The sequence below is a fragment of the Agromyces fucosus genome, assembly GCF_004134865.1.
Classification (GTDB): Bacteria; Actinomycetota; Actinomycetes; order Actinomycetales; family Microbacteriaceae; genus Agromyces; species Agromyces fucosus.
In genome coordinates this window covers 452,301-563,897 of record NZ_SDPO01000002.1, presented here as the reverse complement: position 1 = coordinate 563,897, position 111,597 = coordinate 452,301, and the positions used below count along the sequence as shown (strand labels likewise).

110 protein-coding genes and 1 tRNA gene (2 of these 111 running past the window's edge) are annotated in these 111,597 nt (G+C 70.7%); 62 read left to right on the top strand and 49 right to left on the bottom strand.

All coding sequences use genetic code 11. The features are described 5' to 3' along the window. Positions 1-552, bottom strand: partial view of an MFS transporter gene (locus tag ESP57_RS08375; RefSeq protein ID WP_129231212.1) — the 5' end (the start) only. Its footprint begins 735 nt before the window's first position; the window shows 552 of its 1,287 coding nt (coding positions 1-552); its start codon is at positions 550-552; the stop codon falls past the left edge of the window. A gap of 174 nt (positions 553-726) precedes the next feature. Between ESP57_RS08375 and ESP57_RS08370 the strand changes: the two genes are divergently transcribed. The 5 genes from ESP57_RS08370 to ESP57_RS08350 all read left to right on the top strand — a co-directional run bounded on the left by ESP57_RS08370 (position 727) and on the right by ESP57_RS08350 (position 4,272). Further along, positions 727-1,341 (top strand): TetR/AcrR family transcriptional regulator, encoded by a 615-nt coding sequence (locus ESP57_RS08370; RefSeq protein WP_165877419.1) that lies wholly within the window; start codon positions 727-729, stop codon positions 1,339-1,341. Between the two features lie 100 nt (positions 1,342-1,441). Then, positions 1,442-2,059, top strand: coding sequence for a DUF937 domain-containing protein (locus ESP57_RS08365; RefSeq protein WP_056005841.1), 618 nt, complete (start codon positions 1,442-1,444; stop codon positions 2,057-2,059). A 137-nt stretch (positions 2,060-2,196) separates the two neighbouring features. Continuing rightward, a complete protein-coding gene (locus ESP57_RS08360) occupies positions 2,197-2,643 on the top strand; it encodes an FAS1-like dehydratase domain-containing protein (protein ID WP_082571124.1) in 447 nt (148 codons plus the stop codon). Next, positions 2,643-3,068 (top strand): MaoC family dehydratase, encoded by a 426-nt coding sequence (locus tag ESP57_RS08355; RefSeq protein ID WP_129231210.1) that lies wholly within the window; start codon positions 2,643-2,645, stop codon positions 3,066-3,068. The genes ESP57_RS08360 and ESP57_RS08355 overlap by 1 nt, the downstream gene beginning before the upstream one ends. A 1-nt stretch (position 3,069) precedes the next feature. After that, positions 3,070-4,272, top strand: a complete 1,203-nt coding sequence (locus ESP57_RS08350; protein ID WP_129231209.1) for a UDP-N-acetylmuramate dehydrogenase — start codon at positions 3,070-3,072, stop codon at positions 4,270-4,272. A 144-nt stretch (positions 4,273-4,416) separates the two neighbouring features. Here ESP57_RS08350 and ESP57_RS08345 read toward each other — a convergent pair whose 3' ends face one another. Together ESP57_RS08345 and ESP57_RS08340 are read right to left on the bottom strand one after the other, a co-directional pair. After that, on the bottom strand, positions 4,417-4,785 hold the full coding sequence (locus tag ESP57_RS08345) for a hypothetical protein (protein WP_056005831.1): 369 nt from the start codon (positions 4,783-4,785) through the stop codon (positions 4,417-4,419). Positions 4,786-4,787: 2 nt separating this feature from the next. Further along, on the bottom strand, positions 4,788-6,422 hold the full coding sequence (locus ESP57_RS08340) for a PspC domain-containing protein (RefSeq protein ID WP_165877418.1): 1,635 nt from the start codon (positions 6,420-6,422) through the stop codon (positions 4,788-4,790). Positions 6,423-6,537: 115 nt separating this feature from the next. Between ESP57_RS08340 and ESP57_RS08335 the strand changes: the two genes are divergently transcribed. Continuing rightward, positions 6,538-7,800 (top strand): ATP-binding protein, encoded by a 1,263-nt coding sequence (locus ESP57_RS08335; protein ID WP_115958829.1) that lies wholly within the window; start codon positions 6,538-6,540, stop codon positions 7,798-7,800. Further along, positions 7,793-8,461, top strand: a complete 669-nt coding sequence (locus ESP57_RS08330; RefSeq protein WP_129231207.1) for a LuxR C-terminal-related transcriptional regulator — start codon at positions 7,793-7,795, stop codon at positions 8,459-8,461. Before ESP57_RS08335 ends, ESP57_RS08330 begins: the two co-directional genes overlap by 8 nt. Here the strand turns inward: ESP57_RS08330 and ESP57_RS08325 are convergent. Next, on the bottom strand, positions 8,427-10,091 hold the full coding sequence (locus tag ESP57_RS08325; RefSeq protein WP_243648459.1) for a bifunctional phosphatase PAP2/diacylglycerol kinase family protein: 1,665 nt from the start codon (positions 10,089-10,091) through the stop codon (positions 8,427-8,429). The genes ESP57_RS08330 and ESP57_RS08325 overlap by 35 nt on opposite strands. Before the next feature lie 157 nt (positions 10,092-10,248). Between ESP57_RS08325 and ESP57_RS08320 the strand changes: the two genes are divergently transcribed. From ESP57_RS08320 to ESP57_RS08305, 4 genes are read left to right on the top strand one after another with little or no spacing between them, the layout of a single operon-like run. Then, on the top strand, positions 10,249-10,599 hold the full coding sequence (locus ESP57_RS08320) for a PadR family transcriptional regulator (RefSeq protein ID WP_056005817.1): 351 nt from the start codon (positions 10,249-10,251) through the stop codon (positions 10,597-10,599). A 2-nt stretch (positions 10,600-10,601) separates the two neighbouring features. Continuing rightward, a complete protein-coding gene (locus tag ESP57_RS08315) occupies positions 10,602-10,976 on the top strand; it encodes a DUF1048 domain-containing protein (RefSeq protein WP_056005814.1) in 375 nt (124 codons plus the stop codon). After that, a complete protein-coding gene (locus tag ESP57_RS08310) occupies positions 10,973-11,794 on the top strand; it encodes an ABC transporter ATP-binding protein (RefSeq protein WP_056005810.1) in 822 nt (273 codons plus the stop codon). Before ESP57_RS08315 ends, ESP57_RS08310 begins: the two co-directional genes overlap by 4 nt. Further along, a complete protein-coding gene (locus ESP57_RS08305; protein ID WP_056005807.1) occupies positions 11,791-12,555 on the top strand; it encodes an ABC transporter permease in 765 nt (254 codons plus the stop codon). The genes ESP57_RS08310 and ESP57_RS08305 overlap by 4 nt, the downstream gene beginning before the upstream one ends. Positions 12,556-12,621: 66 nt before the next feature. Here ESP57_RS08305 and ESP57_RS08300 read toward each other — a convergent pair whose 3' ends face one another. The 8 genes from ESP57_RS08300 to ESP57_RS08260 form a co-directional block, all read right to left on the bottom strand. Further along, positions 12,622-14,316 carry a long-chain-fatty-acid--CoA ligase gene (locus ESP57_RS08300; protein WP_129231206.1) on the bottom strand — a complete coding sequence of 565 codons (1,695 nt, stop codon included), beginning with the start codon at positions 14,314-14,316 and terminating at the stop codon, positions 12,622-12,624. A 109-nt stretch (positions 14,317-14,425) separates the two neighbouring features. Further along, entirely contained in the window at positions 14,426-15,070 is a 645-nt protein-coding gene (locus ESP57_RS08295) for a response regulator (protein ID WP_056005797.1), read from the bottom strand. After that, positions 15,067-16,305 (bottom strand): sensor histidine kinase, encoded by a 1,239-nt coding sequence (locus tag ESP57_RS08290; RefSeq protein WP_129231205.1) that lies wholly within the window; start codon positions 16,303-16,305, stop codon positions 15,067-15,069. Before ESP57_RS08290 ends, ESP57_RS08295 begins: the two co-directional genes overlap by 4 nt. A 21-nt stretch (positions 16,306-16,326) precedes the next feature. Further along, positions 16,327-17,136: an ABC transporter permease gene (locus tag ESP57_RS08285; RefSeq protein WP_129231204.1), complete on the bottom strand. Its 810-nt coding sequence runs from the start codon at positions 17,134-17,136 to the stop codon at positions 16,327-16,329. Then, positions 17,133-18,038 carry an ABC transporter ATP-binding protein gene (locus ESP57_RS08280; protein WP_129231203.1) on the bottom strand — a complete coding sequence of 302 codons (906 nt, stop codon included), beginning with the start codon at positions 18,036-18,038 and terminating at the stop codon, positions 17,133-17,135. The genes ESP57_RS08285 and ESP57_RS08280 overlap by 4 nt, the downstream gene beginning before the upstream one ends. A gap of 86 nt (positions 18,039-18,124) precedes the next feature. Further along, positions 18,125-19,462: an RNA polymerase sigma factor gene (locus ESP57_RS08275; protein ID WP_129231202.1), complete on the bottom strand. Its 1,338-nt coding sequence runs from the start codon at positions 19,460-19,462 to the stop codon at positions 18,125-18,127. 11 nt (positions 19,463-19,473) lie between these two features. Then, positions 19,474-20,340: a YciI family protein gene (locus tag ESP57_RS18885; protein ID WP_341539077.1), complete on the bottom strand. Its 867-nt coding sequence runs from the start codon at positions 20,338-20,340 to the stop codon at positions 19,474-19,476. Between the two features lie 113 nt (positions 20,341-20,453). Beyond that, a complete protein-coding gene (locus ESP57_RS08260; protein ID WP_129231201.1) occupies positions 20,454-21,200 on the bottom strand; it encodes a LysE/ArgO family amino acid transporter in 747 nt (248 codons plus the stop codon). A gap of 71 nt (positions 21,201-21,271) precedes the next feature. Between ESP57_RS08260 and ESP57_RS08255 the strand changes: the two genes are divergently transcribed. Then, positions 21,272-22,219, top strand: a complete 948-nt coding sequence (locus ESP57_RS08255) for a LysR family transcriptional regulator ArgP (RefSeq protein WP_129231200.1) — start codon at positions 21,272-21,274, stop codon at positions 22,217-22,219. A gap of 143 nt (positions 22,220-22,362) precedes the next feature. On the opposite strand, the gene ESP57_RS08250 is transcribed toward ESP57_RS08255, so the two are convergent. Then, complete coding sequence (locus ESP57_RS08250) at positions 22,363-23,580, bottom strand: pyridoxal phosphate-dependent aminotransferase (RefSeq protein WP_115958807.1); 1,218 nt, start codon at positions 23,578-23,580, stop codon at positions 22,363-22,365. A gap of 199 nt (positions 23,581-23,779) precedes the next feature. Between ESP57_RS08250 and ESP57_RS08245 the strand changes: the two genes are divergently transcribed. Continuing rightward, positions 23,780-24,925 carry a hypothetical protein gene (locus tag ESP57_RS08245; RefSeq protein WP_115958805.1) on the top strand — a complete coding sequence of 382 codons (1,146 nt, stop codon included), beginning with the start codon at positions 23,780-23,782 and terminating at the stop codon, positions 24,923-24,925. A gap of 95 nt (positions 24,926-25,020) precedes the next feature. Continuing rightward, complete coding sequence (locus ESP57_RS08240; protein ID WP_243648498.1) at positions 25,021-28,098, top strand: hypothetical protein; 3,078 nt, start codon at positions 25,021-25,023, stop codon at positions 28,096-28,098. Here ESP57_RS08240 and dgt read toward each other — a convergent pair. Next, complete coding sequence (gene dgt, locus ESP57_RS08235) at positions 28,026-29,543, bottom strand: dGTP triphosphohydrolase (RefSeq protein ID WP_129231199.1); 1,518 nt, start codon at positions 29,541-29,543, stop codon at positions 28,026-28,028. The genes ESP57_RS08240 and dgt overlap by 73 nt on opposite strands. A gap of 241 nt (positions 29,544-29,784) precedes the next feature. Here dgt and ESP57_RS08230 point away from each other — a divergent pair. The 6 genes from ESP57_RS08230 (at position 29,785) to ESP57_RS08205 (ending at position 32,978) form a co-directional block, all read left to right on the top strand. Next, positions 29,785-29,857, top strand: a tRNA-Trp gene (locus tag ESP57_RS08230). Positions 29,858-29,897: 40 nt separating this feature from the next. Continuing rightward, the gene (gene secE, locus ESP57_RS08225; protein ID WP_056007694.1) at positions 29,898-30,173 is read left to right on the top strand and encodes a preprotein translocase subunit SecE; all 276 of its coding nucleotides are present in this window, start codon (positions 29,898-29,900) and stop codon (positions 30,171-30,173) included. A gap of 64 nt (positions 30,174-30,237) precedes the next feature. Continuing rightward, positions 30,238-31,164, top strand: coding sequence for a transcription termination/antitermination protein NusG (gene nusG / locus ESP57_RS08220; RefSeq protein ID WP_056005771.1), 927 nt, complete (start codon positions 30,238-30,240; stop codon positions 31,162-31,164). 161 nt (positions 31,165-31,325) lie between these two features. After that, positions 31,326-31,754, top strand: coding sequence for a 50S ribosomal protein L11 (gene rplK, locus ESP57_RS08215; protein ID WP_022891467.1), 429 nt, complete (start codon positions 31,326-31,328; stop codon positions 31,752-31,754). Between the two features lie 147 nt (positions 31,755-31,901). Then, complete coding sequence (gene rplA / locus ESP57_RS08210) at positions 31,902-32,591, top strand: 50S ribosomal protein L1 (protein ID WP_056005768.1); 690 nt, start codon at positions 31,902-31,904, stop codon at positions 32,589-32,591. A gap of 162 nt (positions 32,592-32,753) precedes the next feature. Next, complete coding sequence (locus ESP57_RS08205) at positions 32,754-32,978, top strand: hypothetical protein (RefSeq protein WP_056005765.1); 225 nt, start codon at positions 32,754-32,756, stop codon at positions 32,976-32,978. A gap of 18 nt (positions 32,979-32,996) precedes the next feature. Here ESP57_RS08205 and ESP57_RS08200 read toward each other — a convergent pair whose 3' ends face one another. Continuing rightward, on the bottom strand, positions 32,997-33,266 hold the full coding sequence (locus ESP57_RS08200) for an acylphosphatase (protein ID WP_056005763.1): 270 nt from the start codon (positions 33,264-33,266) through the stop codon (positions 32,997-32,999). Between the two features lie 40 nt (positions 33,267-33,306). Next, the gene (locus ESP57_RS08195; protein ID WP_082571121.1) at positions 33,307-34,833 is read right to left on the bottom strand and encodes an APC family permease; all 1,527 of its coding nucleotides are present in this window, start codon (positions 34,831-34,833) and stop codon (positions 33,307-33,309) included. Between the two features lie 180 nt (positions 34,834-35,013). On the opposite strand from ESP57_RS08195, the gene ESP57_RS08190 reads away from it, so the two are divergent. Beyond that, complete coding sequence (locus ESP57_RS08190; RefSeq protein WP_056007688.1) at positions 35,014-35,370, top strand: iron chaperone; 357 nt, start codon at positions 35,014-35,016, stop codon at positions 35,368-35,370. A gap of 86 nt (positions 35,371-35,456) precedes the next feature. Here ESP57_RS08190 and ESP57_RS08185 read toward each other — a convergent pair whose 3' ends face one another. The 3 genes from ESP57_RS08185 to ESP57_RS08175 all read right to left on the bottom strand — a co-directional run bounded on the left by ESP57_RS08185 (position 35,457) and on the right by ESP57_RS08175 (position 38,419). Next, a complete protein-coding gene (locus ESP57_RS08185) occupies positions 35,457-36,821 on the bottom strand; it encodes an NAD-dependent succinate-semialdehyde dehydrogenase (RefSeq protein WP_129231198.1) in 1,365 nt (454 codons plus the stop codon). An 82-nt stretch (positions 36,822-36,903) separates the two neighbouring features. Beyond that, positions 36,904-37,668 carry a PDC sensor domain-containing protein gene (locus ESP57_RS08180; RefSeq protein WP_129231197.1) on the bottom strand — a complete coding sequence of 255 codons (765 nt, stop codon included), beginning with the start codon at positions 37,666-37,668 and terminating at the stop codon, positions 36,904-36,906. Then, the gene (locus ESP57_RS08175; RefSeq protein WP_129231196.1) at positions 37,649-38,419 is read right to left on the bottom strand and encodes a FadR/GntR family transcriptional regulator; all 771 of its coding nucleotides are present in this window, start codon (positions 38,417-38,419) and stop codon (positions 37,649-37,651) included. Before ESP57_RS08175 ends, ESP57_RS08180 begins: the two co-directional genes overlap by 20 nt. A gap of 187 nt (positions 38,420-38,606) precedes the next feature. Here ESP57_RS08175 and ESP57_RS08170 point away from each other — a divergent pair, with 187 nt between their 5' ends. Genes ESP57_RS08170 through ESP57_RS08160 form a run of 3 tightly spaced genes read left to right on the top strand, consistent with a single transcriptional unit; the run spans position 38,607 to position 42,553 of the window. Next, on the top strand, positions 38,607-39,806 hold the full coding sequence (locus ESP57_RS08170) for a CaiB/BaiF CoA transferase family protein (RefSeq protein WP_207904509.1): 1,200 nt from the start codon (positions 38,607-38,609) through the stop codon (positions 39,804-39,806). After that, on the top strand, positions 39,803-40,999 hold the full coding sequence (locus ESP57_RS08165) for an acyl-CoA dehydrogenase family protein (protein ID WP_129231195.1): 1,197 nt from the start codon (positions 39,803-39,805) through the stop codon (positions 40,997-40,999). Before ESP57_RS08170 ends, ESP57_RS08165 begins: the two co-directional genes overlap by 4 nt. Before the next feature lie 24 nt (positions 41,000-41,023). Continuing rightward, a complete protein-coding gene (locus tag ESP57_RS08160) occupies positions 41,024-42,553 on the top strand; it encodes an aldehyde dehydrogenase family protein (RefSeq protein WP_082571120.1) in 1,530 nt (509 codons plus the stop codon). Between the two features lie 53 nt (positions 42,554-42,606). Here ESP57_RS08160 and ESP57_RS08155 read toward each other — a convergent pair whose 3' ends face one another. Then, positions 42,607-42,933 carry a hypothetical protein gene (locus ESP57_RS08155; RefSeq protein ID WP_056005748.1) on the bottom strand — a complete coding sequence of 109 codons (327 nt, stop codon included), beginning with the start codon at positions 42,931-42,933 and terminating at the stop codon, positions 42,607-42,609. A 289-nt stretch (positions 42,934-43,222) separates the two neighbouring features. On the opposite strand from ESP57_RS08155, the gene ESP57_RS08150 reads away from it, so the two are divergent. The 4 genes from ESP57_RS08150 to ESP57_RS08135 all read left to right on the top strand — a co-directional run bounded on the left by ESP57_RS08150 (position 43,223) and on the right by ESP57_RS08135 (position 46,447). Beyond that, the gene (locus ESP57_RS08150; protein ID WP_056005745.1) at positions 43,223-44,038 is read left to right on the top strand and encodes an amino acid ABC transporter substrate-binding protein; all 816 of its coding nucleotides are present in this window, start codon (positions 43,223-43,225) and stop codon (positions 44,036-44,038) included. Positions 44,039-44,155: 117 nt separating this feature from the next. Then, on the top strand, positions 44,156-44,818 hold the full coding sequence (locus tag ESP57_RS08145; RefSeq protein WP_056005743.1) for an amino acid ABC transporter permease: 663 nt from the start codon (positions 44,156-44,158) through the stop codon (positions 44,816-44,818). Further along, entirely contained in the window at positions 44,805-45,632 is an 828-nt protein-coding gene (locus ESP57_RS08140; RefSeq protein ID WP_129231194.1) for an amino acid ABC transporter ATP-binding protein, read from the top strand. The genes ESP57_RS08145 and ESP57_RS08140 overlap by 14 nt, the downstream gene beginning before the upstream one ends. Before the next feature lie 41 nt (positions 45,633-45,673). After that, positions 45,674-46,447, top strand: coding sequence for a Pr6Pr family membrane protein (locus tag ESP57_RS08135; protein ID WP_129231193.1), 774 nt, complete (start codon positions 45,674-45,676; stop codon positions 46,445-46,447). Here ESP57_RS08135 and ESP57_RS18835 read toward each other — a convergent pair. From ESP57_RS18835 to ESP57_RS08120, 3 genes are all read right to left on the bottom strand, one after another. Beyond that, positions 46,344-47,837, bottom strand: a complete 1,494-nt coding sequence (locus ESP57_RS18835; RefSeq protein WP_165877417.1) for a flavin monoamine oxidase family protein — start codon at positions 47,835-47,837, stop codon at positions 46,344-46,346. The genes ESP57_RS08135 and ESP57_RS18835 overlap by 104 nt on opposite strands. 133 nt (positions 47,838-47,970) lie before the next feature. After that, the gene (locus ESP57_RS08125) at positions 47,971-49,383 is read right to left on the bottom strand and encodes an aspartate aminotransferase family protein (protein ID WP_129231191.1); all 1,413 of its coding nucleotides are present in this window, start codon (positions 49,381-49,383) and stop codon (positions 47,971-47,973) included. Between the two features lie 13 nt (positions 49,384-49,396). After that, positions 49,397-50,977 carry a CoA-acylating methylmalonate-semialdehyde dehydrogenase gene (locus ESP57_RS08120; RefSeq protein ID WP_129231190.1) on the bottom strand — a complete coding sequence of 527 codons (1,581 nt, stop codon included), beginning with the start codon at positions 50,975-50,977 and terminating at the stop codon, positions 49,397-49,399. 115 nt (positions 50,978-51,092) lie between these two features. Here ESP57_RS08120 and ESP57_RS08115 point away from each other — a divergent pair, with 115 nt between their 5' ends. The 6 genes from ESP57_RS08115 (at position 51,093) to ESP57_RS08090 (ending at position 56,470) form a co-directional block, all read left to right on the top strand. After that, entirely contained in the window at positions 51,093-52,763 is a 1,671-nt protein-coding gene (locus ESP57_RS08115) for a PucR family transcriptional regulator (RefSeq protein ID WP_243648458.1), read from the top strand. Between the two features lie 115 nt (positions 52,764-52,878). Continuing rightward, a complete protein-coding gene (locus ESP57_RS08110; protein ID WP_056007674.1) occupies positions 52,879-53,340 on the top strand; it encodes a VOC family protein in 462 nt (153 codons plus the stop codon). Positions 53,341-53,351: 11 nt separating this feature from the next. Continuing rightward, complete coding sequence (locus ESP57_RS08105) at positions 53,352-54,071, top strand: winged helix-turn-helix transcriptional regulator (RefSeq protein ID WP_129231189.1); 720 nt, start codon at positions 53,352-53,354, stop codon at positions 54,069-54,071. Between the two features lie 114 nt (positions 54,072-54,185). Then, positions 54,186-54,836: a hypothetical protein gene (locus ESP57_RS08100; protein WP_129231188.1), complete on the top strand. Its 651-nt coding sequence runs from the start codon at positions 54,186-54,188 to the stop codon at positions 54,834-54,836. A 102-nt stretch (positions 54,837-54,938) separates the two neighbouring features. Beyond that, positions 54,939-55,448 carry a hypothetical protein gene (locus tag ESP57_RS08095; RefSeq protein ID WP_056005727.1) on the top strand — a complete coding sequence of 170 codons (510 nt, stop codon included), beginning with the start codon at positions 54,939-54,941 and terminating at the stop codon, positions 55,446-55,448. Next, entirely contained in the window at positions 55,442-56,470 is a 1,029-nt protein-coding gene (locus ESP57_RS08090; protein WP_129231187.1) for a hypothetical protein, read from the top strand. The genes ESP57_RS08095 and ESP57_RS08090 overlap by 7 nt, the downstream gene beginning before the upstream one ends. A gap of 47 nt (positions 56,471-56,517) precedes the next feature. Here the strand turns inward: ESP57_RS08090 and ESP57_RS08085 are convergent, their stop codons facing one another. Genes ESP57_RS08085 through ESP57_RS08075 form a run of 3 tightly spaced genes read right to left on the bottom strand, consistent with a single transcriptional unit; the run spans position 56,518 to position 59,738 of the window. Then, a complete protein-coding gene (locus tag ESP57_RS08085; RefSeq protein WP_129231186.1) occupies positions 56,518-57,894 on the bottom strand; it encodes an NAD-dependent succinate-semialdehyde dehydrogenase in 1,377 nt (458 codons plus the stop codon). A 24-nt stretch (positions 57,895-57,918) separates the two neighbouring features. Continuing rightward, positions 57,919-58,293, bottom strand: coding sequence for a cupin domain-containing protein (locus ESP57_RS08080; protein WP_056005713.1), 375 nt, complete (start codon positions 58,291-58,293; stop codon positions 57,919-57,921). Further along, positions 58,290-59,738, bottom strand: coding sequence for an NAD(P)/FAD-dependent oxidoreductase (locus tag ESP57_RS08075; protein WP_129231185.1), 1,449 nt, complete (start codon positions 59,736-59,738; stop codon positions 58,290-58,292). The genes ESP57_RS08080 and ESP57_RS08075 overlap by 4 nt, the downstream gene beginning before the upstream one ends. 233 nt (positions 59,739-59,971) lie before the next feature. On the opposite strand from ESP57_RS08075, the gene ESP57_RS08070 reads away from it, so the two are divergent. The 3 genes from ESP57_RS08070 to ESP57_RS08060 are packed head-to-tail and all read left to right on the top strand — an operon-like array spanning position 59,972 to position 61,895. Beyond that, positions 59,972-60,526 (top strand): dihydrofolate reductase family protein, encoded by a 555-nt coding sequence (locus tag ESP57_RS08070; protein WP_129231184.1) that lies wholly within the window; start codon positions 59,972-59,974, stop codon positions 60,524-60,526. Positions 60,527-60,552: 26 nt separating this feature from the next. Next, complete coding sequence (locus ESP57_RS08065; RefSeq protein WP_129231183.1) at positions 60,553-61,155, top strand: winged helix-turn-helix domain-containing protein; 603 nt, start codon at positions 60,553-60,555, stop codon at positions 61,153-61,155. Positions 61,156-61,157: 2 nt separating this feature from the next. Further along, complete coding sequence (locus ESP57_RS08060) at positions 61,158-61,895, top strand: SRPBCC family protein (RefSeq protein ID WP_129231182.1); 738 nt, start codon at positions 61,158-61,160, stop codon at positions 61,893-61,895. Between the two features lie 33 nt (positions 61,896-61,928). On the opposite strand, the gene ESP57_RS08055 is transcribed toward ESP57_RS08060, so the two are convergent. Next, on the bottom strand, positions 61,929-63,416 hold the full coding sequence (locus tag ESP57_RS08055) for an XRE family transcriptional regulator (RefSeq protein WP_129231181.1): 1,488 nt from the start codon (positions 63,414-63,416) through the stop codon (positions 61,929-61,931). 141 nt (positions 63,417-63,557) lie between these two features. Next, positions 63,558-64,520, bottom strand: coding sequence for a TIGR03557 family F420-dependent LLM class oxidoreductase (locus ESP57_RS08050; protein WP_207904508.1), 963 nt, complete (start codon positions 64,518-64,520; stop codon positions 63,558-63,560). A 305-nt stretch (positions 64,521-64,825) separates the two neighbouring features. On the opposite strand from ESP57_RS08050, the gene ESP57_RS08045 reads away from it, so the two are divergent. Genes ESP57_RS08045 through ESP57_RS08035 form a run of 3 tightly spaced genes read left to right on the top strand, consistent with a single transcriptional unit; the run spans position 64,826 to position 66,716 of the window. Further along, entirely contained in the window at positions 64,826-65,647 is an 822-nt protein-coding gene (locus ESP57_RS08045; RefSeq protein WP_129231180.1) for a hypothetical protein, read from the top strand. Continuing rightward, positions 65,644-66,150, top strand: a complete 507-nt coding sequence (locus ESP57_RS08040; protein WP_129231179.1) for a phage holin family protein — start codon at positions 65,644-65,646, stop codon at positions 66,148-66,150. The genes ESP57_RS08045 and ESP57_RS08040 overlap by 4 nt, the downstream gene beginning before the upstream one ends. Continuing rightward, positions 66,147-66,716, top strand: coding sequence for a DUF3618 domain-containing protein (locus ESP57_RS08035; RefSeq protein ID WP_115958764.1), 570 nt, complete (start codon positions 66,147-66,149; stop codon positions 66,714-66,716). Before ESP57_RS08040 ends, ESP57_RS08035 begins: the two co-directional genes overlap by 4 nt. 62 nt (positions 66,717-66,778) lie before the next feature. Here the strand turns inward: ESP57_RS08035 and ESP57_RS08030 are convergent, their stop codons facing one another. Both ESP57_RS08030 and ESP57_RS08025 read right to left on the bottom strand, forming a co-directional pair. Then, positions 66,779-67,327 carry a cysteine hydrolase family protein gene (locus tag ESP57_RS08030; RefSeq protein ID WP_129231178.1) on the bottom strand — a complete coding sequence of 183 codons (549 nt, stop codon included), beginning with the start codon at positions 67,325-67,327 and terminating at the stop codon, positions 66,779-66,781. 5 nt (positions 67,328-67,332) lie between these two features. Next, a complete protein-coding gene (locus ESP57_RS08025; protein WP_129231177.1) occupies positions 67,333-67,722 on the bottom strand; it encodes a winged helix-turn-helix transcriptional regulator in 390 nt (129 codons plus the stop codon). A 69-nt stretch (positions 67,723-67,791) separates the two neighbouring features. Here ESP57_RS08025 and ESP57_RS08020 point away from each other — a divergent pair, with 69 nt between their 5' ends. Together ESP57_RS08020 and ESP57_RS08015 are read left to right on the top strand one after the other, a co-directional pair. Continuing rightward, complete coding sequence (locus ESP57_RS08020) at positions 67,792-68,652, top strand: NAD-dependent epimerase/dehydratase family protein (RefSeq protein ID WP_129231176.1); 861 nt, start codon at positions 67,792-67,794, stop codon at positions 68,650-68,652. A gap of 128 nt (positions 68,653-68,780) precedes the next feature. Beyond that, positions 68,781-69,263, top strand: coding sequence for a hypothetical protein (locus tag ESP57_RS08015; protein ID WP_115958758.1), 483 nt, complete (start codon positions 68,781-68,783; stop codon positions 69,261-69,263). A 111-nt stretch (positions 69,264-69,374) separates the two neighbouring features. On the opposite strand, the gene ESP57_RS08010 is transcribed toward ESP57_RS08015, so the two are convergent. The 8 genes from ESP57_RS08010 to ESP57_RS18410 all read right to left on the bottom strand — a co-directional run bounded on the left by ESP57_RS08010 (position 69,375) and on the right by ESP57_RS18410 (position 77,252). After that, positions 69,375-70,250, bottom strand: coding sequence for an ABC transporter permease (locus ESP57_RS08010; RefSeq protein WP_056005684.1), 876 nt, complete (start codon positions 70,248-70,250; stop codon positions 69,375-69,377). Further along, entirely contained in the window at positions 70,247-71,173 is a 927-nt protein-coding gene (locus ESP57_RS08005; protein WP_243648457.1) for an ABC transporter permease, read from the bottom strand. The genes ESP57_RS08010 and ESP57_RS08005 overlap by 4 nt, the downstream gene beginning before the upstream one ends. After that, positions 71,166-72,341 carry a polyamine ABC transporter substrate-binding protein gene (locus ESP57_RS08000; RefSeq protein ID WP_056005677.1) on the bottom strand — a complete coding sequence of 392 codons (1,176 nt, stop codon included), beginning with the start codon at positions 72,339-72,341 and terminating at the stop codon, positions 71,166-71,168. Before ESP57_RS08000 ends, ESP57_RS08005 begins: the two co-directional genes overlap by 8 nt. Before the next feature lie 16 nt (positions 72,342-72,357). Continuing rightward, complete coding sequence (locus ESP57_RS07995) at positions 72,358-73,533, bottom strand: ABC transporter ATP-binding protein (protein WP_243648456.1); 1,176 nt, start codon at positions 73,531-73,533, stop codon at positions 72,358-72,360. 167 nt (positions 73,534-73,700) lie between these two features. Then, on the bottom strand, positions 73,701-74,888 hold the full coding sequence (locus ESP57_RS07990; protein WP_243648455.1) for an ABC transporter permease: 1,188 nt from the start codon (positions 74,886-74,888) through the stop codon (positions 73,701-73,703). Beyond that, positions 74,885-75,583 (bottom strand): ABC transporter ATP-binding protein, encoded by a 699-nt coding sequence (locus ESP57_RS07985; protein ID WP_341539076.1) that lies wholly within the window; start codon positions 75,581-75,583, stop codon positions 74,885-74,887. Before ESP57_RS07985 ends, ESP57_RS07990 begins: the two co-directional genes overlap by 4 nt. Continuing rightward, positions 75,580-76,707 carry a peptidoglycan-binding protein gene (locus ESP57_RS07980; protein WP_165877415.1) on the bottom strand — a complete coding sequence of 376 codons (1,128 nt, stop codon included), beginning with the start codon at positions 76,705-76,707 and terminating at the stop codon, positions 75,580-75,582. Before ESP57_RS07980 ends, ESP57_RS07985 begins: the two co-directional genes overlap by 4 nt. Next, on the bottom strand, positions 76,704-77,252 hold the full coding sequence (locus ESP57_RS18410; protein WP_056005664.1) for a hypothetical protein: 549 nt from the start codon (positions 77,250-77,252) through the stop codon (positions 76,704-76,706). Before ESP57_RS18410 ends, ESP57_RS07980 begins: the two co-directional genes overlap by 4 nt. 164 nt (positions 77,253-77,416) lie before the next feature. On the opposite strand from ESP57_RS18410, the gene ESP57_RS07975 reads away from it, so the two are divergent. The 6 genes from ESP57_RS07975 (at position 77,417) to ESP57_RS07950 (ending at position 84,514) form a co-directional block, all read left to right on the top strand. Further along, the gene (locus ESP57_RS07975; RefSeq protein ID WP_115958750.1) at positions 77,417-78,085 is read left to right on the top strand and encodes a response regulator transcription factor; all 669 of its coding nucleotides are present in this window, start codon (positions 77,417-77,419) and stop codon (positions 78,083-78,085) included. After that, on the top strand, positions 78,078-79,310 hold the full coding sequence (locus ESP57_RS07970) for a sensor histidine kinase (RefSeq protein ID WP_129231173.1): 1,233 nt from the start codon (positions 78,078-78,080) through the stop codon (positions 79,308-79,310). The genes ESP57_RS07975 and ESP57_RS07970 overlap by 8 nt, the downstream gene beginning before the upstream one ends. A 246-nt stretch (positions 79,311-79,556) precedes the next feature. Beyond that, positions 79,557-80,483: a hypothetical protein gene (locus ESP57_RS07965; protein ID WP_129231172.1), complete on the top strand. Its 927-nt coding sequence runs from the start codon at positions 79,557-79,559 to the stop codon at positions 80,481-80,483. Between the two features lie 261 nt (positions 80,484-80,744). Next, positions 80,745-82,067: an isocitrate lyase gene (aceA, locus tag ESP57_RS07960; RefSeq protein WP_115958744.1), complete on the top strand. Its 1,323-nt coding sequence runs from the start codon at positions 80,745-80,747 to the stop codon at positions 82,065-82,067. A gap of 37 nt (positions 82,068-82,104) precedes the next feature. After that, positions 82,105-83,799, top strand: a complete 1,695-nt coding sequence (gene aceB / locus ESP57_RS07955) for a malate synthase A (RefSeq protein ID WP_243648454.1) — start codon at positions 82,105-82,107, stop codon at positions 83,797-83,799. A 106-nt stretch (positions 83,800-83,905) separates the two neighbouring features. Then, positions 83,906-84,514 carry a GNAT family N-acetyltransferase gene (locus tag ESP57_RS07950; protein ID WP_129231171.1) on the top strand — a complete coding sequence of 203 codons (609 nt, stop codon included), beginning with the start codon at positions 83,906-83,908 and terminating at the stop codon, positions 84,512-84,514. A 15-nt stretch (positions 84,515-84,529) separates the two neighbouring features. On the opposite strand, the gene ESP57_RS07945 is transcribed toward ESP57_RS07950, so the two are convergent. Both ESP57_RS07945 and ESP57_RS07940 read right to left on the bottom strand, forming a co-directional pair. Continuing rightward, positions 84,530-85,915, bottom strand: coding sequence for an ATP-binding protein (locus tag ESP57_RS07945; protein ID WP_082571115.1), 1,386 nt, complete (start codon positions 85,913-85,915; stop codon positions 84,530-84,532). Positions 85,916-85,973: 58 nt separating this feature from the next. Then, the gene (locus tag ESP57_RS07940; RefSeq protein WP_243648453.1) at positions 85,974-87,386 is read right to left on the bottom strand and encodes an MFS transporter; all 1,413 of its coding nucleotides are present in this window, start codon (positions 87,384-87,386) and stop codon (positions 85,974-85,976) included. A gap of 56 nt (positions 87,387-87,442) precedes the next feature. On the opposite strand from ESP57_RS07940, the gene ESP57_RS07935 reads away from it, so the two are divergent. Continuing rightward, positions 87,443-88,399, top strand: a complete 957-nt coding sequence (locus ESP57_RS07935) for an ArsR/SmtB family transcription factor (protein ID WP_056005649.1) — start codon at positions 87,443-87,445, stop codon at positions 88,397-88,399. 27 nt (positions 88,400-88,426) lie between these two features. Here the strand turns inward: ESP57_RS07935 and ESP57_RS07930 are convergent, their stop codons facing one another. Beyond that, a complete protein-coding gene (locus tag ESP57_RS07930) occupies positions 88,427-89,389 on the bottom strand; it encodes an NADP-dependent oxidoreductase (RefSeq protein WP_115958742.1) in 963 nt (320 codons plus the stop codon). A gap of 100 nt (positions 89,390-89,489) precedes the next feature. Between ESP57_RS07930 and ESP57_RS07925 the strand changes: the two genes are divergently transcribed. Beyond that, entirely contained in the window at positions 89,490-90,176 is a 687-nt protein-coding gene (locus ESP57_RS07925; RefSeq protein ID WP_165877414.1) for a Pr6Pr family membrane protein, read from the top strand. 48 nt (positions 90,177-90,224) lie between these two features. On the opposite strand, the gene ESP57_RS07920 is transcribed toward ESP57_RS07925, so the two are convergent. From ESP57_RS07920 to ESP57_RS07910, 3 genes are all read right to left on the bottom strand, one after another. Beyond that, the gene (locus ESP57_RS07920) at positions 90,225-91,025 is read right to left on the bottom strand and encodes an alpha/beta fold hydrolase (RefSeq protein WP_129231170.1); all 801 of its coding nucleotides are present in this window, start codon (positions 91,023-91,025) and stop codon (positions 90,225-90,227) included. A gap of 90 nt (positions 91,026-91,115) precedes the next feature. Next, positions 91,116-91,673 carry a YqaJ viral recombinase family protein gene (locus ESP57_RS07915; protein ID WP_056007639.1) on the bottom strand — a complete coding sequence of 186 codons (558 nt, stop codon included), beginning with the start codon at positions 91,671-91,673 and terminating at the stop codon, positions 91,116-91,118. Positions 91,674-91,847: 174 nt separating this feature from the next. Continuing rightward, positions 91,848-93,035: an ROK family transcriptional regulator gene (locus tag ESP57_RS07910; RefSeq protein ID WP_199470610.1), complete on the bottom strand. Its 1,188-nt coding sequence runs from the start codon at positions 93,033-93,035 to the stop codon at positions 91,848-91,850. 116 nt (positions 93,036-93,151) lie between these two features. On the opposite strand from ESP57_RS07910, the gene ESP57_RS07905 reads away from it, so the two are divergent. The 8 genes from ESP57_RS07905 to ESP57_RS07870 all read left to right on the top strand — a co-directional run bounded on the left by ESP57_RS07905 (position 93,152) and on the right by ESP57_RS07870 (position 101,794). Further along, positions 93,152-94,258 (top strand): Gfo/Idh/MocA family protein, encoded by a 1,107-nt coding sequence (locus ESP57_RS07905; protein WP_056007630.1) that lies wholly within the window; start codon positions 93,152-93,154, stop codon positions 94,256-94,258. Next, on the top strand, positions 94,255-95,853 hold the full coding sequence (locus ESP57_RS07900) for a sugar ABC transporter ATP-binding protein (RefSeq protein ID WP_115958738.1): 1,599 nt from the start codon (positions 94,255-94,257) through the stop codon (positions 95,851-95,853). The genes ESP57_RS07905 and ESP57_RS07900 overlap by 4 nt, the downstream gene beginning before the upstream one ends. Further along, positions 95,850-96,932, top strand: coding sequence for an ABC transporter permease (locus ESP57_RS07895; protein ID WP_129231169.1), 1,083 nt, complete (start codon positions 95,850-95,852; stop codon positions 96,930-96,932). Before ESP57_RS07900 ends, ESP57_RS07895 begins: the two co-directional genes overlap by 4 nt. Continuing rightward, on the top strand, positions 96,929-98,101 hold the full coding sequence (locus tag ESP57_RS07890; RefSeq protein WP_129231168.1) for an ABC transporter permease: 1,173 nt from the start codon (positions 96,929-96,931) through the stop codon (positions 98,099-98,101). The genes ESP57_RS07895 and ESP57_RS07890 overlap by 4 nt, the downstream gene beginning before the upstream one ends. After that, a complete protein-coding gene (locus ESP57_RS07885; protein ID WP_056005629.1) occupies positions 98,101-99,306 on the top strand; it encodes a substrate-binding domain-containing protein in 1,206 nt (401 codons plus the stop codon). The genes ESP57_RS07890 and ESP57_RS07885 overlap by 1 nt, the downstream gene beginning before the upstream one ends. A 97-nt stretch (positions 99,307-99,403) precedes the next feature. Continuing rightward, positions 99,404-100,273 carry a sugar phosphate isomerase/epimerase family protein gene (locus ESP57_RS07880; RefSeq protein WP_129231167.1) on the top strand — a complete coding sequence of 290 codons (870 nt, stop codon included), beginning with the start codon at positions 99,404-99,406 and terminating at the stop codon, positions 100,271-100,273. Continuing rightward, positions 100,270-101,319 (top strand): sugar phosphate isomerase/epimerase family protein, encoded by a 1,050-nt coding sequence (locus tag ESP57_RS07875; RefSeq protein WP_129231166.1) that lies wholly within the window; start codon positions 100,270-100,272, stop codon positions 101,317-101,319. Before ESP57_RS07880 ends, ESP57_RS07875 begins: the two co-directional genes overlap by 4 nt. Before the next feature lie 22 nt (positions 101,320-101,341). Continuing rightward, the gene (locus ESP57_RS07870; protein WP_207904507.1) at positions 101,342-101,794 is read left to right on the top strand and encodes a DUF1294 domain-containing protein; all 453 of its coding nucleotides are present in this window, start codon (positions 101,342-101,344) and stop codon (positions 101,792-101,794) included. On the opposite strand, the gene ESP57_RS07865 is transcribed toward ESP57_RS07870, so the two are convergent. The 4 genes from ESP57_RS07865 to ESP57_RS07850 form a co-directional block, all read right to left on the bottom strand. Further along, entirely contained in the window at positions 101,773-102,486 is a 714-nt protein-coding gene (locus tag ESP57_RS07865; RefSeq protein WP_129231164.1) for an amidase domain-containing protein, read from the bottom strand. The genes ESP57_RS07870 and ESP57_RS07865 overlap by 22 nt on opposite strands. A 48-nt stretch (positions 102,487-102,534) precedes the next feature. Continuing rightward, positions 102,535-103,233, bottom strand: a complete 699-nt coding sequence (locus ESP57_RS07860) for an amidase domain-containing protein (RefSeq protein ID WP_165877413.1) — start codon at positions 103,231-103,233, stop codon at positions 102,535-102,537. 93 nt (positions 103,234-103,326) lie between these two features. Continuing rightward, on the bottom strand, positions 103,327-103,995 hold the full coding sequence (locus ESP57_RS07855; protein ID WP_129231162.1) for an ABC transporter ATP-binding protein: 669 nt from the start codon (positions 103,993-103,995) through the stop codon (positions 103,327-103,329). Positions 103,996-104,020: 25 nt separating this feature from the next. After that, positions 104,021-105,523, bottom strand: coding sequence for an ABC transporter permease (locus ESP57_RS07850; RefSeq protein ID WP_129231161.1), 1,503 nt, complete (start codon positions 105,521-105,523; stop codon positions 104,021-104,023). A 202-nt stretch (positions 105,524-105,725) separates the two neighbouring features. Between ESP57_RS07850 and ESP57_RS07845 the strand changes: the two genes are divergently transcribed. From ESP57_RS07845 to ESP57_RS07830, 4 genes are all read left to right on the top strand, one after another. Then, positions 105,726-106,475 (top strand): response regulator transcription factor, encoded by a 750-nt coding sequence (locus ESP57_RS07845; protein ID WP_056005608.1) that lies wholly within the window; start codon positions 105,726-105,728, stop codon positions 106,473-106,475. After that, positions 106,472-108,064, top strand: coding sequence for a sensor histidine kinase (locus ESP57_RS07840; RefSeq protein ID WP_129231160.1), 1,593 nt, complete (start codon positions 106,472-106,474; stop codon positions 108,062-108,064). The genes ESP57_RS07845 and ESP57_RS07840 overlap by 4 nt, the downstream gene beginning before the upstream one ends. A gap of 48 nt (positions 108,065-108,112) precedes the next feature. Further along, positions 108,113-109,324 (top strand): PucR family transcriptional regulator, encoded by a 1,212-nt coding sequence (locus ESP57_RS07835; RefSeq protein ID WP_129231159.1) that lies wholly within the window; start codon positions 108,113-108,115, stop codon positions 109,322-109,324. A 167-nt stretch (positions 109,325-109,491) separates the two neighbouring features. Beyond that, the gene (locus tag ESP57_RS07830) at positions 109,492-111,342 is read left to right on the top strand and encodes a Xaa-Pro dipeptidyl-peptidase (protein WP_129231158.1); all 1,851 of its coding nucleotides are present in this window, start codon (positions 109,492-109,494) and stop codon (positions 111,340-111,342) included. Positions 111,343-111,443: 101 nt separating this feature from the next. Here the strand turns inward: ESP57_RS07830 and ESP57_RS07825 are convergent, their stop codons facing one another. Next, positions 111,444-111,597: the end of an OmpL47-type beta-barrel domain-containing protein gene (locus ESP57_RS07825; protein ID WP_129231157.1), read on the bottom strand. It continues 371 nt past the right edge of the window; the window shows 154 of its 525 coding nt (coding positions 372-525); the start codon falls outside the window, past its right edge; its stop codon occupies positions 111,444-111,446.

Here is a 111,597-nt window from a genome sequence, read left to right as displayed (position 1 = left end):
GGGGAGCCATCCGCTTACGGCGAGAGCGATCACCGAGAAGATCGCGAGCGCGCCGAACACGTCGATCGGCGCGAGGCCGATCAGCGGGATGATCGCGAGGATCACCGTGACGACGGCGCGGTTCGCGAGGCCGTTGAAGCCCGCGACGCGGTCGGGGTTCGTGAACGCGGCGATCGCGGCACCGCCAGAGGCGACCGCGCCGCCGGCGCCGATGCCGCCGACGATGAGGCCGGTGATGACGGCCGTGGGCATCGGCACGAGCGCCGCGGTGGCGAAGCCGAGCACCGACAGGGCGAGCCCGACGCGGGCGACGGCGAGGCGACGCGGGCCGGCGCAGAGCGGCGCGATGGCGAGGCCCGTGACGGCGGTGGCGAGCAGCGTGGCGGTGATGATCCAGCTCGCGGTGAGCACGTCGGCGCCGATCGCCTGTTGCAGCGCGCTGATCATGTAGGGCGAGAGGTTCACGCCGAGGTAGCCGGCGATGCCGATCGTGAAGGTCGCGGTCGCGCTCGGCAGGCGGAGCGGCACGCGAACGGTGAGGTCGTTGGACACAGAGGTCTCCGGGTTGCTGGGGCACGTCGATGTGCCGGGGTCGGACGCGGCAGGGGTGTCGTCGCGATAAGTGAATGGTGTTCGTTTATTATGCATATGAGTGCCCGCGATGGGAAGAGCGGATTTCGAACGGCCGCCCGTAGGCTGAACCAGGCGATCGAACGAGGAGGTGCCATGGCCAGGCCCAGAGTGCCCCTGCTGTCGACCGAGCGCATCGCCGATGCGGCCATCGAGCTCGTCGACTCGGGGCAGGCGTTCGGCGTGAACGCGCTCGCCCGCCGGCTCGGGGTCACGCCCTCGTCGCTCTACAACCACGTCGACGGCCGCGACGGCATCATCGAGCTCATGCGCGGCCGGCTCGGGGAGACCTACCTGTCGGAGTCGCCAAGCGGAGACTGGGTCGAGGTCGTCACGCAGACGATGCGCGCCTCCCGCCGCATGTACGCGGAGCATCCGGCGATCGTGCCGCTCCTGGTCGGCAAGACGATCACCCACCCCGTGGTGATCGCGAGCTATGACCGCCTCGCGACCGCGCTGCTCGGCGCCGGGTTCCCCGACGACGAGGTCATCACCGTCATCGCGATCCTCGACTCCTTCGCACTCGGATTCGGTCTCGACCTGGCGTCGCCCGACGACATCTGGAAGCCCGAGACCCCCACGACCTCGCTCGCCCGCCTGCTCGAGCAGGCGGCGAAGGGGCCGGAGCGGTCCGACCGGGTCTTCGAGATCGGGCTCGAGTTCCTGCTCGACGCCCTACGGCTGCGCCTCGGCCGGCTCGACCTCGATTGAGCCGCTGACGCCGTCCGGATGGCACTTTCCACCGGGGCATCCGTATCGATACGGTGAACCGTGGACGCCCCGACCGCGGGCGCCGGAATGGGGAACCCGAATGGCTGCTCTCGACGACATCGTCGCCAACCTCCCGATCGGCGACATCGCCGCGAAGCTCGGCGTCGACGAGGCGACCGCGAAGCAGGCGATCGATGACGCGTTGCCTGCGCTCCTCGCAGGGCTCGGCGCGAACGCCTCCGACCCCGCCGGTGCCGCATCGCTCGAGAAGGCCGTCGCGAAGCACGACCCGAAGCTCATCGAGGGCGGCGTGAACCTCGCCGACGTCGATGAGGAAGACGGCAAGAAGATCGTGAAGAACGTCTTCGGCGACAACACCGACAAGGTCGTCACCGCGCTCGACAAGAAGGAGGGCGGCGCGGGCGACCTCATCGGCAAGCTCCTGCCGATCCTCGCGCCGATCGTGCTCAGCTTCCTCGCGGCCCAGTTCACGAAGAAGCAGGCCGAGCCGGCTGCGGCATCGAACGAGTCGAGTGGCGGTGGCATCGGCGATCTGCTCGGCGGCCTCCTCGGCGGCGGCTCGGGCTCGTCGGGCGGCGGCGGAATCGACCTCGGCGGCCTCGTGGGCGGCCTCCTCGGCGGCGGCTCGGGCGGCTCGAGCTCGGGCGGCGGCCTCGGTGACCTGCTCGGCGGCCTCCTCGGCGGCGGCAAGCGCTGATCCATCCGCGTCCGCCGGTCGAGTAGCGAGCGAAGCGAGCGTATCGAGACCTCTCACGGGTCTCGAACGCGTCCTCCTTCGTCGGGCGCTCCTCGACCGGCCATGGTCGGGAATGCACCCCCGCATAGACTGGCGGGGTGCCAGTGAACCCCGAGCTCCAGGGGCGGACCTTCCCGCCCACCGAGCCCTACCTCGTCGGTCGTGAGAAGGTGCGCGAGTTCGCCCGCGCCGTGTTCGCGACGAACCCGATCAACCTCGACCCCGAGGCCGCTCGTGCGGCCGGATACGCCGATGTCGTCGCTCCGCCGACGTTCGCGGTCGTCGTGCAGGAGCAGACGCTCGCCCAGCTGCTGGCCGACCCCGAGTCGGGCATCGACTTTTCGCGGGTCGTGCACGGCGACCAGCGCTTCACCTCGACCCGGCCGATCGTCGCCGGCGACCTGCTCACCGCGACGCTCACCGTCGCGAGCGTGAAGAGCCTGGGCGGCCACTCCATGGTCACGGCCGAGTCGGCCATCACCGATGCCGAGGGCGCGCACGTCGTCACCGCCGTGTCCACCCTCGTCGTGCGAGGAGACGAATGATGCCCGCTCCCGACTTCGCATCCCTCACCGTCGGCGACGTCGTCGCCGAGCGGTCGTTCCCCCTGACCCGCGACTCCCTCGTGCGGTACGCCGGGGCCTCGGGCGACTTCAACCCGATCCACTACCGTGACGACGTCGCCGCCGAGGTCGGCCTGCCGGGCGTGCTCGCCCACGGCATGCTGACCATGGGCCTCGCCGTGCAGCCCGTCGTCGACTGGGCCGGCGACCCCGGCCGTATCGCCGACTACCAGGTGCGCTTCACCCGCCCCGTGGTCGTCGACCCGCAGCGCGGCGCGACCATCACCGTCGCGGCGAAGGTCGGCCAGCTCGATGAGGCCGCGACCGTCGCCCGCATCGACCTGACCGTGAAGCTCGGCGACGACACGGTGCTCGGCAAGGCGCAAGTGCGCGTCCACCTCGGCTGACATGAGCGGCGACATCCGTTTCTCGGATCTCACGACGCTGCAGGTCGGCGGACCGATCGGCCGACTCGTCACCGCGACGACGCAGCGCGACCTCGTCGACCTCGCCGTCGAGACCTGGGCGACGGATGACGCGTGGCTCGCGCTCGGCGGCGGCTCGAATCTCCTCGTGGGCGACGAGGGCTTCGCCGGAACGGTCATCAGGGTCGCCACGCGCGGCATCGAGGTGCTCCCCGCGGCGCCGGGCGCCGAGGCATCCGTTCGCCTGCGCGTGCAGGCCGGCGAGTCGTGGGACGACCTCGTCGCATGGACCGTCGAGCACGGGTACGCCGGGCTCGAGGCGCTCTCGGGCATCCCGGGTTCGGTCGGGGCCGCCCCCGTGCAGAACATCGGCGCCTACGGACAGGAGCTCGCGGCGACGCTCGTCGCGATCGAGTTCCTCGACGAGGGTGCGCAGACGCCGCGACGAATGACGGCCGCCGAGCTCGAGCTCGGCTACCGCACCTCGGTGCTGAAGCAGGGGCTCGCCGGCATCGTCGTGACCATCGAGCTCGACCTGCACGACACCGCCGCCGAGCGCGCTGTGCTCGGTGAGTCGCTGGGCCAGCCGATCGCCTACGGGCAGCTCGCCGACGCGCTGCACGTGCAGCAGGGCGACCGGGTCCCGATCGCCGACGTGCGGCGCAGCGTGCTCGCCCTTCGCTCCTCGAAGGGCATGGTGCTCGACCCGGCCGACGCCGACTCGGTGAGCGCCGGCTCGTTCTTCACCAACCCGATCGTGGGGGAGCACGTCGCCCGCACCCTGCCGCCGACGGCACCCCGCTGGTACGTCGAGCCCGAGGTGCCCGACGAGGTGACGCCACTCGCCTCACTCGCGTCCGCGTCGCCGCTCGACGCGTTCCTCGCGCACCAGGCTGAGATCGAGGAGTTCGGCGACGAGGTCGCCGTGGCGGCAACGGTCGACGCCGAGTCGCTCGTGAAGCTCTCGGCTGCCTGGCTCATCGAGCACTCGGGCATCCGCCGCGGCTTCGCGCTGCCGGGCTCGCGCGCAGCGATCTCGTCGAAGCACACGCTGGCCCTGACCAACCGAGGCGGGGCGACGGCTGAAGAGATCGCGACGCTCGCGCGCTTCGTGCAGGGGCGCGTGCAGGCCGAGTTCGGCATCGTGCTGCGGCCCGAGCCCGTGCTCGTCGGCGTCGAGCTCTAGCCGGCTGGTCGCGCCGCGGCGCCCGTGCCGCCGAGATGACAGCAGTCGTCGCCCGTCGTGTCGGACGGGCGACGACTGCTGTCATCTCGCGGAGCGGAGGGGTGAGCTGGAGAGGGCAGCGCGATGCGGGGAGCGCGGCGCAGGTCAGCGCCCGGCGCGCTCGCCGCGACGGATGAGTCCGACGATGCCGAAGAGCGCCACCACGACGCCCACGACGATGACCCCGATGAGGGTCCCGGTGAGCGGGTTCAGCGTGATGAGCCAGTCGCCGACGGCATCGCGACGGGCCGGATCGACGACGACCCAGAGCGTCGTCGCGGCCATCGCCCCGAAGAGCAGCGCCCAGACGAGGGCGCCCCACCGCACGGTCGGGCGTGGTGCCGGTGCGGGACCGATCGGCGCCGTCGCCGTCGCCTCGTCGCTCGGTGGCGTGCCCCAGTCGGCGAGGATCGCCGTGACCGCGGCATCCGCTGCGTTGGACGGCCCGCTGGAGTCCGGTGCGTTCGTGGTCATGGTCATTCCCCTTCGCGGATCTCGATGTGCACCATGCCGGAGCCCTGCTCGAGCACGATCTTCGCGTCGACGAGCACGTCGTCGGCGCTTCGTTCGTGGACTCCTTGCTCGCCGCCGAGCAGCAGCTCGCCTCGGTCCAGTCCGCCGAGCTGCGGCATCGATCGCGACGAGCCGTCGGCGGAGAACGCGATGATCTCGATCTGGCCGGCATCGCTGGCGTCGAGGAGGATCTCGGTGTCGGGTTGGATCGTGATCCAGGTGTCTCCATTGCCCTGGCGGAGCTCGACGACCGGCGCTTCGTCGCGGAACCACGGGGTCGCGTAGACGTACGCATCGCCGAACGGCTGCACGAGGCGTTGCGAGCGATCGAGCGCGACGCTGTGACCCGGCGGCACCAGCATGCCCTGCGGCATGATCGACGCCGCGATCACGGCCACCGTCATCGCGGTCGTCGAGAGGGCCGTCAGGAAGGCGAGTGCGCCGCTGCGCCGGCGCCGGAGCGCCGCGACGATCATGCCGAGCGACAGCAGGAGCGTCGCCGCGGCGAGGGCGATCGGGATGGCGAAGGCGGCGACGTCGGGCGTCGCGAGCGCCCAGATCGCGGCGATGGAACCGACCACGAGCGCCAGGCCGAGCACGGTGAACACGAACGCGGCGCTCGCCCTGGGGCGGCTGGCGCGGCGTGCTGCCCGGGCGGCGTCGGCTTGGGCCGTGAGTGCGCGCGCCTTCGCACGGTTCTCCGCTGCAGCCTGGGCCCGGGCGGCGCGTTCGGCGTTGTGATGATTCGACTTCCACTCGGAGCGCGAGACGCGCCAGGCCTCGTGCTGGGCGCGCCACTCGGCGATCGCGGCGGCGTCGGCGCCTTCGGGGGGCACCGGCGGCTCGGCGGTCGGCACGGATGCCGCGCTCGCAGCGCCGTCATCGGCCGATACGGCCGAGTCGGTTGCCGATGCAGCAGCGTCGGTTGCGGAGCCGGCGGGCGCAGCGCCGGTGGCCGTGGCGCCCGCTGCGAAGGCGACGGTCGACGGATGCCCCGGAGCGGCGACGGTCGTCGCGGAAGCCATTCGCGGCCCGCCACCGCCCGGGGAGTTCTGGGAGGCCCGCTGCGCGAGCCAGACGACGAGCGCGATGACGCCGCCGATGAGGATCAGCACCCACAGCACGCGCAGGGGCCAGCCGAGGTCGAACCCGAAGATGGGGTCGTGGAGCGCCGGCCACTCGGGCCACCAGCGCCAGCCGAGCCAGCCGCCCTGCACGAGCGGGACGAACCCGATGACGCCCATGACCGCGATGCCGACGATCGCCGGGTCGACGATGCCACGAGTCAGCCGCTCGAAGTGGATCTCTCCGTCGGTGTCGGGCAGCAGCACCCACGCGATCGCGTAGAGCAGCACGAACGGCGCGCCGAGCACCGCGACGACGACGACGATGCCGCGCACGATGATCGGGTCGATGCCGAGCCGGGCGGCGACGCCGGCGCAGACGCCGCCGAGCCAGCCGGCGCGTCGCGGCACGCCGAGTCGGCGGAGCCATTCGTAGAGGCCGGTACCGGTGCCCTGCGCGGGTGTCGCCGCGGAGTCCCCCTTCACGTCGTCCTGCACTGGGTCCGCCTCGGGGGCGGTCGGGTTCGTCTCCATGCTTCGATGCTGGCAGGGGCGACGGATGCCTCGCCATGGGGTGAATCCCTGATTCGACCCTGAGCCGGGGCCCCGGGCCGGGGGGATCGGCGCCACGTCTGCTTGGATTGCAGGCATGGAGTCGCGCGCGGAACAGGTGACGGATGCCGCGGCATCCGAACCTGTCGATTCCGCGGCATCCGCGCCCGCCGGCAGCGCGGCATCCGCCCCTCGCCTGACGCGGCCTCGCGCCTGCGTGGCCACGGGCGTCGCGGCCGGTCTCGCAGCCCATCTCGGCTGGCCCGTCTGGATCGTGCGCAGCGCGTTCGTCGTCACGAGCCTCGCGAGCGGCGCAGGGCTCCTGCTCTATCTCTGGCTGTGGGTGTTCACGCCGTGGGCCCCGGGCGAGGAGCGCCCGACCCGGCGCGCGCCCGTCGCCTGGCTGCTCGTCGTCGCGTCCGGCGTCTCCCTGGTCGTCGCCTGGGCCACGAGCGGACGCGTCGTCGAGGGCCGCGACGGACTCGAGTGGTGGCTCCTCGCCGTCTTCGCGGGGGTCGGCCTCGCCGTGTCGGCGGGAGCGTGGGCGACCTTCATCGACCGACCCGATCCCGACCGGGGGCCGCGGCAGGAGCTCGCGATCCGCATCGTCGCGACGGCCCTGCTCGCGATCACCGCGCTCGCACTCGTCTTCGGCCCGAACGCGTACTGGTATCCGGTGCCCACGTTCGTCGCCGCGCTCGCCGCGGTCCTCGGCATCGCGCTCGTCTACGTGCCCACGCTCATTGCCTCGTGGCGCGACCTCGCCGCCGAGCGCACGAAGCGCATCCGCGAGGAGCAGCGCAGCGAGATCGCCGCGCACCTGCACGACTCGGTGCTTCAGACGCTCGCGCTCATCCAGAACCGGGCTGGGGCGACGAGCGAGGTCGCCCGCATCGCGCGAGCGCAGGAGCGTGAGCTGCGCGACTGGCTCTTCGCGGGCGACACACCGGCAGACAGCGACCTCGGCACCGACCTCCGCGACTTCGGGGCGGCCCTCGAGATCGACTACGCGGTGACGGTCGACGTCGTGGTCGTGGGGGAGTCGCGGGAGCGTGCGAGCGGCGAGATGGCGGCCGCGGCCCGCGAGGCGATGCTGAACGCCGCGCGGCATGCCGGCGGCGAGGTCTCCGTCTACGTCGAGTCGACGCCCGAGGCCGTCGAGGTGTTCGTGCGCGATCGCGGTCCGGGCTTCGCGCTCGCCGACGTGCCCCGCGACCGGCTCGGGGTGCGCGAGTCGATCATCGGCCGCATGCGGCGGGCCGGCGGCTCGGGCGAGGTTCGCCCGGGCGTCGGCGGCGTGGGCACCGAGGTGCGGCTGCGCTTCCCGGCCGCCGAACGCCTGGAGGGCAACCGTGGCTGAGCGCGTGCGGGTCGTGATCGTCGACGACCACTCCATCTTCCGGTCCGGACTGAAGGCCGACCTCGACGACACGATCGAGGTCGTCGGCGAGGCTCACGACGTCGAGTCCGCGGTCGCGGTGGTGACGGATGCCTCGCCCGACGTGGTGCTCCTCGACGTGCACCTGCCCGGGGTCGCGGTGCCGGCGGCCACGAGCGGCGGCGCCGAGGTGATCCGGCGCGCCGCGGCATCCGTGCCCTCGACTCGCTTCCTCGCGCTCTCGGTCTCGGACAAGGCCGAGGACGTCGTCGGCGTCATCCGCGCGGGTGCCCGCGGCTACATCACGAAGGGCTCCTCGGGCGCCGACGTCACCCGGGCCGTTCACGCCGTCGCGGACGGCGACGCCGTGTTCTCGCCGAAGCTCGCGGGCTTCGTGCTCGATGCGTTCGGCGCCCCGGTGGGGGAGACGGCGTCGGCGAGCGACGAACTCGACCGGCTCTCGGCCCGTGAGCAGGAGGTCATGCGGCTGATCGCGCGCGGCTACGCCTACAAGGAGGTCGCGGCCGAGCTGTTCATCTCGACGAAGACGGTCGAGACGCACGTCTCGGCGGTGCTGCGCAAGCTCCAGCTCTCGAGCCGGCACGAGCTCACGGCCTGGGCGAACGCGCGGCGCCTGCTCTAGCCGCGCCGGTGCCTGCGGCCGTGCCCGCGCCAGTGCCAGCGGCAGTGCTCGCCCTGCCCGTGCTCGCGGGCCGGTACACGTCGAGCGCTGCCGGCACGATCCGCAGGGTCGTGCGGTAACCGGGCGATGCCGTGCGTGCGGATGCCTCGGAGGGCGCCTCGAGCGACACCTCGCCGTCGTGGGCGAACCCCGGCGGCTGCCCGTGTCTGGGTCGCACGAGCACCTCGATCGACTCGCTCGTGAACGACTCCAGGCGTTCCGGCAGGAGACGGATGCGTCGGAGCACCGCGCTCGTGCGGCGACCGAAGGCGAGCGCGCCCGCCGCGCGCACCCGCGAGCCGGCGTGCAGCAGGCGCACATCGAGCAGGCCGCCGTCGAGTCGGCGCCGCTGCATCGGGGCGGCGATGCCCGGGTCGTTCGGCCCGACGCCGACGTAGAGGGTCCAGACCCGGGCGCGACGCCCGCCGATCACCACGGTCACGGGTGTCGAACGGCGCAGCACCCGCGCCGCGGCGATGACGGCGGCGAGCCACTTGCCCCAGCGCTCCTCGCGTCGCTCCCGCTCGGTGACGAAGTCGGGGTAGAGGCCGACCGACGCCGTGTTCAACACGGTGATCGGCGGCGCGTCGGCGAAGCGCAGCTCGGCGACATCCGCTCGCACGCCCTCGCCGCGCTGCAGGGCATCGACCGAGAGGTCGACGGATGTCGCGCCCGCCGTTCGCGCGAAGTGGTTGAACGTGCCGCCCGGCACGACCAGGAGCGGCACGCCCGCGGCTCGCGCCTCGTGGGCCACGGCGGAGACGGACCCGTCCCCGCCGCACACGCCGACGATGCGGGGCGGCACGTCGCGGGCGAGTGCCTCGCGCACCACTGCACCGGGGTCCTCGTCGTCGAGCACGTGCAGCTCGGCCTGGGGCAGCCGCCGCTCGAGCACCTGCACCGGATCGGTGCGCATCACGCTCGTGCCCGAAGCCCGGTTGACGACGATGAAGACGCCGCTGCCGTCGGGTGATGCAGGCAGGCGGCGATCGGCGCCGCTCGGCCGCGGAGCGTCGTCACGGGGGCCCGGTCGCGCGACGAGGATGCTCAGGCCCGCGACTCCGGCGCCGAGCGCGAGCCCGCCGACGACGTCGGACAGCCAGTGCGCGCCGGTGTGCAGCCGGGAGTACGCGACACCGAGCGCGGCCGGCGCCAGCGCAGCGCCGAGGCGCGGCTGCTCGATCGCAATGCCGGTGACGAATGCCGCGGCGCTCGCGGAGTGCCCCGACGGGAACGACGGGGTGATGGGCGGCTTCGGCAGGTGGCGGCCGATCGGCACGTCGGCGAGCAACGGCCGGTCACCGCCGAACACCTGCTTGGCGATCACGTTGGTGAGGGCGCTCGCGACGAGGAGGGAGCCGAGTCCGCGCGCGGCCGTGCGTCGGCGTCCGATGACGGCGAGCGCGCCCGCGATGGTCCACCAGAGCACCCCGCGGTCGGCGAATCCCGACACGCGCGACCAGAACCGGTCGGCCAGGGGATGGGTTCGGCGGGCGTTGACGGCGCGCGCGGCCGCGGCATCCGCTCGCCGAACCCAGGCGGGCAGGATCCTCGTCCGTTGCACGGCGACCCGAACGCTGCGGAACTTCACGCCGCCAATCGTAGGCGCGGCCGCTTCGAAGCGTCGACGGGTTGCGCTGCGAACGGATCGTCGGAACTTTCTTGCTATTCAGTGTTGCTAACTACCGGTACTTGTGCTTACTATGTACCGGTAATCAGTTACACCGAGTAGTGAAAGGAGGGGTTCCATGGGCAAGCAGACCACCGAGATGCTGAAGGGCACGCTCGAAGGCATCGTCCTCGCGATCCTGGCCGTGAGTCCGGCGTACGGCTACGAGATCACGGCCCGACTTCGCGACGAGGGCTTCTCCGACATCGCCGAGGGCACCGTCTACGCCCTGCTGGTCAGGATCGAGCAGCGCGGCCTCGTCGACGTCGAGAAGGTTCCGTCGGAGAAGGGCCCGCCGCGCAAGGTCTACACGATCAACGCAGCGGGCGGCGCATACCTCGAGGAGTTCTGGAGGACCTGGAGCTTCCTCGCAGAACGGATCGAACAGCTTCACGAACGAATCGAACGCACGAACGAAGAAGGAGAGTAGCCATGGCTGCGAAGTGGTACGAGCTGATCACCGGATCGCTCGACGACAAGAAGGAGTACCGCAAGTACAAGGCCCGCATCGCGGCCCTGCCCGAGCCCTACGGCACCGCCGCCAAGGCCTTCGAGCGCTACTTCATGTACAACGGCGGCATCACCGACGGCGACTCCGCGGTGATGATCACGATGCTGAACGACTTCGCCGACCTGTGGGAGCGGGCCGCCGTCGACCAGACGCCGGTCGAGGACATCGTCGGCGACGACCCGGTCGAGTTCGCCGAGGCCTTCGCCGCGGCATACGCGGGCAAGCGCTGGATCGACAAGGAGCGCAACCGCCTCACCGAGACCATCAAGAACCTCGAAGGAAAGGAAGAGCGATGACCACCGAAGCAGCGATCCGAGTACAGGGCATCGAGAAGTCGTTCAAGGACCTGCACGTGCTGCGGGGCGTCGACTTCGAGGTGAAGGCGGGCAGCATCTTCGCCCTCCTCGGCTCGAACGGCGCGGGCAAGACCACCCTCGTCCGCATCCTCTCGACGCTCGCGAAGGCCGATGCCGGCACCGCGATCGTCAACGGACTCGACGTCGCCGCCAACCCAGGCGAGGTGCGCGAGGCGATCAGCCTCACGGGCCAGTTCGCCGCCGTCGACGAGGTGCTGACGGGCCGCGAGAACCTCGTGCTCATCGCGAGGCTCCGTCACCTGAAGAACCCCGGCGCGATCGCCGACGACCTGCTCGCGCGCTTCTCGCTCACCGAGGCTGGCGGCCGCAAGGCGGGCACGTACTCGGGCGGCATGCGCCGCCGGCTCGACATCGCGATGAGCCTGATCGGCAACCCGCCGATCATCTTCCTCGACGAGCCGACGACGGGCCTCGACCCGCAGGCGCGCATCGAGGTGTGGCAGACCGTCAAGAAGCTCGCCGAGGCCGGCACGACGGTGCTGCTCACGACGCAGTACCTCGACGAGGCCGAGCAGCTCGCCGACCGCATCGCGATCCTGCACAAGGGCACCATCATCCAGAACGGCACCCTCTCAGAACTCAAGCGGCTCCTCCCGGCCGCCACGGTCGAGTACGTCGAGAAGCAGCCGACGCTCGAAGAGGTCTTCCTCACCCTCGTCGGCGACACCGGCGAGACCGAAACCGACGAAGCCGGCCGCACCGACAGCGCGGCGACGGCTGGAAAGGAATCACGATGACCACCCACGTCCTCAGCGACACCCGCATCCTCACCGGCCGATCGCTGACCCACATCCTCCGCAGCCCCGACACGATCATCACCACCGCGGTCACGCCGATCGCGCTGATGCTGCTCTTCGTCTACGTGCTCGGCGGTGCGATCAACACCGGATCCGACGAGTCGTACATCAACTACATGCTCCCCGGCATCCTGCTCATCACGATCGCGTCGGGCATCGCGTACACCGCGTACCGGCTGTTCCTCGACCTGCAGGGCGGCATCTTCGAGCGCTTCCAGTCGATGCCGATCGCGAGGTCGAGCGTGCTCTGGGCCCACGTGCTCACGTCGGTGGTGTCGAACCTCGTGTCGGTCGCGATCGTCATCGGCGTCGCGCTCATCATGGGCTTCCGCACCGGGGCATCCGTCGGTGCGTGGCTCGCGGTCGCCGGCATCCTGGCGCTGTTCACCCTCGCGCTGACCTGGCTCGCCGTGGTCGCCGGCCTCTCGGCCAAGACCGTCGACGGCGCGAGCGCGTTCAGCTACCCGCTGATCTTCCTGCCGTTCATCAGCTCGGCCTTCGTGCCCACCGACACGATGCCCGCCCCGGTCGCCTGGTTCGCCGAGAACCAGCCCGTGACCTCGATCGTGAACTCCACGCGGGCCCTCTTCGCCGGTGAGCCGGTCGGCAGCGAGATCTGGGTGGCACTCGCCTGGCTCGTCGGCATCCTCGTCGTCGCCTACGTGTGGGCGATGTCGATCTACCGTCGCAAGATCTCCTGAGCCCGGCAGCTCGAACGAAGCTCCCCTCCGCCCGTCACCGACGAGGCGGAGGGGAGCTTCGTCGTGTCAGCCCCGCTCGAGCAGCTCGTCGCGCACGGTGCGACGCAGCACCTTGCCGATGAGCGAGCGGGGCAGCTCGTCGAAGAGCTCGATGCGACGCGGCACCTTGTAGGGCGTGAGGCTCGTGCGGCAGAAGTCGCGCAGGGCCGTCTCATCGAAGACGGCGCCTTCCCGGAGCTCGACGCCGGCGGCCACGGCCTCGCCGCCGTCGGCCCGCGGGAGGCCGACGACCGCCGCGCCGCGCACGTCGGGGTGCGCCAGCAGGGCCGCCTCGACCTCCGACGGCGAGACGTTGAACCCGCCCGTGATGATGAGCTCCTTCACGCGGTCGACGATCGTGACGAAGCCGTCGTCGGAGACGCGCACGATGTCGCCCGTGCGGAGCCATCCGCCCGGCAGCAGCGTCTCGGCGGTCTCGGCCGGGCGCCGCCAGTAGCCCTGGAAGACCTGCGGTCCGCGCACGAGCAGTTCACCGGGCTCGCCCGCCGGCCGGTCCTCGGCCGGATCGGCCGGGTCGACGACCCTGATCTCGGTGCTCGGGAACGGCACGCCGACCGTGCCGGGCCGCCTGGTCGGACCCATCGGGTTGCCGACCGAGATCGGCGAGGACTCGGTCATGCCGTAGCCCTCGACGAGGAGCCCGCCCGTGGCGCTCTCCCAGCGGTCGACCGTCGCGATGGGCAGGCTCATCGCGCCCGAGATCGCGAAGCGGATGCGTTCGAGGGCCCGCGGGTGGCGTGCCGCAGCGTGCACGAGCTGGTCGTAGATCGGCGGCACCGCGGGCAGGAACGTGGGCGGCGAGTGGCGTGCGGCGTCGAGCACGAGGCCCGAGTCGAATTTCGGGAACAACACGAGACGCGCACCGATCGACATCGCGAAGGTCAGGCAGAGCGTCATGCCGTAGGCGTGGAAGAGGGGCAGCACCCCGTAGAAGACCTCCTCGCCCTCGGCGAGGCCGGGCACCCAGGCGCGGCCCTGCATCGCATTCGCGCGCAGGTTCCGGTGGCTGAGCACGGCGCCCTTCGGCGTGCCGGTCGTGCCGCTCGTGTACTGCAGCACGGCGGTGTCGTCGAGCGAGGGGCGCGGATGCCGCTGGGCGAGCGCCCGCCGCGAGGTGAGCCGCTCCCACTCGACGAGCCCGCGCGCACGCGGCTTCGTCGTGAGCGCGGCGCGGGAGCGCCGGGCCTTCGGGATCGGCAGGCGCAGCGCCATCCGCTTGCCGAAGGGGAGTGCGCGGGTCAGGTCGACCGAGACGATGTGGGCTGGGCGGATGTCGCTGGGGAACTCGGCGACCGTGTCGGCCACGCTGTCCCAGACGATCGCGACGCGGGCGCCGTGATCCTCGAACTGGTGCCGCAGCTCGGGCGGCGTGTAGAGCGGATTGTGCTCGACGACGATCGCGCCGAGGCGGAGCACCGCGTAGAACGCGGCCACGTGCTGCGGGCAGTTCGGCAGCACGAGCGCGACCCGGTCGCCCGCGACGACCCCGAGCCGGCGCAGCCCCTCGGCGGCGGAGGCGATCTGCTCGCCGAGCTCGCGGTAGCTCGTCTCGGCGCCGAAGAACTCGAGCGCCGGGCGCCGCCGGAACCGGTGCACCGCGTCGTCGATCATGTCGACGAGCGTCTGGCTCGGCTCCTCGATCCCCGCGGGCACGCCGTCTGCGTAGTGGTCCAGCCAGGGCCGGTGTTCGTACGGGTTCATTCGTGCCTCTCACGGCCATCTGCACGCGAGAACACGGTCACGCCCATCGTCGCCGTGGCGCGCGGATGCCGTCTCCAGCGTACGGTGCCGCGCTGCGCCCGGCCTGAACCTAGATGATGCCGAGCTCCATCGCCCGCGTCACGGCGCGCGTGCGATCGTTCACCTCGAGCTTCTCGAAGACGTGCAGCAGGTGCGTCTTCACGGTCGCCTCGCCGATGAAGAGCGCCCGCGCGATCTCGGGGTTCGAGCGTCCCTCCGCCACGAGGCGCAGCACCTCGAGCTCGCGCCGCGAGAGCGCGGGAGCGGGTGCAGCGACGGATGCCGCGTCGGCGCGCACCCTCGAGACGAGCTTCGCCGCGATCGACGGGGCGAGCACGGTCTCACCGGCGGCGACGGCGCGGATGCCCGCGAGGATCTCGGCCTGCGGCGCCGCCTTCAGCAGGTAGCCGCTCGCCCCGGCCTCGATGGCCGCGAGGATGTGATCGTCGGTCTCGTACGTCGTGAGCACGAGCACGCGGGTGCCCGGCACCTCGGCGAGGATGCGCGCGGTCGCCGCGGCGCCGTCGAGCTGCGGCATCCGCAGGTCCATCAGCACGAGATCGGGGCGCTCGGATGCCGCGACGGCCACCGCCTCGGCGCCGTCGGCAGCCTCGCCGACGACCTCGAGACCGGCCTCGGCCTCGAGCAGGCCGATGATGCCGGCCCGCACGATGGGATGGTCGTCGGCCACGACGATGCGGATCGCGGTGGTCATGATGTCTCCTCGGACGTCGGTCTCGATACGCGTCCTCCTGCGTCGGGCGCTACTCGACCGGCAGTGGGCGGGAGTGCGGCATCCGCTCGGGGGATGCCGACGCGGAGCACCGTGCCGCCGCCCGCGCCCGGCTCGATCGCGAACGAGCCGCCGACGAGCGCGGTGCGATCGCGGATTCCCGCGAGCCCGAAGCCCGAGGCGCCCGGCATCGCGGCGCCGGGTCCGACGCCGTCATCGGAGACGGTCAGCACGACCTCGCCGCCGACGGACTCCACGGTCACCGCAGCGTGCCGGGCGTCGGCGTGCTTGCGGACGTTCGCGAGCCCCTCCTGCGCCGAGCGCAGCAGGACGACCTCGTGCTCGCGGCTGAGTCCCGTCGCGCTCGCCGAGACGGTCACGACGACGTCGGTCTCGCGTTCGAAGTTCGCCGCGAGCCGCGCGAGGGCGTCGCCGAGCCCCGCACCCGACTCGACCGGTGCGAGCGAGGCGACGAGTCCGCGCGCCTCGGTGAGCGCCTCGCGCGCCATCTGCTCCATGAGTTCGACGTCGGCGCGAGCGGATGCCGCGGCCTCGCCGTCGACCCCGCCGAGCCGCGTGCCCGTGCGCTGTGCGACCATCACGAGGCCGGTCAGGCTCTGCGCGATCGTGTCGTGGATCTCGCGGGCGAGCCGCGCGCGCTCCTCGACGACGCCGGCATCACGGTGCATCGCGGCGAGCTGGCCCTGCGTCGCCTGCAGCTCCTCGAGCAGGCGGCCGCGCTCCTGGCCGTAGACGGCGATGTTCGTGATCCAGAGCCCGAGCGCGATGCTGAAGCCGACCGAGAGTGCCGCGCTGGCGACCCCCGCGACGATGCCGCTCGGGCCGAAGTGCACGATGTAGCCCACTGCCAGCGCGCTGCCGATGAGCGCGTTCGACACGAGCGCGCTGCGGATCGACGGCGCCGTCGTCCAGATGAACGGGTAGACGAACACCTGGATGATCGCGAACGAGGGCTCGAACGAGGCGCCGACGCCGACGAGCACCGCGAACGCGATCGAGATCACGAGGTGCGGGGCGAGCCGGTCGGCGCCGAGACGGGCCCTCGCGTACGCGAAGTAGAAGACGAGGAACGCACCCGTCGTGGCCCAGACACCCCAGTCGTCCGGTCCGTACGGCGGCGGGTCGAACAGGGTGAAGAGCACGAGGATGGATGCCACGGCGATCGCCGCGACATCCCACCATCGTCTGTTCAGCATGTTGCGAGTGTGCCACGGGGGCTATGCATCGCGCCGGATCCACCGGAAGGTGATGCGCGACAGCACGAAGCCCACGACGAGCCAGATGCCGAGGGCGATCGCGACGCCCGGGAGGTTCCACGAGCCGTTCTGTTCGAGCGACTCCCATCCCTCGGGCAGGAACACCGAGCGCATGCCCTGGGCGATCCACTTGAGCGGGAACAGGCTCGCGAAGTTCTGGAGCCAGTCGGGGAGCATGTTCCACTGCAGGTACACGCCAGAGATGAACTGGAGGATCAGCCCGATCGGGATCACGACCGCGGCGGCGCTCTTGCCCGAGCGCGGCAGCGCCGAGAGGGCGATGCCGAGCAGCGCACACGTCGTGAGGCCGAGCACGAACACCCAGGCGAACGTGACCCACTTCGCCGGATCGGTCGGCAGGTCGATGCCGAGCACGAGCCAGCCGGCGAGGATCAGCAGGCCCGCCTGCAGCGTGCCGGTGACGAAGACCTGGCCGATCTTGCCGGCGAAGTACCCGACGGGTGAGAGGGGAGTGCCGCCCAGCCGCTTCAGCGTGCCGTTCGACTTCTCGAGGGCGATGTCGATGGCGAGGTTCTGCACGCCCGACAGGAAGATGCCCGCGGCGAGCATCGCCGGCAGGTAGAGGGCCGCGATCGAGATCTCGGCTCCGGGAGGACCGACCTCGCCCGAAGCGCTGAACGCGGCCGAGAAGATCGCGAGCATCACGAACGGGAAGAGGAAGGTGAAGAACAGGGTGTCGGCGGCCCGGAAGTACGTCTTCGTCTCGACGCCGACGCGTGACGCGCCCTGGGTCATCAGGCTGGTGCTCATGCGAGGGCCTCCTCGGTGTCGTCGAATTCGCGTGCTGAGCCCGCCGAAGCGTCGTGCACGAGCCCCAGGTAGATGTCCTCGAGGGTCGGCCGGATCACTTCGAGGCCGTCGGGTTCGCGGCCGAGTGCGGCGACGACGGATGCCACGTGCAGCCCCGGCTCGTCGGTGCGCACCTCACGCGTGGTGCCGGCCGCGTCTCGCCAGCGCACGATCGGACGGCGTGCGTCGGCCCCGCCGATCTCATCGATGGCGCCGACGTCGATGAGCTGTCCGCCGGCGATCACGCCGGCGCGATCGGCCAGCTGCGCCGCCTCGTCGAGGTAGTGGGTCGTGAGCAGGATCGTCGTGCCCTCGGCCTTGAGCGACCGGATGAGCCCCCAGAACTGCCGGCGCGCCTCGGGGTCGAAGCCCGTGGTCGGCTCGTCGAGGAAGAGCAGCTCGGGCCGGCCCACGATGCCGAGGGCGACGTCGACGCGACGCTGCTGGCCGCCCGAGAGCTTCGCGATGCGGGTCTTCGCCTTCGTCTCGAGGCCGACGGCGGCGATGACCTCGTCGACGTCGCGCGGGTGGGGGTAGAGCGAGGCGAAGTGCCGCAGCAACTCGGTGACGGTCAGGAGCCCGGTCTCCCCGCTCGATTGCAGCACGATGCCGATGCGCGACTTCCAGTCGAGGCCGCCGCGAGCAGGGTCGACGCCGAGCACGCTCACCTCGCCCGAGGTGCGGAGCCGGTAGCCCTCGAGGATCTCGACCGTGGTGGACTTGCCGGCCCCGTTCGGTCCGAGCAGGGCGAACGTCTCGCCGTGGGCGATGTCGAGATCGAGGTCGTCGACGGCGATCACCCCGCCATAAGCCTTGCGGAGCCCGCGGATCTGCACCGCGGCATCCGTGCGTGTCGTGTTCATACCGGAAGCCTCTCGCGGTTGCGCCGCGATCGGCAGCCCCCGACGGGTCGATTCCCGCGTCCACCGATCGGTGGATGGGGGCTCGGTCAGCGGTCGGGCCCGGGCGCAGCCGACGCCTCGACCTCTGCCAGGCGACGTTCGAGGAATCGGCGCTCGGGCGCCGTCGGCGCGAGGGGGATCGTCTCGCGGTATCGGGCCGCCGCGGCATCCGCTCGCCCGGATCGGCGGAGGAGGTCCGCCTGAGCCGCCGGCAGCAGGTGGTATCCGGCGAGACGGCCCGAAGACTCGAGAGCGGCGAGGGCCGCGAGCCCGTGGTCGGCGCCGTCGGCCATCCCGATCGCGATCGCGCGAGCGAGCTCGACGAACGGCGACGCGCCCCTCATGAGCCCCGCGAGCTCGTCGTATCGACGCACGATCGCCGCCCAGTCCGTCTCGTCAGGCGTGCGCGCGCTGACGTGCACGGCCTGTATCTCGGCCTGCACCCGGTAGGGACCTCGTTCGCTCGTCGGGATCGGGCCGAGCAGGGCGAGTCCCTCGGCGATGAGCGCGCGGTCCCACTGCTCGCGGCGCTGCTCCTCGAGCGGTACGAGCTCGCCGCCGGCATCGACGCGCGCCGCCGCGCGTGCGTGCTGGAGCAGCATGAGCGCGAGCAGGGCGTGGGGCTCGTGGGCGTCGGGCAGCAGGTCGACGACCAGTCGCGTGAGCCGGATCGCCTCGACGGCCAGGTGGACGCGTTGCAGACGGTCGCCCGATGAGGCGACGTAGCCCTCGTTGGAGACGAGGTACAGCACGGCGAGCACCCCGTCGAGCCGGTCGGCAAGCGCCTCTGGCGGCGGCACGCGATACGGGATGCCCGCGTTCCGGATCTTCCGCTTCGCACGCACCAGGCGCTGTGCCATGGTCGACTCCGGCACGAAGAAGGCGCGCGCGATCTCGCTCGTCTCGAGGCCGCCCACCGTGCGCAGGGTGAGCGCGACTCGTGATTCCATCGGCAGCGCCGGATGCGTGCAGGTGAAGACGAGGCGAAGTCGGTCTTCCCACGCCGGCTCGTCGCGAGCGATCGCGACGTCGGCCGGGTCCGGCGGTCCGCCGGTTCGTCCCTCGAGTGCTTCCATCGCGATCCACTCCCTGACCTTGTCCGTCTCGACGCCGCGACGCCGGAGCCGGTCGAGTGCGAGGTTGCGGGCGGCGGTGGTGAGCCACGCGCCCGGATTGGCCGGCACGCCGTCGCGCGGCCACGTGGTCGCGGCGCGCTCGAAGGCTCCCGAGGTCGCCTCCTCCGCGACATCCCAATCGCCAGTAGTGCGGATGAGCGTGGCGACGACCCGCGACCACTCCGTCTCGAACGCGGAACGGAGTGCCGCCGCGACCGCGGGCGCGAGCACTTCGGCTCGCCCCTCGGGCGTCGGCGCCCCGTCCGTCATCCGTTCGCGACTCAGCGGCCCGCCCCCACCTCATCGAGCACCTCTGCGGCGGCCGGCTCGACCCTGATGCCGCGCTCGGCGGCTTCCCGTTCGTGGCGGGCGACGTGGTCGTCGTGCACGTCGAACGGCCAGAGCGGGCGCAGCTCGAGCGTGCCGCCCCTGGCCATCGGATGCTTCGACGCCACCTCGATCGCCTCGGCGAGGCCCTGCACCTCGAGCACGTCGAAGCCTGCGATCCACTCCTTCGCCTCGGCGAAGGGGCCGTCGCTGACGAGCACCTCGCCCGCGCGCCGGCTCACGAAGGTCGCGTCCTCGGGGCCGCGCAGCACGTCGCCGAAGAGGCGGGTCCCGCGCCCGTCCATCTCGTCGACCCAGGCCTGCGGGTCGTCGTCCATCGGGTCCTCGGTGGGCGTCGGCTCGCCGCCGTCGTCGCCGATGACGGCTCGCCGCCCCTGCCGCTCGGCGACTACGAACATGAGGTACCGTCGGCCGCTCGCAACCCGTTCGCGGAATCCCGCCGGGACGACGCGCGCTTCGGGCTCGGCACCGGGCCACTGCATGAACGGGCGCACCTCGACCCGCCCGAAGGCGGCGGCCGGATGCCGCGACGCGATCTCGATCGCCTCGTCGAGGTCGGCGACGTCGATGATGTCGAACCCGCCGATCGATTCCTTCGACTCGGTGAACGGCCCGTCGGTGACGAGCAGCTGCCCGTCGCGGACCCGCACGGTCGTGGCGTCCTGGTCGGGCCGCAACCGCTCGCCGTACTCGGACGCACCCCGGCTCTCGAGGTCGTCGACCCAGTCGCCGATGTCGTCGGCCGCCGGCACGTAGGCGATGGGCTCGTCGCCCTCGGCGTAGAACAGTGCGTATTCCATGGTGGAATCCTCTCTCTCGGTCACGCTACGCAAGTACGACGAACGGCGACAGCCGTTCTCGACACCCGGGTGGTGATCGGCGGGATCGGTTTCCGTGCCGGCTCGGTGCCCGCTCAGTGCGGCAGCACGAGCATGACGCCGAGGCCGACCATGACGACGGCGATGATCGCGTCGAGCACGCGCCACGCACGCGGGCTCGAGAGCACGCCGCCGAGGAGCCTCGCGCCGTAGGCGAGCCCGAAGAACCAGACGATGCTCGCGGCACCTGCTCCGGCGGCGAAGGCCCAGCGGGCCTCGCCGTGCGTGTTCGCGACCGAGCCGAGCAGGAAGACCGTGTCGAGGTAGACGTGCGGGTTCAGCCAGGTGAGGGCGAGGCAGGTCAGCACGGCGGCGGCGAGGCCGGTGCTCCGGCGGGTGAGTGTCGAGGTCGAGGTGGGAGTCGACGTGGAGGCGGATGCCGCGGGGTTCGTGGGTGCCGAGGGTGTCCCGGCCCTGGCGCCCACGAGCCCCGCGGCATCCGCCTCGGCCTCTTCGACCTCGTGTTCGGCGGTCTCGGCCTCGAGCGTCTCGCCGCTCGGCCGGATCGCGCGACGCGCCGCGAGCAGCCCGTAGGCGACGAGGAACGCAGCACCCGCCCAGCGGATGACGTCGACGAGCCAGGGCACCGCCGTCAGCACCGCGCCGATGCCGGAGACGCCGACCATGATCAGCGCGAGGTCGCTCAGCGCGCAGATCGCCGCCACCGCGAAGACGTGCTCGCGCCGGATGCCCTGCCGCAGCACGAACACGTTCTGCGCGCCGATCGCGACGATGAGCGAGAGGCCGAGGCCGAAGCCGGCGAGGATGGAGGAGAGGGGCACGAGACGAATGTAGGTGGGCCGGACGCTTTACTCCAGCTCAAGATTCTTCATCGGCATTAGCATTGCTTCAGATGGAGATCCCGCTCGACCTCGCCCGTACGCTCGCCGTCGTCATCGACGAGGGCACGTTCGACGCGGCGGCTCGACGCTTGCGCATCACCCCGTCGGCGGTCTCCCAGCGCGTCAAGGCGCTCGAGCAACAGCTCGGGCGCGTGCTCGTCGTGCGATCGAAGCCGGCCAGGGCGACCGAGGCGGGTGCGCCGATCGTGCGGCTCGCGCGCCAGGTCGCGCTGCTCGAACACGACGCCATCGCGGAGTTCGGGCTCGACGAGGCATCCGCTCGGCCGCTCTCGCTCGCCCTCGCAGTCAATGCCGACTCGCTCGCGACGTGGTTCCTGCCCGCCCTCGCCCGCGTCGGGGAGCGGCACCCGGTCGTCTTCGACCTGCACCGCGACGACCAGGACTTCACGGCCGGCCTGCTCGAGTCGGGCACCGTGCTGGGGGCCGTCACGTCGCAGTCCGCGCCGGTGGCCGGATGCCTCGTGCGCCCGCTCGGGGTCATGCGCTACGAGCCCGTTGCGACACCGGCCTTCGCCGAGCGCTGGGGGCTCGCGCTCGGCTCCGGCATGCGCGGCTCGCGCGGGCGCGGTGAGCAGCGGCGACGCGGCGCGGAGCCGGCCGCCGCACTCGCGACGGCCCCGCTCGTCGACTTCGACCGACGCGACGACCTGCAGCGCGAGCACCTGACGGCACAGGGGATCGACCCCGACGGTCCTCCCCGCCACTTCGTGCCGGCCTCGAGCGACTTCGCGACGGCGGTCAAGCTCGGGCTCGGCTGGGGCATGCTGCCCGCGTTCCAGTCGGCGGCAGAACTCGAGCGCGGCGCGCTCGTACGACTCGACGGGGCGCCGATCGACGTGCCGCTCTTCTGGCAGCAGTGGAACCTGCGCTCGACCCTGCTCACCGCGGTCGCCGACGAACTCGCGGCCGAAGCGCGCACCGCGCTCGCGCGGCCCTGAGGCGGCGCCCTGGCGCAGGCGCGATGCGAGTCGGCGGACGTCTGCGACGGCGCGCCGCAGGGTGTCGGCGCGTCGCGCGAATCATCCGCCGACTCGCCGACTCGCCGACTCGCCGACTCGCCGACTCGACGTGCGACGTCAGGTCAGGAGAAGAGGCGCTGCAGGCGTTGCACGCCCTCGAGCAGCGGGGCGTCGCCCAGTGCGTAGCTGAGGCGCAGGAAGCCCGACGGGCCGAACGCCTCGCCGGGCACCGCGGCGACCTCGGCCTGGTCGAGGATCAGGTCGGCGAGCTCGAGCGAGGTGGTCGGCGTGACGCCGCCCCACTCGCGGCCGAGCAGGCCGGTGACGTCGGGGTAGACGTAGAAGGCGCCCTGCGGCACCGGCACGGTCATGCCGTCGATCTTCGAGAGCTCGGAGACGATCGTGCGGCGACGGCGGTCGAAGGCGCGGCGCATCTCTTCAACCGCGTCCTGCGGACCGTTGAGGGCGGCGATCGCCGCACGCTGCGAGATGTTCGACACGTTCGACGAGAGGTGCGACTGCAGGTTCGCGGCACCCTTGATGACGTCGGAGGGGCCGACCATCCAGCCGAGTCGCCAGCCCGTCATCGCGTAGGTCTTGGCGACGCCGTTGACGAGGATCGCCTGGTTCGCCAGCCCGGGCACGGCCTCGACGATCGAGACCGCGCGCGGCGGCACGCCGTCGGGCTCCTCGGCGTAGGTGAGGTTCTGGTAGATCTCGTCGGCGACGACCCAGATGCCGTGCTCGAGCGCCCACTCGCCGATCTCGCGGGTCTGCTCGGCCGAATACACGGCGCCGGTCGGGTTCGAGGGCGAGACGAAGAGCAGCACCTTCGTGCGGTCGGTGCGGGCGGCCTCGAGCTGTTCGACGGTGACGAGGTAGCCCTGGTCGGAGCCGGCGAAGACGTCGACCTGGCGGCCGCCGGCGAGCTTGATCGCCTCGGGGTACGTGGTCCAGTACGGCGTCGGCACGAGCACCTCGTCGCCCGGGTCGAGCAGCGTCTGGAACGCCTGGTAGACGGCCTGCTTGCCGCCGTTCGTGACGACGACCTGGCCGGGGGAGACCTCGAGCCCAGAGTCGCGCAGCGTCTTCGCGGCGATCGCCTCGCGCAGCTCGGGCAGGCCGGCCGCAGGCGTGTACCGGTAGTTCTTCGGGTCATGCGTGGCGGCGAGGGCGGCCTCGACGATGTACTCGGGCGTCGAGAAGTCGGGCTCGCCGGCTGCGTACGAGATGACCGGGCGCCCCTCGGCCTGGAGGGCCTTCGCCTTGGCATCGACCTTCAGGGTCGCGGACTCGGCGATGGCGGCGATACGGGCGGAGAGGCGCGGGTGTTCGGTCACGCGACCAGCCTACGGCGTGGCGTATGCCGTGTGACAGGGGGCGAAGCGCGCACCCCTCGAACAGGGGGTTATCCGGACACTATCCTCCGGATAGGCTCACCCGAACGCATGCATTCGAATCGAGGCGCGCCCGAGGGCGCGCCTCGTCGTGTGCGCGATGCGCTGCAGTCACCACCACCCCCACAGACAGGAACCCTCGATGGCCCTTCAACGACGCACGACTCGACTCGCCGCCCTCACCACGGCCATCGCCGTCGGCGGTGGGCTGGCCCTCGCCGGCGCCGCGCCGGCACAGGCCGAGGAGATCGATCCGACCGAGATCGCGTACGTCGGCGCCGACGACATCCGCCCCGACGAGTCGACGTACGTCGGCTGGCACAACGGTGCCGCCACCGGTTCGTTCGTCGACGGCAACGGACAGCTCGACCTCACCGGCAAGGTGCAGATCCTCAACGGATTCGACGCGGCCGCCGACAACGGCGACCTCCGCGAGCTGATCGATGCCGGAATCTCGTGGGGCAGCACGAACGCCTACTTCCAGATCCCCCTGTTCTTCGACGACGCCGCCGGCGACCAGCAGTTCACGACGCTTCGCCCGGCCGACACCACCGCCAATGTGGTCGCGCTCGACGCGCAGTGGACGACGAGCCGCGCCGTGTCCGATGCCGCCCCGGCGAACACGACCGCCACGCTCGAGGAGCTCCTGGCCGCCATCGAGGGTGCGTCGCCCGCCGCCGACGACGTCGACCTTCTCGGCTACGGGTTCTTCGTCGACGAGGGGCAGACCGGATCCGTCTCATGGGTCAAGTGGGGCACGCTCGACACGGAGTTCGTGCCGGCGCCCGTCGAGGAGCCCATCGGCGAACCCGTCTTCGAGGACTCGGAGCAGCTCGCGGCATTCCTCGCCGAGCGGGAGATCACGCCCGTCGACGGCGGCACCCTCACGCAGGGCGCTGCCGGTCAGCTTCAGGTGCAGGGCGACTGGTACTGGGACGGGCTGACCTACTTCGACGCCTACGCCTACTCGGCTCCCGTGGCGGTCGGCGTGTTCCAGGCCGATTCCACCGGCCTGATCACCGTGACGCTCTCGCCCGAGACCCTCGCGGCTCTCGCGCCGGGGCAGCACACGCTCGTGCTCGCATCGCAGGGACAGAACGAGGGCGGCCTGTACTTCGTGACCTTCACCGTCGTCGCCGCCGCGACGCCGGGCGGCAGCTCCACCGTCACCGGTGCCGCGCTCGCCGAGACCGGCTTCGACGCCGCGCTGCCGCTCTTCGGCGGCGCGCTGCTGCTCGCAGCCGGCGCGGTGCTCGTGCTGCGTCGTCGGGCCGGCGCTTCGGCCTGACGCTGAGCAACGGCCCCGTTCCATTTCGAGCGCATGCCCCGGGGTGCGAGATTTCTCTGGGACATCCGTCCCACTCTTGCTACGCTGCCCACGTGATGGCGCGAACCCGACGGGGGATCCTCGCCGGTGTCGCGCTCACGGTGCTCGTGGCGCTGGGCGCCGGCGTCGCCGTCGTGCTCGCCGACGAGCTCGGCATCCGCAGCGAACCGTCCGACATCCCGCCCGAGGTCCTCGAGGCCGCACCCGAGACGCCGTCGATCATCCCGCCCGCCTTCACGGCGATCACGGCACCGCCCTCGTTCCGAATGGGACTCGCGGCCGACGAGCTGCGCGACGCGGTCGCCGATGCCGAGGCGACCGAGGGGTCGGCGACCCTCGAGGTCGTCATCGCCGAGGGTGCTGTGGCAACCGAGGAACCGGCCGACCGCGACGCCGACGAGACCTACCGGCTCGAGGGAACGCCCGACGCGCTGCGCGTGGTCGCGGTATCCGAGGCCGGTGCCGTGCTCGGCGTCTACGACCTGGCCGCCGCAGTGCGCGACCGCCGGGCCGTGACCGAGCACCTCGGCGACACCGTCGACTCGCGCCTCGGGTTCCGCATGGTCGACCTCGGCGCGGTCGGCGTGACGGTCCACGAATCGGAATGGATCGCCGGCGACGACTACTCGCACAACTCCAAGGCATTCGCCGACGTCATCCTCGCCGAGGCGCCGTACATCGACGAGACCGCGCTCGCGGTCGCCCGCACGGACTTCGAGGCGTACGTGCGCCACGCGCTCGCCGAGGGGTACAACGCGATCGCGATCCCCGGGTTCGTCGAGTACCTCACGTTCTCGGGCGTCGGCGACGGCACCGAGGTCTACGGCGCCGATGACACGCACGTCGCTCGCGCCATCGCGATGCGCGAGGCGTTCGGACCCATCTGGGAGTACGCGCACGACGCGGGTCTCGACGTGTACTTCCGCACCGACATGCTCACGCTCACGACGCCGCTCGAGGCGTATCTCGTCGATCGCTTCGGCAGCCTCGCCACCGAGGATCCGGCGTTCTGGGACGTCTACTCGGCCGGTCTCGACGAGCTCTACGCCGAGATGCCCTACCTCGACGGCGTGCTCATCCGTATCGGCGAGGCCGGCCGCGTCTACGACCTGCCGGGCTGGGACTACTACTCGAAGCTCGCCGTGACGACGGTCGACTCGGTGCGGGCCATGCTCACGGCGTTCACCGAACAGGCCGAACGCGTGGACCGCGAGGTGATCGTCCGCTCGTGGAGCGTCGGCGTCGGCGCCGTCGGAGACATGCACACGAACGACGCCTCGTACGAGGCGGTGCTCGGCGGCATCGACTCCGACGCGCTCATCGTCTCGACGAAGTACACGCTCGGCGACTTCTACAGCCACCTGCCGCTGAACCACACCCTCGAGATCGGCGAGCAACGCCGCATCGTCGAGTTCCAGAGCCGGCGCGAGTTCGAGAACTTCGGGGCGTTCCCGAACGACCTCGGCGTGCTCTATCGGGAGGCGCTGCAGCGCTTCATCGAGGCGAATCCGCACGTCGAGGGCATCTGGACCTGGACGCAGGACGGCGGCCCCTGGCGCGCAGGCCCGCTCTCGCTCGAGCTGAAGGCCGGCTTCTGGCAGCTCTACGAACTCAACACCGAACTCGCCGTGCGGCTCGCGCGCGACCCCGAGGCGGACCCGGCCGCGATCACCGCCGACTGGGCGCGTCGCTGGTTCTCCGGCGACCCGGCCACCGTGCAGGCGATCGGCGAGGCGATGGCCCAGTCGCGTGCGGCCATCACCGACGGACTCTACATCGGCCCGTTCGCCGACCGCCGGGTCTTCGCGATCGGCCTCGAGCCGCCGCCCATGATGTGGATCTTCGAGTGGGACATCCTCACCGGCGACAGCGCCGTGCTGAACGTGATCTACGAGATCAGCCGGGGCGACCTCGACGAGGCGATCGCGGGCGGCGACCGGGCGATCGCCGCGGTCGAGCGCATGCAGTCGGCGATCGAGGCGACGGATGCCGCGAGCTGGCGCGACCCCGCACTGCGTACGGCGTTCCTCGACACCCTGGCCTACCAGGCCAACACCTACGCGATGCTCGGCGACTACCGCGAGATGTTCCTCCGGCAGGCCGAGTGGCACGACACCGGCGACCACGCCGCCTACGAGCAGTGGGATGCCGCGCGGCGGGCGTTCGAGGCATCCGCTGCCGCTCATGAGGCCGCCTATGCGGGCGACCCGTACCTGCCCGCGTACAACCTCACGGCGGCCGAGCTCGGCGTCGAGCGAGCCGTGCGCGACCGGCCCATGGCGTGGGCGGCGAGGATCGCGCTCGTGCTGCTCGCCGCGTGGCTCGGCTACGGCATCGCCGCGGGCTACTCCCGTGCCGGATGGCTGGGCGCGCGTGCCGCGCGTGCCCTCTGGGTGGCCGGCACGAGGCCGTGGCGCGCTCGCGCGCTCGTCGAGGGGCTGGGCCGCCTCGACCGCGTGCTGCTCGCCGTCGTGCCCGCCGCATTCCTCGTGGCGAGCCGCGGCATCCAGACCTGGTTCCTGGCGCCGTCGCACCTGCTCGTGACCCTCGGCGGCTGGGCCGTGTTCGTCGGCGTGGTCTGGCTCGCCCTCGGACGTCGATCGGCGTGGCCCGTGATCGCCGCGATCGGGGGAGCGGCGGTGCTCCGCGTGGCGCTCCTCCTCGTCGTGCTCGCGCCGACCGGCCCGGGCGGATACTGGTTCGAGTTCTGGACGAATCCGCTCGGTCGCTCGGTGTACATCGCCCTCGCGTTCGCGGCATTCGGATGGGTCGTGGTCGCCGCAGCCTGGGCGATCGCCGTCGAGCGCGGTGCGCTCTGGGCGACCGGCGCGGTCGTCGCCGGCGTCGGCGTCGTACTCGCGGTGTTCGGCTCGCTCATCGGCCTGATCGGCCTCGAGGCGGCACTCACCACGTGGAACGACGAGATGGCGCTGTTGCCCTGGGGGCTCTCGCGCATCCTCGGCATCAGCGTCTACCTCGACATCCCCGCCGACACGGCGTGGTGGGTCGCGATCGCGGGTGGCGTGCTCGTCGTGGCGGGTGCGATCTGCGTCGCGCTGGCTCAGAGGTTCTGGCCGATGTCCCACAGCTTGTCGGGGCGGCCGTCGAGGGCTTCGGAGACCGCGAGCGCCTGATCGTCGGAGAGTGAGGCGACGTAGTCGACCACGCCTCGACCGACCCCGAGCCGGCGCACGTCGCCCGCCGCGGGGATGGGGACGCCCTCGGGTCGCTCGTGCCGCAGGGCCGCGTACCCGTCGGTCGCGATCTCGACGAGCTCCTTGAGCCGCTGCGGCACGCGGTCGCGGTCGTGCTCGTCGGTCGCCCACGCGGTGAGGCCCTTGACGGCGCGAGCCAGCACCCGGCTGAGTCCGCGCTGGTACATGACGATGTCGGCGCGGTCGAGGATGAAGTGCCGGTGCACGAACTTCAGGATCTCGACCTCGTGCCACGCACGTCGATCGAGGGTCACGAGGCCCGAGCGCACGACGTCGCGCGGCGCGGGCACGACGGATGACTGCAGGTGGGTGATCCACCGGTTCGTGAACGACGAGAGTGCGCGCTCCGAGGCGATCGATCCGTCGAAGGGGGTCGCCAGCAGGCCGTCGACGAGATCGTCGGCGACGACGTCGACCGCGTCGGAGAACGCGTCGTCGTCGGCGACCCAGGGGTCGTCGCGTGCGAACTTGCGGCGCAGGGCCTCGAGTGCGCTGCCGGCGGGGGCGGTGCGGGCCCTGAGCGCCTCCTCGTCGAGCTCCCGGAGCTGCCTCCAGCCCTCGATCCAGCCGCGGAACTCCCGGGCCACGGCGCCCTGGCTGAGCACGCCTGCGCGGTAGAAGTCGTCGACGTCGTGGATCGAGTAGGCGACGTCGTCGCCGATGTCCATGACCGAGCACTCGAGCGACTGCTGCATCGGCGGCAGCCCGGCACGTGCCTGCTCGAGGTCGAGGGCGTCGATGCCGTACGCCGAGTACTTCGGGACGTCGATGCCCTGCCCCGTGCGGCGGAGACCACGTGGCAGCGGCCCGTCGCCGAACCCGGAGGCGTCGATGTACCGGGTCCACGGGTACTTCGCGACGGCCGTGCGCACCGCCGCCGTGAGGTTCAGGCCGCGCGGGGCGGCCTCGCTGACGTCGAGCGCGGTCAGGATGCGATAGCTCTGGGCGTTGCCCTCGAAGCCGTCGACGAGACCGAGCGTCTCGCGGGCGAGCCGGTCGAGCACGCGTTCGCCGAGGTGGCCGAAGGGCGGGTGGCCGAGATCGTGCGCGCTCGCGGCGGCCTGCACCACGACGGCATCGCAGCCGTGCTCGAGCGCGAGTTCGCGCGCTGGGGAGGCGGGATCCGTGAGCTTGACCGCGATCGCTCGCGCGACCGCGGTGACCTTGATCGAGTGGGTCAGGCGGTTGTGGATGAGCGGACCCGCGCCCGGCTGCGCGATCACCTGCGTGACGGCGGAGAGTCGCGAGAAGTACGGCGAGAACCGGATGCGCTCGAGGTCCAGCCGGAACTGCGAGTGCTCGCCCGTGACCTCGGCGCTGCTGCGCGGCTCCGGTACGAGGCGCGATGCGCGGTCGATCGTCATGCGCCCAATCTATGCCCGCCCGGCCCGTCGATACGGGCGACTCGGATGCTTCGGAGCAGGCGTCGGGGGCGGGGCATCCGCTCGGCTTTACTCTGCCTGCGGCGTCGCATACACTTGGTGAGGTTGTTGAAGTCAGCCAAGATTCTCTGCGCCTATTTTCGGGCTTTCACCTGGTGAGAAACGCAGTGAATCGTGGCGCTCGGCAATCGGTGGAACAGCCCCGGTCACCCGGTCGTTCCATAGGGCGGTGGCTCAATTGGTAGAGCAGCGGTCTCCAAAACCGCAGGTTGCAGGTTCGAGTCCTGTCCGCCCTGCGAGCCGGCAGTGATTGCCGGCCCACGAAAGGTGTACGAGGTGGCACGAAAAGTAATCGACGAACCGAGTGAAGACGTCGTCGCCAATGCGAAGCGCGATCGCGCCGCGCGTCGGAACCCCTTTTCGCGCGTCGCCCTGTTCATCCGGCAGGTCATCGCCGAGCTGAAGAAGGTCGTCACGCCGACCCGCAAGGAGCTCCTCAGTTTCACGACTGTGGTGCTCGTGTTCGTCATCATCATGATGGCGATCGTGTGGGCGTTCGATCAGGTGTTCGGCTGGCTGGTGCTGTACGTCTTCGGAACACCGGGGGTCTGATCGGGCCTTCGGGTTCGACGGATCCGGTTCGCCGCTGGCGCACCGGAGAAAAGGATTGAGAGAAGTGTCAAGGACTGAGCGCGACGACGTCGACTGGGCCACGGCTGCCGAGCAGTCGGCCGAAGACGACGAGGCCCAGACGGGCAACACCCTCGAGCGCGAAGAGGACTCGGTCGAGCCGGCCGAGCACCGTGCCGTGCACGTCGTCGACGACGAGGGCAACGACGTCGATCTCGACGCCGTGCTCGACGCGATCGCCGAGTCGACCGACCCCGAGGCAGACGCCGTGGTCGACGACGCACTCGACATCGACTCGGTCGAAGAGGCCGAAGCCGCCGTCGAGGCCGTCATCGAGGAAGACGAGGAGCAGGCCGACCCGTACGCGGAGTTCCGTGCCGAGCTGCGCTTCCTCCCCGGCAAGTGGTACGTCATCCACTCCTACGCGGGCTTCGAGCGCCGCGTGAAGGCGAACATCGAGCAGCGACGCGAGTCGATGGCCATGGCCGACTACATCTACCAGGTCGAAGTGCCGATGGAAGACGTCGTCGAGATCAAGAACGGCCAGCGCAAGATGGTCACGCGCGTCCGCATCCCCGGCTACGTGCTCGTGCGCATGGACCTCAACGAGGACTCGTGGTCGGTCATCCGCCACACGCCCGGCGTCACCGGCTTCGTCGGCAACGCGCACAACCCGACCCCCCTCCGCTTCGAGGAGGCCTTCGGCATGCTGAAGAGCCTCGTCGAGATCAAGGACGTCGCTCCGGTCAAGGGTGCGAAGGGCGGCGCCGCCACCGGCGCAGCTCGTGCGATCCCCGCCGAGGTCGACTTCGAGGTCGGCGAGACCATCACGATCAAGGACGGCTCGTTCGCGGGCCTGCCCGGCACGATCAGCGAGATCAAGCCCGAGAGCGGCAAGCTCATCGTGCTCGTCTCGCTCTTCGAGCGCGAGACCCCGGTCGAGCTCAGCTTCGACCAGGTCACGAAGCTCTAACACCTCCCAGACAGTACGCAGCGGCCCTCCGGTACACTCGGAGGGTTGTGCTGCGTCAGGCACGCGCTTGTTTCAAGCACACAGATCACCGCATCCCGGAACGGCCGGGTTGCGGGAGAGTGCCCCGGCAACCGGGGCGTTCGAACAGAAAGAGAGAAATCATGGCACCGAAGAAGAAGGTCACCGGTCTGATCAAGCTTCAGATCAAGGCCGGCGCCGCGAACCCGGCCCCGCCCATCGGCCCGGCCCTGGGTCAGCACGGCGTGAACATCATGGAGTTCTGCAAGGCGTACAACGCGGCGACCGAAGCCCAGCGCGGCAACGTCATCCCCGTCGAGATCACGGTCTACGAAGACCGCTCGTTCACCTTCATCCTGAAGACCCCGCCCGCCGCCGAGCTCATCAAGAAGGCTGCCGGCGTCGCAAAGGGCTCCGGCGTTCCCCACACCACCAAGGTCGGCAAGCTGACCCAGGCACAGGTGCGCGAGATCGCCGAGTCGAAGATGGTCGACCTCAACGCCAACGACCTCGACGCAGCGTCGAAGATCATCGCGGGCACCGCTCGCTCGATGGGCATCACGGTCGAATAGGCCCCGTCTCGCCGGTCGAGGAGCGCGAAGCGCGCATCGAGACCTCGAGACCGACGGATGCCACGCGGCATCCGTTCACCAGAACTCAGCATTCAGTGGCAGCGCCCGCCAGGCGCAGATGACCACACTCTCTCAAGGAGAAGCAACATGGCAAAGAAGTCCAAGGCCTACCGCGCCGCGGCCGACAAGATCGAAGACGGCAAGTTCTACACCCCGAACGAGGCAGTTGCCCTCGCGAAGGAGACCGGCTCCGCGAAGTTCGACTCGACCGTCGAGGTCGCGCTGAAGCTCGGCGTCGACCCCCGCAAGGCCGACCAGATGGTGCGCGGCACCGTCATCCTCCCGCACGGCACCGGCAAGACCGCCCGCGTCATCGTGTTCGCGACCGGCCCCGCTGCCGAGGCTGCGATCGCAGCCGGCGCTGACGAGGTCGGCGGCGCCGAGCTCATCGAGAAGGTCGCCGGCGGCTACACCGCGTTCGACTCGGCGGTCTCGACCCCCGAGCTCATGGGCCAGGTCGGCCGTCTCGGCAAGGTGCTCGGCCCGCGCGGCCTCATGCCGAACCCGAAGACCGGCACCGTGACCCCGAACGTCGGCCAGGCCGTCTCCGACATCAAGGGCGGCAAGATCGAGTTCCGCGTCGACAAGCACGCCAACGTGCACTTCGTCGTCGGCAAGGCCTCGTTCACGCAGGAGCAGCTCGAAGAGAACGCCAACGCGGCGCTCGAAGAGGTCCTCCGCCTGAAGCCGTCGAGCTCCAAGGGCCGCTACATCCAGAAGGGCGCCGTGTCGACCACGTTCGGCCCCGGCATCCCCCTGGACGTCAACGCGATCTAGTCTCACCGCAGACTGCACGAAGGGCTCGCCGGTCTACCGGCGGGCCCTTCGTCGTTCGCGGGGCGATCGTCGGCCTGCGCGTCGGGGCTGCTCCTCCGACGCTCACCGGCGGGCCCTTCGTCGTTCGCTTGCGATGTCGGCCGCGGGGCGTACCGTGGCGGTATGAGCGAACGAACCACCACGGTCCTCGCCTCGGTCGCAACGATCGTCGTCGCCGCAGCCGCCGCGTATTGGATGACCCTCATCGGAGCCTTCGGTCCGGCGGTCTACACCGTCGTGCTCGCACTCGTCGTCGTCTGGCTGCTCATCTCGGCCGAACGGCATCGCGGGCTCGACCAGGTCGACGAAGAGTCCTTGCGCCGCCGCGGCTCGGTGTACTGGCTCTGACCGGGCCGGTCTTGCCGCTCAGCCGGTGATGCGGAACCCGGGCTGACCGGTCGGCTCGCGCACCGCGACATCCGTGCGCTCGACGACGGCGCCGCGTGGGCCGGTCGCGAGCCAGTCGAGCATCGCTGCGACGGATGCCTCGTCGCCCTCCACCTCGGCCTCGACCGTGCCGTCGGGTCGATTGCGTGCCCACCCCGCGACCCCGAGTCGCTCGGCCTCGCGTCGCGCGGAGAAGCGGAAGCCCACGCCCTGCACGATCCCGTGCACGAGCACGTGTCTTCGGATCATGCGTCCAGCGTAGGCCTCCGCCGTCGTCAGCCCGCTCGGGCTACTTCGCGGCCTCCTCGACGACGCGGGTCGCACCGGTGCGCAGCCGGATCTCGTCGGCCACGGCCATCGCGTCGCCCGACGGGGCGTCCGACTTGCGATCGGGGCGCGCGGCGAAGAGGTAGACGAGCCCCGTCACCACGACGATGCCGAGGCCGATGAGCACGACGTAGTCGGTGAAGAAGTCGCCCGTCGAGCCCGGCAGCGAGAGCAGCACCATGGCGAAGACGCCGTAGGCGAGCGCCAACGCGTTCACGATGAAGCCCCAGGAGCCGAGCGAGAACGGGCCCGCGGGCCGCCAGCCCTTCATGCGCTGGCGGAGGGAGGCCAGCACGACCATCTGGAAGGCGAGGTAGATGCCGAGCACCGCGAACGAGGTCACCGGCACCAGCAGGTCGTTGTTCGCCCAGATGAGCACGGCGATGAGCGCGGGCACGGTGCACGCGACGATGAGGGCGTTCGTCGGCACCTTCGTGGTCGGCGAGACCTTCGACAGCCAGCGGTGCCCCGGGATCATCCCGTCGCGGGCGAAGGAGAACAGCAGGCGGCTCGCAGCGGCCTGCAGGCTCAGCACGCACGAGAGGAACGCCGTGATCGCGATCACGAGGAACAGCTTGGCGCCCACCGGCCCGAGGGTCGCCTCGAGGATGCCGGGGATGGGATCGGCGTCTTCGCCGTTGACGATCGACGCGAGGTCGGGCGCCGCGAGCACGTACCCGCCGAAGGAGAAGAGCGCCGAGACGCCGCCGACGAGGATCGTCATCATCATCGCCTTCGGAATGCGCCGGGCGGGGTTCGCGACCTCTTCGGCGACGTCGCCGCAGGCCTCGAAGCCGTAGAACAGGAAGAGGCCCGCGAGCGCGGCGCCCATGAAGGCCGCCGTGTAGCTGCCGTCGCCCTCGACGCCCATGGTGTCGAAGAAGACGCTGAACTCCTGCTTGCGCTGGAAGATCAAGAGGTAGAGGCCGAGGCCGATGACGCCGATGAGCTCGGCGGCGAGGCCGATTCGAGCCACGCGGGCGAGCCACTTCGTGCCCGTGAAGTTGATGGCGAGGGCGATCAGGAGGAACGCCAGCGTGATCCAGAGGGTCGACGCGTTCGTGACCTCGATGCCGAAGAGGCTCGCCGCGAATCCGGATCCGAACTCGGCGACCGCGGTGATGGTCACGATCATCGCCCAGATGTAGACCCAGGCCGCCATCCAGGCGTAGCGCCGGCCCCACAGGCGACGGGCCCATGGGTAGATGCCGCCGTGGATCGGGTACTGCGAGACGACCTCGCCGAACACGAGCGAGACGAGCAGCTGCCCGGCACCGACGATCACGATCCACCAGATCGAGGGCGGTCCGCCGATCGAGAGGGCCACCGCGAAGAGCGAGTAGACGCCGACGAGGGGCGAGAGGTAGGTGAAGCCGAGGGCGAAGTTCGCCCAGAGGCTCATCGATCGGTTGAACGTGTCCTCGTAGCCGAGCACGCTGAGGTGTTCGCCGTCGGAGAGGCCCGCTGCGGGCCCGCGATCTGCAGACATCACTGCCTTCCATGTCTTCGCTGCGCCGGTCGCCCCCAACCGGCGACACCACGTCGTCGTGGTGTCGCGCCAGCATAACCAGACATCCGGTCGTAAAGCTATAGTTCCGGATGATTTAGTTCGGCGCAGGTTCGCGAGCGAGCGGATGCCGCGGCATCCGCTCGGCGTACCATGGCGGGCATGGGGGAAGTGAGCGACTACATCGCCGGTCTCGACGCGCCAGAGCGCGACGTCATGGAACGCATCAGGGCGAGGGCGGTGTCGCTCGTGCCCGACGCGATCGAGGGCGTCAGCTACGGCATGCCGGCGCTGCGCTACCGGGACTCTCCGCTGCTCAGCATCATGAAGGCGAAGGCGCACATCGGGCTCTACCCGTACAGTCCGCCCGTGATCGAGGCCGTCTCCTCGGAGCTCGAGGGGTATTCATGGGCGAAGGGCACGATCCGGTTCACGCCCGAGCATCCGCTGCCCGACTCGCTCGTCGACCGCATCATCCTGCTGCGCCGCGACGAGATCGACGAGAAGAAGAAGCGCTGAGACCCTTCGACGGGCTCAGGGCGGGGCGCACGGATGCCCCGGGGCGCGCGGCCCCGGGGCATCCGTTCAGTGCGGGTTCGCGGTGATCAGCCGATGCGGATCATCTTCTTGTTGACGAACTCGTCGGCGCCGAAGCGGCCGAGCTCGCGGCCCGAGCCCGAGCGCTTGACGCCGCCGAAGGGCAGCTCGGCGCCGTCGGCGCCGACCAGGTTCACGAAGACCATGCCGGCCTCGATCTTGTCGGCGACGCGGAGCGCCTGGTCGGAGTCGGTCGTGAAGACGTAAGAGCCGAGGCCGAACGGGGTGTTGTTCGCGAGCTCGACCGCCGCGTCTTCGTCGGCGACCTTGAAGACCTGCGCGACCGGGCCGAAGAACTCCTCGTGGAAGGCGTCGGAGTCGGGCTGCACGTCCGTGAGGATCGTGGCCGAGTAGTAGTTGCCCTCGCGCTCTCCGCCGTGGTGGAGCGTTGCGCCCTGTGCGACGGCGCGCTCGACCTGCTCGGCGAGGCCCTCAGCGGCCTTGGCCGACGAGAGCGGGCCGAGTGCCGTGCCGGCCTGGGCGGGGTCGCCCTTCTCGACCTCGCTCATCGCGGCGGTGAACTTCTCGAGGAAGGGCTCGTAGAGGTCTTCGACGACGATGAAGCGCTTGGCCGCGTTGCAGGCCTGGCCGTTGTTGTCGACGCGGGCGAAGACGGCGGCGCCCACCGTGGCGTCGAGGTCGTCGGTCGAGAGCAGGATGAACGGGTCGGAACCGCCGAGTTCGAGCACGACCTTCTTCAGGTGGCGACCGGCGATCTCGGCGACCGCGGCACCGGCGCGCTCGGAGCCCGTGAGCGAGATGCCCTGCACGCGCGGGTCGGCGATGACCTGCTCGATCTGGTCGTGCGAGGCGTAGATGTTGACGTAGGCGCCCTCGGGGAACCCGGCGTCGAGGAAGATCTGCTCGATGGCGGCGGCCGACTCGGGGCACTGCTCGGCGTGCTTGAGCAGGATCGTGTTGCCGATGATGAGGTTCGGGCCGGCGAAGCGGGCGACCTGGTAGTACGGGAAGTTCCACGGCATGATGCCGAGCAGCGGGCCGAGCGACGAGCGACGGATGAGGGCCGAGCCCTCGCCGGCCAGCAGCTCGATCTTCTCGTCGGCGAGCAGCGACTCGGCGTTGTCGGCGTAGTACTCGTAGATCGCGGCCGAGAACTCGACCTCGCCGACGGCCTGCTCGATGGGCTTGCCCATCTCGCGCACGATGATCTCGCCGAGTTCCTGCGCTCGCTCGTTGTGCAGCTCGGCGACGCGGCGCACGAGGGCGGCGCGTTCGGCGACCGTGGTGTTCTTCGACCAGGTGCGGTGCGTCTCGCTCGCCTTGGCGATGGCCGCCTGCAGCGCCTCGTCGGTGATCGTCTCGTAGGACTTGACCGTCTCGCCGGTGGCGGGATTGATCACGGCATAGCTCATGGGGTTCTCCTTCTCGGGTGCAGACACTGCACTCACGCCAGAGCTCGTCTGCCGCCGTGCATACGCTCGACTTAAAGATATATCAGCGGATGATTCGAATCGACCCGGATGGCGCAGGGTCGACGAGCACTCGGAGCGGAGTGCCCGGGCACGGCTCGCCGGCGCCGTCGAGGTCGGCCAGTTGCCCGACCTGCAGTGCCGGTTCGGTCGAGAGCACGACACGACCCTCCTCGTTCACGAGCGCGAGCGGTGCCGTCACGTCGAGGAACCCGGCGAGCAGTTCGCTCTCGAGCCGGCGCACCGACACGTCGGCGCCGATGACGCCGACCATGCGGGTGCCGCCAGGTGCGCCGCCACCGGCGGGATGGACCGCGTGCACCGGCATCGTCATCGTGAGGATGTAGTCGCACGTGCAGAGGTGGTCGACATACGGGCCGGTCACGTGCGCGTCGCTCGTCGTCGCGGGGATGCGGTACCACTCGAGAGCGCGGAAGTCGCGGAGGTACTCGGTGTATCCGCGCGTGGTGAGGTCGAGCCGCGTCGGCTCGGTCGTCGAGCCGAGCACGGGATTCGCGTCGAGCGGGCCGAGCCACCATGCGAAGTGCACGTCGCGCCCGCGCACGATCTCGCCGTCGGCGATGAACCCGGCGCCGACCAGGAGCGGCTGCGGCTCGGTGAGGCGGGGGAGCACGAGTTCGGCGACGAGGGTGTCGAGCGCTGCCGGGCGCACCTCGGGAGCGCCGTCGATGAGGTGCTCGACCGGGGCGCGCCAGGCGGCGAGCTGATCGAAGACGCCCGTGAAGACCGCGCCGACCGAGGCGGCGACGTCACGCGCTGACCGGCTCATCGAGCGCACCTCCCCGTTCGACCCTGGCCTTCGCCGCGAGGAGGGGGACCGAGAGGCCGCGCACGAGATCCCCGGCGGCCTCGCGGGCCTCGGCCGGGCGGTGTGCCGCGACGGCGCGAACGATGCGGCGGTCGTGCGCCGCGGCATCCGCTCGCTGTTCGTCGTCGTCGAGGCCGAGGAGGAGGAGCGGGCCGAACTCCGCCTGCAGCCGGATCTGCTCCCGCACGAGTCGGGCCGACTGGCTGAGCACGGCGACCTCGAGGAAGAAGCCGCCCTGGTTCGTGCGAGCGGATGCCGCGGTGCCGAAGTCGGCCGCGGCGAGCCACCCCGCGAGGCGCTCGGCGTCGCCGGCGGACGCGCGTTCGGCGGCGCGTTCGGCGATGCCGGCGAGGATGGCGCCGAAGTAGACGGCCATGTCGCTGAGTTCCACTTGCGCGAGCCCGCGCAGCCGGGCGCTGATGAGGGAGCGGTGGTCGGCGTCGTCGGCGACGACGAAGCTGCCGCCCTCGCGACCGCGGCGCGTCTCGACGAGGCCGGCTTCCCGGAGGATGCCGAGACCCTCGCGCACCGTGATGAGGGCGACGCCGAATCGGCGGGCGAGCTCGGGTTCGCTCGGCAGGCGTTCGCCCGCGCCGAGCACGCCGAGCACGATGCCGTCGGTGAGGCGCTGCGCGACCTGCTCGGCGCGGCCGGCATCGGCGAGCTGGGCGAACACGGCTTCGCGCGCACCAGGCCCCACCCTCGACTCCATGCGTTCAGGCTAGTCGAGCGACTCGCCCGGAATCTCACCACGGCTTGTCAGGCGATCCTGCGACGATCGCTCGGAGCGGTGACGCAGGCGGTGTCGCAGGCGTACCGACCGGTCGAGCGGCGAGAAAAGAATCGATATAGGATGATTGGGCGGCGTGACGTGCCGCCGACATGCGAAGGCGGATGGGATGCACGAGCGACGGGCCGACGACGGGCCGAACGACGGAGTGCTCGCCGGCGTGCGCGTCGCCGACTTCTCGCGGGTGCTCGCCGGCCCCTACGCCACGATGATGCTCGCCGACTTCGGCGCCGACGTCGTGAAGATCGAATCGCCCGCCGGTGACGACACCCGGCACTGGCGCCCACCCGTCGACGCCCGCGGGCAGGCCACCTATTTCGGCAGCGTCAACCGCAACAAGCGCTCGGTCGCCCTCGACCTGACCGACGCGGAAGGGCTCGCCGAAGCACGCCGGCTCGCGGCCTCCGCCGACGTCGTCGTCGAGAACTTCCGCCCTGGCGTGATGGATCGCTTCGGGCTCTCGTACGACGAGGTGCGCGCGTTGAACCCCGGCGTCGTCTACTGCTCGATCACGGGCTTCGGCACGGGGGAGGGTGCCGCCCTCGCCGGCTACGACCTGCTCGTGCAGGCCGTCGGCGGGCTCATGTCGATCACGGGTGCCGCCGACGGCGAGCCTGCGAAGGCCGGCGTCGCGCTCGTCGACGTGCTCACCGGGCAGAACGCCGTCGCGGGCATCCTGCTCGCCCTCCGCGAGCGCGACCGCACCGGGCTCGGCCAGCGCGTCGAGGTCAACCTCCTGCAGGGGTTGCTCTCCGCACTCACGAACCAGGCCGCATCGACACTCGCGACGGGCACGCCGCCGCAGCGCCTCGGCAACGCGCACCCGAGCATCGCGCCGTACGCCGTCTTCCACGCTGCCGACCGCGAGCTCGTGATCGCCGTGGGCAACGACAAGCAGTTCCGGGCGCTCACCGAGGTGCTCGGCGTTCCGGAGTTGAGCGGCGACACGCGGTTCGCGGGCAACGTCGACCGGGTCGCGCACCGGGTCGAGCTCACTGCGGCGATCGAGGAGCGGCTCGCCGCGGCATCCGCTGCGCACTGGGTCGACGTGCTCCGCGCCGCGGGCGTTCCCGCCGGTCTCGTGAACGACGTCGCCGAGGCGATCGCGTTCGGAGCGGCCCTGGGCCTCGAACCGGTCGCGGAGATCGGCGCTCCGGTCTCCCCGGACGGCGGTGCCGCGAGTCGCACGATCGCGAACCCGATCGGCCTCTCGGCGAGCCCCGCCGTGTACCGCAGCACGCCGCCCGCGCTCGACGAGCACGCCGGCGCCGACTGGCACCAGACCCCTTCGAAAGGACCGCACCGATGACCACCGCCCCCACGATCGACGCCGTGTTCGACCTCGACGCCCTGCTCAGCGCCGAGGAGCGCGAATGGCAGCAGAAAGCCCGGGTCTTCGCACAGGAGCGACTGCTGCCCGTCATCGAAGGCGACTTCGAGGCCAAGCACTTCCGCCGCGAGTTCGTGAAGGAGCTCGGCGACCTGGGCTTCCTCGGCATGCACCTGCAGGGCTACGGATGCGCCGGCGCGGGTGCCGTCTCGTACGGCCTCGTGTGCCTCGAGCTGGAGGCCGCCGACAGCGGCTGGCGCACGTTCGTCTCGGTGCAGGGCTCGCTCGCGATGAGCGCGATCCACAAGTACGGCTCCGAGGAGCAGAAGCAGCAGTGGCTGCCGGGCATGGCCGCCGGCGACCTCGTCGGATGCTTCGCCCTCACCGAGCCGCAGGGCGGCTCCGACCCCGCCGGCATGACCACGACCGCGCGCCGCGACGGCGACGGCTGGGTGATCGACGGCGCGAAGCGCTGGATCGGCCTCGCCTCGCTCGCCGACGTCGCCGTCGTCTGGGCCAAGGTCGACGACCCGTCGGGCGCGTTCGGCGACGGCGGCAGCGCGGTGCGCGGGTTCCTCGTGCCGACCTCGACGCCCGGCTTCACGGCGACGCCGATCGACGGCAAGCTCTCGATGCGCGCCTCGGTGCAGTGCGACATCGCGCTCGACGGCGTGCGGGTCGGCGACGACGCGATCCTGCCGGGCGCTCGCGGACTGAGCGGCCCGTTCGGCTGCCTCAACGAGGCTCGCTACGGCATCGTCTGGGGCGCGATGGGGGCGGCCCGCTCCTGCCTCGAGGCCGCGATCGAGCGCTCCACGTCGCGCGAGGTCTTCGGCAGGCCGATCGGTGCGAACCAGCTCATCCAGGCGAAGCTCGCCGACATGTTCCTCGAGGTCGAGAAGGGCATCCTCCTGGCACTGCACCTCGGGCGCCTGAAGGAACGCGGCGCGCTCACGCCCGCGCAGATCTCGGTCGGCAAGCTCAACAGCGTGCGCGAGGCGCTCGCGATCGCACACGAGGCGCGGGCGATCCTCGCCGGCGACGGCATCACGAACGCGTGGCCGGTCATGCGGCACGCGGCGAACCTCGAGTCGGTGCGCACGTACGAGGGCACCGACGAGATCCACCAGCTGATCCTGGGGCGCGAGCTCACCGGGCTGAACGCGTTCTGACCTCGAGACCTGCAGGAGGACGACATGGGTGAGACGAGCAGGGCAACGGATGCCGCGGGCATCGCGCCGCGCGACGAGCGACGCGACGACGGCGACGATGCGATCGTGACGGATCCCGGGGCGGCCGTCGAGATCGCGGTGCGCCTCGCCGCGGCATCCGGCTTCGATCGCTCATCGCGCGCCGACCGGGCCCGGTGGCTCACCGCGCTCGCCGAGGCGCTCGAAGCGCACCGCGATGAACTGGTCGAGTTGGCCGCGGAAGAGACGCACCTGAGCCCGGCGCGGCTCACGGGCGAAGTCACCCGAACGGCGACCCAGCTGCGCTTCTTCGCCGGCGTCGCCCTCGAGGGCTCGTACCTCGAAGCGACGCTCGACTCGCCCGACGCCTCCCTCACGCCGCCGCGCCCCGACCTGCGACGCATGCTGCGCCCCCTCGGGGTCGTCGCCGTCTTCGCCGCCTCGAACTTCCCGTTCGCGTTCTCGGTGCTCGGCAACGACACCGCGTCGGCGCTCGCCGCAGGCTGCCCGGTCGTGGTGAAGGCGCACCCGGGTCACCCGCGACTGTCGCGGCGGGTCGTCGAGATCGGGCGAGACGCCCTCGCCGGGGCAGGTGCGCCCGCGGCGGCGCTCGCCCTCGTCGACGGCTTCGACGCGGGCGTCGCGCTCGTGCGGCATCCGCTCGTCTCCGCCGTCGGATTCACCGGCTCGACCCGCGGCGGGCGCGCGCTCTTCGACCTCGCCTCGGCACGGCCAGCGCCGATCCCGTTCTACGGCGAGCTCGGCTCGATCAACCCGGTCGTCGTCACGGCGGCCGCAGCCGTCGCGGATGTCGCGGGCATCGCCGCCGGCCTCGCGGGCTCGTTCACCCGCGACGGCGGCCAGTACTGCACGAAGCCCGGGCTCGTCTTCGTGCCCGAGGGCTCGGGGTTCGAGGCTGAACTCGTCGCCGCGCTCGTCGAAGCGCCCTCGCAGGCACTCCTCACCGAGGGCATCGCGAGCGCCTTCGACGCGGGCTCGGCGGCCCTCGCCGGGCGCGACGACATCGAGGTCGTCTTCGCCGGCGGCCGTGCCGCGGATGCCTCGGCCCCGGTCGTCGTCGCGACCACGGTCGCTGACTTCCGCGCCGCTCGCGAGGCGTTCCTCGAGGAGTGCTTCGGACCCCTCACCGTGCTCGTGCGCTACGCCGACGACGCCGCGCTCGATGCGGCGCTCGCCGTGCTCGAGGGCTCCCTGACCGGCACGATCCACCACGCTCCGGGCGAGGACGTCGTCGAACTCACGAGCGCGCTCGCTCGAGTCGCCGGCCGCATCGTCTACAACGGCTGGCCGACGGGCGTCGCGATCGCCTGGGCGCAGCACCACGGCGGCGGATGGCCCGCGACGACCGCGTCGGTGCACACCTCGGTCGGGGCGACGGCGATCCGCCGCTGGCTCACGCCCATCGCCTATCAGGACGCCCCTGCCGCTGTGTTGCCGCCCGAGCTCACCGACGGCAACCCGCTCGGCATCCCGCGCCGCGAAGACGGCGTGCTCGCCGCGGCGCCGGCGGAGTAGCGCTCGAGTCGACGAAGGGGGGCGGCCGCATGGCCGCCCCCCTTGGTCAGCCCTCAGTTGATGCCGGGGATGACGAGCCAGCGGTTCACGAGCACGAGCCAGAGCGCGACGAGCACGATCGCGGCGATCGTGACCGCGAGGCTGGTGCGTCCGCGGACGATGAGCGCGACGACGAGCACGACGAGCGTGGCGATGCCGAGCACGAGCGATCCGAACGGGATCCCGGGCAGGAAGAGCGACAGCACGAACAGTGCAGCGACCACGACCTCGATGATGCCGACGACGGAGCTGCCTCGCCCTCTGAGGCGTCGGATGCCGTCGACGAGCGCGAGTGCGCCGCCGACGAGCGCGATGATGAGGAGCCATGACAGGGTGATCACGGGGTGAAGGTTTCCTTCCGATCGGTGTGGGGGGGCACCACGACGACGGAGGGAACTCCGTCGCCGCGGCCAGCGTATCGACCGGTGATCATGCGGCGGAAGGGCTTGCACGAGCGGACGCCGACACGATATGCCGCGCGCGGAATGTGATCGGAAGCTGCGAATCCAGCGGATTCGGAAATGAAACGAGAGGTAACGCCGTTTCCCTGACGGGCGAGGCCGTGATGGACTCGACCCCGCGGCACGGCACCACGTCGCCGCTCAGCACTCCCCACGAACGGAGCTCCACATGTCTCGCGCACCCCGCGTCCGCACCCTGCTCGGCCTCGCCGCAGCATCCGCCGCCCTCGTGTCCCTCGCCGCCTGCTCGAGCGGAGCGCCCGCGGCGAGCGAAGCAGCCGGTGGCGACGAGTACGGACTCGTGAAGGCCGGGACGCTGACGGTCGCGACCGAGGGCACCTACCCGCCCTTCACGTTCCACGAGGGCGGCGCGGGCGAGCTCGTCGGCTACGACGTCGAGGTCGCGGAGGCCGTCGCCGAGAAGCTCGGCCTCGAGATCCAGTTCGAGGAGACCCAGTGGGACGCGATCTTCGCGGGCCTCGACGCGGGCCGTTTCGACGTCATCGCGAACCAGGTGTCGATCAACCCCGAGCGTGAAGAGAGCTACCTCTTCTCGACGCCGTACACGGTGTCGCCGAGCGTCGTCGTGGTGAACGAGGGCGACGACTCGATCTCGAGCTTCGAAGACCTCGCGGGCAAGACCACGGCGCAGTCGCTGACGAGCAACTTCTACCAGCTCGCAGTCGACGCCGGCGCGAACGTCGAGGCCGTCGAGGGCTGGGCGCAGGCCGTCGCCCTCCTCGAGCAGGGCCGCGTCGACGCGACCGTCAACGACAAGCTCACCTACCTCGACTACCTCAAGCAGACGCCCGATGCGAAGCTCGCCGTCGCCGCCGAGACCGACCCGAGCGAGAGCGCCCTCACCTTCGCGAAGGACAAGACCGCGCTCGTGAAGGCCGTCGACGCGGCGCTCGCCGAACTCCGCGAGGAGGGCGTACTCGCCGAGCTCGGCGAGAAGTACTTCGGCGAGGACGTCTCGCAGTAGCGCTCGACCGTACACACCGGCGGATGTCGCGATCCGCCCCTGATTCGCGCGGGCGACCACGCCCGGGTGGAATCATGGGTTCGCGGCATCCGCCGCATTCCGGAAGGCGGTGAGGCGATGACCGACTGGCAGCTCGCGCTCGACTCGTTCTGGCCATTGTTCTGGGGCGGCATCAGCGGCACCATCCCGCTCGCGGTGGCCTCCTTCGCGCTCGGCCTCGTACTTGCGCTCGGCGTCGCGCTCATGCGCCTCAGCCGCAACCGGGTGCTGAGCGGCATCGCGAGGTTCTACATCTCGGTGATCCGCGGCACCCCGCTGCTCGTGCAACTGTTCGTGATCTTCTACGGCATGCCGTCGATCGGCATCACGATCGACCCGTGGCCGAGCGCGATCATCGCGTTCTCGCTCAACGTCGGCGGCTATGCGGCCGAGGTGATCAGGGCGGCGATCCTCTCGGTGCCGAAGGGGCAGTGGGAGGCCGGGTACACGATCGGCATGTCGCCGGGCACGACGCTCACCCGGCTGATCCTGCCGCAGGCGGCACGCGTCTCGGTGCCGCCGCTGTCGAACACCTTCATCTCGCTCGTGAAGGACACCTCGCTCGCCTCGCTCATCCTCGTGACCGAGATGTTCCGGGTGGCGCAGGAGATCGCGGCGTTCAGCCGCGAGTTCCTGCTCATCTACATCGAGGCGGCGCTCATCTACTGGCTGTTCTGCCTCGTGCTCTCGAGCGGGCAGAACCTGCTCGAGAAGCGATTGGACCGCTATGTCGCCCACTGATCCGCTCGCCCCTGCAGCGACGCCGGATGACTCGGTGCTGCTCTCGGCACGGGGCATCCGCAAGTCGTTCGGCGACAACGAGGTGCTGCGCTCGATCGACCTCGAGGTGCGGCGGGGCGAGGTCGTCGTGCTGATCGGCCCGAGCGGCTCGGGCAAGACCACCGTGCTGCGCTCGCTGAACGGCCTCGAGACGCCGAGCGCCGGCACGATCGACTTCGCCGGCGGCCCGGTCATCGACTTCGCCGTGCCGGTGCCGAAGGCCCAGCGCTACGCGCTGCGCGACCGCTCGGCGATGGTGTTCCAGCAGCACAACCTCTTCCCGCACATGACGGTCATCGAGAACGTCATCGAGGGTCCGGTGCGCGTGCAGAAGGTGCCGAAGAAGCAGGCGGTCGCCGAGGCATCCGCCCTGCTCGACCGCGTGGGCCTCGCCGAGAAGCGCGACGCCTACCCCTTCGAGCTCTCGGGCGGGCAGCAGCAGCGCGTCGGCATCGTGCGCGCGCTGGCCCTGAAGCCGCAGCTGTTGCTCTTCGACGAGCCCACGAGCGCGCTCGACCCCGAACTCGTGGGCGAGGTGCTGCAGGTCATCAAGGAGCTCGCCGACGAGGGCTGGACCATGGTCGTCGTCACCCACGAGCTGAGCTTCGCACGGCAGGCGGCCGACGAGGTGCTGTTCATGGACGGCGGCGTCGTCGTCGAGCGCGGCGCGCCCGGCGCGATCTTCACGAACCCGACGCACGAGCGCACCCGGCGCTTCCTCGACCGCATCCTTCGCCCGCTCGAGGACGACGGCGAGGCCCCGCCGCTCGAGTAGCGGAGCGGGGCACGCCGCGGCGGGACGGCTAGCGTTGGAGCATGGCCCGCTCGCGACGCACCAGCGCTGAGGAGACCAGCGCTGACGAGGCGAAGCGGATGCAGCGGGCCAGGCGATGGCTCGGGGTCTTCCGCCTGCTGATCGCGGCCCTCGAGATCGTCGCGCTCATCGGCAACTTCCAGTACGTGCTCGGCTTCCGGCTCTTCGCGACGGCGAACTTCTTCAGCTACTTCACCGTGCAGTCGGCGTTCGCCGCGGTCGTGACGCTCGGCATCGCAGCCGCCTTCGCCCTGTTCACGCCGCGCGACCCCGCCTGGCTCGGGATCCTCCGCACCATGGTCACCGTGTACGTGCTCATCTCGGGCATCGTGTTCGCCGTCATCGTCGCCCAGGCGTCGACCCGCGACTACCGCATGGAGGTGCCGTGGTCCGACACCGTGCTGCACTTCATCGTGCCGGCGCTCGCCCTCATCGCGTGGACGACGGACGCCATCATGGCCGTGAACCCGCGCGTGCCTTGGTCGACCGTCGGCTGGGTGCTGGTCTTCCCGTCGATCTGGCTCGTCTACACGCTGTTCCGCGGGGCGGACGTCGGCTGGTATCCGTACTTCTTCCTCGACGAGGCGCAGGTCGGCGGGCCGATGGGCGTCGCCGTCTACTGCCTGCTCGTGCTCGCGATCTTCGTCTCGCTGACGGCAGGGCTCGTCGCGATCAACCGGATGCTGTGGCGAAGGGCGCGAGCGCGCCCAGCACCTCGGCCTGGAACGCCGGATCGTCGAGCTCCTCGAGTCGAGTCGCCTGCACTGCAGCGATGAGGCCCATGAGGACCGGTTCGCCGGTCGCGAGGCCGACGTCGATCCAGGTCGCGACCGGGGAGGTCTCGCCGACGACGGTGAGCACGTTCGGGGTGGCGAGGTCGGGGGAGCCAGGGGCATCCGGCGCTCCCGCGACATCCGTTCGCCAGAACGCCTCGTCGAATCGCAGCCACACGGTGTCGAGCAGTCCCATGCCGAGTACCGAGATCGCCCGCTGGTGCATGAGCGGCAGCGCCGGGCTGAAGCGCACGGTGTCGGTCTTCAGCACCCCGATCGGAATGGTGACGACGGCGCGATCGGCGGTGAGGGACTCGCCGGAGTCGAGACGGAGGCTGACCCGGCGGTCGGTGTACGAGATCTTCGTGACGACGCTCGACACGGCGATCTCGAGCGGCTCGGCGAGTGCGTCGACGAGGTCGGAGAACCGGCCCGTCACGAGTTCGCCGAGCTGACCGACGCGGTCCGCGTCGTACTGCCCCGCTGAGATCACCGAGGTGATCGCACCGGTCGTCGGCGCCACCCCGCTGTTGATCGAGTGCGCGAGCCAGTCGGCGGGGCTCACGCCCGCGTCGTCGGGCACGGCCGAGAGCGGCGTCGCGCCCGAGCCCGTCAGCGCCGTCGCGAGCGACACGTCGTTCGGCTGCACCGCCGCCCACTCCTGCGCTGTCGCGATGGCGTCGGGGCCCGTGGTCGGGATCGGCAGCCGGAGACCCGCCGTGGTCGTCGCCGAGACGTCGGGCGCGAACGGAACGGTGTCGACGGATGCCTCGTGCAGCGCGTCGATGAGATCCTCGTCGTCGCCCGTGAACACGCCGCCGAGTTCGACGGGGGTGTCGAAGCCGGTGGCATCGGTGCTGTGGATGCGTCCGCCGAGCCGGTCGCGAGCCTCGAGCACGACGACCTCGAAGCCCGCGTCGACGAGGGCTCGTGCGGCCGTCAGTCCCGCGAGTCCGGCCCCGACCACCGCCACGCGTTCGCCGGCCGTGCCGAGTCGGGCGATGTCGGCGGCGGCGCGGATACCCGAGACGCGCGCACCCTCGAGCGTGCCGGGGTGGTCGGGGTCGGTCGCCTCGCCGGCGATGACGAGCCGGCTCTCGACCGGCTCGGCGAGCGCCCGCCGAAGCTCGGGCGTGCTCCCGACGGAGTCGAAGCTGAAGGCGCCGCGCGAGAAGGGATCGGCACCCCAGCGCGAGCGGCGCATCGCCGTCGGCACGGGCACGCCGTTCGTCGGCGCGGGCGGTGCCGTGGTCGGGGGCGCCGTCGTGGGCGGCGGGGTCGGGCTCGGTTCGGGCCAGCTGCAACTCGCGAGCGCGAGTGCCGCGACGCTCGAGAGCGAGGCGGCGAGGAAGGTTCGCCGGCCCATGCCGCCGGGCGCCCCCCGTGAGTCCATGGGAATCAGGCTAGCCGACGGCCCGGCACCAACCCCGGAACGACGAGATGCAGGGGACCCCGTGGCACCGGGCTCGAGAGCCGTGTGCCACCGGATCCCCTGCATCCGGCAGGGCGCGTCAGCGGGGAACGCGTCAGACGACGTAGCCGTCGGCGATCGTCAGCGCCTCGTCGATGATGTCGAGCCCGCGCACGAGCTCCTCCTCGGTGATGACGAGCGGCGGTGCCACGTGCATCCGGTTGAAGTGGATGAACGGCCAGAGTCCCGCCTGCTTGCAGGCGGCGGCGACGGCCGCCATCGGCGCGGCATCCGCCCCGCTCGCGTTGAAGGGCACGAGCGGCTCGCGCGAGGCAGGGTCGCGCACGAGTTCGATCGCCCAGAACAGTCCGGCACCGCGGATCTCGCCGACCGACGGGTGCTTCGCCGCGATCTCGCGGAGGCGCGGCTCGACGACGCGCAAGCCGAGGTCGCGCACGCGCTCGAGGATGCCGTCGCGCTCGAACACCTCGAACGTCGCGACACCGGCGGCGCACGCGAGCGGGTGACCCGAGTACGTGAGCCCGCCCGCGAAGGCGACCGTGTCGAAGTGCCCGGCGATCCTCTGCGAGATGACCACGCCGCCGAGCGGCACGTAGCCCGAGTTCACGCCCTTCGCGAAGGTGATGAGGTCGGGCACGACGTCGAACGCGTTGACCGCGAACCACTCGCCGATGCGGCCGAAGCCGACCATGACCTCGTCGGCGATGTAGACGATGCCGTACTTGTCGCACAGCGCGCGAACGCCCTGCAGGTAGCCGGTCGGGGGCACGAGCACGCCGTTGGTGCCCACGATCGTCTCGATGATGATCGCCGCGATGGTGTTCGCGCCCTCGAGCACGATGAGCTGCTCGAGGTGGGCGAGCGCGCGCTCGGCCTCCTGCTCGGGGGTCTCCGAGTGGAACGACGAACGGTACGCGTACGGGCCCATGAAGTGGGCGACGGACCCGTCGGAGGGCTCGTTCGCCCAGCGGCGCGGGTCGCCCGTCAGCGAGATCGCGGTCGCGGTGCCGCCGTGGTAGCTGCGGTACATCGAGAGCACCTTGCGGCGACCTGTGACGGCGCGCGCCATGCGCACGGCGTACTCGTTGGCGTCGGCGCCGCCGTTGGTGAAGAACACCTTGTCGAGGTCGCCGGGGGCGACCTCGGCGATGCGACGGGCGAGTTCGCTGCGGACATCCGACGCCATCGACGGCTGGATGGTCGCGAGGCGACCGGCCTGCTGCTGGATCGCGGCGACGAGGTCGGGGTGCTGGTGCCCGAGGTTCAGGTTCACGAGCTGCGACGAGAAGTCGAGGTACGCGTTGCCCTGATAGTCCCAGAACGTCGAGCCCTCGCCAGCGGCGATCGGCAGCGGGTCGATGAGGGCCTGCGCGCTCCACGAGTGGAAGACGTGCGCTCGGTCTTCAGCGCGGACCTGGGCCTCGGCGGCGGCGTCGGGCAGCGGATGCACGGTGCCGAACCGGTCGGTGTGGACGGCCTCGGTCTCGGCGGTGATGGTGTCGGTCATGGCGCTGCTCCGATCAGTGGTTCTGGGGGAAGCCGAGGTTGATGCCGCCTTGTGCGGAGTCATTGCGGGTGGCCGGGTCGATCCAGCGGGCGGTCACCGCCTTCTCACGGGTGAAGAAGTCGAAGCCGTGAGCGCCGTAGGCCTTCGCGTCGCCGAAGAGCGACTGCTTCCACCCGCCGAAGGAGTGGTAGGCGACGGGCACCGGGATCGGCACGTTGATGCCGATCATGCCGACCTGCACCTCGTTCTGGAAGCGGCGTGCTGCGCCGCCGTCGTTCGTGAAGATCGCGGTGCCGTTGCCGAACTGCCCCGAGTTGATGAGGTCGAGGCCTTCGTCGTAGGTGCCCACGCGAACGACCGAGAGCACCGGGCCGAAGATCTCCTCGGTGTACGCACGCGAGGTGGTGGGTACGTTGTCGATCAGGGTCGGACCGAAGAAGAAGCCGTCTTCGTGGCCGTCGACGGTGAACCCGCGGCCGTCGACGACGATCGTCGCCCCGTCGGTCTCGGCGATGTCGACGTAGGAGGCGACCTTGTCGCGGTGCACCTCGGTGATGAGCGGGCCCATGTCGGGTTCACTGAGCGTTCCGTCACCGGCGTCGACGCCGGCGCCGTTGCCGATCTTCAGCTTCGCGATGCGCTCGCTGATCTTGCCGATCAGCTCGTCGGCGACCGGCTCGACGGCCAGCACGACCGAGATCGCCATGCAGCGCTCGCCGGCGGCGCCGTACCCGGCGTTCACGGCCTGGTCGGCGACGAGGTCGAGGTCGGCATCGGGCAGCACGAGCATGTGGTTCTTGGCGCCGCCGAGGGCCTGGACGCGCTTACCGTGCTTCGACGCGGTCTCGTAGATGTACTGGGCGATCGGGGTCGAGCCGACGAACGAGATCGACTGCACGATCGGCGAGGTGAGGAGGCCGTCGACGGCGAGCTTGTCACCCTGCAGCACGGTGAACACGCCGTCGGGGAGGCCGGCCTCCTTCCAGAGCTCGGCGAGCCAGAGCGCCGCCGACGGGTCCTTCTCGCTCGGCTTCAGCACCACGGCGTTGCCGGCGGCGATCGCGATGGGGAAGAACCACATCGGAACCATGGCCGGGAAGTTGAACGGGCTGATGATGCCGACCACGCCGAGCGGCTGCTTCAGCGAGTACACGTCGATGCCGGTCGAGACGTTCTCGGAGTAGGCGCCCTTGATCAGGTTGGGGAACCCGGTGGCGAGCTCGACGACCTCCTGGCCGCGCATGATCTCGCCCATCGCGTCGGAGACGACCTTGCCGTGCTCGGTGGTGATGAGGGCCGCGAGCTCGCCCTTGCGCGAGTTCAGCAGCTCGCGGAACGCGAACATGACGCCCTGCCGCTTCGCGATCGAGTAGCCGCTCCACAGCTCGTACCCGGCCTGCGCGGACGCGATCGCCGCGTCGATCTCGGCCTGGTCGGCCAGCGCGACCTCGGCCTGCACGGCGCCCGTCGCGGGGTTGTACACGGGGGCGGTGCGGCCGGAGGTCGACGCGCGCAGCGCGCCGTCGATCCAGTGCCCGATGAGCCGCACGTCGGGGGCTGATGCAGGCGAGGAAGCGGTCTCGGTGATGCTCATGTGCAGGTCCTTCACTGATATGCCCGCGGGCGTTTCGGTACCGACGCCGGACAGAATGGCCGACGTCGAGTAAGCTTCGTATTCCCAGTGTGACAGAGGAAGAAAGGCGACTCCGGTGGCAGATCGTCGCGAAGATGAGGCGATTCAGACGAACCGTCCGGTGCTCGAGCCCGCCGATGACGGACTCCCGACCGTGCGCGAGATCCTCACGATCCCCGCGGTCGCGCAGGGCATCCCCGAGGTGCTCTCGGGCGGTGACGCGCTCGACGCCCACGTGCGCTGGGCGCACGTCTCCGACAGTGCGGGCGTGGCCCGGCTCCTGAACGGCGGCGAGCTGCTGCTGTCGACGGGATCCGGTTGGCCGACCGATCCCGGCGAGCTCACGGCGTTCATCGGCGGGCTCGTCGACGTCGGCGTGGCGGGCCTCGTGCTCGAGCTCGGCGTGCACTACCGCTACGTGCCGGCGGTCGTCGAGACGGCGGCGCGCGAGCATGGGCTCGCCCTCGTCGCGCTCCACCGCGAGGTGAAGTTCGTCACGCTGACCGAGGCGGTGCACAGCCGGATCATCTCGGTGCAGACGGCGGCGCTGCGGGCCCGCGACGAGGTGCGCGAGCGCTTCACGGCACTCGCCCTGCGCGGCTCGCCTCCCGACTTCATCGTGCAGCAGCTCGCCCAGACGCTCGGCGCCCCGGTCGTGCTCGAGAACCTCGCCCACGAGGTCGTCGCCGCCGAGGTGCCGCTCGCCGCCGAGGTCGAGCTCTTCACCCGCTGGGAGTCCCGGTCGCGGGCCGCGCATCGTCGACACGACGAGCAGCGGCGCCTCGGCGGCGGGGCGTCTGCCGACGAGTGGCTGATCGTGCCGGTCGAGGCGCGGGGCATCCGCTGGGGTCATCTCATCGCCCTGCCGGGGCCGGCGCACCCAGCCGGCAGCACGAGCGTGCTCGAACAGGGTGCGATCGCGCTCGCACTCGGCCGACTCGCCGATGGCGCCAGCGACGAGTGGGTGCGCATCGGCCGCCAGCGACTCGTCGACGGACTGCTCGACGGACGGTTCGCCGGACTGCCCGCGGCGTCGGCGCGCATCGAGGCCGCCGGCCTGCCGCTCGAGGGCGCCCGACTCTTCGGAGTCGTGGCGACGGGTGGTGCGGTGACGGCGTCGGCAGCGGATGCCGCGGCTCGCGAACTCGGCGGGCGGGCGCTCGCCGGGGCGGCGCCCGAGAGCGGTGCCGCCCCGACGGCGACGATCGTGCTGCTCTCGCTGCCGTCCTCGCGCGTCTTCGACGACGCAGCGGTGCGAGCGTTCGCGAGCGCACTGGCCGCGGGTGACGCGGTGCTGCTCGACCGGCTCGTGCTCGCGGTCGGCTCCGAGGCGAGCGGCCTCGACGCGCTGCTGGGCTCCGTGCAGGAGGCGATCGACCTGGCTCGCGGTCCGTCTTCGCGCTCGGCACGCGGACCGGTCGTGCGGCGTTCCGACGACCGTCCGCTCATGCGGCTCGTGACCGCGCTCCGCGACGACCATCGGCTCCTCGAGCACGGGGAGCGCATGCTCGAGCCCCTCATCGACTACGACCTCGCACGCAAGGGCGACCTGCTCGACGTGCTGGGCGCAGTGCTCGCGCATCCGGGCAACCGCACCGCGGCGGCATCCGCTTCGCATCTCTCGCGCTCGGTGTTCTACCAGCGGCTCGCGCTCATCGGCGATCTGCTGGGGGTCGACCTCGATGACGGCGAGACCCTGACGGCGCTGCACCTGGCGCTGCTCGTGCGGCGGAGCGTCGTGCGCTGAGCGGGGGTCGGACGGGATCGGATCTTCGCTCTACTTGCTATTGACAAGTGCACTTGCAAAGAGCAAGCTAGAGACGAATCATCCGGTGACCACCGACGATCCCATGGAGGAGATCATGACCGCGACCAGCATTTTCGTGAACCTGCCCACGACCGACCTCGAGCGCTCCAAGAGCTTCTACGAGGCGCTCGGGTTCAGCATCAACCCGAACTTCACCGACGACAACGCCGCGTGCGTCGTGCTCGACGAGAACATCTACTTCATGGTGCTGACGCGCGACTACCTCGCCACCTTCACCGACAAGCAGATCATCGACCCCAAGACGCACGCGCAGACCAGCATCGCGTTCACCCGCGACTCGCGCGACGAGGTCGACGCGGTGCTCGCAACGGGACTCGCTGCGGGCGGCACCGAGCCGCGCGAGGCGCAGGACTATGGCTTCATGTACTCGCGCGACCTCGAAGACCCCGACGGCAACATCCTCGGCTTCCTCTACATGGACCCGTCTGCCGCCGAGCAGGGGCCCGATGCCTACCTGGCCGAGCAGGGCTCGGCCGCGGCGTCGGCCTCGGCCTGACCCGCGACCGCATGGCGACACGCGGGGCGCGCGGCTTCGGCCAGTACGACGGAGTCGCTCGCGCTCTCGAGCGGGTCGGGGATCGATGGGCGCTGCTCATCGTCCGCGACCTGCTCGTCGGGCCGCGACGCTACGGCGACCTGAAGGCCGGCCTGCCGCGCATCCCGACCAACATCCTGAGCGACCGGCTCAAAGAACTGCAGGAGTCGGGCGTGGTGCGGCGCGTGCCGAGCGTGCGCGGCGGGTACGAGCTGACCGCGCTCGGGCGCGGGCTCGAACCGGTCGTCGTCGCGCTCGCACGCTGGGGCTGGTCGGTGCTCGGCGAGCCCGCAGAGGGCGAGACGGTCACGCACGACGCGCTCGCGGTCGGCTTGCGCGCAGCATTCCGAGCGGATGCCGCGGCCTCGCTGCCCCCCACCGAATACGTGCTGCACGTGGGCGACGTCTCGGTGTCGGCGATCGTCGTCGGCGGCACGCTCGACGTCGTGCCGGTGGGCCCCGGAGCGCTCCAGCAGCCTCGTCGCCGCTCGGCGTTCGAACCCGTGCCGTCGGCCGTGCTCGAACTGCAGCTCGAGCCGGCCGCGCTCCGCGGGGTGCTGGCCGGCGACGCCGCGGGCACGGGTGCTTTCGTGCTCGCGGGCGACGCCGAGCTGCTCGCGCGATTCGGACTCACCTTCCGCATCGAACCGGCGGGGCCGTCGAACGATGCGTCCTCCGCGGCGGCGGCTTGAGATTTCGGGCCACTGGCGTTATCGAAGTGATATCGGGGCAGGTCTCGAAGCGGTGAACCTGTCAATAATGTGAGGTCAGCGGTTCCCCCGCACGCGCTCCGAAGGAGAACCCCGATGTCACGGATCCGTTCGCTCGCCTCGATGGCGACCGCTCTCAGTACGACGGTCGTCGTCGTACTCGCACTCGCAGGATGCGCGTCCCCCGGCGAGGCCGTCGCTGATGAGCCCGTCCCGACCCAGTCGACCCCGGCGTCGACACCGACACCCACGCCGTCAGAGCCGCAACCGGTCGTGGTCGATCCTGCCGACGTGACCACGTGGACCATCACCGCCGCGGGCATCGGACCGCTCGGGCGTGGAGACGCCTACCCCGAGGTCCTCGCCGGCCTGCCTGCGTTCGCGGTCGCCGAGTGGTGCCCGTGGGTGGCAGAACTGACCGCGGAGGGCGCGGCCTCCCTGCTGCTGACGCATCCGGAGGGCGGTGAAGAGATCACCTCCGTCTGGCTCAGCGGACGAGCCGATGAAGCCGGCGTCGTTCCGGCGTCTCCGACGACGGAGGCGGGCATCGTGCTCGGGTCGACGTTGGAGGAGCTCTCCGCGGCCTACCCTGACCTGCAGGCGGTGAACCAGACCGGGGAGAACTCGTACGGCTACGCCGTCGGTGATGAGGAGAACGGCTATCTCGACTTCCTCGTCGAGAACGGCGTCGTCGTCATGATCGGTGTTCAAGATCGTGCGGGTGTGCCCAAGGAGTTCTGCGGCTGAGGCCGGTCGGCGCACGTGACCGAGCGTCTCGAGCAGAACCTGCCCGGTAACGTGATGCGGAGCGCGTCGACCCTGCGCGCTGCGAGACTCCGAGGAGCATTCATGACCACCGACCTCCGCTCGATCGAGACGTCGCTGACGTCCCCCGAGGCGTTCCTCGCCGTGTGCACCGAGAGCAAGGTGTTCGGGGCGAAGAAGAAGGCGAAGGCCGCCTACGAGATCTGGACGACCGCCGCCGACCGCAAGGTCTGGGCGTACCGGGCGCTGCGGGCGCCGGGAGGACAGGGAACCGGGTTCCGCGTCGGCCTGCTCTGGGATCCGACGGTCGTGACGCCCGACTTCGCCGCGATCGAGGCCGCCATCGCCGGCGAGCTGCCCGTGGAACTGGTTCGGAAGAACGAGAAGGAGGTGTGGAAGGCGCGCGACGGAAAGCAGAACATCTTCTTCGGCTGGCGGGGCGTCCAGGGCACCGAACTCTCGCAGTGGTTCCGCACCCGCTTCGGTGTGGACGCGTTCGCCGCCCAGGTCTTCGACGCGTCCGACTTCGACGACAACGTCGCGGTCATCGCACAGCACGACGGCACCGACAGGGTGTGGCTCGTGGCATGCTGACCGGAGACGGTCGGCTCGCCGACCGGCGCCCCGTCGACTTCCACGTTCTCGATGCGCCGTTGGGGCGGCAGGACCTCGCCGCGTACGCGGCCCATCGGGATGGCGCATGGGGCCCGTGGCGGGTCTCCCTACTCGGGTCGGCTGCCTCGATCGGTCTCGGCATCGCCACCGTCTGGCTGTTCCCGCGATTCGGGTGGCTCGTGGTCCTCGTGGGTGGCCTGGCACTCGCGCTCGTCGTCTCGGGCTGGCGCTGGTGGCTCGTCGGATTCGCCCGTTCGGCGCGTCTCGCGCGATTCGCGAATGCGAACGGCTTCGCCTATGCGGACGAGCTCAGGAACGACTCGCGCGCGGGAGTCGGCTTCCCTCCGGGGAAGCAGAACGTCGGCCGCGCCTCGATCTTCGTCGACGGCGCGCACGGCACGTTCCTGATCGGTCAGAACACCGTGGTCAGTCCGCGGGGCGAGTCGGCCGTCGACTTCCGCAGGCCGTTCCGCTTCGTCGAGCTGGAGCTGCCGGCCGCGGTGCCGCACGTCCTTCTCAAGAATCGACGCTCGCGCATCCTGCCGATGATCGACGGCGCAGCACCGAATTCGGTGCGGCTCGGGCTCGAGGGCGACTTCGACCGGTCGTTCACGCTGTACTGCCCGAAGGGCTACGAGCGCGACGCGCTGTACCTCTTCACGCCGAACGTCATGGCGGCGCTGCTGGACGTCGCCCGAACGGCCGAGGTCGAGCTGGTCGACCGGCGCATGTACGTCTACCTCCCCGCGCGAACGCCGGTGTGGACGTCGGACGGGATGCGTTCGGTCTTCGACCTCGTGGAGTTGCTCGGCAGGCGCGTGCACCGCAATGCGGTGCGATACGCCGACGATCGCGCGGAGGAATCCGGCACGGTCGCCCAGGCCGGGTCCAGAATCCGCACGGCCGGCCGCTTCACCGGCCTCACCGTGATCTGGCTCCTCACGATCGTGGTGTCGACGGGACTGATCCTCATCGGGCCCGCGCTGCTCGCCCGGTCCTGACGTCTCGGTCTCCGGGAACGGCGGCGCCCCGTCGTCTCGCGCCGCGACTACCGCGCGACGAAGGAGAGCCGGCGGTTCGCGAACTCGCCGATGCCGACGGGGCCCATCTCGCGCCCGAATCCCGAGCGCTTCACGCCGCCGAAGGGCAGCTCGGCCGCCTCGGCCGCGATGACGTTCACGTGGGTCATGCCGACCTCGAGCCGTGAGGCGACGCGAGCTGCACGTGCCCCGTCGGTCGAGAACACGGAGCCGCCGAGGCCCAGGTCGCAGTCGTTGGCGAGCTCGAGCGCCTCCTCGTCGCTGTGCACGCGGTAGACCGTCGCCACGGGGCCGAAGATCTCCTCGCGGTACGACTCCGAGTCACGGGGCACGCCCGTCAGCACGGCGGGGGAGAAGTAGGCACCGGGCCCGTCGGACAGCACGCCGCCGGCCTCGAGGGTCGCGCCGGCGGCCACGGCCTTCTGCACCTGGGCGTTCACGGTCTCGGCGGCGGCGCGCGAGGACATCGGCACGAACTGCCCCTCGCCGAGGTCGAGCTGGTCGCCCGGCTCGAGCCCCTCCGCGAGACGGCGCAGTTCGGCGACGAACTCGTCGTAGATGTCGTCCATCACGATCAGGCGCTTGTTCGAGTTGCACACCTGGCCGGCGTTGTAGACGCGGAAGTCCCAGGCCGCCTTCGCGACGCTCGCGACGTCGTCGGCGTCGAGCACGACCATGGGGTCGATGCCGCCGAGCTCGAGCACGCACTTCTTGAGGTGCTGTCCGGCCTGTGCGCCGATGATGGCGCCGGCCCGCTCGGAGCCCGTCAGCGAGACGCCCTGCACACGAGGGTCGGCGATCATCATCGCGATCTGGTCGTGCGAGGCGAACACGTTCTGGTAGCCGCCGACGGGGATGCCGGCCTCCTCCATGATCGCCTGCACCGCGAGCGCCGAGCGCGCGCAGATGTCGGCGTGCTTCAGGATGATCGTGTTGCCGAGCACGAGGTTCGGCGCCGCGAAGCGGGCAACCTGGTAGTACGGGAAGTTCCACGGCATGACGCCGAGCAGCGCGCCGACGGGCAGGTGCTCGATGGTCGCCTTGCCCGGGATCGTGCTCGGGATCTCCTGGTCGGTGATCAGGCCCGGGCCGTAGACGGCGTAGTAGTCGATGATCGAAGCGGCGAACTCGACCTCGTCGGCCGACTCGGCGAGCGACTTGCCCATCTCGACGGCGATGAGTCGCGCGAGCTCGTCCTTCCGCTCGACGAAGAGCTCCGCGACTCGCTTGACCGCCGCTGCGCGCTCCTGCACGCTGCGGTCGCGCCATTCGCGGTAGGCGGCGTCGGCCGTCGCGAGGGTCTGCTCGATCTCCGCGTCGGTCGCTGCATCGAACGACTCGACGATCTCGCCGGTCGCAGGGTTCTGAACTCGGTACTTCGCCATTCTCTGATCCTCCTGGAGTGCGCCTCAGCGCGAGATGAACACCTTGCGCAGCGTCTCGCGCACGGTCCAGATCGTCTTCATGCCCGCCTCGAGGCGCACGACGGCGCCGGGGGCGAGGATGATCGGGTCGAGATGACCGCGCCCGGTCGGCGCCGTCTCGAACTCGACGGTCGCGGCGCCTGACAGCACGACGAAGACCTCGTCGACCTCGACGTCGCGCATCGCGCCGGGCGTCATCTCCCAGACGCCGATCTCGCCGGCGTCCGACGAGTCGAGCGCCGCGTAGCCGGTGGCGGGCGCGCCGGCGACGACCTGGTCGGCAGGCACGGGTTCGTGCTCGAGCACGAGCCCCGGGGCATCCGTCAGTGCGCCGGCGAGGAGGCGGAGATCGTCGCTCATGAGTCGAACCCCAGTCCGAGTGCGTCGAGCGTCTTCAGCAGGATGTTGCGCTTGCCGCGGTTGTGATCGGCACGATCGAGCGACCAGCGGGTCGCGTTGATGCCCATCGATGCCGCAGGTTCGGGCGGGAAGGGCAGGGGGCGCTTGCGCACCATCTCGAGCTGCGTGCGCTCGTTGTCGCGACCCTCGAGCAGGTCGAGCATGACCTCGGCCGCGAAGCGCGTCGAGCCGACGCCGAGGCCCGTGAAGCCGGCGGCGTACGCGACGCGGTTGTCGCGTGCCGTGCCGAAGAACGCCGTGAACTGGGTGCTCGTGTCGATCGCGCCGGCCCACTGGTGGCTGAACTGCAGGCCCTCGAGCTGGGGGAAGGTCGTGAAGAAGTGGCTCGCGAGCTTCTGCCAGCTCTCGGGGCGGTTCTCGTACTCCGCACGCACCTTGCGACCGTAGTTGTAGATCGCGTCGTACCCGCCGAAGAGGATGCGGTTGTCCTTCGAGAGGCGGTAGTAGTGGAACTGGTTCGCCATGTCGCCGATGCCCTGGCGATCCTTCCAGCCGATGTCGGCGAGCTGCTGCTCCGACAGGGGCTCGGTCATGAGCACGTAGTCGTAGACGGGCACCGTCATGAGCCGGTTGCGCTTCAGGAGCGACGGGAACACGTTCGTCGCGAGCACGGCGTGTGCGGCGTCGACGCGACCGCTCTCGGTGATCACCGAGACGGCGCCGGTCGAGCCGGGGGTGTCGATGCGCTTGACGGGCGAGTGCTCGAAGATCTCGACGCCGAGGTCTTCGGCGACGCGGGCGAGCTCGGATGCGAGGCGCGCAGGATGCACCATCGCGTTCGTGCGCTGCTCCCAGACGCCGGCGAGGTAGGTCGGCGAGGCCACGGAGGCCTGCACGGCCGCCTCGTCGAGGAAGACGACGCCCTCGTCGCCCTGCTTCACGGCCTCGGCATGCCAGTCGCGCAGCCACTCGACCTGGTGCTCCTCGATCGCGGGCGCGAGCATGCCGGTTCGCTCGAAGTGGAAGTCCATGCCGTACTCGGCCTCTGCCGCCTCGATCGCGTCGAGGTTCTGCATGCCGAGGCGGTGGAGGGTCGGCATCTCCTTCGGCCAGCGCGCCGTGCCGTTCCCATCGCCGTGCGTGAGGCTCGCCTCGCAGAACCCGCCGTTTCGACCGGATGCCGCCCAGCCGATGCTCTTCGCCTCGACGAGCACGATGCGCGCCCCGGGGTTGCGGCGCTTGGCGAGCACCGCCGACCAGAGGCCCGTGTAGCCGCCGCCGACGATGACGAGGTCGGCGACGTGGTCGCCGGTGAGCTTCGGGCGACCGCCCACCGCCCCCTCGGGCAGGTCGTCGAGCCAGAACACCGAACGGGCGGTGTGCTCGAGCGAATGGGCGATGACGGATGCCGGCGGCTTCTGTCGTTCGAAGACGGTGGTGCCCACAGGTATCACTCCGATGCGGTTGTGGTGCATCCATCCTTTCGCGGGGCGTGCACGCGCGCCAGTTCGTCGTGTCTCGACATCAGCTCGCGGCCGGACACGGTGGCCGGAGTACCGCAGCCAACCGATCAATGGAATTGTCTTGACAAATCTTCTTGTCGGTGCGACGCTGGTCGTATCGACACGGAACTGGGAATTCCCGGTCCGTCCGCAGCACCGGATCAGGAGATGGAACGATGAGAACAGTCACACTCGGCATGAACGTATCCCTCGATGGCTTCGTGGCCACCGATGACGGAGGGCTCGATTGGGTGTTTCCGAACTTCAGCCCCGAGCTGATGGCCGATACCCAGCAGCTGCTCGGGGGGCTCGACACGATCCTCATGGGTCGCAAGAACTACGAGGGTCAGGCCGCGACCTGGCCGGCGGCCGAGGGCCCGCTCGCCGACGTCATGAACAACGTCGAGAAGGTTGTCTTCTCGACGACGCTGACGGACGTCGATTGGAACAATGCACGGCTCGCGACAGGCAGTCCCGAAGAGGAGATCGCTCGTCTCAAGTCGCTTCCCGGTGGCCCGATCGGGGTCTCGGGCGGCGCCGCGTTCGCCCAGTACCTCTCGTCGCACGGTCTGGTGGACGAGTACCGCCTCACGATCCACCCCGTCGTGCTCGGCAGCGGGCTTCCGGTCTTCACCACGAACATCGGCTTCGACATCATGGATTCCACCGACTACCCCAACGGGGTGACGGTGCGGAGGCTCCGTCCGACGCATGCAGCCGCCGTATCCTGATCTCCCACTCGAACCCAGGAGTCCTCATGCTCGATGTGAGCCCGATCGAGAACGCGGATGCCGCGGTCGCATCCCTCGATCCGATCCGATCCCGGCTTCTCGCCGAGCTCGCCGTGCCGAACTCGGCCACCGCGCTGGGCCATCGCCTCGGGCTCCCTCGGCAGAAGGTGAACTACCACCTCAGGACCCTCGAGGAGCACGGCCTGATCGAGCTCGCCGAGGAGCGCAAGAAGGGCAACGTCATCGAACGGGTCATGCGGGCCACGGCGTCGTCCTATGTGATCACGCCGGCGGCGCTCTCCTCCGTGCAGCCCGACCCCGCCCGGTCGCCCGATCGGCTCTCGGCAGGCTGGATGCTGGCGCTCGCCGCCCGGCTCGTGCGAGATGTCGGGGCACTCATCACCGCGGCGGCACGCCAATCGAAGCCGCTCGCCACCTTCGCCCTCGACGGCGAGATCCGATTCGCGTCCGCCGCCGACCGTGCAGCCTTCGCCGAGGAGCTCAGCAACGCCGCCCTCGAGCTCGTGAGCCGGTACCACGACGAGTCCGCGGTGCGGGGTCGCGACTACCGGCTCGTCCTCGCCATCCATCCGAGCACGAAGCCGCCGTCGACCACCCAGGAGGACTGACCATGTCGCATCGCTTCGAAGAGCCCGCCGAACTGCACTTCGACCTCTCCGCCGAAACGGTATGGCAGGCGATCGCGACCGGCCCCGGCCTGAGCTCCTGGTTCATGGGGGCCACCGAGGTGGACCCACGAGAGGGAGTCGTGCGCACGACGATGGGCAATTACGCCCAGGAGTCGACGATCGGCGCGTACGAGCCGGTGCGTCACTTCTCATTCACGGGTGCCGAGAGTCCCGACGGGCGGTTCTTCGCCATGGAGTTCCTCATCGAGGCACGTGCCGCAGGCAGCACCGTGCTCAGGATCGTCTCCAGCGGGTTCCTCCCCGGCGACGACTGGGAGGACGAATTCGAGGCGATGCTCTCGGGTGGCCGGATGTACCGGCACACGCTCGTCGAGTACCTCACGCACTTCGCCGGGCGACCGGGGATCGCGATCACCGCGTCCGCTCCGTTCGGCGATCTCGACCGGCGGTGGAGTGCCATGAAGGCCGATCTCGGCGTGACCGGCACGGAGTCCATCGGAGACACGGTCACGCTGACTCCGTCGGGGCTCGCGCCGATTTCCGGAACCGTCGATTCGGCGACGTGGGAGACCTTGGGCGTCCGCAGCGCCGACGCGCTCTATCGCTTCTACCGCGGTCACTACGCCGCCGGGGTCGGCCACCACGTCTTCGCGGGCGAGGTCGACGCGCCCGACGGCACGCGTGCATGGCAGGGCTGGCTCGACGCGGTCGCTCCCTGACCGCTTCGGTCGCGCGGCGTCAATCGCGTGGCGTCAGTCGCGCGGCGCGTGCGCCTCGAGGAACTGGTACACCTCGGTCTGGTCGACGCCCGGGAACGTGCCGGTGGGCAGGGCCGCGAGCAACGACGTCGGGGTGCGCGCAGCGGGCCACGAGGCATCCGCCCACCGATCGGCGAGCCCGGTCGGCGCCTGGCAGCAGGCGGGGTCGGGGCATCGTGAAACCGCACGATGCGGTGTCTCTCGCCCGCGGAACCACTTCACGTGCTCGAACGGCACGCCGACCGAGACCGAGTACTCGCCCTCCTTGGCCTTCTCGATGCGCGAGGTGCACCAGAACGTGCCCGACGGGGTGTCGGTGTACTGGTACCAGGGGCTGAAGCGGTCCTCGACGTCGAAGACGGTGCGGGCCGTCCAGTTGCGGCACATCGTCGTGCCCTCGATCGCCCCGAGCGCGTCGCTCGGGAAGCGCACGCGGTCGTTCTCGTACGCCTTGATGATCGTGCCCGACTCGTGCACCTTCGTGAAGTGCACGGGGATGCCGAGCCGCGCCGTGGCGAGGTTCGTGAACCGGTGCGCGGCCGTCTCGTACGAGACGGCGAACGCGTCGCGCAGCTCCTCCATCGAGATGCGGCGCAGGTTCTTCGCCTCGGTGAGGAAGCGCACCGCGGCCTGCTCTGGCAGCAGGATGGCGGCGGTCAGGTAGTTCGTCTCGATGCGCTGGCGCAGGAAGTCGGCGTAGCCGGCGGGCTCCTCGTGGCCGAGCAGGTGGCTCGCGAGCGCCTGCAGGATCGGCGAACGGGAGTCGCGCGACGGCGACTGCTGCGTCGGCAGGTAGATGCGGCCGTTGCGCTTGTCGGTGACCGATCGCGTGGAGTGCGGCAGGTCGCCCACGTAGTGCAGGGAGTAGCCGAGGTGGCTCGCCATGTCGGCGACGAGCTGGTGCGAGACCGGCCCGCCCGTGTGGCCGACCGCCTCGAGCAGCTCGGCCGCCTTCGCCTCGAGCTCGGGGTAGAAGTTGTCGCGGGCGCGCATCTCGGCGCGCAACTGGGCGTTGGCCCGTCGCGCCTCCTCGGGTGTCGCCGCGCGTTCGCGGTGCAGCCGGTCGATCTCGTTGTGGAGGCTCAGGATCGTCTGCAGCGTCTGGTCGTTCATGCTCTTGGCCACGCGGAACGAGGGCAGGCCGAGCGCCGCGAACACCGGCCCGCGCTGGGCGCGCTCGACGGCGATCTCGAGCGCGGCGCGTTCCGAAGGGGCATCCGCTCGGAGCAGTTCGTCGACGCTCGTCCCGAGGGCGAGCGCGATCGTGCGCAGCATCGAGAGGCGGGGCTCCCGCTTGCCGTTCTCGATCGCGGAGACCTGCGACGGTGCGCGGTCGATCGCGGCGGCGAGCTCGCCGAGGGTCATGCCGCGCGCCGCGCGACGGTCGCGGATGCGACGGCCGAGCGTGAGCGCGTCGACCTCGTCGGCACTCGACTCGGCGAGGTCGGGGGAGGGGGTCGCGCTGCGATCCGCGGTGATCATGCCTTCGATGGTGACATGGGTGATCGGATGCCGCAAACGGAAGAATCCCGGAATTTCCGAGTTGAACCAGCAACTTCCGGAAATCTGCCGCGATCGTGCTGCACCTCGCAGTGAAAGATCGCGGTTCTGCGGCCGACGCCGTCAGGCCGACGGACTCAGCCGCGGTTTCAGCTCGTTCGCGAAGAAGTCCATGAACCCGTCGGGGTCGGGCCCGTTGTTCATCAGCACGACGTGGTCGTAGCCGACCTCCTCGTATTTGCGGATCGCGTCGAGGTGCTTCGCGACATCGGGCCCGCAGGGCATGGCGTTCGCCACGTCCTCCGGCCTGACGACCTCGGCCGCCGCCTCGAAATTCGCCGGGTTGGGGAGCTCGCTCATGACCTTCCACCCGGTGAGCGACCAGCGACTCGTCTCGAATGCCGACCGGACCGCCGCCTCCTCGGTCTCCGCCCATGCGAGACCCACCTCGCCGTACCTCGGACCAACGCCGCCCGCGGCGCGGTACGTCTCGAGCAACTCGGGCTTCGGTTCGGTGCCGAACATGCCGTCACCGAGTTCGGCGGCGAGCTCCGCGGCATCCGGACCGCCCGCCGCGACCGCGATGACGGGCAGCTCGTCGGGAAGGTCGAACACGCGGGCGTCCTCGAGGTCGAGGTACTCGCCTCGGTACGAGTGGTACCCGCCCGACCACAGCAGCCGGATGATCTCGATCGCTTCGCGCAGCAGGTCCTGCCGCTCTGCGACGGCCGGAAAGCCGCGCCCCACGACGTGCTCGTTCAGGCGCTCGCCGGAGCCGACGCCGAGCGTGAACCGACCGTCGGAGAGGAGGGCGAGCGTCGCAGCCGCCTGGGCGATGACGGCGGGGTGGTACCGCACGGTCGGGCACGTGACCCCGGTCGCGAGCCCGAGCCGAGTGGTCTTCGCCGCGATCGAGCCGAGCACGCTCCACGCGAACGGCGAGTGGCCCTGCGAGTCGAGCCAGGGATGGAAGTGGTCGCTGATCTCGACGAAGTCGAAGCCGCTCTGCTCGGCGAGCTCGGCCTGGCGAACGAGCTCTCCCGGGGCGAAGCCCTCTGCGGCCAGCTTGTATCCGTATCGGATCATCGGTCCCCCTCACCGGACGTGCGCAGGCGACGCTACGCGCGCGCAGTCCGGCCCGGAAGGCGCTTGCGCCCGGAACCCTCACCGACGACAATGCGTGGCTGCGCGCCGACGGATCACCCGCGTTATACGCCGCAGTCGTCGGACGCGCAAGTCCCTTCTCGTGCAAGCGCCGCCGATCTAACGTTGCGCGCATCAGCCGGTGTCGACCTCATGACCCGTCCGACCCCGGTCGACCCGACGGCGCGGACCGACGCCGAACCGGCATCGGTCCCGCGCTGGACCGACATCACGGAAGCGAGAGCAAGATGACCGAGAACACCCCATCGCAGCCTTCGTACGGTTCGCCGGCCGCGGGCTCCACGAGCGACGTCGACGCCGGCTTCGGGGCGGTCCCCGGGGGCGGTTCCGAGGTGACCGAGGATTCCGACGCGACCCGCGGGTCCGCCGCGACCGGCGGTCCCGTCGGCGGTGCCACGACCGGCTCCGCCGGCCCGACCGGCGCGGGCCGGTCATCTTCGCTCGCGGACGACGCCGCCTCGGTCGCCTCCGATGCCGGCGACGCCGGCCACCGAGTGGTCGACGTCGCCAAGGAGGAAGGCAAGGCCGTCGTCGAGGAGACCGCGGAGCAGGCGCGCCGGCTCGCCGACGATGTCACCGTCGAGCTGCGGGAGCAAGCCGCGGTGCAGCAGAAGCGAGTGGCCGGCGGACTCCGCTCAGCGGGAGCGCAGTTCACGCAGATGGCCGACCAGTCCAGCGAGTCGGGGTATGCCACCGACCTCGTGCGCGAAGCCGGCCGACGCGCCGACGACGTCGCACGGTGGCTCGATGCCCGCGACCCCGGCTCCCTCGTGCAGGAGGTGAAGACCTTCGCCCGCCGGCGACCGGGAGCCTTCCTCGCGATCGCCGTCGGAGCCGGCGTCGTCGTCGGGCGGTTGACGCGCGCCCTCGCAACGCCGCCCGACCGTGGTTCCACGGCCACTGAGTCGCGGGCGTCCGCCACCAGCACGCCGGCGACCGGGATGGCAACGGCGCCTGCCACCGCCGCCACCGGCATGCCCGGCGCCGGCCGGTCCGGATCGATCGGCGCACCGTCGGTCGGTGCACCCAGGGGAGGCGCAGCACGATGACCGATGAACCCCGCATCGGCGCGCACGATGCACGACTGGGCTCGGCTGGTCCGGGCGTGGGCGCGCCCGCGACATCCGTCGACCCGCCCTCGTCATCGCCCACGCCCTCCGAGGTGCACGCCGAGACGACCTCGCTCGGCGACCTGTTCGCGGAGGTGAGCCGTGACGTCTCCCTGCTCATGCGGCAGGAGGTCGAGCTGGCCAAGGCCGAGATCTCACGTTCGGCGAAGCGGGCCGGAAAGGGCGCCGGCATGTACGGCGGTGCCGGCGTCGCGGGACTGTTCGCGGCGCTCTTCCTCTCGATCGCGCTCTGGTGGGGACTCGGCTACCTGATCGGGAATGCCTGGTCGGCCATCGTCGTCGCCGCCATCTGGGCCGTCGTCGCGGTCGTGCTCGCGGTCGTCGGCAAGAAGGAGTTCGACAGCGTCGAGGGCATCCCGGAGACCGTCGAGAGCGTCAAGAGGATTCCCGAGACGCTGAAGAGAAATGAGGAGAACCGATGAGTGACCCGGAACTGATCCGTTCGGACATCGAGCGGACCCGACGAGAACTCGGCAGCGACGTCGACGCGCTCGCCGACAAGGTCAACCCCGCCAAGATGGCGCAACGCCAAGGCCACAGGATGAGAGACGCGGTCGGCCGACTGACCGACCGGGTCATGGGCACGGCCTCCGACGTGATCGACTCGGCCGAGTCCGCTGTCGACTCCGCCGGAGAGGCCGTTGCCGGAGCGCCGCGCAAGGTCGCATCGGCGACGCAGGGCAACCCGATCGCCGTCGGCCTCATCGCCTTCGGTGTCGGATGGCTCGCCTCATCCCTCATCCCGGCGTCGAAGCCGGAACGAGACCTGGCCGAGAAGGCGAAGGAGGCGGCAGCCCCCCTCATCGAGGAGGCGCGGGATGTGGCGCAGGAGTCGGTCGAGCACTTGCGCGAGCCGGCCATGCAGGGGGCGGAGGCCGTCAAGGAACGCGCGACCGAGGCCGTCGAAGTCGTGCGCGACGAGGGGGCGTCGGCGGCATCAGAGGTGCAGGCCGAGGCCAAGCATGCGGCGGAGCGCCGGATGGGCTGACCGCCGACGAACGGATGACGCGATGCCGCTCCACTCTCGGAGCGGCATCGCGCCCGTCGGGGTCAGCCGAGCAGCTCGTCGGTCGAGACGACCTCGGCGTAGCTGTCGCCGAGCGCCGCCATGAACGCGGCGTGCACCTGCGCGGCGGGCACCGAGGTGTCGCCGAAGGTGAGGTCGGGGGCGGCGCACGCGTCGTGGACGACGGTCACCGAGTAGCCGGCGTCGGCGGCGGCGCGCACCGTCGCGTCGACGCACATGCTCGACATCATCCCGACGATCACGACGCCGTCGACGTCCGCCCCGGCCGCGCGGAGTCGTGCGTCGAGATCGGTGCCGAGGAACGAGTTCGGGTGCGCCTTGACGACGACGGGCTCGCCCTCGGCAGGGGCGACGAGCGGGTGGATCTCGACGCCGTGGGTGCCGGGCGCGAAGAACGCGGCGTCGGGGGCATCCCACACGTGCTGCACGTGCACGACGGGCTGGGCGGCCTCGCGATGCGAGGCGAGCAGGCGCGCGGCGTTGGCGGCGGCGGCATCGGGGCCGACCAGCGGGTGCGCGCCGCCCTCGAAGTAGTCGTTCTGGATGTCGATGATCACGAGGGTGCGGGTCACGAGAGTCACGATAGCGCCCGATCGCGCGACGCGAGCACTTCGGGCACGTGCGCCTCGGCCCACGCCCGCATCGCGGCGATCGGCTCCAGCAGCGACCTGCCGAGCGGGGTGAGCGCGTACTCGACCCGGGGCGGCGATTCGTCGAAGGCCCGCCTCGACACGAGGCCGTCGCCCTCGAGTGCACGGAGCGTCTCGGTGAGCACCTTCGGCGTGACCACTCCGACTCGGGCCTTCAGCGCGGTGAACCGCATCGGCCCGGGCTCGAGCGCGAGGATGACGAACATCGTCCACCGCTCGCCGATGCGGCCGAACACGACCCGGCTCGGGCAGTCGGGGCTCAGCACGTCCATCGCGGTTGCGTGGGCCCCGTCCTCGTCCAGCAGCGACGTCGACATGGGCTACCTCGTCTCCCTCGGGATCGGTTCCGTTGAAGTAACCAGTATCCGATGCATACCGTGGTCCCCATGCGAATTCTCCTGACCGGTGCCACCGGCTACATCGGATCCTCCGTGCTCGATACGCTCATCGCCTCCGGCCACGAGGTCGTCGCCGTCGTCCGCACTCCCGAGGCCGCCGCGCGCGTCGCCGCGCGAGGTGCGGCGGCCGTCGAGGGCGAGGTGACGGATGCCGCGTGGTTCGGCGCCGTGCTCGACGGCGTCGACGGTGCGGTGCACACGGCCGCCCCCGAAGCGGGAGCCGAGGCGTTCAACACGGCGGTCATCGACACCGTCATCGATCGCTTCGGCGGCACCTCGAAGCGGTTCGTGCTGACGAGCGGCATCTGGGCATACGGCTCGGGCGATGCGATCCACGAGGAAGGCCCGCTCGACGCCCCTGAACTCGTCGCCTGGCGGGTGCCGCTCGAGGAGCGACTGCTCGCGTCATCCGTCGATGCCGCGATCGTCGTGCCCGGGGTCGTCTACGGCCGCGGCCGCGGACTCGCCGGACTCATCACCGACGCGCCCCGCGGCGAGGGAGGCGAGCTCCGGCTCATCGGCGACGGCACCCAGCACTGGACGTGGGTGCACGTCGATGACCTGGCCCGGCTCTACGAACTCGCACTCACCCACGACGGACCGCTCGGCCGCATCGTCGGCAGCGACGGCAACCCGACGACGGTGCGGGCGCTCGCCCGCGCGGTGGCGGGCGGAGCCGGCGTCGCCCCCGAGCCCGTCGAGATCACCCGCGCACGACTCGGCGCCGCGTTCGCCGATGCGCTCCTGCTCGATCAGCGCGCCTCCGGCAGCAAGGCCCGCGAGCTCGGCTGGGTCCCGGAGCACTCGAGCGTGGTCGACGTCGTGACGAACGAGGCATCCGCCGCCTGAGCGCGGCCGCACCGGTGTCGTTCTTCACCGCGTCAATGGGGAGTGCTCCCCATGTCGGGGGATTGCGGCGACTGGTTGGATGGCCGGGGGGTCGGATCGACCCGTATCCGAAGGGGAACAACACGCACATGACGTCTACACGCCTGATCGCCGCCGGCTCGCTCGCCGCACTCGCCCTGCTCTTCACCGGTTGCGCCGCCACCGGCACCGCTGCCGGCGAGGACACGAAGGGCGAGGCGTCGTCCGAGTCCGTGGAATCCGAGCCCAAGGCCGACGCCGGGCAGACCAAAGACGAGGCGTGCGGGATCGTCAAGACCAGCATGGAGGAGCTCACCGGGCTGACGACGGTGGACATGACCGACGCCGCCGCTGCACTCGCCGCGTTCGAGACCGTCAAGGTCTCGCTCACGGAGGCCTCGGGCAAGATCTCGAACGAAGAGGTCTCCGTCGTCGCGACGGGCGCCGCTGACGCCGTGACCGCGTACTCCGAGCTGATCACGGCCATCACCACCGACCCGGCCAGCGTCGACATGACGAAGATCAGCGAGCAGGCCGCGACGCTGCAGAAGTCCATGACGGACCTGGTCGGTGTCTGCTCGTCGATCGGCTAGTCGCGCGCGAGCAGCACTGACACGACAGGGGCGGGAGCTGTTGCTCCCGCCCCTGTCGTGTGTGCTGCGTGTGTACGAGCGCGGTCGCGCGTGCGCGACGACGCGGGAGACTCAGCCGCCGCCCATCGTTCGGGCGATGTCGGCCGCCGAGTCTCCCGCCCGACGCAGCACGAGCGCGACGAGGCCGAGCGCGATGAGCGTCAGCACGAGCATGATCGTCGAGACCGCCGCGATCTCGGGCCGCAGCCCGCTTCGCAGGGCGCTCAGCACGTAGACGGGCCATGGCGTCGAGCCCGAGACCGAGACGAACGCCGCGATGACCGTGTTGTCGAGGCTGAGCGTGAACGAGAGCAGGAACCCGGCGAGCACGGCGGGCATCGCGAGCGGCAGGGTGACCTTGCGGAAGGTGCGGGTCGGCGTCGCGTAGAGGTCGGCGGATGCCTCCTCGAGCTGTGCCTCCTGACCGACGAGCCTCGCCCGTACGAGGTACGAGACGACCGTGATCGAGAACAGCGAGTGGCCGATCACGAGGCGCACGATGCCGTCGTTGAAGAGCGACATGCCGAGGTCCTGGCCGAGGAAGACCATCCACGGCAGCAGCGCGACCGCGTCGACGATCTCGGGCGTGACCGAGACGAGCAGCAGCAGTCCCATGAACCACCACACCCACTTGCCCGGATGCCGCGCCATCGCGATGCCCGCGAGGGTGCCGAGCACCGTGGCGGCGAACGCGGCGACGAAGCCCGTCTCGACCGAGATCCACACGGCGTCGCGGATGGCGGGCTTCGCGAGGAGCGCGAGGAACGAGTCGAACCCGAAGCCGTCCCACGAGACGAGCAGCCGTCCCACGTTGAACGAGGAGACGATGATGACCGCGATGGGGGCGAACAGGAAGACGAGCACCAGGACGCCCCACACGTCGAACGCGACATCCGACCACGCCTTGCGCGACCGTCGCACCTGTCGCTGCGCTGCTGGAGCACTCATGCCGCGACCTCCTCATGAATCGAAGCGGATGCCGGCGCCGTCGCCGGCGCACCGATCACGAGCCGGTGGCTCGCCCGGATCGGCAGGGTTACGAGCCACACGATCGCAGCGCCGACGGCGACGGTGGCGAGGATGACGATGATCAGCACGACCGCCATCGCCGAGCCGAGCGCCCAGTTCTGCGCGGTCTGGAACTGGCTCGCCACGAGCTGGCCGACCATGTTGCCCTTCGCCCCGCCGAGCACGGTCGCCGTGATGTAGTCGCCCATGAGGGGGATGAACACCAGCAGCACGCCCGCGATGATGCCGGGCTGCGCGAGGGGCAGGGTGATGCGGAAGAAGGTCGTCCACTTGCCGGCGCCGAGGTCCTTCGACGCCTCCCGGAGCGGCCCGTTCACCCGGTCGAACGCGACGAACAGCGGCAGGATCATGAGCGGCAGGTAGTTGTAGACGACGCCGAGGAGGACCGCGCCGCGGGTGTTCAGTATGGCGAGGGGCTCGAAGCCGATGCCCTGCAGCGCCGTCGACAGCCAGCCGTCGGGCGAGAGGATCACCTGCCAGCCGAGGGTGCGCACCAGGAAGTTCGTCCAGAACGGCACCATCACGAGCGCGACGAGGAGGCCGCGCCGCGACGGCGGAGCCTTCACCGCCATCCAGTAGGCGACGGGCAGTCCGATCAGGAAGCACAGCACGGTGCCGACGACCCCGACCCAGAGCGTGTTCTGGAACGTCGCGAAGAACGTCGGGCTGAAGACCTCGGCGTATCGGTCGAATGAGAGCCGGTCGGTGGCCTGGGTGGCGAAGATGCTCGGCTTGTAGCCGAAGCTGAACCACACGACCATCCCGACCGGGGCGACGAAGAAGACGGCGAGCCACGCCCAGGCGGGTGCCGCGAGCAGGAATCCGGGGAGTCGTTTACGCACCAGCCGCCGCCTTCGTCGCGTTCCAGATCTGCACGACCCGCTCCTGCGCCTCGGTCAGCTCGCCCTCGTGCATGGTCGCGACCTGCTCGGGCGTGAAGAACACGAGGTCGAGCATCGGCAGGCCGGCGTCCGACGCCACCTGCTCGATGCCCTTCGCGCCGGTGTCGTACCCGATGTAGTCGAGTTCGGCGAGCGCGTTCTCGGGGGAGAGCACGTAGTCGATGAACGCGTGCGCCGCCTCGGGGTTCGGCGCCCCCGCGGCGATCGCCCAGTTGTCCATCCAGATCTCCGTCGCCGGTGAGCCGAGCACGTACTTCCAGCGTTCCGGCTCGGGGCTCTCGAGGATGCCCAGGCGGGCATCGCCGTTGTACGACTGCATGAGCATCTGGGTCGCCTGCGGGATCGCGCTGCCGCCCGGGTAGGAGTCGAACGCCGAGATGTGCGGCGCGAGCTCGTTCACGAGGAACGCCTCGGCCGCGTCGAGGTCATCGGGGTCGGTCGTGGTCCACGGGATGCCGTTGGCCCAGAAGTAGATGCCCGTGATCTCCGAGGGGTCGTCGAGCAGCGACGTCCTGCCGCTCGCCTCGTTCTGCGCCGCGTCGATGAAGTCGTTCCAGTCCTTCAGCTCGCGGTCGATCGCGGTGACGTCGTACACGAACCCGGTCGTGCCCCAGGCCTTGCAGATCGAGTACTCGTTGTCGGGATCCCAGGCCCGGCCGAGGAACGTCGGGTCGACGTGCTTCAGGTTCGGGATGAGGTCGTGGTTGAGCTTGGCCAACAACCCGTGCTCGGCCATCTGCGCGACGAAGGTGCCGGTCGGCACGACGATGTCGTAGCCGCTCGTGCCGCGCGCGCCGACGAGCTTCGCGACCATCTCCTCGTTCGAGTTGAAGGCGCTGAGCGAGATCTTCGGGCCGAGGTCGGCGGTGAAGGCGTCGAGCACGTCGGGGGCGTCGTAGTCGCCCCAGGTGTAGATCGAGAGCTTCGACTCGAGCGGGCCGCCAGAGGCCCGCGCGGTGGTGGGCGACCCGGTCGGCGCGCACGCGGCGAGCAGCCCGGCCGAGCTCGCCGCGGCGGCGAAGCTCAGGAAGCGGCGACGCGAGAGCTCGCGCCGGATGGTCTTGGCCGCGCCGGCGGGCGCGAGGATGCGGATCTCTTCGGATGACATCGTGACTCCTCGGGGCTCAGACGGTCGGCGGCGCGACGTAGCCGCTCGCGCTCGCCGCATCGTCGGCCGGGAAGAGGAGCACGCTCTCGGCGCGCCACGAGCACACGACCGCGTCGCCGACCGACAACTGCGGCGCCTCGGGCGAGGGGCGACGTGCGATGAGGCTCTGGTCGTCGCCGAGGCGCACGAGGTATTGCATGGTCTCGCCGAGGTGCGAGACGCCGATCAGGCTGCCGCGGGCGGTGTTCGCCGCACCGGATGCGTCGGCTGCGACATCCGCTTCGATGCTCACGAACTCGGGGCGCACGGCCGCGAGGCCGGTGCCGCCCGCTGGGAGTCCGGCAGAGGTGCCGCGCACGAGCGCGTGCGTCGAGTCGACGGCCGTGCCGCCCTCGACGACCGTGCCGCTGAAGAAGTTCTGTTGTCCGACGAATGCGGCGACGTACGCCGAGGCAGGTCGGGCGTAGACCGTGTCGGCGTCGGCGAGCTGCTCGATGCGACCGCTGCGCATGATCGCGATGCGGTCGCTCATCGAGAGCGCCTCGCCCTGGTCGTGCGTGACGAAGACGAAGGTGACGCCGAGGCGCGACTGCAGCAGCTTCAGCTCGAGCTGCATCTCTTCGCGCAGCTGCCGGTCGAGGGCGCCGAGCGGCTCGTCGAGCAGCAGCACCGAGGGCCGGTTGACGAGGGCGCGGGCGAGCGCGACGCGCTGCTGCTGGCCGCCCGAGAGCTGGGTGGGCTTGCGGTCGGCGAAGCGGCGCATCTGGGCGAGGTCGAGCGCGTCGACGACCCGGTCGTGGATCTCGGCCTTCGGGGTGCGCTTCTGCTGGAGACCGTACGCGACGTTCTCGGCGACCGACATGTGCGGGAAGAGGGCGTACGCCTGGAACACGGTGTTGACGTCGCGTCGGTAGGGCGGCACGCCGAGCACTGAACGGCCCGAGACGCGGATGTCGCCGTCATCTGGTTCCTCGAAGCCGGCGATCATGCGCAGCGTCGTGGTCTTGCCGCACCCCGAGGGGCCGAGGAGCGAGATGAACTCGCCGGCCTCGATCGTGAGCGAGAGGCGGTCGACGGCGGTCGAATCGCCGTAGTGCTTGGTGACGGCGTCGATGACGACCGTTCCGGGAGCCTCTGCGCCGGGCGACGAGGTGGTCGCCGCCTCCGCCTCGGTGGTCGTTGCCGTGGTCACGTGCCAGCACCTCCAGTTCACCCGCACACCGTCGCGCAGGCTTGCCATTCAATCCGTGAGGCCCTTCGTGTGCAATGCGCGCGACCGTGAACGCGACAAACCATCGGGCGGGCGGCGCCCGCCCGACAGTCCGTCTGAAATTTCTCCTACGCGGAGTGACGTCCGCGTCAGGCGTTCAGCGCCGCCGTCGGCGACGTACGTGCGGCTCGCGCCGCGGGCAGCGCGCCGGCCACGGCCCCGACGACGACGGTCGCGACCACGCCGGCGGCGAGCACGGCGGGGGGCACCGCCACGAGCCATCCGTTCGCTCCGGCGACGACCGCCGTGATCACCCAGCCGATCGCCGTGCCGGCGATGCCGCCGCACAGCGCCAGCAGGATGGCCTCGACGAGGAACTGCGAGCGGATGTGTCCGCGCGTCGCGCCGAGCGAACGCCGCAGGCCGATCTCCTGGCGCCGCTCGAGCACCGAGATCACCATCGTGTTCGCGACGCCGATGCCGCCGACCAGCAGGGCGATGGAACCCACGCCCACGAGCAGACCCGTGAAGGCCTGGTCGATCGTGTTCTTCGCAGCGAGCGCATCGGAGGGACGGCTGACCTTCACCTCGGTCGGCGACTCGGGATTGATCGTGGCGGGCAGGATCTCGCGAACCTGCTCGACGAGGTCATCGGCCGAGCGTTCGTAGATCACCGTCGGCGACCCGTTGAATTCGAAGAGCTCGGCGGCGATCGGCCCGCCCACCACCGCGACGGAGTCGAGTTCGGGGGCGAGCGGCGACGGGTCGAGGATGCCGGCGACCGTGAACTGCCGCCCGCCGATCTCGACGGCGCTGCCGATCGTGACGATGCCGAGGCGCTCCGCGGCCTTCGCTCCGAGCACGACGACCGGGAACTGCTCGGTGGCGCCGTTGAGCCACGCGCCCGAGGCGAGCCCGGTGCCCGTCGCCGCCAGCAGGTCGAGGTCGGCGGCGACCACGGTGAGTCCGCCGGTGGCGCCCGGATCGATGAGCGCGTTGCGGTAGACGTGCACGTCGGCGAGCGTGGCGCTCCAGCTCGCCTGTTCGACGCCGTCGATGCGCCGCACGCGATCGATCGCGTCGGCGGGCAGTTCGGAGTCCTTCCCGAAGAAGTCGGATCCGGCCGTGGCGGTGAGGAGGTTCGTGCCGAGCGCGGCGAGCTTCTGCTTGACGAGCGCCTCGCTCGACGTCGAGATGCCGACCACGGCGATCATCGCGGCGATGCCGATCGCGATGCCGAGGGCGGAGAGCACCGCGCGCATCGGCCTCGATCGGAGGCCGTGCAGCCCGAGCCCGAGCAGGTCCGCCGTGCGGAGACGGGAGCGCAGGCCGTTCACGAGCGAGACCCGGCCATGACGCCCGCCCCGGTCGACAGCACGCCGTCGCGGATGCCGACCCGACGGGGCATCCGCTCGGCGACCTGCGGGTCGTGGGTGATCACGACGACCGTCGTGCCTCCTGCGTTGAGTTCGGCGAGGATCGAGACGATGGCCTCGCCCGAGCGGGTGTCGAGCGCCCCCGTGGGCTCGTCGGCGAGGAGCAGGGCCGGTTCGCCGACGACGGCGCGAGCGATCGCGACGCGCTGACGTTCGCCGCCCGACAACTCGTTCGGGCGGTGGCGGGTGCGAGCGGCGAGTCCCACGCGCTCGAGTGCGATGGCGGCGCGTGCACGTCGCTCGGCCTTCGGCACCCCGGCGTAGAGCAGGCCGGTGGCGACGTTGTCGAGCGAGGTGACGCCCTCGGCGAGGTGGTACTGCTGGAACACGAAGCCGATGGTGTGCGCACGTAGGCCCGAGAGCTCCGCGTCGCTCATCTCGCCGGTGTCGTACCCGTCGATCTCGATGTCACCCGAGCTCGGCCGGTCGAGGGTGCCCATGAGGTTCAGCAGCGTCGACTTGCCCGAGCCGCTCGGGCCGACGATCGCGAGCATCTCACCGCGCTCGACGTCGAGGTCGGCATGCCTGAGCGCGACGGTGGGCGGTGAGCCGTAGGTGCGCGTGACCGAGCGCATGCGGATGAGCGGCGCGCTCACTCGGGCACCACGACCTCGTCGCCGGCTTCGAGCTCGCCGCCCGTGACCTCGACGAGTCCGTCGGCGAACAGGCCGAGCTCGACCGTCACCGTCTTCACGGCGCCCTTCTCCACGATCTCGACGGCGAAGCCGCCGCCGGTGCGTGCGAGCAACGACGTGACCGGCACGAGCAGGGCATCCTCCCGCCGCACCGCCGCGAGCTCGCCGCTGACGCCGACGTCGTCGAGCCCGTCGGCGGCCGCCGGGTCGTCGAGCGTGATCGTGATGGGCAGCTTGAGTTTCTTCCCGCCCTGGTCGTCATCCTGCTCGACGGGGGCGCCGACCGCGCTCACCGTGCCCTGCACGGTGCCGCCGCCGGGAAGGGTGAGCTGCACCTGGGTGCCGACCGGTGCGATCGGTTCGAGGTTCGGCGGGAGGAAGGCGTTCACGCGCTTCACGGTGTCCGACACCGCGATGACCGATGGGCCGGCGCCCGCGCCGACCTGCAGCTTGCGCTCCGCCACGCGCACGGGAGCAGGGGCGAACACGATGCGGCCCGGTTCGATCGAGCCGGTCTGCTCGAGGCCGAGGGACTTCTGCCAGCGCTCGATCGCCGCAGCGGTCGAGCCGGCGAACTCCGAGTCGGGTTCGCGCTCGAAGAAGCCGAGCGCGGCGAGGTTCTGCTCGAGCTGCAGCACGTCGGGGCCATCGTCCATGCCTTCGGCGAACGGCCGCCACATCGGCAGTGCACCGAGCAGGAGCACCACCGGGTCGTCGTCGACGCGGAACATCGTCGCGCCGCGGTCGAGCACGGCGCCGGCGTCGGGCAGCCAGGTGATCGTGCCGCCGAGGGTCGTGCCGAGCTCCTGCGTCGTGCCGTAGCCGAGGCGGCCGTTGAAGCGGACGCGCTCGGTCAGGTCGCCGCGGGTCACGGCCGTGGTTGCGACGTCCGCAGCCTCGTTCGCCGCGTCTCCGCCCTCCGTCGACGACGCCGGCCAGGTCACCGCGAGCACCGTGCCGGCGATGCCGAGCACGGCGACGCAGGCCCCGGCGATGAGCCAGGGGGCGCGGCGACGCCGTCGGGCGGGCGGGGTCGCCGCGTCATCCGTCATCGCGTCATCGCCCGTCTGAGGTTCGGCGCTCACTCTTCGTCCATCGTCGGGTAGTCGGCAGCTTCGCTGCACGCATCGATGTCGGCCGGGTCGAACTCGTCGATCGACATCGCCTCGCTCATGCCGACCGAGCCGTCGGCCGAGATCTCGGGGTCGGGGTAGTCGTAGCCGCGTTCGCGCATGCACGCGGCGAAGCGCAGGGAGGCCTCGTTCATCTCCTCGGCGTCGGGCATGCCCGGAATCACCGGCGGTTCGCCGACCTTGTCGATGCACTTCCTGTTCGCGGCATCCATCGCCTCGACGTCGATCTCGTCGGGGTCGACGGCCTCGCCCGAATCCATCGTGGTGCTGTCGCTCGCCGTGCCGTCGGCGGTCGTCGCCATCTGCATGTCGATGCCCTCCCCCTTCATGCAGGAGGTGAACTCGGCGGACCATTCCTCGTAGGCGGCATCCGAGTCGCCGGACTTCAGATCAGCCGAATCCGCTCCGTTCGGTGCGCAGGCGCTGAGCGCGAGGAGCAGGGCGATACCGGTGAACGCGAGCCCTGCACGGGCTCCGCGAGTGGAACGTGTGGTCATGGGGTGTCCTTTCGATCGCGCCACGGACTGGCGCAGAACTCAGCTCACACATAGGGCGGTTGTAGTGGAGTAAAGGTCGGCATTGACGTTTTCCTTACGCCCGACGGGATTCACTGGACGAGTCGGTCGGAACATCCGGATGCCGTGATCGAGAGGAGTGGGACGTGCGCGTGTTGATCGTGGAGGATGAGCCGTACCTCGCCGAGGCCGTGCGCGCCGGGCTCGCTCTCGAGGCGATCGCAGCGGATGTCGCCGCCGACGGCGACGCCGCCCTCTTCAACATCGACGTCAACGACTACGACGTCGTGCTGCTCGACCGCGACCTTCCGGGTGTGCACGGCGACGAGGTCTGCCGCACGCTCGTCGCCCGCGAGGAGCGCCCCGCGATCCTCATGCTGACCGCGGCGCGCCGACTCGGCGACAAGGTCGGCGGCTTCGAACTCGGCGCCGACGACTACCTCGCGAAACCGTTCGAGTTCCCCGAACTCGTCGCGCGCGTGCGGGCGCTCGGGCGCCGCCGGTTCACCGCTCTGCCGCCGCGGCTCGAGGCGGCGGGCGTGACCCTCGACCCGTTCCGGCGGGAGGTGTACCGCGAGGGACGATTCATTCGCCTCAGCCGCAAGGAGTTCTCGGTGCTCGAGGTGCTCATGCGCGCCGGCGGGGGAGTCGTGAGTGCCGAGACGCTGCTCGAGAAGGCCTGGGACGAGAACGCGAATCCGTTCACGAACTCGGTGAAGGTCACGATCTCGACCCTCCGCCGCAAGCTCGGCGAGCCGTGGATGATCCGCACCGACCCCGGTGCGGGCTACGCGATCGATGCGGCGCATGGCTGAGCCCGCGGCATCCGCGCCCCGCAGCTATCGCCTGACCGTGCGTGCGCGGCTCGCGCTCACGTATGCCCTGCTGTTGACGACCGCGGGCGCCGTGCTGCTCGTGATCGTCGCCTTCGTCGTCGGCCTCGTGCCGAGTTACGAGTTCGCGGCGACGGCCGAGCCGGCCGCCACGCTCATGGAGCCGCACGAAACGATCCCGCTCGAGTCGACCCCGCTCGACGCGGCGACTGGTGAGGCGGTGCCGGCGGTCCCGATCTACGACCCCGGCATCCTCTCCCTGTCGACGACCGCGGCGACCGTCGTCGTGAGCTCGCGATCAGACATCCTGCAACTGCTGCTCTGGGTGTCGGTCGGGGCACTCGCACTCCTCGCCGCGGGCGGCGCCTGGGCGGGCTGGTTCGTCGCCGGCCGTATGCTCAAGCCGCTGCAAGAGGTGAACATCGCCGCGCACCGCGCCACTCGCGGTCACCTCGACCACCGCATCGGGCTCACCGGCCCTCGCGACGAGATCACCGACCTCGCCGACACCTTCGACGGCATGCTCGACTCGCTCGAGCGTTCGGCCGATGCCGATCGTCGATTCGCGGCGAACGCCTCGCACGAACTGCGCACGCCGCTCGCGACCACCCGCACGATGCTCGACGTGGCGCTGAGCGCGCGGGGCGGTGACATGCAACTGCTCGAACGCCTGCGCGAGATGAACGAGCGCAGCATCGCGACCGTCGAGGCCCTGCTCGACCTCTCCGAACTGGAGTCGACGGAGTCCGGCGACGCCGGGCCGGTCGATCTCGCGGCCGTCGCGACATCCGTCGTCGACGAAGGGAAGGCGGAAGGCGACGCTGCAGGGGTGCGCCTGACCTCGACGCTCGCGCCCGCGGTCGTCGAGGGCGACGAGGTGCTGCTGCGGCAGCTCGTCGCGAACCTCGTGCAGAACGCGATCCGCCACAACGAGCGCGGTGGGTTCGTGACGGTGGCGACGGATGCCTCGGGCTCCGTGCCGACCCTCGTCGTCGAGAACAGCGGGGCCGAACTCGACGACGCGACCGTCGCGACCCTGACCGCACCCTTCACGCGGGGAGGCGGACGCACGCGCGACGCCGCCGATCGCGGGCGCGGACTCGGCCTCTCGATCGTGGCCGCGATCGTCGCCCGCCACGACGCAGAACTCGAGCTCTCGCCACGGGTCGGAGGGGGCCTGCGCGCCACGGTGCGCTTCCCGCGCTGAGGCACTCGCGCCGCCTCGCCTCGCGCGCTCACCCCTCGCCGCCCCTGTCACCTCTGCAACCGCGTCGAGGTGACAGTCGTTGTCGCCGGCACGCCCAGAGGAGCGACAAGAGCTGTCATCTCGATGGCTTCCACGAGGGCTGCGACCGGCATCGACTCGTCCTCCACACGGAACGTCGCAGTGCGTGCTCCTCGGCTCGTGCCATCTCGGGCCACGCCGCAGGGCCGATCGGAAGACGATCGACGGATGAGCCGACCGTCACGTCTCCCGCCGCGCTTCGAGGCAGTTCCCTTCTCGACCGCCGATGCGCTCGCTGCAGGCGTTTCGCCCCGACGCCTCCGATCGACGACCCTCGCGGCGCCGCATCGTGGTGTCCGTGTCGACGCGCAGCGCCTGCGCACGCTGCGCGAGCGCTGCTCGGCACTCGCGGTCGTCATGACCGACGGCCAGGCGTTCACCGGCCCGACCGCCGCGGTCCTCCTCGGTCTTCCCCTCCCGCTCGCGATCGAACGCGATCCGCGCCTGCACGTCATCGCAACCGACGGCACACGTGCGCCGCGCCGCCGCGGGGTGGTTGGGAGCCGCACTTCGGCCGAGCCGAGACTCGTCGCTGTGGCGGGTGTTCGAGGCGCACGGGTGACGGCACCGGCCGACACCTGGTGCTCGCTCGCGGAGCATCTCGGCGTCGACGACCTCATCGCCGCGGGGGAGCGGCTGCTCGGGTTGCCGGCCCCGCTCGCCGACGAACCAATGATCGACGAAGCGATCCAGCGTCATGGGTCGAAGAGAGGTACGAGGCGGCTGGCCGAAGCCCGCCAGGCGATTCGGGCGAACGTGTACTCGCGCCGCGAGACCTTCACGCGACTCGTGCTCACCCGTGCCGGGTTTCCCGAACCCGAACCGAACGGCCCGATCCTCCTGCGCTCGGGGCGGCGCACGAGAGGAGATCTGGTGTTCCGCGCGTACAAGGTCCTCGTCGAGTACGACGGCGAACAACACCTCTTCGATGTCGGCCAGTGGGCGACGGATGTCTCGAGGCTGAACGACCTCATCGACGACGGGTGGTGGGTCATCCGCATCACGAAGGGCACCCCACGCGCGGACCTCCTCGCTCGCACCGCTCGCGCACTCGCGGATCGAGGGTGGGTCGGCGTCGCCGGCGGATCGAGGTGACAGTCCTTGCCGGGTGAGCTCGGGATGCGGCGGCAAGAAGTGTCATCTCGAGGGGAGGGGTGCTGGAAGGAGCAGCCGACAAGGCGCGAGAGCGCGGAACTTCCGAGGCGCAGAAGAACGTCGAAAGTTCACCCCCCGAATCGCAGGGTCGACCTCTTCGAACGAGCGCAGAGTGGATGCACAGCCACCCCGACGGCGCCGAAGCAGACGCCGAACGGAGCACCACGAAGCATCCGCCCGCTGCACCGAAGGAGCAACACCATGAGCACGAACCGCCCCGGCGACCAGACCCAGACCGCAGCCGAGCTGCAGCTCGAGTGGGACGCGAACCCGCGGTGGGACGACATCAGCCGCGACTACAGCGCAGAAGACGTCATCGCCCTCCGCGGCCCGGTTCGCGAGGAGCGCACGCTCGCCAAGCGCGGCGCCGAGAAGCTCTGGCAGGACATCCAGCAGAACACCGGCACGGCCTTCGCCCCGCAGGAGGACCCGCAGTGGTCGGCCGCGCTCGGCGCCCTCACCGGCAACCAGGCCGTGCAGCAGGTCCGCGCAGGCCTGAAGGCGATCTACCTGAGCGGCTGGCAGGTCGCGGCCGACGCGAACCTCAGCGGCCAGACCTACCCCGACCAGTCGCTCTACCCCGCCAACTCGGTGCCGGCGGTCGTGCGCCGCATCAACAACGCGCTGCTCCGCGCCGGCCAGATCGAGCAGGGCACCGACGACCGCGACTGGATGGCCCCGATCGTCGCCGACGCCGAGGCCGGCTTCGGCGGGCCGCTGAACGCGTACGAGCTCATGCACCAGATGATCGAGGCCGGCGCGGCGGGCGTGCACTGGGAGGACCAGCTCGCGAGCGAGAAGAAGTGCGGCCACATGGGCGGCAAGGTGCTGGTGCCCACGAGCCAGCACATCCGCACGATCAACGCGGCACGCCTCGCAGCGGATGTCGCCGGCGTGCCGTCGATCATCATCGCCCGCACCGACGCCCTCGCGGCGACCCTCCTCACGAGCGACCACGACGAGCGCGACCGCCAGTTCGTCACGGGCGAGCGCACGGCCGAGGGCTTCTACGAGGTGCAGAACGGCATCGAGCCGGTCATCGCCCGCGGCCTCGCGTACGCCGAGTACGCCGACCTGCTCTGGGTCGAGTCGGCCGAGCCCGACCTCGATCTCGCGCGCCGCTTCGCCGAGGCCGTGCACGCGAAGTTCCCGGGCAAGCGCCTGAGCTACAACTGCTCGCCCTCGTTCAACTGGAAGCGCCACCTCGACGACGACCAGATCGCGAAGTTCCAGCGCGAGCTCGCGTCGATGGGCTACGCGTTCCAATTCATCACCCTCGCGGGCTTCCACTCCCTGAACCACGGCATGTTCACGCTCGCGAAGGATTACAGCGAGCGCCACATGTCGGCCTACGTCGAGCTCCAGGAGGCGGAATTCGCCTCGGAGGCATCCGGATACACCGCCACGCGCCACCAGCGCGAGGTGGGCACCGGCTACTTCGACCAGATCGCCACCGCGCTGAACCCCAACAGCGCAACCCTCGCCCTCGTCGGATCGACCGAGGAAGAACAGTTCAACCACTGACCCGCTCACGGGCATCGAACTCAGAGGAGCAACGACCATGAACACCACACCCAGCATGACGCTCGAACGAGAGCGAACGGATGCCGCATCCGCTCGCCGACCCGAACCGAAGCGCGCCACCGGCAGCTTCCAGACCGTCGAACCGCGCATCGAGATCACGGCACCGCTCGGCGAGCGGTACGACCAGATCCTGACGCCCGAGGCGCTGCAGTTCCTCGCGGAGCTGCACGACCGCTTCGCCGGCACGCGGCATGAGCTGCTCGCCGTGCGCTTGCAGACCCGCGTCGACGCGGCGAACGGCCGCGACCCGAAGTTCCTGCCCGAGACCGAGTCGATCCGGAACAACGCCGGGTGGCGCGTCGCCGGTGCCGGCCCGGGCCTCGAGGACCGCCGGGTCGAGATCACGGGCCCGACCGACCGCAAGATGGCCATCAACGCGCTGAACTCCGGTGCGAAGGTGTGGCTCGCCGACCACGAGGACGCCACGAGCCCCACTTGGGCGAACGTCATCGAGGGTCAGCTGAGCCTCTTCGACGCGCTGCGCGGTCGTCTCGAGTACACGAGCCCCGAGGGAAAGCAGTACCGCGTCACGGCCGAGCAGACGCCGACGATCGTGATGCGCCCGCGCGGCTGGCACCTCGTCGAGAAGCACCTGAAGTTCCACGACCGGGCGGGGCGGGCGATGCACGCCTCGGGTTCGCTCGTCGACTTCGGCCTGTACTTCTTCCACAACGCGCAGGCGCTCATCGCCGCCGGCCGCGGGCCGTACTTCTACCTGCCGAAGCTCGAGTCGCACCGCGAGGCGAAGCTCTGGAACGACATCTTCGTCTACGCGCAGAACCGGCTCGGCATCCCGCAGGGCACGGTGCGCGCGACGGTGCTCATCGAGACGATCCAGGCCGCGTTCCAGATGGACGAGATCCTCTACGAGCTGCGCGACCACTGCGCGGGGCTGAACGCCGGGCGCTGGGACTACATCTTCTCGATCGTGAAGACCTTCCGCTCGCGCGGTCGCCGCTGGGTCCTGCCCGACCGCAAGGCGATCACGATGACGGTGCCGTTCATGCGGGCGTACACCGAGCTGCTCGTCGCCACGTGCCACAAGCGCGGGGCGCACGCCATCGGTGGCATGAGCGCGTTCATTCCGAACCGCCGCGACCCCGAGGTGACCGAGCGCGCGCTCGCCGCGGTGACGGCCGACAAGCGCCGTGAGGCCGGCGACGGCTTCGACGGCACCTGGGTGGCGCACCCCGACCTGATCCCGACCGCCCGTGCCGAGTTCGACGCCGTGCTCGGCGACCGGCCGAACCAGGTCGACCGCCTCCGCGACGACGTGCACGTGACGGCGGCCGAGCTGCTCGACATCCCGTCGATCGGCGGAGCGGTCACCGAGGGCGGCGTGCGCGACAACGTGTCGATCGCGATCCGCTACATCGAGTCGTGGCTGCGCGGCACGGGTGCAGCGGCGATCGACAACCTCATGGAGGATGCCGCGACGGCCGAGATCTCGCGCTCGCAGATCTGGCAGTGGCTGAACGAGAACACGGTGACCGCCGAGGGCACGCGCATCGACCAGACCTCGATCGTGCGGCTCATGGCGGAGGCCGTGGCCGCGCTGCCGCGCTTCGAGGGCGACCGTTTCGACGACGCCATCTCGGTGTTCCGCAGCGTCGCCCTCGAGCCCGAGTTCCCGACCTTCCTCACCGTCGGCGCGTACGCGCGCTTCCTCTGAGACAGGGCCCGAGGGGGCCGTCCCGACCGCATCCGGTGATCCCGGAGGTGCCACGGTCGGGGCGGCCCCTTCGCCGCGCGCGCCTCGTCTGCAAGAATCGGTGCTCGTGACCCAGTCGACCGCCTCCGCCGTTCGCATCCGCCCCGCAACGAGCACGGATGCCGCCGCGCTCTCGTCGCTCGCCGCCGCGACGTTCCCGCTCGCGTGCCCGCCGCACACGACGCCCGAGGCGATCGCCGACTTCATCGCGAAGAACTTCGGCGTGGATCACTTCGAGGCGTACCTCGCCGATCCCGATCGCATCCTGCTCGTGGCGGAGGCGCCGGCACGGGCGGCCGATGCCGACGACGACGGGGGCGCCCCGCGCCTGCTCGGCTACACCATGCTCGTCGGGGGCGAACCCGGCGACCCCGACGCCGCTCGAGCGGTGATCGCCCGGCCCGCGATCGAGGTCAGCAAGGTCTACGCCCTCGCGGAGTCGCACGGCACGGGCACCGGCGCCGCGCTCATGCGAGCGTCGCTCGACGCCGCCCGGGCGGCCGGAGCCGCGACGGCGTGGCTCGGCGTCAACGAGGAGAACGCGCGAGCGATCGCGTTCTACGAGCGCCACGGCTTCGTGAAGGTCGGCGACAAGCACTTCGTGGTGGGTGGCCGGGTCGAGGACGACTGGGTGATGGAGCACTCGCTCACGGCGGTGCCGTCGCCGGTCGGCTAGCTGTCCTCGTCCGCGTCAGCGCAGCGGCACGCCCACGTCGCTGCCGCCCTCGGGCGTGAGCCTCGAATTCATCGACAGCAGTGTCGGCGCCGGCACGAAGCCGCCGGCGAAGAGCGCCTCGCCCTGCCGGAACCACGGTGACCGGGCGATCAGGGCGGTCGGCGCGTAGCCGAAGTACGTCGCGAGCCCCTCGAGGTCGACGGGCGAGCTCATCTTCATCAGGGCGAGGTTGTCGCACTGGGAGATGATGCCGGGGGCGACCTTCGACGGACGTTGCGTCGAGAGCAGCAGCCACAGGCCGAACTTGCGCCCCTCGGCGGCGATCTGCACGAGCCGTTCGCGCACCGCGACGGCGAGCGGCGAGGTCAGCGCGGGGGAGCAGAGGTTGTGCGCCTCGTCGATGACCAGGAGCACCGGTCGCCGCTCCTCCCGACGGGCCCAGAGCTCGTCGAGGACGGAGAGCGCAACGACGAGCTGCTGATCGGGCGTCGAGAATCCGCCGAGGTCGAGCACGGTGGCATCCGCTCGCTCGTCGATCACGAGCGTCGCCTCGCGGTCGTGGCCCGCCCAGACCTCCCAGTTCAGCAGTCCCATGTTCTCGATGCGGAGGCCGAGCGCCCGCTTGGCGGGCGCGGACGAGCCGAGCAGTTCGGGCAGCAGTTCGTTCGGCTCGATCGCGCTGAAGGTCTCGCTCAGGTGCACGACCGCATTGAACTCCTCGCGATCGACGACGGGGTCGAGGCGGAGCACTGCGGCCTTCGCCTCGAGGGTCAGCGCCGGGAACCTGGCGCGGAGCGGGATGGCGCCTTCGACGTTCGGGCGCAGCACGCGGATGTCTCGGTGCCGCAGCAGCTCGGCCGTCGGCCCGCTCGCGTCGGGGTTCAGCTCGCCGAGCCGCACGAAGTCCGAGTTGGGGTCGAAGACCACGACGGGCAGCGCCGTGTGCGCGATCAGCTGTTCGAGCACGACCCCGAGCGCGTACGTCTTGCCCGAACCGCTCTGCCCGCACCAGAAGGTGTGGCGGTTGAAGCGGTGGGCGAGGAGCCGGGCCGCCCGCAGCGGCGGGCTGAGGTTGACGCCGATCTCGAGGGTCGCCCCCATGTCCGCGTGCACGAGGTCGATCGTGGCGCCGTCGGCCACCTCGACATCGGCGCCCGCGAACGGCAGACCGCCTCGGGGATCGAACCGGGTGCCGTCGATCGCGCCGAGCAGACGCCCGTGCAGCGCTTCGGGCTCGCCGTCGGCCGTCGACGTCCGCTCCTCGACGAGGGCGAGCAGGCGCGTGGTCGTCGTGGTCACGATCAGCAGCGTGCCGGCGATGAACGGCGTGCCCGAGGCATCCGGAACCGTGAACGATCGGCCGTCTTCGGAGTGCGCCGGACGCATCGGGGTGTCGGTCATCCGCCGATCATGCCACGCGCGCCGTGGCGATGACGGCCCCGGCCCGCCGGTGTGTCGACTACGAGGCGGATGCCGCCGCGTCGCCGGATGCCGTCGCTGCCGCGTCCACGGTGCGGGCCGCCCGCCGGGCGAGCCACCACGTGCCGAGGCCGGAGGCGAGGAAGATCGCGGCGAGCACGACCCAGCCCGAGAAACCGTGCGAGATCGCCGTCGCGTTGACGACGAGCGGTGCCGCGAGCGCGCCGACCGTGTAGCCCATGCCGAACACGCCCTGGTAGCTCCCGGCCTGCACGGGGTCGGCGAGCTCGAAGCTGAGGCCCCAGCCGCCGGCCTGCGAGAGCACCTCGGCGAAGGCGTGCACCGTCGCGGCGATGACGAGCACGGTGATCGCGAAGCCGATCGGCAGCCCGGCCGCCGAGGCGTACACGAGGCACGCGGCCGCCATGAGCCACGCAGCGATGCCCGACACCCGTGCGGCGACGTGCAGGTCGTGCGTGCCCCGCGAGAGCGGCACCTGGAAGATCACGACGATCACCGTGTTCAGGATCAGGAGTGCCGCGACGACCGCCTCGGGCGCCGTGGTCTCGCGCGCGATCCAGAGCGGTACGCCGAGCTCGGCGACGCCGAACTGCATGCCGAAGATCGCGCTGAGCGCGGTGAGCAGGAGGTAGCGGGGGTCGCGCCAGGGCGAGTGCCGTCGCCATGCACGCCGCTCGGCGGCGGCCGCCTCGGCGCTTGCGCCGGCGTCGAATGAGCCGGTCGCGGTCGTCACGGGGGTGACCGGCTTTCGGGCGGGCGCGTCGACCCGCGACGGCAGCCGCACGAGCTGGATGAGTCCGAGCAGGTACAGCACGCCGGCGCCGACGATGAGCGCGCGGTAGGCCTCGGCGGTGCCGATCGCGAGGGCGAGTGCGCCGAGCCCCGAGCCGGCGGCGATGGCGACGTTCGTGACGGTGCGGAGCACCGCACGTGCCTGAACCCGACTCTCGCCGACGAAGGCGCGGGCGATGATCGCCGAGCGAGTGGAGTTCGCGCCCTGCTCGAAGAGCCCGCAGACGACGGCGATCACGAGCGCCGTGACGAAGTCGCCCGCGAAGACGTAGGTGATGAGCGCGACGCCCTCGATCGCGGTGAAGGCGATGAGCAGGCGCTTGGAACTGGCCCGGTCGGCGAGCCATCCGCCGCCGAAGGCCGCGATCACGCCGGCCGCGCTCGCGGCCGACAGAACGATGGCGACCTCGTGCGGCGCGAGGCCCACGATGAAGGTGAAGTAGAGCACGGTCACCGTGAGGAAGATGCCGCGGCCCACGCGCGAGATCAGGGTCGCCCCGACGAGGATGCGCAGCACCGGGTCCGAGACGGATGCCGCGAGGCGAGCGACGAACGACGGCTTGCCGGGGTTCTCGGGGCCGGCGGGGTCGATCGTCGGAACGGTTCCGGTGTCGGGTGTCGGGGGAGAGGTAGGGCTCACTCGTACAGTTCTCGCAGATGCGTCGGAAGCGTGAAATTGATGTAGCGTTGCGCTACATGTTGCGATACGTGCTCAACGAGGGGGACGTCGCGGCTGTGCGCTTCGGCATCTCGCCCCTCTGCGAACTCGGCCTCTCCCTGCGCGCGATCGACGACCCGTCGCGATTCCCGTTGCAGTTGCCGTGGCTGCGTCGCACCGAGGCGGCTCGAGCCGACCTCGACACCGAGGCGCTCGCCGGCCTCATCGACGATCGCCTGTGGACCCCCGACTTCCTGAACCCTCGTCCCGAGTCGCCGCTCACGAAGCTCGACGACGAGTTCGAGCAGTTGCTCGCGACCCCGCCCGACACGTTCATCGGCGACCTCGTCGCCGTGCACGGGCACGTGCCGGCCGTGTTCGAGGGGTCGCCGAAGGTCGCCGTCCGCCGCGTCGTGCGAGCGCTCCAGGAGCTCTGGGAGGCCTCGTTCGTCCCGTACTGGCCGCGCATGCGGGCGGTCCTCGAGGCCGACGTCGTGCATCGCGGACGCCAGATCGCGCAGAACGGGCTGTCGACGATGCTGAACGGCATCTCGTCCACGGTCGACTACGAGGGCGGCATCGTCTCGGTGCGGCTGCGGGACCCGGCCGACCGGGTGCAGGCGATCGACGGGCTCGGACTCACGCTCGTGCCGACGATGTTCACGCGACGCGGCTCGGCACCGGTCGGCGACGGGCCGCCGATGATCATGTACCCGGCGCGCGGCCAGGGGGCGCTCTGGGAGAACGAGCCGGTGGCAAACCCCGCCGCGGTCGCCGCGATCCTCGGCGAGACCAGGGCGAGCCTCCTCTCCGCGCTCGGCGACCCCGCCTCGTCGACGGAGCTCGGCGTGCGCTTCGGCGTCACGCCGTCGGCCGTCAACCAGCACCTGCGCGCGCTCCGCGACGCCGGGCTGCTCGTCTCGACGCGGTACGGCCACAGCGTGCTCTACCTCAGGAGCGAGCTCGGGAGCTCGCTGCTCGCCGCAGGGCGGTGAGCGCACCGCGGATCGAGGGGAGCGGCCTCAGGCGGGGTCGGGGATGACCCGAAGCACGACCTTGCCCCGCACGTGTCCGGCCTCGAGCAGCCGGTGCGCCTCTGCGCCCTCCTCGAGCGGGAACTCGCGGTCGACGTGCACGCGCACGGCGCCGTCGTCGATCAGTCGCGTGATCACCGAGAGCGTGCGGGCGTCGGGTGCCACGGTGTAGCCGGTCGAGCGGATGCCGCGTGCCGCCGCCTCCTCGGCCATGGTCGGCCAGGATCCGGTGGGCACCGTCACGATCAGCCCGCCCTCGCGCAGCGCGTCGAGCGACCGGGTGCCCGTGTCATCCGCGACGTTGCCGATGAGGTCGATGACCACGTCCTGATCGGTCGCGACCTCCTCGAACCGTTCGGCGGTGTAGTCGATGACGCGCCTGGCACCGAGTTCGCGCAGGAAGTCGGCGTTGCGTGCGGAGCCCGTGGCCGTGACGACCGCGCCGAAGTAGGCGGCGAACTGCACCGCGAAATGGCCGACGCCGCCGGCCCCGGCGTGGATGAGCACGCGCTGGCCGTCGTGCACGCGTGCCGTGTCGACGACGGCGCCCCATGCGGTGAGCGCGGCGAGCGGCACGGCCGCCGCCTCGGCGAACGAGAGAGTGGAGGGCATGCGGGTCAGGCTCATCGAGCTCACCGAGATGAGCTCGGCGTAGCTGCCCCCGAGCCTCGGCACCCGGCCCATGCCGTAGACGCGGTCGCCCGGCTGGAGCGGGTGCGCCGAGTAGGGCACCGACTCGACGACGCCGGCGAAGTCGCCGCCGAGCACGGCGGGGAACGACGGGATGGCCTTCGCGACGCCACGGCCCGACCTGGTCTTCGCGTCGATCGGGTTCACACCCGCTGCGACGACCCGTACGACCACCTCGTCGCTGATACGGATCGGATCGGGAACCTCCGCGATGTGCAGCTCGTCGGCCTCGCCCGTCCGATCGATCACCAATGCCCGCATCGACAACACCCTCCCGTGATTGCACTTCGCACCGTACCCGTCCTCGCTATGATCGCACCGACTGCCGGGTCGCCGGTGGCGCAGCGAGCAGGGAGCACGAATGCGAACGGTCTGGGCCATCATCAGGGTCGCGGCGGCCGCCGGCATCATCACCGCGATCGTCGGCCAGTTCGCGAAGAGCCTGTCGATGGTGCCCGACCCGGTGTTCTTCGTCGTCAACTTCCTGAGCTTCTTCACGATCCTCTCGAACGCGCTCTCGGCGATCGTGCTGCTCGTCGGTGCCTGGTTCGCATTCCGCGCGCCGGTCGATCCCGCCGGGTACAACATCGTGCGCGCCTCGGTCGTCACGTACATGGCGACGACCTTCGTCGTCTACAACCTGCTCCTGCGCGACATCTCGCTCGACCAGGCGACGACACTGCCGTGGTCGAACGAGATCCTGCACGTCTGGGCGCCGCTCTACGTGGTGCTCGACTGGGTGCTCGCGCCCGGCCGCCGCACGATCGCGTGGAAGCGCATCTGGACGATCGCGATCTTCCCGATCGCGTGGGTGGTCTACACGATGATCCGCGGCGCCGTCACCGGCTGGTACCCGTACCCCTTCCTCAACCCCGACGTCTCGCCTGGCGTGGGCTACGACGGCGTCACCGTCTACGTCATCGCCATCGCGGCCTTCATCCTGCTCGTCGGCGCGGGAATCGTCGGCATCAGCCGGACCGCGTGGCCCTACCGTGCTGCGGCCGAGGAGTCGACTGCAGAGCCGGCGGAGGCGTCGGCCGCTCGCTGACCCGCGGTTCGCCGGCCCGCCGTCCGGCCGGGTCGCAGCGCCGCCGCGTCAGGCGCGGGTGTGCTGCAGCCAGCGCGCGATGCCCTCGCGCAGCAGCGCGGTCTGCACGGGCAGCCCGTCGTCGCGTGCGGGCAGCTCGACGAGCGGCGCCCCGAGACCGGCGGCCCAGCGTTCGGCGAGCGCGTAGGGATGCACGGGGTCGCGCGGCGCCCCGATGACGAGCGAGCGGATGCCGCGTGGCTCGAGCTCCCCGAGCTCGGCGTCGTCGCGGAACGCGCGGTTGCGCGGGATCTCGACGAGCCGCATCGCCCGTCGAGCTGCATCTGGAGCCGTGAACTGCGTCAGGAGGCCCCGCCCGCCCGAGGGCGACGCGGAGACGACGTGCTGGAAGATCGCCCGTTCACGGAACTCGTCGGCTCCCGCCGGGCCCGCGTCGGCGAGGATCTGGCCGATGACGGGGAAGACGCGCAGGTTGTCGGGCAGCGATCGATCGCTGAACGACGGCCGCACGAACACCGCGCGCTCGATGGGCAGGAGGCCGTCGAGCGCGATGCGGAGGGCGAGCGCAGCGCCGAGCGAGATGCCGATGATCGTCAGGGGGGCGGATGCCTCGGGCGACGGCGCGCCCGCCTCGTCGATCGCCTCCCGCACCGTCGCGGCCACCTCGGCGGCGAGCCGGTCGATGTGGAAGTCGGCGGGTTCGCCGACGGTGAGGAACCCGCCGTGGGCGCGGATGTCGGGCGCGACGATGAGCTCGTCGGTGCCGACCGCGGCGTGCACCGCGGGCGTGAGCAGGTCGAGCGGCTGGCGCCGGTCGGCGCCGAGGCCGTGCAGGAGAACGGTCGTCATCTGGGGGGACCTCCCGGCAGGGGGAATTGCTGGGGCAGTGCTCGGCGGTGCTGGTGGTGCTGGTGGTGCGTCATGCGATGGGTTCCGGCATCAGGTGCGGCGACCGCCGAGCTCGGCGATGAGCTCGTCGGCCAGCCTCACGAGGATCGCGATCTGGTCGTCGTCGCGATCGACCCAACGGTACTCGGGCTCGTCGCGAATGGGAATGAAATCGTCGTGCTGCTCCCACACCACGAGCGTTCGCTCGGCGCCGAGCACGTACTGCTGCCACCAGACCTGCCGGAGGTAGCCGCGGGGGATGCCCCGCCAGGCGCGCGAGGTGGTCTTGATCTCGCACAGCTCGAGCACGCCGCCGGGCGCGACCCTCAGCCCGTCGGGCGTCGCGAGATGGCGTCGCTCGAACTCGGCGTGGAAGAGCAGGCTCGACGGCTCGATGCCGTGCGTGCGCCTCGCCCACTCGGCGATGACGGGCTCGCGCTCCTTGCCGTGGTCGGTGTACCGGCTGCCGCCGAAGGAGCTGCCGTTGCGCTTCTCCCAGGCCGCGGAGCGCACCGAGGCGAAGGACGCGAGCTTCGCGGCATCCGTCGCGGTGATGCCTCGCGAGCGGGCCCGCAGCCATGCGACCCGGTCGCTCGAGTCGGCGACGATGCGGGAATGGCAGGGGTGGCCCGAGGTCGGATGCCGCGGGCGCTCGTCGACCGCGACCGCCGTCGCCGCGCCCTCGAGGTCGAAGAGGGCGAAGGGGGTGTCGGACACCTCTCGAGCGTACCGCTCCGCCCTGTCAGCGGGCCGAGGCGAGCGCGCGTGTGCGCGCCGCGTCGATCAGCGCGCCGCGAGCGCGTCGATTCCCTCGGGGGAGAGCACGTGGTGGATCGCGAGCATGCTCGCCCCGAGCACGCCGGCGTTCGCCGCGGCCGCCGACTGCACGATCGTGAGGTGCTCGGTCGCGAGCGGCATGGAGCGCGTGTAGACGACCTCGCGCACACCGGCGATGAGGTGTTCGCCGGCCCTCGCCATCGACCCGCCGATGGCGACGACCGAGGGGTTCACGAGGCTGACGCAGGCCGTCAGCACCTCGCCGATGTCGCGACCGGCCTGTCGAACGGCCTGGATCGTGTCGATGTCGCCGCGCTTGACGAGTTCGATGACGTCGTCGTTGGAGTTGGCCTCGATACCCTGCTCGCGGAGCGCGCGGGCGATGGCGGGGCCCGAGGCGAGGGCCTCGAGGCATCCGCGGTTGCCGCAGTGGCAGGGCACGTCGCTGCCGCGAGCGACCCTGACGTGGCCGATGTCGCCGGCGATGCCCTGCGCCCCGCGCTGTAGCAGGCCGCCCGAGATGATGCCCGAGCCGATGCCGGTCGCGACCTTCACGAACATGAGGTGCTCGACCTGCGGCCAGGCGAGCGCGCGCTCGCCGAGCGCCATGATGTTCACGTCGTTGTCGACGAGCACGGGCACCTGGAGGTGCTGCTGCACCCAGCCGGGCACGTCGAAGCGATCCCAGCCGGGCATGATGGGCGGGTTGACGGGGCGACCGGTGGAGTGCTCGACGGGGCCGGGCACGCCGATGCCGATGGCGACGAGCTCCTGCCGATCGCGACCGAGCCCCTCGATGAGCGAGATGCCCGACTCGATGAACCAGCCGAGCACGGCCTCGGGGCCCTCTGCGATGTCGAGGGGCTCGCTGTGCTCGGCGAGCACGGTGCCGGCGAGGTCGGTGATGGCGATCGTCGCGTGCGAGGCGCCGAGGTCGGCGGCGAGCACGATGCGCGCTCCGGGGTTCAGGGCGAACTGCGACGGCGGGCGTCCACCGGTCGAGGCGGCGTCGGCGACGGGGGAGACGAGGCCGAGTTCCATGAGTTCGTCGACCCGCGCGGCGATGGTGGAGCGGGCGAGGCCCGTGCTCGCGGCGAGCGACGCGCGCGTGCGGGGCGCCCCGTCACGGAGCAACTGGAAGAGCTCGCTCGCGCCCGAGGCGCCGAGTGCCGAGCCGCGGCTGATGTCGACCATGCACTGAGTAAAGCACACCACCTTGTCTTGTCGCTGTATCTCGAAGGTGTAACGACTCCGGCAACTTTTGCCGAGGGACTAGCAAAAGGTGCAGGAAGTGTGTCAGCATGTCGACCATGACAACGGACGTCATCGCCCCAGCCCGCACGATACGTGCCGGCTTCGTCGGCGGCGGATTCATGGCCACAGTTCATTCTCGGGCAGCTCGCGCCGCCAGGGCCGAGCTCACGGGCGGTGCGTCCTCCTCGGCGAACCGTGCTCGCGACGCAGCGCAACGCCTCGGATTCGCCACCGCCTTCGACTCCCTCGGCGATCTCCTCGCAGCCCCTGACATCGACGTCGTGCATGTCTGCACGCCCAACACCACGCACGCGGAGATCGCCCGCGCCGCCCTCGAGGCGGGCAAGCACGTGATCTGCGAGAAGCCGCTCGCGACCTCGGCGACGGATGCTGCAGACCTCGCCGCGCTCGCCGCGGAACTCGGTCTCGTGGCGGCCGTGCCCTTCGTCTACCGGTTCCACCCCATGGCGCGCGAGGCGCGGGCCCGAGTCGCCCGCGGCGAGACCGGGCGCCTCCTCAGCGTGCAGGGCGCCTACCTGCAGGACTGGCTCGCGGCTCCCCGCGACGACGACTGGCGCGTCGACGCCGCGCTCGGCGGCCCGTCGCGGGCGTTCGCCGACATCGGATCGCACCTCGTCGACCTGCTCGAGTTCGTCTCGGGCGAGCGCATCACGCGACTGAACGCCTCGACGCGCACGGTGTACGAGGCGCGGGCCATGCACGACGACATCGCGACCGAAGACCTCGTCGCCGTCGTCGTCGAGCTCGCGTCGGGCGCCGTCGGCACGCTCCTCGTCTCGCAGGTCGCCCCGGGGCGCAAGAACGCGCTCTCGATCGAGCTCGCCGGCACCGACGCGAGCGTGCGCTTCGAGCAGGAGCGGCCCGACACCCTCTGGCTCGGGCGCACCGACGCCTCGAGCATCATCGAACGCGACCCCGCGCGGCTCGCCCACGACGCCGCCAGGCTCTCGATCGTGCCCGCCGGGCACCCGATGGGCTATCAGGACGCGTTCAACGCCTTCGTGGCCGACGCGTATGCCGCGATCGAGGGGCAGTCGCCCGAGGGGCTTCCCCGATTCGAAGACGGGTTGCGCGCGGTGCGCGTGACCGAGGCAGTGCTCGCCTCAGCGGCGAGCGGCAACTGGGTGGAGGTGCCCGCATGAACGCACAACAATCGCAGGCCGTCGCCGGCCGCGGTGCCGTGCTCGACGGCGAGCCGGTGCTCGTCGCCACCGGCCTCGAGAAGTCGTTCTTCGGCGTGACCGTCCTGCGCGGGGTCGGGCTCACGCTCCACCCGGGCGAGGTGCACGGGCTCGTCGGCGAGAACGGCGCGGGCAAGTCGACCTTCATGAAGATCCTCGCCGGCGTCTACGAGCGCGACGGCGGCACCATCACGCTCGGCGGCACCGAGGTCGCCTTCAGCCACCCCGTCCAGGCCGCGCACGCCGGACTGGCGACCGTCTTCCAGGAGTTCAACCTCCTCCCCGAGCGCACCGTCGCCCAGAACGTCTTCCTCGGCCGCGAGCCGCGCCGCGCGGGGTTCGTCGACAAGAAGGCCATGCTCGCCGAGACGCGCACGCTGCTCGCCGACCTCGGCATCGACTCCATCGACGCGGATGCCCCGGTGCGCACGCTCACCGTCGCCGAGCAGCAGATCGTCGAGATCGTGAAGGCCCTCTCGGTCGACGCCCGGGTGATCCAGATGGACGAGCCGACGGCCGCCCTCGCCGACCACGAGGTCGAACTGCTCTACACGATCGTCCGCCGGCTCTCGGAGCGCGGTGTCGCGATCGTCTACGTCTCGCACCGGCTGAAGGAGATCTTCGACCTCTGCGACACGATCACCGTGCTGAAGGACGGCGCGCTCGTCTCGAGCGGGCCGGCCGACGAGCTCGACACCGACGAGCTCGTGCGCCGCATGGTCGGCCGACCGATCTCCGCCTACTTCCCGGCGGCGGAGGAGGGCACGGTCGTGGGGGAGCCGCGGCTCGAGCTGCGCGGCGCGGGCAACGCCTACGTCGACGACATCGACCTCGAGCTGCGCGCCGGCGAGATCGTCGGCATCGCGGGCCTCCAGGGCTCCGGGCGCACCGAGCTCGTCGAGGCGCTCTTCGGCATCGACCCGTTCACGCGAGGCGAGCTCCGGCTCGACGGCCGGCCGGTGCACATGACCTCGGCGCGACAGGCCGTGAAGGCCGGTGTCGCGCTCATCACCGAGGACCGCAAGGCCCAGGGGCTCGCCCTCAACCAGTCGATCGCCGACAACGCCCTCCTCGTCATCCGCTCCGTCTTCGCGCGGCGCACGAGCGAGTCGCGACGCGAACTGCCCGGGGTGCTCTCCTCGCTCGAGGTGGCCTCGCAGGGCGTCGACCAAGAGGTGCAGTACCTCTCCGGCGGCAACCAGCAGAAGGTCGTGCTCGCGAAGTGGCTCGCCACCAAGCCCCGCGTCGTGCTGCTCGACGAGCCGACCCGAGGCATCGACGTCGGCGCGAAGGTCGCCGTCTACACACTCATGCGCCGGCTCGCGAAGGAAGGGGTCGCCATCCTCATGATCTCCTCGGAACTGCCGGAGGTGATCGGCATGTCCGACCGCATCATCGTCATGCACGACGGCCGGGCCTCGGCCGAACTGCCCGCCCGAAGCGACGAGGCGACGATCCTCTCGGCCGCGACCGGAACGCTCAAGGTCGGCGGCGCGGGCATCGGCGACGCTTCGACAGGCTCAGCGAACAATTCGGAAGAGGAGGCAGGACGATGAGCACCGCAACCGCGCCATCCGTTCGCCGAGGCCGCCGTCGCCGTCTCGACGCGAGCCTCATCGTCGGCATCGCCCTCGTCGGCGTCATCATCATCGGCGCCATCCTCGTCGCGAGCGTCGGGCGCAACTTCTTCAGTGCCGGCAACATCCGCGACATCCTCACCGGCATGAGCGTGCTCGGCTTCGTCGCGATCGGCCAGACGCTCGTGATCCTGTGCGCGTCGCTCGACCTGTCGGTGCCGTACGTGATCAGCCTCTCGAGCCTGATCGCCGCCGACCTGATGGCCGGGAACCCGGCGAACATCCCGCTCGCCGTGGTCACCGTGGTCGTCGTCGCGGGCCTCATCGGCCTCGCGAACGGCCTCATCGTAACCAAGCTCAAGGTCAACGGATTCATCGCGACGCTCGGCACCGGGCTCATCATCAAGGGCTATCTCGACTCCAACTACAAGGGCACGAGCGGCGAGGTGCCGTGGGAGTTCCAGCTCATCGGCGCCACCGGCGTCGGGCCCGTGCCGGTGTCGACCCTCCTGATGCTCGCGGTGGCCGTGATCGGCGCCTTCTTCCTCGCCCGCACCCGGGTCGGCAACCACATGTTCGCCGTCGGCGGCAACGAGCAGGTCGCCCGCCTCTCGGGCATCCGCACCGCTCGCCCCGTCATCGTCGCCCACATGCTGTGCTCGATCACCGCCGCGTTCGCCGGCCTCCTGCTCGCGAGCCGGCTCGGCGTCGGAAGCCCCACCGTGGGAATCCAGGGCGGCTACGACCTGCTCTCGATCGCCGCGGTCGTGCTCGGCGGCACCCTGCTCATGGGCGGCCGCGGATCCATCTGGGGCACCATCGGCGGCGTCGCGATCTTCGCGGTGGTCGACAACGTGATGAGCGTCATGCAGGTGAACCCCTTCCTGAAGGACGTCGTGCGCGGTGTCGTCATCGTCGCCGCCGTCGCCGTCTACACGAGCCGCTCGCTCGACCGCAGGCGCCCGCGCTTCGGCAGCGGGGCCGCCGCGCCCGACAGACCCGCGGACCGGAGCGCACCGCCGTCCGCCGTCGCGCACGAGAAGGAGGCATCGGCATGAGCGCCGTGACCACCCCGCAGCCCACCGTCGGCCAGCGTCTCGCCGGTTTCGGACGCACGCTCATCAGCCCCCGCGGCGCCGTCTTCCTGCTGCTCATCGTGCTGCTCATCGCGATCACGTTGCTGAACCCGTCGTTCGCCGAGCCGTCGCAGTTCATCCGGTTCGTGCAGCGCGTCGCTCCCGTCGCGATCGTCGCGATCGGCCAGTACTTCGTCATCGTCGGCGGCGAGTTCGACCTCTCCATGGGCTCCGTCGTCACGGCGCAGGTCGTGATCGCCGGCAACCTCATCGGCCAGGACGAGTCGAAGTCCCTGCCCGTGCTGCTGCTCATGCTCGTGTTCGGCGCGGTCATCGGCCTCATCAACGGCCTCATCGTCACCATGCTCAAGGTGCCGAGCTTCATCGTCACTCTCGGCATGATGCTCGCACTGCTCGGAGCCATCCTCTACTGGACCGGCGGTGCGGCGACGGGCAACCCCGCCGACGGCTTCCGCGAGATCGGGCGCGGCGGCATCCGGGACCTGCCCGTCATCGACATCCTGCCCTGGTCGGTCGTCGTGCTCGTGGTCGTCCTCGCCCTCGCGATCTGGTTCGGGCGCCGCCCGTTCGGGCGCACGATCATCGCCCTCGGCGACAACCCGACGACGGCCCGCTACTCGGGCACTCGCAACTGGTGGGTGAAGACCTCGACATTCATCATCTCCTCGCTCTCGGCGACCGTGGCGGGCGTGCTGCTCGTCGGCTACGCCGGCGTGCACCCGAGCGTCGGCCGCGGCTACGAGTTCACCGCGATCACCGCGGTCGTGCTCGGCGGCGTCGTGCTCGGCGGCGGTCGCGGCTGGGTGGTCGCGGCGGCGGCCGGTGCGTTCGCCCTCGAGGCGCTCTTCACGCTGTTGAACTTCGCCGGGGTGCCGTCGACCTATCGCGACGCGGTGCAGGGCGCCATCATCATCCTCGCCGTCGCGTACTCGGCCACCACGCTCCGCGCCCGCCGCAAGGGCCGCGCCCTCGAGGCGCCGACCCCCCAGATTTCGCCGGATCCGTCATCGGATCCTGCGACCCAGACTTCGCCGGCACCGGCGGAGGAGCAGGATGCCGCGGCATCCGCTCGCCCTGCACCCATTCCCTCGACGCAGAGGGCTGACAACGAAACCAAGGGAGGTTCGTGATGCGACGCAGGTATACAGTGGCATCCGCCATGGTCGGCGCTCTCGCGCTGATCGCACTGGCAGGCTGTACCACCGACCCCAACGTGGCCGCGCCGTCGGAAGACGCCGGAGCCACGGAGGAAGCGGTCGAGTGGTTCGACCAGGAGCTCTACGACAAGCAGTACGCAGAACGGTCCGTCGTGCCTGAAGGGCCCGAGGGGCAGCCGTGGCTGCAGTACATCAACGCGGAGATGACCGACACGTCGGCCTACGCGTCCACGGGAGCGAAGAAGGCGTGCTTCGCGAACGCCTCGATCTCCAACCCGTGGCGCACGACCGGCTGGATCACGATGAACCAGCAGCTGAAGGTGCTGCAGGACGCCGGCGTCATCTCCGAGATGGAGACCCGCGACGCGCAGGACTCCGATGACACGCAGATCGCCGACATCGACTACTTCATCGAGGAGGGCGGCTGCGACATCTTCCTCATCTCGCCGAACTCCACGGCGGCCATGACCCCGGCCGTCGAGCGTGCGTGCGACACCGGCAAGCCCGTCGTGGTCTTCGACCGCGGCGTGCAGACCGACTGCCCGGTCACGTTCGTCCACCCCATCGGTGGATTCGCGTGGGGCATCGACACCGCCGAGTTCCTCATCGAGGAGCTCGAGCCGGGTTCGAAGGTCGTGGCACTCCGCGTGCTGCCCGGCGTCGACGTGCTCGAGCAGCGCTGGGCCGCGGCCGAGAAGCTCTTCGGCGAGAACGACATCGAGGCCGTCGACTACTTCACTGGAGCCGACCCCGCCGAGATCAAGAAGATCATCTCCGACGAGCTCGCCAAGGGCGATGTCGACGGCATCTGGATGGACGCCGGTGACGGCGCCGTCGCCGCCATCGAGGCGTTCGAGGACGCCGGTGTCGACTACCCCGTCATGACGGGTGAGGACGAGATGAGCTTCCTGCGCAAGTGGAAGGAGACGGGTCTCACGGGTCTTGCACCGGTGTACTCGAACTTCCAGTGGCGTACCCCGCTGCTCGCCGCGCAGAAGATCTTCGCCGGCGAGGAGATCCCCAAGGAGTGGGTGCTCCCGCAGTCCCCGATCACCGCTGAAGAGGTCGACCAGTACCTCGAGGCGAACGAGGGCATGCCCGACGGCCACTACGCGAAGTTCGGCGGCGAAGACCTGCCGGGCTACCCGCAGGTCTGGCAGGACCGCATCATCCCGTAAGGGGTGATCGTGTGACGGCCTAACCTGGTCGGGCGGTGGCGGGAGACCGCCGCCGCCCGACCGCAGTCTTTCCATCCCCCGCTCGCAAGGAGGCAGCATGCGCCGCATCATCGGCGTCAACACGTGGGTCTGGACCTCGCCGCTCGACGACGACTCGCTCGCCGAGATCGCCGCGAAGGCAGCGGGCATGGGCTTCGGATCCATCGAACTGCCGGTCGAGACACCGGGCGACTGGTCGCCGGATGCCGCGGCCGACGTGCTCCGCGAACACCGACTCGCCCCCGTGGTGGTCGGCGCGATGGGACCGGGGCGCAACCTCATCGCGGCACCCGGCTCCGAGATCGTCGCCACCCAGAACTACCTCGTGCACTGCGTCGGCGTCGCCGAGCAACTCGGCGCGCGCGTCGTCGCCGGCCCGTTCACCGCATCGACCGGACGCACCTGGCGCATGGACGCCGAGGAACGCGCGGCCCGCTACGTCGAGCTGCAGGCCAGCCTCGGGCCGGTCGTGCGGGCAGCGGAGCGCAGCGGCATCCGCCTCGCGATCGAGCCGCTCAACCGATACGAGACGAGCCTCGTCAACACCGTCGAGCAGGCCCTCGAGGCGCTCGGTCCGCTGCTCGGCCCCGGCCTCGGGCTCGCGCTCGACAGCTATCACCTGAACATCGAGGAGAAGCGCGTCGGCGACGCCATCCGCCTCGCCGGGGAGCACCTCGCCTACGTGCAGGTCTGCGGCAACGACCGCGGCGCGGTGGGCGACGACCACATCGACTGGCCGGCCTTCCTCGACGCCCTCGACGACGTCGGCTACTCGGGCCCGCTCGGCCTAGAGTCCTTCACAGGCGACAACGACACGATCGCGGTCGCCGCCTCGGTCTGGCGACCGCTCGCGGCCTCGCAGGACGAACTCGCGGCACGGAGCATCCGCTACCTGACCGCCCTCCAAGACGAACGGGAGCGAGCATGACCGACGGCCGGCACTCGAACGAGACGGATGCCGCGGCATCCGGCACCCGCCCCGTCACCCTCTTCACGGGCCAGTGGGCCGACCTGCCGTTCGCGGAGGTCGCACGCCTCGCCGCCGAGTGGGGGTACGACGGGCTCGAGATCGCCTGCTCGGGCGATCACCTCGACCTGAAGCGCGCCGAAGAGGAGCCCGGCTACCTCGACGAGCGCCGCGAGATCCTCGACCGCCACGGCCTGCAGGTCTTCGCGATCTCGAACCACCTCACCGGGCAGGCCGTGTGCGACGCCCCCATCGACTTCCGCCACGAGGCGATCCTGCGGCCGTACACCTGGGGCGACGGCGACGCCGAAGGGGTGCGGCAGCGTGCCGCCGACGACATGAAGCGCTCGGCGCGGGTCGCCAGGGCGCTCGGCGTCGACACCGTCGTGGGGTTCACCGGCTCTTCGATCTGGCCCTACGTCGCGATGTTCCCGCCCGTGCCCGCGTCGGTGATCGACGCCGGCTTCGAGGACTTCGCGGCCCGATGGAACCCGATCCTCGACGTCTTCGACGCCGAGGGCGTGCGGTTCGCGCACGAGGTGCACCCGTCGGAGATCGCGTACGACTACTGGAGCTCGGTGCGCACGCTCGAGGCGATCGGGCACCGCGAGGCGTTCGGGTTCAACTGGGACCCGTCGCACATGATGTGGCAGAACATCGACCCCGTCGGCTTCATCTGGGACTTCAAGGACCGCATCTACCACGTCGACTGCAAGGACACGCGGATGCGCCCCCAGAACGGCCGCGCGGGCGTGCTCGGCTCGCACCTGCCGTGGGGAGACCCGCGGCGCGGCTGGGACTTCGTCTCGACGGGGCACGGCGACGTGCCGTGGGAGGACTCGTTCCGCGCGCTCGACGCGATCGGCTACGCCGGACCGATCTCGGTCGAGTGGGAGGACGCGGGCATGGATCGCCTGCACGGGGCCGCGGAGGCCGTCGGATTCATCCGCTCGCTGCTCTGGCCGAAGCCGACCGCCTCGTTCGACGCGGCGTTCTCCAATCAGTAGCCGAACCCGTACGATCGGCCCTGTGCGAACCGCTCCGAACCCGACCCGTGCCCCGCGCCCCGACCGCGACCTCTCGCGGCCGCTGCCGTCGGCGCTGAGCTGGACGGTGCTGGTGGTCTTCGCCGCTGCGCTCGCCGTCGCCGTCGTGGCCGCCGGCCTGCCCTGGTGGATCCCGGCGTGGTACGGCGCGGTGAGCCTCGTCGCCTTCGTGGCGTACGGCCTCGACAAGCGGGCGGCGAAGCGCGGTGCGCCGCGCACCTCGGAGTCGGCGCTGCTCATGACGGGGTTCGTCGGCGGTTGGCCGGGCGCTCTCGTCGCCCAGCAGCTCTTCCGGCACAAGACGCGCAAGCGCAGCTTCCGCCGCGCGTTCTGGCTCACCGTCGTGGTCAACGTGCTCGTGCTCGCCGCGTTCATCGGCCTGCTGCAGGCGGGCCTGCGCCTGCCCGACCTCGACTACTCGGGGATGCTCCAGTAGTACGCGACGCCGCCGGGGTGCAGCTCGGTGATCGCCCAGTCGACCGAGCGGTCCCACGTCGGGTCGGTGTGGCCCGCGTAGAGGATCGTGATCGACCCGTCGGGCTCCGTCTCGACCGAGGTCACGATGCCGGTGTGGTCGCGGTCGCCCGAGTCGTCCCAGTCGAACTGCACGACGTCGCCGACCTTCACCGATGCGCGTTCGTCGTCGGTGAGGGCGGTCGCCCGCTCGGGGTGCTCCTCGAGGTAGTCGCGCATGGCCGTCGAGCTGATCCACGCGTCGGCGTGGCCGTAGGCGTCGCCCGACTCGTCGTACCACCACTCGTCGTCTTCGGCCCAGCCCCTGGCGAGCAGGGACTGGCTCGTGAAGTTCACGCAGTCATTGTCGTCGAGGTAGCCGAAGGTGTCGCTCTCGGTGTCGTCCCAGTGCTCGAACGCGTAGGCGAGCTGGGCGGCGACGCCGTCGGAGTAGGCCGAGAAGTCGGCGACCCCGCTTTCGACGTCGGATGCCTCGCGGCCCGCGCCGCTCGCACCGGAGACGGTGTCGGAGGCCCCGTTCGACGCGGTGCCGTCGCCCTGGACGGCCGACCATGCCACGGCGGCACCGCCGGCGACGAGGACGACGCCGGCGACGGCGGCGAGGGCGAGCACGCCGCGGCGGCGGGAGACGGGGGACTGTTCAGAGGGGGACATCGATTCCAGCGTATGAAGCCCACCTGAGCGAACCCGCACAGCGGAGGGTCAGCCGGCGACGCTCCAGTAGTACACCTTCGTCTCGGGATGCTTCGGATGGTCGTCGACCGAGCGGTCCCACGTGGCATCCGTGTGGCCGCCGTAGTACACGTCGATCTCCCCGTCGTCGCCTTCGCGGACCGCGGTGACGACGGCGGTGTGGTCGCGATCGCCGGAGTCGTCCCAGTCGAACTGCACGATGTCCCCGGGCTTCACCTCCGCGCGCTGCGCGTCCGAGAGCGCCGTGGCCCGTTCGGGGTGGGCGGCGAGGTAGTCGCTGAAGATCGTCGACGAACGCCAGGCCGCGGAGTGCGCGTAGGCGTCGCCGTCTTCGGAGTACCACCACTCCTCGTCGACCTCCCAGCCGCGCTCGATGAGGGATTGGGAGGTGAAGTTCACGCAGTCGTCGACGCCGAGGACCCCGTATTGCTCGCTCGAGTCGGCATCCCATCGGTCGCGCACGTACTCGAGCTGGCGCAGCACCGGCGCCGGCAGTTCGGGATCGAGTTCGAGGGCCGCCGCATTCGGGTGGCTGCCGTCGCCGCCCTGCGATCCCGGGCCCTTGGGTGCTGCCGCGGCGATGGCGGCCGCGATGAGCCAGACGATCAGCCAGACGACGAGCGCGACGACGACGAATGCCGCACCGCCCACGACGAGACGCCGCCGCAGGTAGGTCGCGGGGGCGGGGCGTTGGGGCGTCGTGCTCATCACCTCCACCGTAAGCGCTGTGCCGCTGCCACGCGCACTCACGCGCGCGGCACAGCGGCACGGCGGCATCCGCTGTTCTGCCGTGCCGTGCGGTCAGCGCTCGGTGACGGCGCCGTTCCTGATGAGGAGACGGCGCTCGGCGCGCTTGGCGACCGCGGAATCGTGCGTCACGACGATGAGCGTGAGCCCGCGGTCGCGCCAGAGCCCCTCGAGCAGGTCCATGATGTCGTCACGCGTCTGCTCGTCGAGGTTGCCGGTCGGTTCGTCGGCGAGCAGCACCTCGGGTTCCTTCACGAGGGCGCGGGCGATCGCCACGCGCTGCTGCTGACCGCCCGACAGCTCGCTCGGCACGTGGCTTCCACGATCGCCGAGTCCCACCGATTCGAGCGCACCGGCCGCCCGGCGTCGCCGCTCCTCGGCGGGCACGCCGAGCGGTTCGAGGGCCGTCTCGACGTTCTCGAGCGCGGTGAGCGTCGGAATGAGGTTGAAGCCCTGGAAGACGAACCCGATCTCCTTCGCCCGGATGCCGGCGAGCTTCCGGTCCGGAAGGTGCGAGAGCTCGGCGTCGCCGAGCGCGATACGGCCGGTGCTCGGCCGGTCGAGTGCGCCGAGCATCTGCAGGAGCGTCGACTTGCCGTCGCCGGTCGGCCCCTGGATCGCGACGAGCTGCCCCTTGGGGATCGTCAGGGAGACGTCCTGCAGGGCGGTGACGCGGCGCTTGGACTGCGAGTAGGTCTTCGACACGTGTTCGAGCGTGTACATGCTGGTTCCTTTCGTGGGGTGGGTGTCAGGCGACGCTGCGGAGCGCTTCGGCCGGGCGGAGTCTCGCGGCACGCCATCCGCCGAACGCCCCGGCGACGAGACCGCCGGCGATCGCGAGGCCGATGGCGATCACGATGACGCCGACGGTCACGGGCGCCTGCAGCACGACCTCGGCGGATGACGCGGCCGATTGCACGGCGTCGCCGAAGCCGCCGCCGGGACCGCCGGCCTGCATGACCATCTCGCGGCCACCGGCGCCGCCGGCGACCACCTCGGAGCCGGCGCTGCCGCCGATCGTCGGGGCGATCAGGTTCACGGCCCAGATCCCGGCGAGGCCGAGCACGAGGCCTCCGGCTCCGCCGATGAGGCCCTGCACGAGCGACTCACCGGTGACCTGGCCGACGATGCGGCCGTTCGACCAGCCGATGGCCTTCAGCGTTCCGAACTCGCGGGTGCGGCGGGTCACGCCCTGGATCGTGAAGAGGATCGCGATGAGGAACGCGGCGACGAGCACCGCGAGCGAGACCCAGAGCCCGAGGTTCGAGATGAGGCTCGACGCGCTCGCGAGCGAGCCCGAGACGGAGGCGGCGAGGTCGGACTGCGTCGACACCGTGGCATCCGGCAGCGCCTCCTCGATCTCGGCCTGCAGGGCCTCGATGCCGTCGGCGGACTCGGCCTGCACCGAGATGCTGGAGACCATACCCTCCTCGCCCGAGATCGACTGGGCGAGGTCGAGCGGGATGTAGACGTTCGCGGCGGTCGCGGCATCGGCCGAGGTCGACGAGACGGTGCCGACGATCTCGAACTCCGTACCTCCGACGTCGATCGTGTCGCCCACGGCGAGCTCGGCGCTCGTGGCATAGCCCGCGTCGAGCACGGCGATGGTCTCACCGTTGTCGGATGCCTCGAGCCCTCGACCGTCGGCCAGCTCGACCGCCGAGAGGGGGCCGACCGCTGCCGACGCCGGGTCGAGGCCGAGCACGGTGAAGCTGTCGACGTCGAAGGCGCTGCCGCCCGCTCCGTCGAAGCCGCCCTGCGGCGGTGCTGCGGGTTGCTCGCCGTCGGCGGGCGGCTGGTCGGTTCCCTGCGTCGACTGCTGGAAGTCCGGCAGCTCGCCGTTGAACGTCGTGTTCATGAGCGAGAGGGTGGCGGATGCCGCGGCGACGCCGTCGAGTCCCTCGACCGACGCCAGCGCATCGTCGTCGAAGGTGCTCGAGCCGAACCCGGCGGAGAGTCGCGACTGGCTGATCTCGGTCGAGCCGTCGGTCGTGGTGCCCGCTTCGGCGCCGAATTCGAATCGTGGGCCGCCGGCCTCGCCCTCCGCGGGCGGTGTCGGACTCTGCGACACCGTGAGGTCGGTGCCGACGCCGTAGACGGATTCGAGTACGGAGGCCTGGGCGTCGCGCACACCGGTGGAGACCGAATTCACGATCATGACGAGCGCGATCGCGAGCGCCATGCCGATCGCGATGATCGCGGTCTGCCTGCGGCGCCCGGCGAGTTCGCGCCGGAGATAGGTGAAGAACATTGGTGGTCCTCGGGGTCGGGGGAGACGTTCGGAGCGAGCGTCGATCGAGACGGTAGGAGCGGGGGCTGTGGAAGCGCGATGGCGAGCCTGTGCGCCGCCAATGCGACCCCGGCCCGACCATCCCCGCTCGCTCGACGGCGCCACGCAGCATCCACTCGACGAAGTCATAGGGAACGCATAGTTCGACGCGGATACTGGAGGTATGAGCACGAACGCCCCGGCCAACCCGCACCGCGCCCCCGCCATCGCGAAGGGCGACGGCTCGATGGTGCGCGTGCTCGTGGTCGACGACGAGCACTCGCTCACCGAACTGCTCAAGATGGCCCTCAAGTACGAGGGATGGGACGTGCGCACCGCGAGCGACGGCCAGTCGGCGGTGCGGATCGCCCGCGAGTTCCGGCCCGACGCCATCGTGCTCGACATCATGCTGCCCGACATCGACGGCCTCGAGGTGCTCTCGCGCGTGCGGGCGGAGGGCACCGAGACCCCCGTGCTCTTCCTCACCGCGAAGGACTCGCTCGACGACCGCATCGCCGGGCTCACCGCGGGCGGCGATGATTACGTCACGAAGCCCTTCAGCCTCGAGGAGGTCGTGGCGCGCCTGCGCGGACTCATCCGCCGCTCGACGCTCACGCTCGCACAGGCGAAGGACCCGGTGCTCGTCGTCGGCGACCTGACCCTCGACGAGGACTCCTACGAGGTCAGCCGCGGCGGCACGCCGATCGAGCTGACCGCGACCGAGTTCGAGCTGCTGCGCTTCCTCATGCGCAACCCCCGCCGCGTGCTGTCGAAGGCGCAGATCCTCGATCGCGTCTGGAGCTACGACTTCGGCGGCAAGGAGTCGGTCGTCGAGCTCTACATCTCGTACCTGCGCAAGAAGATCGACGCGGGCCGTGAGCCGATGATCCACACCGTGCGCGGTGCCGGCTACATGCTGAAGGCCGCCGGATGACACGGCCCGGCGATCCCGGCTACGCAGCGTCCGCCCGGGCGAGCGCGACCGGCGCGACGTCGGCGGTCGATCCGGTCGAACCGGCGGCCGATGAGTTCCAATGGGACGATCTCGGGGACGTCGCCGGCGAGCCGTCGACGGTCGCGCGGCGTCCGCGGCGGCCCTGGACGCTCCGACGCCGACTCCTCGTCATCGTCGCCGCCCTGCTCGTCGCCGTGAGCGCCGCGATCGGCGTCGTGACGGTGCTCGTCTTCCACTCGACCTCGGTCGACCGACTCGACGCGAGCCTTCGCGCGACGGCATCACGGGCGACGGAGGTGGCTCCGCCGGGATTCCCCTCGGACCCGAGGGCGACCGTGCTCGAGTTCCTCCAGGTGCCGGGTCAGCCGGTCGGCACGGTCGGCGTGCTCGTCGCCGGCGACACCGTCGTCGGCGTCCACATCTCGGAGACCGGGGAACTGCTCGAACCGAGCGCTGCGGCGACGCAGGCCTTCGCGGCCGTGCCGCCCGACGGACGGCCGCACAGCATCACGGCGGGCGGCATGGGGGAGTACCGCGCGCTCGCCGTGCAGACGCAACCGCAGGTGCGATCAGTGCTCGCGCTGCCGCTCGCCGACGTCAACTCGCAGACGGCCCAACTCGCCCTCACGGTCGCGATCGTCGCAGCATCGGGGCTCGTACTGGCCCTGGCGCTCGGCTCCGTCGTCGTGCGGCGGGCGCTCAGTCCACTCGCGGAGGTCACGGCGACCGCCCAGCGCGTCTCCGAGCTCCCACTCGACCGCGGCGACGTCGCCCTCGGCGAACGTGTGCCGGTCGATGACGAACGCACGGAGGTGGGCCGGCTCGGCGGCGCGTTCAACCGCATGCTCGGGCACGTGGCATCCGCCCTGTCCGCTCGCGAGGAGAGCGAGCAGAAGGTGCGCCGGTTCGTCGCCGACGCGAGCCACGAACTGCGCACCCCGCTCGCCTCGATCCGAGGCTACGCCGAGCTCACCAGGCTGCACGGCGGCGAACTGCCGCCCGACGTCGTGCACGCGATCGGCCGCATCGAATCCGAGTCGGTGCGGATGACCGAACTCGTCGAAGACCTGCTGCTCCTCGCGCGGCTCGACGAGGGGCGCGAGCTGGCGGCCCTGCCGGTCGACCTCAGCCGGGTCGTCGTCGAAGCCGTCGGCGACGCGCAGGCGGCCGGCCCCGGTCACGACTGGGAGGTGCGGCTTCCGGATGCCGCGGCCGTCGTCGTCGGCGACGAGCCGCGCCTGCGGCAGGTCGTGACGAACCTGCTCGCGAACGCGCGCGTGCACACGCCCGACGGCACCTCGGTGGTGGCCTCGCTCGAACACCGCGGCGACGACGTGGTGCTGACGGTCGAGGACGACGGCCCCGGCATCGCGCCCGCGCTCGCCGACTCGCTCTTCGAGCGCTTCGCCAGGGGCGACTCGTCGCGATCGCGCATCGCCGGCAGCACCGGCCTCGGACTCGCGATCGTGAAAGCCGTGGTCGAGGCGCACCACGGTGACGTGTCGGTGTCGAGTGAGCCGGGGCGTACCGCCTTCGTCGTCGCGCTGCCGCTCGCCCCGTCGGCATAGGCTGGGAGGCGACCCAGCACCCGCACGAGCCGTGACCCCGAGACGCCCATGAGCCTGCAGCAGACGATCACCCGCATCGCCGCCGAGCTCGGGCGCCCGGCCCTCGTCGAGGACCATCGGCGCTCAGTCGTCGCCTACAGTCCGCACCCCGACGAGATCGACGAGGTCCGTCGCCGCTCGATCCTCGAGCACCGCGCCGATCCGGCGGTCCACACCTGGCTCAGTCGGCTCGGCGTCTACGCCGCGACCTCTCCGGTGCGGGTCCCGGGCAACCCCGAGTTCGGCATGCTGCCGCGCGTCTGCGTGCCGATCGGTCGGGCGGGCATCGTGTTCGGACACCTGTGGTTCATCGAGCCCGCCGAGCGAGCGAGACCGCTCGACCTCGTGCGAGCGGGTGCCTCGGCTGAACTGGTCGCCGAGGAATGGGCGCGCGTCAGGATGTCGGAGGAAGGGGAGTCGGCCCGTGAGGACGAGCTCGCCCGGGAGCTCGTGCTCGGCCGCGCCGACGTGCGGCGCCGTGCGGCAGAGGAGCTCGTCGAGTCCGGACGGTTCGAGAGCGGGCTGCTGCGCGTCTACGTGCTCATGGCCGACGCACCGCCGAGGCCCCGAGACGGCCCGGCCGACGAGGAACTCGAGCGCGGGGCGCGCAAGGCGCGTCGTGCGCTCGGCGGCCGCGGCGTGCTGGCGTTCGCCAAGAGCGACCACGCGGCCGTCGTCGTTCCGTCGTCGACCGGTCGTTTCGGCGACACCGACCGCATCGCCCGGGTGGTCGCAGAGTCGGCCGGCGAGGCGATCTCGGGCGCCCTCCGGGTCGGCGTCGGCGGAGAGGCATCCGTCGTCGCCGCCAGGGACGGCTACCGGCAGGCGCGCCGGGCACTCGGCATCGCGGACTCGTTCCGGCTCGGCGAGCGCGTGCTGCACTGGGACCGTCTCGGGGTCTACCGGGGTCTGGACTCGGCATCCGCCGCCGGGCTGCGCTCCAGCGACTTCGAGCCCGGACTCGAGCGACTCGCGGCGGAGCGCGACGGCGAGGTGCTCATCGAGACGCTCGAGTCGTATCTCGCGGCCGCCGGCCATGTGCAGTCGGCCGCGACGAGGCTGAGCGTGCACCGGACGTCCCTCTACAACCGGCTGAATCGGGCGCAGCGGATCCTCGGCATCGACCTCGACGACGGCCTCGATCGGCTGGGGGTGCACATCGCGCTCCTGATGCGTGCCGCAGAGGCGACGGCGGGCGACGGCACCCGACGCGCCGGCTGAGCACGCGGACGGCATCGACATCTGTCGATCGCCTCACGACTCCGTCGCATCATCTGACGCGTGACCGGAGCCCCCGCTCTGCCTAGCCTGTGAGCCAGTGGGGGCTCGCTCCGTCCGCATGGAGCGGCGAGCCGATGGGTCCCCGATCACGATCGAAGGAGCTCCACATGACCGCAGTCGCCCTCCACCCAGACCGACGACGGCGCAGTCGTGCCGTCGCCGTGGCACTGACGTCGGTGCTCGCCGGTGGCCTCGTCGTCGCGGCGACGCCCGCCTACGCGGCGTCGACGCCGGAGATCGAACCGACCTTCCAGGACGGCCTGTCGCAGGCGGTCTTCACGAAGGTGGCATCCGAGTGGATCAACGAGGAGGCGTGGGTCGAGAGCGAGGTCGACTCCGACCGCGACGGACGGCCCGACCTCGTGCACATCGACGTGAGTCGCGTGCCTCAGACCGCCGACGGGCTGAAGGTCCCCGTGCTCATGGAGATGAGCCCGTACTACGCGGGTGGCACCGAGGTCACGAACTGGGGGGTCGACCACGAGATCGGCGCGCCGCCGACGGAGAAGGACGCGTGGCCCGCCTACACGCCGACGAATCGCACGAGCCCCCGGATCTCGGGGTCGCTCGAGAACACGTGGGTGCCGCGCGGCTACGCCGTCGTGCACGCGGAGGGCCTCGGCAGCGGCTGGTCGGAGGGCTGCCCCACGTCGGGCGGCCTGAACGAGTCGCTGGCCGGCAAGGCCGTGGTCGACTGGCTGAACGGGCGAGCCACCGCGTACACGGGCATCGACCGCGCGACCGAGGTCACCGCCGACTGGACGACGGGCCGGGTCGGCATGATCGGCACCTCGTACAACGGCACGCTGCCGATCGGCGTCGCGAGCACCGGCGTCGAGGGCCTCGAGGCGATCGTGCCGGTCTCCGCCATCTCGAGCTGGTACAACTACTACCGCTCGAACGGGGCGGTGCGAGCGCCCGGCGGCTACCAGGGCGAAGACCTCGACGTGCTGGCCGACTACGTGTACACGCGGTTCGACCAGGAGATCTGCCAGCCGGTGATCGACGAGCTCCGGGCGAACGAGGACCGGGCGACCGGCGACTCGAGCCCGTTCTGGGACGAGCGCGACTACCTCGCCGACGCCGAGAACATCACGGCCGCCATGCTCGTCGCGCACGGGCTGAACGACTGGAACGTGATGACGAAGAACGCCTCCGACCTGTACGAGGCGCTGAAGGCGAACGGCGTGCCCCACCAGATCTACCTCCACCAGGGTGGCCACGGCGGCAACCCGAACGACACCCTCCTGAACCGCTGGTTCACGCGGTACCTCTACGACGTCGAGAACGGCGTCGAGCAGCTGCCGAAGGCCTACATCGTCCGTGAGGACCGCACCCTCACCGAGTACCCGGAGTGGCCCGACCCGGCCATGGAGCAGGTCAAGCTGAAGTTCAGCCCTGCAGCCACGGCCGACGGGGTCGGCGGACTCTCGGTCTCACGCGACGGCTCCCGTGCAACCGAGAACCTGGTCGACGACGCGAGCATCCGCGCGACCACCCTCGCCGCGGCGGAGACGTCGCCGAACCGCCTCGCGTACCGCACGGGAGTGCTCGGTACACCGCTGCGCCTCTCGGGCACGCCGTCGGTGTCGCTCGAGCTGTCGGTGGATCGCAGCAAGGCCAACCTCACGGCACTGCTCGTGGAGTACCCCGCGACCGGAGCGCCGAAGATCATCACGCGCGGCTGGGCCGACGTCGAGAACCGCAGCTCGTCGGCCGTGACCGAGCCGATCACGGCGGGCACCTCGTACGGCTTCGACTTCGACTTCGAGCCGAAGGACTACGTGTTCTCGGCCGGTTCGAGGATCGGCGTCGTCATCATGTCGTCCGACTTCGAGTACACCGTGCGCCCGGCGCCCGGAACCGAGCTCACGCTCAAGCCGTCGGCATCGACGGTGCACCTGCCGCTCGTCGGCGGGATGGGGGCGCTGCAGGCGTCGCTCCGCACCGCTCCATAGCCCGCGCACCGCGCACCTCGCACGAACGACGGCCCGCACCCGGGAGAGCCCGGGTGCGGGCCGTCGCGTCGCGTCTGACGCAGTGCCGCGAGCCGCCCGGCTCAGTCCAGCGGCTTGCCCGTGATCTTGAACGAACGGAGCTCGATGTCGCTGACGTTGCCGGCGCCGTCGACGGCGCGAGCCGAGATCTTGTGCTTGCCGTGCGACCTGACGGCGACGGGCGCGGTGTAGGGCAGCCACGGTCCACCATCGATC

Excerpts from the sequence above, each read along its gene's own strand:
- ESP57_RS08370 (WP_165877419.1), top strand. The coding sequence starts at position 727 with ATGGCCAGGCCCAGAGTGCCCCTGCTGTCGACCGAGCGCATCGCCGAT.
- ESP57_RS08365 (WP_056005841.1), top strand. The coding sequence starts at position 1,442 with ATGGCTGCTCTCGACGACATCGTCGCCAACCTCCCGATCGGCGACATC.
- ESP57_RS08355 (WP_129231210.1), top strand. The coding sequence starts at position 2,643 with ATGCCCGCTCCCGACTTCGCATCCCTCACCGTCGGCGACGTCGTCGCC.
- ESP57_RS08350 (WP_129231209.1), top strand. The coding sequence starts at position 3,070 with ATGAGCGGCGACATCCGTTTCTCGGATCTCACGACGCTGCAGGTCGGC.
- ESP57_RS08345 (WP_056005831.1), bottom strand. The coding sequence starts at position 4,785 with ATGACCACGAACGCACCGGACTCCAGCGGGCCGTCCAACGCAGCGGAT.
- ESP57_RS08340 (WP_165877418.1), bottom strand. The coding sequence starts at position 6,422 with ATGGAGACGAACCCGACCGCCCCCGAGGCGGACCCAGTGCAGGACGAC.
- ESP57_RS08335 (WP_115958829.1), top strand. The coding sequence starts at position 6,538 with ATGGAGTCGCGCGCGGAACAGGTGACGGATGCCGCGGCATCCGAACCT.
- ESP57_RS08320 (WP_056005817.1), top strand. The coding sequence starts at position 10,249 with ATGGGCAAGCAGACCACCGAGATGCTGAAGGGCACGCTCGAAGGCATC.
- ESP57_RS08315 (WP_056005814.1), top strand. The coding sequence starts at position 10,602 with ATGGCTGCGAAGTGGTACGAGCTGATCACCGGATCGCTCGACGACAAG.
- ESP57_RS08310 (WP_056005810.1), top strand. The coding sequence starts at position 10,973 with ATGACCACCGAAGCAGCGATCCGAGTACAGGGCATCGAGAAGTCGTTC.
- ESP57_RS08305 (WP_056005807.1), top strand. The coding sequence starts at position 11,791 with ATGACCACCCACGTCCTCAGCGACACCCGCATCCTCACCGGCCGATCG.
- ESP57_RS08300 (WP_129231206.1), bottom strand. The coding sequence starts at position 14,316 with ATGAACCCGTACGAACACCGGCCCTGGCTGGACCACTACGCAGACGGC.
- ESP57_RS08295 (WP_056005797.1), bottom strand. The coding sequence starts at position 15,070 with ATGACCACCGCGATCCGCATCGTCGTGGCCGACGACCATCCCATCGTG.
- ESP57_RS08290 (WP_129231205.1), bottom strand. The coding sequence starts at position 16,305 with ATGCTGAACAGACGATGGTGGGATGTCGCGGCGATCGCCGTGGCATCC.
- ESP57_RS08285 (WP_129231204.1), bottom strand. The coding sequence starts at position 17,136 with ATGAGCACCAGCCTGATGACCCAGGGCGCGTCACGCGTCGGCGTCGAG.
- ESP57_RS08280 (WP_129231203.1), bottom strand. The coding sequence starts at position 18,038 with ATGAACACGACACGCACGGATGCCGCGGTGCAGATCCGCGGGCTCCGC.
- ESP57_RS08275 (WP_129231202.1), bottom strand. The coding sequence starts at position 19,462 with ATGACGGACGGGGCGCCGACGCCCGAGGGGCGAGCCGAAGTGCTCGCG.
- ESP57_RS18885 (WP_341539077.1), bottom strand. The coding sequence starts at position 20,340 with ATGGAATACGCACTGTTCTACGCCGAGGGCGACGAGCCCATCGCCTAC.
- ESP57_RS08255 (WP_129231200.1), top strand. The coding sequence starts at position 21,272 with ATGGAGATCCCGCTCGACCTCGCCCGTACGCTCGCCGTCGTCATCGAC.
- ESP57_RS08245 (WP_115958805.1), top strand. The coding sequence starts at position 23,780 with ATGGCCCTTCAACGACGCACGACTCGACTCGCCGCCCTCACCACGGCC.
- ESP57_RS08240 (WP_243648498.1), top strand. The coding sequence starts at position 25,021 with ATGGCGCGAACCCGACGGGGGATCCTCGCCGGTGTCGCGCTCACGGTG.
- dgt (WP_129231199.1), bottom strand. The coding sequence starts at position 29,543 with ATGACGATCGACCGCGCATCGCGCCTCGTACCGGAGCCGCGCAGCAGC.
- rplK (WP_022891467.1), top strand. The coding sequence starts at position 31,326 with ATGGCACCGAAGAAGAAGGTCACCGGTCTGATCAAGCTTCAGATCAAG.
- rplA (WP_056005768.1), top strand. The coding sequence starts at position 31,902 with ATGGCAAAGAAGTCCAAGGCCTACCGCGCCGCGGCCGACAAGATCGAA.
- ESP57_RS08205 (WP_056005765.1), top strand. The coding sequence starts at position 32,754 with ATGAGCGAACGAACCACCACGGTCCTCGCCTCGGTCGCAACGATCGTC.
- ESP57_RS08200 (WP_056005763.1), bottom strand. The coding sequence starts at position 33,266 with ATGATCCGAAGACACGTGCTCGTGCACGGGATCGTGCAGGGCGTGGGC.
- ESP57_RS08195 (WP_082571121.1), bottom strand. The coding sequence starts at position 34,833 with ATGTCTGCAGATCGCGGGCCCGCAGCGGGCCTCTCCGACGGCGAACAC.
- ESP57_RS08190 (WP_056007688.1), top strand. The coding sequence starts at position 35,014 with ATGGGGGAAGTGAGCGACTACATCGCCGGTCTCGACGCGCCAGAGCGC.
- ESP57_RS08185 (WP_129231198.1), bottom strand. The coding sequence starts at position 36,821 with ATGAGCTATGCCGTGATCAATCCCGCCACCGGCGAGACGGTCAAGTCC.
- ESP57_RS08180 (WP_129231197.1), bottom strand. The coding sequence starts at position 37,668 with ATGAGCCGGTCAGCGCGTGACGTCGCCGCCTCGGTCGGCGCGGTCTTC.
- ESP57_RS08175 (WP_129231196.1), bottom strand. The coding sequence starts at position 38,419 with ATGGAGTCGAGGGTGGGGCCTGGTGCGCGCGAAGCCGTGTTCGCCCAG.
- ESP57_RS08170 (WP_207904509.1), top strand. The coding sequence starts at position 38,607 with ATGCACGAGCGACGGGCCGACGACGGGCCGAACGACGGAGTGCTCGCC.
- ESP57_RS08165 (WP_129231195.1), top strand. The coding sequence starts at position 39,803 with ATGACCACCGCCCCCACGATCGACGCCGTGTTCGACCTCGACGCCCTG.
- ESP57_RS08160 (WP_082571120.1), top strand. The coding sequence starts at position 41,024 with ATGGGTGAGACGAGCAGGGCAACGGATGCCGCGGGCATCGCGCCGCGC.
- ESP57_RS08150 (WP_056005745.1), top strand. The coding sequence starts at position 43,223 with ATGTCTCGCGCACCCCGCGTCCGCACCCTGCTCGGCCTCGCCGCAGCA.
- ESP57_RS08145 (WP_056005743.1), top strand. The coding sequence starts at position 44,156 with ATGACCGACTGGCAGCTCGCGCTCGACTCGTTCTGGCCATTGTTCTGG.
- ESP57_RS08140 (WP_129231194.1), top strand. The coding sequence starts at position 44,805 with ATGTCGCCCACTGATCCGCTCGCCCCTGCAGCGACGCCGGATGACTCG.
- ESP57_RS08135 (WP_129231193.1), top strand. The coding sequence starts at position 45,674 with ATGGCCCGCTCGCGACGCACCAGCGCTGAGGAGACCAGCGCTGACGAG.
- ESP57_RS18835 (WP_165877417.1), bottom strand. The coding sequence starts at position 47,837 with ATGGACTCACGGGGGGCGCCCGGCGGCATGGGCCGGCGAACCTTCCTC.
- ESP57_RS08125 (WP_129231191.1), bottom strand. The coding sequence starts at position 49,383 with ATGACCGACACCATCACCGCCGAGACCGAGGCCGTCCACACCGACCGG.
- ESP57_RS08120 (WP_129231190.1), bottom strand. The coding sequence starts at position 50,977 with ATGAGCATCACCGAGACCGCTTCCTCGCCTGCATCAGCCCCCGACGTG.
- ESP57_RS08110 (WP_056007674.1), top strand. The coding sequence starts at position 52,879 with ATGACCGCGACCAGCATTTTCGTGAACCTGCCCACGACCGACCTCGAG.
- ESP57_RS08105 (WP_129231189.1), top strand. The coding sequence starts at position 53,352 with ATGGCGACACGCGGGGCGCGCGGCTTCGGCCAGTACGACGGAGTCGCT.
- ESP57_RS08100 (WP_129231188.1), top strand. The coding sequence starts at position 54,186 with ATGTCACGGATCCGTTCGCTCGCCTCGATGGCGACCGCTCTCAGTACG.
- ESP57_RS08095 (WP_056005727.1), top strand. The coding sequence starts at position 54,939 with ATGACCACCGACCTCCGCTCGATCGAGACGTCGCTGACGTCCCCCGAG.
- ESP57_RS08090 (WP_129231187.1), top strand. The coding sequence starts at position 55,442 with ATGCTGACCGGAGACGGTCGGCTCGCCGACCGGCGCCCCGTCGACTTC.
- ESP57_RS08085 (WP_129231186.1), bottom strand. The coding sequence starts at position 57,894 with ATGGCGAAGTACCGAGTTCAGAACCCTGCGACCGGCGAGATCGTCGAG.
- ESP57_RS08080 (WP_056005713.1), bottom strand. The coding sequence starts at position 58,293 with ATGAGCGACGATCTCCGCCTCCTCGCCGGCGCACTGACGGATGCCCCG.
- ESP57_RS08070 (WP_129231184.1), top strand. The coding sequence starts at position 59,972 with ATGAGAACAGTCACACTCGGCATGAACGTATCCCTCGATGGCTTCGTG.
- ESP57_RS08065 (WP_129231183.1), top strand. The coding sequence starts at position 60,553 with ATGCTCGATGTGAGCCCGATCGAGAACGCGGATGCCGCGGTCGCATCC.
- ESP57_RS08060 (WP_129231182.1), top strand. The coding sequence starts at position 61,158 with ATGTCGCATCGCTTCGAAGAGCCCGCCGAACTGCACTTCGACCTCTCC.
- ESP57_RS08055 (WP_129231181.1), bottom strand. The coding sequence starts at position 63,416 with ATGATCACCGCGGATCGCAGCGCGACCCCCTCCCCCGACCTCGCCGAG.
- ESP57_RS08050 (WP_207904508.1), bottom strand. The coding sequence starts at position 64,520 with ATGATCCGATACGGATACAAGCTGGCCGCAGAGGGCTTCGCCCCGGGA.
- ESP57_RS08045 (WP_129231180.1), top strand. The coding sequence starts at position 64,826 with ATGACCGAGAACACCCCATCGCAGCCTTCGTACGGTTCGCCGGCCGCG.
- ESP57_RS08040 (WP_129231179.1), top strand. The coding sequence starts at position 65,644 with ATGACCGATGAACCCCGCATCGGCGCGCACGATGCACGACTGGGCTCG.
- ESP57_RS08035 (WP_115958764.1), top strand. The coding sequence starts at position 66,147 with ATGAGTGACCCGGAACTGATCCGTTCGGACATCGAGCGGACCCGACGA.
- ESP57_RS08025 (WP_129231177.1), bottom strand. The coding sequence starts at position 67,722 with ATGTCGACGTCGCTGCTGGACGAGGACGGGGCCCACGCAACCGCGATG.
- ESP57_RS08020 (WP_129231176.1), top strand. The coding sequence starts at position 67,792 with ATGCGAATTCTCCTGACCGGTGCCACCGGCTACATCGGATCCTCCGTG.
- ESP57_RS08015 (WP_115958758.1), top strand. The coding sequence starts at position 68,781 with ATGACGTCTACACGCCTGATCGCCGCCGGCTCGCTCGCCGCACTCGCC.
- ESP57_RS08010 (WP_056005684.1), bottom strand. The coding sequence starts at position 70,250 with ATGAGTGCTCCAGCAGCGCAGCGACAGGTGCGACGGTCGCGCAAGGCG.
- ESP57_RS08000 (WP_056005677.1), bottom strand. The coding sequence starts at position 72,341 with ATGTCATCCGAAGAGATCCGCATCCTCGCGCCCGCCGGCGCGGCCAAG.
- ESP57_RS18410 (WP_056005664.1), bottom strand. The coding sequence starts at position 77,252 with ATGACCACACGTTCCACTCGCGGAGCCCGTGCAGGGCTCGCGTTCACC.
- ESP57_RS07970 (WP_129231173.1), top strand. The coding sequence starts at position 78,078 with ATGGCTGAGCCCGCGGCATCCGCGCCCCGCAGCTATCGCCTGACCGTG.
- ESP57_RS07965 (WP_129231172.1), top strand. The coding sequence starts at position 79,557 with ATGAGCCGACCGTCACGTCTCCCGCCGCGCTTCGAGGCAGTTCCCTTC.
- aceA (WP_115958744.1), top strand. The coding sequence starts at position 80,745 with ATGAGCACGAACCGCCCCGGCGACCAGACCCAGACCGCAGCCGAGCTG.
- aceB (WP_243648454.1), top strand. The coding sequence starts at position 82,105 with ATGAACACCACACCCAGCATGACGCTCGAACGAGAGCGAACGGATGCC.
- ESP57_RS07945 (WP_082571115.1), bottom strand. The coding sequence starts at position 85,915 with ATGACCGACACCCCGATGCGTCCGGCGCACTCCGAAGACGGCCGATCG.
- ESP57_RS07935 (WP_056005649.1), top strand. The coding sequence starts at position 87,443 with ATGTTGCGATACGTGCTCAACGAGGGGGACGTCGCGGCTGTGCGCTTC.
- ESP57_RS07930 (WP_115958742.1), bottom strand. The coding sequence starts at position 89,389 with ATGCGGGCATTGGTGATCGATCGGACGGGCGAGGCCGACGAGCTGCAC.
- ESP57_RS07925 (WP_165877414.1), top strand. The coding sequence starts at position 89,490 with ATGCGAACGGTCTGGGCCATCATCAGGGTCGCGGCGGCCGCCGGCATC.
- ESP57_RS07920 (WP_129231170.1), bottom strand. The coding sequence starts at position 91,025 with ATGACGACCGTTCTCCTGCACGGCCTCGGCGCCGACCGGCGCCAGCCG.
- ESP57_RS07910 (WP_199470610.1), bottom strand. The coding sequence starts at position 93,035 with ATGGTCGACATCAGCCGCGGCTCGGCACTCGGCGCCTCGGGCGCGAGC.
- ESP57_RS07905 (WP_056007630.1), top strand. The coding sequence starts at position 93,152 with ATGACAACGGACGTCATCGCCCCAGCCCGCACGATACGTGCCGGCTTC.
- ESP57_RS07900 (WP_115958738.1), top strand. The coding sequence starts at position 94,255 with ATGAACGCACAACAATCGCAGGCCGTCGCCGGCCGCGGTGCCGTGCTC.
- ESP57_RS07895 (WP_129231169.1), top strand. The coding sequence starts at position 95,850 with ATGAGCACCGCAACCGCGCCATCCGTTCGCCGAGGCCGCCGTCGCCGT.
- ESP57_RS07890 (WP_129231168.1), top strand. The coding sequence starts at position 96,929 with ATGAGCGCCGTGACCACCCCGCAGCCCACCGTCGGCCAGCGTCTCGCC.
- ESP57_RS07885 (WP_056005629.1), top strand. The coding sequence starts at position 98,101 with ATGCGACGCAGGTATACAGTGGCATCCGCCATGGTCGGCGCTCTCGCG.
- ESP57_RS07880 (WP_129231167.1), top strand. The coding sequence starts at position 99,404 with ATGCGCCGCATCATCGGCGTCAACACGTGGGTCTGGACCTCGCCGCTC.
- ESP57_RS07875 (WP_129231166.1), top strand. The coding sequence starts at position 100,270 with ATGACCGACGGCCGGCACTCGAACGAGACGGATGCCGCGGCATCCGGC.
- ESP57_RS07865 (WP_129231164.1), bottom strand. The coding sequence starts at position 102,486 with ATGTCCCCCTCTGAACAGTCCCCCGTCTCCCGCCGCCGCGGCGTGCTC.
- ESP57_RS07860 (WP_165877413.1), bottom strand. The coding sequence starts at position 103,233 with ATGAGCACGACGCCCCAACGCCCCGCCCCCGCGACCTACCTGCGGCGG.
- ESP57_RS07855 (WP_129231162.1), bottom strand. The coding sequence starts at position 103,995 with ATGTACACGCTCGAACACGTGTCGAAGACCTACTCGCAGTCCAAGCGC.
- ESP57_RS07850 (WP_129231161.1), bottom strand. The coding sequence starts at position 105,523 with ATGTTCTTCACCTATCTCCGGCGCGAACTCGCCGGGCGCCGCAGGCAG.
- ESP57_RS07845 (WP_056005608.1), top strand. The coding sequence starts at position 105,726 with ATGAGCACGAACGCCCCGGCCAACCCGCACCGCGCCCCCGCCATCGCG.
- ESP57_RS07840 (WP_129231160.1), top strand. The coding sequence starts at position 106,472 with ATGACACGGCCCGGCGATCCCGGCTACGCAGCGTCCGCCCGGGCGAGC.
- ESP57_RS07835 (WP_129231159.1), top strand. The coding sequence starts at position 108,113 with ATGAGCCTGCAGCAGACGATCACCCGCATCGCCGCCGAGCTCGGGCGC.
- ESP57_RS07830 (WP_129231158.1), top strand. The coding sequence starts at position 109,492 with ATGACCGCAGTCGCCCTCCACCCAGACCGACGACGGCGCAGTCGTGCC.